General features: G+C 71.8%; 96 protein-coding genes and 17 pseudogenes (2 of these 113 only partly in view). 62 read left to right on the top strand and 51 right to left on the bottom strand.

Features of this window, described 5'->3' with window-relative positions; all coding sequences use genetic code 11:
- Window positions 1-292 (top strand): annotated as a pseudogene (locus ABZV31_RS04480) (response regulator transcription factor); its annotated part reaches 113 nt to the left of the window's first position; the annotation flags it as partial.
- Here the strand turns inward: ABZV31_RS04480 and ABZV31_RS04475 are convergent.
- The gene (locus ABZV31_RS04475; protein ID WP_355887981.1) at window positions 293-1,357 is read right to left on the bottom strand and encodes a biotin/lipoate A/B protein ligase family protein; all 1,065 of its coding nucleotides are present in this window, start codon (window positions 1,355-1,357) and stop codon (window positions 293-295) included. It abuts the pseudogene before it with no gap.
- A 116-nt stretch (window positions 1,358-1,473) separates the two neighbouring features.
- On the opposite strand from ABZV31_RS04475, the gene ABZV31_RS04470 reads away from it, so the two are divergent.
- From ABZV31_RS04470 to ABZV31_RS04455, 4 genes are read left to right on the top strand one after another with little or no spacing between them, the layout of a single operon-like run.
- A complete protein-coding gene (locus tag ABZV31_RS04470) occupies window positions 1,474-2,388 on the top strand; it encodes a hypothetical protein (protein ID WP_355887978.1) in 915 nt (304 codons plus the stop codon).
- On the top strand, window positions 2,385-4,604 hold the full coding sequence (locus tag ABZV31_RS04465; protein ID WP_355887975.1) for a CHAT domain-containing protein: 2,220 nt from the start codon (window positions 2,385-2,387) through the stop codon (window positions 4,602-4,604). Before ABZV31_RS04470 ends, ABZV31_RS04465 begins: the two co-directional genes overlap by 4 nt.
- Before the next feature lie 25 nt (window positions 4,605-4,629).
- Window positions 4,630-4,872: a hypothetical protein gene (locus ABZV31_RS04460; protein ID WP_355887973.1), complete on the top strand. Its 243-nt coding sequence runs from the start codon at window positions 4,630-4,632 to the stop codon at window positions 4,870-4,872.
- Window positions 4,869-5,834, top strand: coding sequence for a hypothetical protein (locus tag ABZV31_RS04455; RefSeq protein ID WP_355887971.1), 966 nt, complete (start codon window positions 4,869-4,871; stop codon window positions 5,832-5,834). The genes ABZV31_RS04460 and ABZV31_RS04455 overlap by 4 nt, the downstream gene beginning before the upstream one ends.
- Before the next feature lie 305 nt (window positions 5,835-6,139).
- Here the strand turns inward: ABZV31_RS04455 and ABZV31_RS04450 are convergent, their stop codons facing one another.
- Window positions 6,140-6,775, bottom strand: a complete 636-nt coding sequence (locus ABZV31_RS04450) for a VOC family protein (protein WP_355887968.1) — start codon at window positions 6,773-6,775, stop codon at window positions 6,140-6,142.
- A 566-nt stretch (window positions 6,776-7,341) separates the two neighbouring features.
- On the opposite strand from ABZV31_RS04450, the gene ABZV31_RS04445 reads away from it, so the two are divergent.
- Window positions 7,342-7,674, top strand: a complete 333-nt coding sequence (locus ABZV31_RS04445; RefSeq protein ID WP_355887965.1) for a hypothetical protein — start codon at window positions 7,342-7,344, stop codon at window positions 7,672-7,674.
- 10 nt (window positions 7,675-7,684) lie between these two features.
- On the opposite strand, the gene ABZV31_RS04440 is transcribed toward ABZV31_RS04445, so the two are convergent.
- The 3 genes from ABZV31_RS04440 to ABZV31_RS04430 form a co-directional block, all read right to left on the bottom strand.
- The gene (locus ABZV31_RS04440) at window positions 7,685-8,446 is read right to left on the bottom strand and encodes an SDR family oxidoreductase (RefSeq protein ID WP_355887963.1); all 762 of its coding nucleotides are present in this window, start codon (window positions 8,444-8,446) and stop codon (window positions 7,685-7,687) included.
- 358 nt (window positions 8,447-8,804) lie between these two features.
- Entirely contained in the window at window positions 8,805-9,209 is a 405-nt protein-coding gene (locus tag ABZV31_RS04435; RefSeq protein ID WP_355889004.1) for a hypothetical protein, read from the bottom strand.
- A 263-nt stretch (window positions 9,210-9,472) separates the two neighbouring features.
- On the bottom strand, window positions 9,473-11,050 hold the full coding sequence (locus tag ABZV31_RS04430) for an FAD-dependent oxidoreductase (protein ID WP_355887960.1): 1,578 nt from the start codon (window positions 11,048-11,050) through the stop codon (window positions 9,473-9,475).
- 797 nt (window positions 11,051-11,847) lie between these two features.
- Here ABZV31_RS04430 and ABZV31_RS04425 point away from each other — a divergent pair.
- The 4 genes from ABZV31_RS04425 to ABZV31_RS04410 all read left to right on the top strand — a co-directional run bounded on the left by ABZV31_RS04425 (window position 11,848) and on the right by ABZV31_RS04410 (window position 16,794).
- Window positions 11,848-13,635 (top strand): gamma-glutamyltransferase, encoded by a 1,788-nt coding sequence (locus ABZV31_RS04425; RefSeq protein ID WP_355889002.1) that lies wholly within the window; start codon window positions 11,848-11,850, stop codon window positions 13,633-13,635.
- Between the two features lie 151 nt (window positions 13,636-13,786).
- Entirely contained in the window at window positions 13,787-14,626 is an 840-nt protein-coding gene (locus ABZV31_RS04420; protein ID WP_355887957.1) for an inositol monophosphatase family protein, read from the top strand.
- A 252-nt stretch (window positions 14,627-14,878) separates the two neighbouring features.
- Entirely contained in the window at window positions 14,879-16,288 is a 1,410-nt protein-coding gene (locus ABZV31_RS04415; RefSeq protein WP_355887954.1) for an NAD(P)/FAD-dependent oxidoreductase, read from the top strand.
- Window positions 16,285-16,794 (top strand): O-acetyl-ADP-ribose deacetylase, encoded by a 510-nt coding sequence (locus ABZV31_RS04410; protein ID WP_355887951.1) that lies wholly within the window; start codon window positions 16,285-16,287, stop codon window positions 16,792-16,794. Before ABZV31_RS04415 ends, ABZV31_RS04410 begins: the two co-directional genes overlap by 4 nt.
- Window positions 16,795-16,813: 19 nt before the next feature.
- Here the strand turns inward: ABZV31_RS04410 and ABZV31_RS04405 are convergent, their stop codons facing one another.
- The gene (locus tag ABZV31_RS04405; RefSeq protein ID WP_355888999.1) at window positions 16,814-17,383 is read right to left on the bottom strand and encodes a hypothetical protein; all 570 of its coding nucleotides are present in this window, start codon (window positions 17,381-17,383) and stop codon (window positions 16,814-16,816) included.
- 57 nt (window positions 17,384-17,440) lie between these two features.
- Between ABZV31_RS04405 and ABZV31_RS04400 the strand changes: the two genes are divergently transcribed.
- The 3 genes from ABZV31_RS04400 (at window position 17,441) to ABZV31_RS04390 (ending at window position 19,988) form a co-directional block, all read left to right on the top strand.
- Window positions 17,441-17,821, top strand: coding sequence for a hypothetical protein (locus tag ABZV31_RS04400; protein WP_355887948.1), 381 nt, complete (start codon window positions 17,441-17,443; stop codon window positions 17,819-17,821).
- Window positions 17,822-17,993: 172 nt separating this feature from the next.
- A complete protein-coding gene (locus tag ABZV31_RS04395; RefSeq protein ID WP_355887945.1) occupies window positions 17,994-19,496 on the top strand; it encodes an AlkA N-terminal domain-containing protein in 1,503 nt (500 codons plus the stop codon).
- A 9-nt stretch (window positions 19,497-19,505) separates the two neighbouring features.
- On the top strand, window positions 19,506-19,988 hold the full coding sequence (locus ABZV31_RS04390; RefSeq protein WP_355887943.1) for a methylated-DNA--[protein]-cysteine S-methyltransferase: 483 nt from the start codon (window positions 19,506-19,508) through the stop codon (window positions 19,986-19,988).
- Between the two features lie 32 nt (window positions 19,989-20,020).
- Here ABZV31_RS04390 and ABZV31_RS04385 read toward each other — a convergent pair.
- The 7 genes and pseudogenes from ABZV31_RS04385 to ABZV31_RS04355 form a co-directional block, all read right to left on the bottom strand.
- A pseudogene (locus ABZV31_RS04385) lies at window positions 20,021-20,280 on the bottom strand (Sir2 family NAD-dependent protein deacetylase); the annotation flags it as partial.
- A gap of 104 nt (window positions 20,281-20,384) precedes the next feature.
- A complete protein-coding gene (locus ABZV31_RS04380) occupies window positions 20,385-20,696 on the bottom strand; it encodes a hypothetical protein (protein ID WP_355887940.1) in 312 nt (103 codons plus the stop codon).
- Window positions 20,696-20,827: a hypothetical protein gene (locus ABZV31_RS04375; RefSeq protein ID WP_355887938.1), complete on the bottom strand. Its 132-nt coding sequence runs from the start codon at window positions 20,825-20,827 to the stop codon at window positions 20,696-20,698. The genes ABZV31_RS04380 and ABZV31_RS04375 overlap by 1 nt, the downstream gene beginning before the upstream one ends.
- Window positions 20,828-20,976: 149 nt before the next feature.
- The gene (locus tag ABZV31_RS04370; RefSeq protein WP_355887935.1) at window positions 20,977-21,711 is read right to left on the bottom strand and encodes a Sir2 family NAD-dependent protein deacetylase; all 735 of its coding nucleotides are present in this window, start codon (window positions 21,709-21,711) and stop codon (window positions 20,977-20,979) included.
- Between the two features lie 220 nt (window positions 21,712-21,931).
- Window positions 21,932-22,987 (bottom strand): vanadium-dependent haloperoxidase, encoded by a 1,056-nt coding sequence (locus ABZV31_RS04365; protein ID WP_355887932.1) that lies wholly within the window; start codon window positions 22,985-22,987, stop codon window positions 21,932-21,934.
- 1,108 nt (window positions 22,988-24,095) lie between these two features.
- Window positions 24,096-24,587: an NUDIX hydrolase gene (locus ABZV31_RS04360; RefSeq protein WP_355887930.1), complete on the bottom strand. Its 492-nt coding sequence runs from the start codon at window positions 24,585-24,587 to the stop codon at window positions 24,096-24,098.
- 18 nt (window positions 24,588-24,605) lie between these two features.
- The gene (locus tag ABZV31_RS04355) at window positions 24,606-25,727 is read right to left on the bottom strand and encodes an ADP-ribosylglycohydrolase family protein (protein ID WP_355887928.1); all 1,122 of its coding nucleotides are present in this window, start codon (window positions 25,725-25,727) and stop codon (window positions 24,606-24,608) included.
- Between the two features lie 301 nt (window positions 25,728-26,028).
- On the opposite strand from ABZV31_RS04355, the gene ABZV31_RS04350 reads away from it, so the two are divergent.
- Window positions 26,029-27,189: a glycerate kinase gene (locus ABZV31_RS04350; RefSeq protein WP_355887926.1), complete on the top strand. Its 1,161-nt coding sequence runs from the start codon at window positions 26,029-26,031 to the stop codon at window positions 27,187-27,189.
- 450 nt (window positions 27,190-27,639) lie between these two features.
- Here ABZV31_RS04350 and pssA read toward each other — a convergent pair whose 3' ends face one another.
- The 9 genes from pssA to ABZV31_RS04305 form a co-directional block, all read right to left on the bottom strand.
- Entirely contained in the window at window positions 27,640-28,458 is an 819-nt protein-coding gene (gene pssA, locus ABZV31_RS04345) for a CDP-diacylglycerol--serine O-phosphatidyltransferase (RefSeq protein WP_355888996.1), read from the bottom strand.
- 22 nt (window positions 28,459-28,480) lie between these two features.
- A complete protein-coding gene (locus ABZV31_RS04340) occupies window positions 28,481-29,128 on the bottom strand; it encodes a phosphatidylserine decarboxylase (RefSeq protein WP_355887924.1) in 648 nt (215 codons plus the stop codon).
- 171 nt (window positions 29,129-29,299) lie between these two features.
- Window positions 29,300-30,505 carry an acyl-CoA dehydrogenase family protein gene (locus tag ABZV31_RS04335; RefSeq protein WP_355887922.1) on the bottom strand — a complete coding sequence of 402 codons (1,206 nt, stop codon included), beginning with the start codon at window positions 30,503-30,505 and terminating at the stop codon, window positions 29,300-29,302.
- A 2-nt stretch (window positions 30,506-30,507) separates the two neighbouring features.
- A complete protein-coding gene (locus ABZV31_RS04330; protein ID WP_355887919.1) occupies window positions 30,508-31,077 on the bottom strand; it encodes a MaoC family dehydratase in 570 nt (189 codons plus the stop codon).
- A 5-nt stretch (window positions 31,078-31,082) separates the two neighbouring features.
- Window positions 31,083-32,057, bottom strand: coding sequence for a CoA ester lyase (locus ABZV31_RS04325; RefSeq protein WP_355887916.1), 975 nt, complete (start codon window positions 32,055-32,057; stop codon window positions 31,083-31,085).
- Window positions 32,054-34,102 (bottom strand): protein meaA, encoded by a 2,049-nt coding sequence (locus ABZV31_RS04320; protein WP_355887914.1) that lies wholly within the window; start codon window positions 34,100-34,102, stop codon window positions 32,054-32,056. The genes ABZV31_RS04325 and ABZV31_RS04320 overlap by 4 nt, the downstream gene beginning before the upstream one ends.
- A gap of 18 nt (window positions 34,103-34,120) precedes the next feature.
- Window positions 34,121-35,464, bottom strand: coding sequence for a crotonyl-CoA carboxylase/reductase (gene ccrA, locus ABZV31_RS04315; protein ID WP_355887911.1), 1,344 nt, complete (start codon window positions 35,462-35,464; stop codon window positions 34,121-34,123).
- Window positions 35,465-35,886: 422 nt separating this feature from the next.
- On the bottom strand, window positions 35,887-36,696 hold the full coding sequence (locus ABZV31_RS04310; protein ID WP_355887908.1) for a TetR family transcriptional regulator: 810 nt from the start codon (window positions 36,694-36,696) through the stop codon (window positions 35,887-35,889).
- 136 nt (window positions 36,697-36,832) lie between these two features.
- On the bottom strand, window positions 36,833-38,638 hold the full coding sequence (locus tag ABZV31_RS04305) for a 3-hydroxybutyryl-CoA dehydrogenase (RefSeq protein WP_355887905.1): 1,806 nt from the start codon (window positions 38,636-38,638) through the stop codon (window positions 36,833-36,835).
- A 368-nt stretch (window positions 38,639-39,006) separates the two neighbouring features.
- Here ABZV31_RS04305 and ABZV31_RS04300 point away from each other — a divergent pair, with 368 nt between their 5' ends.
- Complete coding sequence (locus ABZV31_RS04300; RefSeq protein ID WP_355887902.1) at window positions 39,007-39,582, top strand: adenylosuccinate lyase; 576 nt, start codon at window positions 39,007-39,009, stop codon at window positions 39,580-39,582.
- 61 nt (window positions 39,583-39,643) lie between these two features.
- Here ABZV31_RS04300 and ABZV31_RS04295 read toward each other — a convergent pair whose 3' ends face one another.
- The 3 genes and pseudogenes from ABZV31_RS04295 to ABZV31_RS04285 form a co-directional block, all read right to left on the bottom strand.
- Window positions 39,644-40,042 carry a RidA family protein gene (locus ABZV31_RS04295; RefSeq protein WP_355887900.1) on the bottom strand — a complete coding sequence of 133 codons (399 nt, stop codon included), beginning with the start codon at window positions 40,040-40,042 and terminating at the stop codon, window positions 39,644-39,646.
- 90 nt (window positions 40,043-40,132) lie between these two features.
- Window positions 40,133-41,747 (bottom strand): annotated as a pseudogene (locus ABZV31_RS04290) (alpha/beta hydrolase).
- Window positions 41,748-41,885: 138 nt separating this feature from the next.
- On the bottom strand, window positions 41,886-42,923 hold the full coding sequence (locus ABZV31_RS04285) for an Rv2578c family radical SAM protein (protein ID WP_355887897.1): 1,038 nt from the start codon (window positions 42,921-42,923) through the stop codon (window positions 41,886-41,888).
- A 178-nt stretch (window positions 42,924-43,101) separates the two neighbouring features.
- On the opposite strand from ABZV31_RS04285, the gene ABZV31_RS04280 reads away from it, so the two are divergent.
- The 10 genes from ABZV31_RS04280 to ABZV31_RS04235 all read left to right on the top strand — a co-directional run bounded on the left by ABZV31_RS04280 (window position 43,102) and on the right by ABZV31_RS04235 (window position 59,251).
- The gene (locus tag ABZV31_RS04280; RefSeq protein WP_355887894.1) at window positions 43,102-43,545 is read left to right on the top strand and encodes an SRPBCC family protein; all 444 of its coding nucleotides are present in this window, start codon (window positions 43,102-43,104) and stop codon (window positions 43,543-43,545) included.
- 179 nt (window positions 43,546-43,724) lie between these two features.
- On the top strand, window positions 43,725-46,115 hold the full coding sequence (locus ABZV31_RS04275; protein WP_355887891.1) for an MFS transporter: 2,391 nt from the start codon (window positions 43,725-43,727) through the stop codon (window positions 46,113-46,115).
- A gap of 150 nt (window positions 46,116-46,265) precedes the next feature.
- The gene (locus ABZV31_RS04270) at window positions 46,266-48,779 is read left to right on the top strand and encodes a SpoIIE family protein phosphatase (RefSeq protein ID WP_355887889.1); all 2,514 of its coding nucleotides are present in this window, start codon (window positions 46,266-46,268) and stop codon (window positions 48,777-48,779) included.
- Between the two features lie 404 nt (window positions 48,780-49,183).
- Window positions 49,184-49,909: a class I SAM-dependent methyltransferase gene (locus ABZV31_RS04265; RefSeq protein WP_355887887.1), complete on the top strand. Its 726-nt coding sequence runs from the start codon at window positions 49,184-49,186 to the stop codon at window positions 49,907-49,909.
- A gap of 153 nt (window positions 49,910-50,062) precedes the next feature.
- On the top strand, window positions 50,063-52,939 hold the full coding sequence (locus ABZV31_RS04260) for a bifunctional glycosyltransferase family 2 protein/CDP-glycerol:glycerophosphate glycerophosphotransferase (protein WP_355887885.1): 2,877 nt from the start codon (window positions 50,063-50,065) through the stop codon (window positions 52,937-52,939).
- Window positions 52,936-54,069, top strand: a complete 1,134-nt coding sequence (locus ABZV31_RS04255) for a glycosyltransferase family 4 protein (RefSeq protein ID WP_355887882.1) — start codon at window positions 52,936-52,938, stop codon at window positions 54,067-54,069. The genes ABZV31_RS04260 and ABZV31_RS04255 overlap by 4 nt, the downstream gene beginning before the upstream one ends.
- Before the next feature lie 106 nt (window positions 54,070-54,175).
- Window positions 54,176-55,009: a M55 family metallopeptidase gene (locus tag ABZV31_RS04250; protein WP_355887879.1), complete on the top strand. Its 834-nt coding sequence runs from the start codon at window positions 54,176-54,178 to the stop codon at window positions 55,007-55,009.
- On the top strand, window positions 55,002-56,306 hold the full coding sequence (locus ABZV31_RS04245; protein ID WP_355887876.1) for a M20/M25/M40 family metallo-hydrolase: 1,305 nt from the start codon (window positions 55,002-55,004) through the stop codon (window positions 56,304-56,306). The genes ABZV31_RS04250 and ABZV31_RS04245 overlap by 8 nt, the downstream gene beginning before the upstream one ends.
- A gap of 16 nt (window positions 56,307-56,322) precedes the next feature.
- Complete coding sequence (locus ABZV31_RS04240) at window positions 56,323-58,308, top strand: prolyl oligopeptidase family serine peptidase (RefSeq protein ID WP_355887873.1); 1,986 nt, start codon at window positions 56,323-56,325, stop codon at window positions 58,306-58,308.
- A 19-nt stretch (window positions 58,309-58,327) separates the two neighbouring features.
- Entirely contained in the window at window positions 58,328-59,251 is a 924-nt protein-coding gene (locus tag ABZV31_RS04235) for an LD-carboxypeptidase (RefSeq protein ID WP_355887870.1), read from the top strand.
- 149 nt (window positions 59,252-59,400) lie between these two features.
- Here ABZV31_RS04235 and ABZV31_RS04230 read toward each other — a convergent pair whose 3' ends face one another.
- Entirely contained in the window at window positions 59,401-59,556 is a 156-nt protein-coding gene (locus ABZV31_RS04230) for a hypothetical protein (RefSeq protein ID WP_355887867.1), read from the bottom strand.
- A gap of 74 nt (window positions 59,557-59,630) precedes the next feature.
- Here ABZV31_RS04230 and ABZV31_RS04225 point away from each other — a divergent pair, with 74 nt between their 5' ends.
- The gene (locus tag ABZV31_RS04225; protein WP_355887865.1) at window positions 59,631-60,182 is read left to right on the top strand and encodes a GNAT family protein; all 552 of its coding nucleotides are present in this window, start codon (window positions 59,631-59,633) and stop codon (window positions 60,180-60,182) included.
- On the opposite strand, the pseudogene ABZV31_RS04220 reads toward ABZV31_RS04225, so the two are convergent.
- Window positions 60,154-60,323 (bottom strand): annotated as a pseudogene (locus tag ABZV31_RS04220) (DUF6204 family protein); the annotation flags it as partial. The gene ABZV31_RS04225 and the pseudogene ABZV31_RS04220 overlap by 29 nt on opposite strands.
- A gap of 79 nt (window positions 60,324-60,402) precedes the next feature.
- Between ABZV31_RS04220 and ABZV31_RS04215 the strand changes: the two are divergent.
- Complete coding sequence (locus ABZV31_RS04215) at window positions 60,403-62,433, top strand: DUF5107 domain-containing protein (protein ID WP_355887863.1); 2,031 nt, start codon at window positions 60,403-60,405, stop codon at window positions 62,431-62,433.
- A 15-nt stretch (window positions 62,434-62,448) separates the two neighbouring features.
- Here ABZV31_RS04215 and ABZV31_RS04210 read toward each other — a convergent pair whose 3' ends face one another.
- Both ABZV31_RS04210 and ABZV31_RS04205 read right to left on the bottom strand, forming a co-directional pair.
- A complete protein-coding gene (locus ABZV31_RS04210; RefSeq protein ID WP_355887861.1) occupies window positions 62,449-62,796 on the bottom strand; it encodes a VOC family protein in 348 nt (115 codons plus the stop codon).
- Between the two features lie 81 nt (window positions 62,797-62,877).
- Entirely contained in the window at window positions 62,878-63,198 is a 321-nt protein-coding gene (locus ABZV31_RS04205; RefSeq protein ID WP_355887859.1) for a hypothetical protein, read from the bottom strand.
- 242 nt (window positions 63,199-63,440) lie between these two features.
- On the opposite strand from ABZV31_RS04205, the gene ABZV31_RS04200 reads away from it, so the two are divergent.
- Together ABZV31_RS04200 and ABZV31_RS04195 are read left to right on the top strand one after the other, a co-directional pair.
- Entirely contained in the window at window positions 63,441-63,923 is a 483-nt protein-coding gene (locus ABZV31_RS04200) for a phage holin family protein (protein WP_355887857.1), read from the top strand.
- A gap of 6 nt (window positions 63,924-63,929) precedes the next feature.
- Window positions 63,930-65,003: an SDR family oxidoreductase gene (locus ABZV31_RS04195; protein WP_355887854.1), complete on the top strand. Its 1,074-nt coding sequence runs from the start codon at window positions 63,930-63,932 to the stop codon at window positions 65,001-65,003.
- Between the two features lie 87 nt (window positions 65,004-65,090).
- Here the strand turns inward: ABZV31_RS04195 and ABZV31_RS04190 are convergent.
- Window positions 65,091-66,052 (bottom strand): annotated as a pseudogene (locus ABZV31_RS04190) (LLM class F420-dependent oxidoreductase).
- A gap of 240 nt (window positions 66,053-66,292) precedes the next feature.
- Here ABZV31_RS04190 and ABZV31_RS04185 point away from each other — a divergent pair.
- The 12 genes and pseudogenes from ABZV31_RS04185 to ABZV31_RS04130 all read left to right on the top strand — a co-directional run bounded on the left by ABZV31_RS04185 (window position 66,293) and on the right by ABZV31_RS04130 (window position 74,026).
- Window positions 66,293-67,774, top strand: a complete 1,482-nt coding sequence (locus ABZV31_RS04185) for an NAD(P)/FAD-dependent oxidoreductase (protein ID WP_355887851.1) — start codon at window positions 66,293-66,295, stop codon at window positions 67,772-67,774.
- Window positions 67,771-69,618 carry a transketolase gene (locus ABZV31_RS04180; RefSeq protein WP_355887849.1) on the top strand — a complete coding sequence of 616 codons (1,848 nt, stop codon included), beginning with the start codon at window positions 67,771-67,773 and terminating at the stop codon, window positions 69,616-69,618. Before ABZV31_RS04185 ends, ABZV31_RS04180 begins: the two co-directional genes overlap by 4 nt.
- Window positions 69,615-70,538, top strand: a complete 924-nt coding sequence (gene ligD / locus ABZV31_RS04175; RefSeq protein WP_355887847.1) for a non-homologous end-joining DNA ligase — start codon at window positions 69,615-69,617, stop codon at window positions 70,536-70,538. The genes ABZV31_RS04180 and ligD overlap by 4 nt, the downstream gene beginning before the upstream one ends.
- A 117-nt stretch (window positions 70,539-70,655) precedes the next feature.
- Window positions 70,656-70,829: pseudogene (locus tag ABZV31_RS04170) on the top strand (gas vesicle synthesis-like protein); the annotation flags it as partial.
- On the top strand, window positions 70,826-71,596 hold the full coding sequence (locus ABZV31_RS04165; RefSeq protein WP_355887844.1) for a GvpL/GvpF family gas vesicle protein: 771 nt from the start codon (window positions 70,826-70,828) through the stop codon (window positions 71,594-71,596). The pseudogene ABZV31_RS04170 and the gene ABZV31_RS04165, both read left to right, overlap by 4 nt.
- Before the next feature lie 3 nt (window positions 71,597-71,599).
- Entirely contained in the window at window positions 71,600-71,863 is a 264-nt protein-coding gene (locus tag ABZV31_RS04160) for a gas vesicle protein GvpG (RefSeq protein WP_355887841.1), read from the top strand.
- Window positions 71,860-71,976: pseudogene (locus tag ABZV31_RS04155) on the top strand (DNA primase); the annotation flags it as partial. The gene ABZV31_RS04160 and the pseudogene ABZV31_RS04155, both read left to right, overlap by 4 nt.
- Window positions 71,977-72,119: 143 nt before the next feature.
- Window positions 72,120-72,308: pseudogene (locus ABZV31_RS04150) on the top strand (cyclase); the annotation flags it as partial.
- A 149-nt stretch (window positions 72,309-72,457) separates the two neighbouring features.
- Window positions 72,458-72,733: a gas vesicle protein gene (locus ABZV31_RS04145; protein WP_355888993.1), complete on the top strand. Its 276-nt coding sequence runs from the start codon at window positions 72,458-72,460 to the stop codon at window positions 72,731-72,733.
- A complete protein-coding gene (locus tag ABZV31_RS04140) occupies window positions 72,730-73,566 on the top strand; it encodes a GvpL/GvpF family gas vesicle protein (protein WP_355887838.1) in 837 nt (278 codons plus the stop codon). Before ABZV31_RS04145 ends, ABZV31_RS04140 begins: the two co-directional genes overlap by 4 nt.
- Window positions 73,563-73,748, top strand: a complete 186-nt coding sequence (locus tag ABZV31_RS04135) for a gas vesicle protein (protein ID WP_355888991.1) — start codon at window positions 73,563-73,565, stop codon at window positions 73,746-73,748. Before ABZV31_RS04140 ends, ABZV31_RS04135 begins: the two co-directional genes overlap by 4 nt.
- The gene (locus ABZV31_RS04130) at window positions 73,745-74,026 is read left to right on the top strand and encodes a gas vesicle protein K (protein ID WP_355887835.1); all 282 of its coding nucleotides are present in this window, start codon (window positions 73,745-73,747) and stop codon (window positions 74,024-74,026) included. Before ABZV31_RS04135 ends, ABZV31_RS04130 begins: the two co-directional genes overlap by 4 nt.
- Window positions 74,027-74,124: 98 nt before the next feature.
- Here ABZV31_RS04130 and ABZV31_RS04125 read toward each other — a convergent pair whose 3' ends face one another.
- Together ABZV31_RS04125 and ABZV31_RS04120 are read right to left on the bottom strand one after the other, a co-directional pair.
- Window positions 74,125-74,946, bottom strand: coding sequence for a class I SAM-dependent methyltransferase (locus tag ABZV31_RS04125; protein WP_355887832.1), 822 nt, complete (start codon window positions 74,944-74,946; stop codon window positions 74,125-74,127).
- 131 nt (window positions 74,947-75,077) lie between these two features.
- Window positions 75,078-76,568, bottom strand: coding sequence for a phosphatase PAP2 family protein (locus ABZV31_RS04120; RefSeq protein WP_355887830.1), 1,491 nt, complete (start codon window positions 76,566-76,568; stop codon window positions 75,078-75,080).
- A gap of 71 nt (window positions 76,569-76,639) precedes the next feature.
- On the opposite strand from ABZV31_RS04120, the gene ABZV31_RS04115 reads away from it, so the two are divergent.
- Together ABZV31_RS04115 and ABZV31_RS04110 are read left to right on the top strand one after the other, a co-directional pair.
- A complete protein-coding gene (locus ABZV31_RS04115; protein WP_355887829.1) occupies window positions 76,640-77,293 on the top strand; it encodes a histidine phosphatase family protein in 654 nt (217 codons plus the stop codon).
- 138 nt (window positions 77,294-77,431) lie between these two features.
- A pseudogene (locus ABZV31_RS04110) lies at window positions 77,432-77,916 on the top strand (ATP-binding cassette domain-containing protein); the annotation flags it as partial.
- Between the two features lie 288 nt (window positions 77,917-78,204).
- Here ABZV31_RS04110 and ABZV31_RS04105 read toward each other — a convergent pair.
- Complete coding sequence (locus ABZV31_RS04105; protein ID WP_355887827.1) at window positions 78,205-79,323, bottom strand: Vms1/Ankzf1 family peptidyl-tRNA hydrolase; 1,119 nt, start codon at window positions 79,321-79,323, stop codon at window positions 78,205-78,207.
- A gap of 56 nt (window positions 79,324-79,379) precedes the next feature.
- Here ABZV31_RS04105 and ABZV31_RS04100 point away from each other — a divergent pair, with 56 nt between their 5' ends.
- On the top strand, window positions 79,380-79,658 hold the full coding sequence (locus ABZV31_RS04100; protein WP_355887824.1) for a DUF6158 family protein: 279 nt from the start codon (window positions 79,380-79,382) through the stop codon (window positions 79,656-79,658).
- Window positions 79,659-79,787: 129 nt separating this feature from the next.
- Here ABZV31_RS04100 and ABZV31_RS04095 read toward each other — a convergent pair whose 3' ends face one another.
- The 6 genes from ABZV31_RS04095 to ABZV31_RS04070 form a co-directional block, all read right to left on the bottom strand.
- Window positions 79,788-80,330: a type 1 glutamine amidotransferase domain-containing protein gene (locus tag ABZV31_RS04095; protein ID WP_355887822.1), complete on the bottom strand. Its 543-nt coding sequence runs from the start codon at window positions 80,328-80,330 to the stop codon at window positions 79,788-79,790.
- A 6-nt stretch (window positions 80,331-80,336) separates the two neighbouring features.
- Window positions 80,337-80,585, bottom strand: a complete 249-nt coding sequence (locus tag ABZV31_RS04090; protein ID WP_355887819.1) for a hypothetical protein — start codon at window positions 80,583-80,585, stop codon at window positions 80,337-80,339.
- A complete protein-coding gene (locus tag ABZV31_RS04085) occupies window positions 80,585-80,983 on the bottom strand; it encodes a hypothetical protein (RefSeq protein WP_355887816.1) in 399 nt (132 codons plus the stop codon). The genes ABZV31_RS04090 and ABZV31_RS04085 overlap by 1 nt, the downstream gene beginning before the upstream one ends.
- The gene (locus ABZV31_RS04080) at window positions 80,980-81,411 is read right to left on the bottom strand and encodes a CBS domain-containing protein (RefSeq protein ID WP_355887812.1); all 432 of its coding nucleotides are present in this window, start codon (window positions 81,409-81,411) and stop codon (window positions 80,980-80,982) included. Before ABZV31_RS04080 ends, ABZV31_RS04085 begins: the two co-directional genes overlap by 4 nt.
- Window positions 81,412-81,506: 95 nt before the next feature.
- Entirely contained in the window at window positions 81,507-81,908 is a 402-nt protein-coding gene (locus ABZV31_RS04075; RefSeq protein WP_355887809.1) for a DUF2795 domain-containing protein, read from the bottom strand.
- 117 nt (window positions 81,909-82,025) lie between these two features.
- The gene (locus ABZV31_RS04070; RefSeq protein WP_355887806.1) at window positions 82,026-83,819 is read right to left on the bottom strand and encodes a thiamine pyrophosphate-requiring protein; all 1,794 of its coding nucleotides are present in this window, start codon (window positions 83,817-83,819) and stop codon (window positions 82,026-82,028) included.
- A 246-nt stretch (window positions 83,820-84,065) separates the two neighbouring features.
- Here ABZV31_RS04070 and ABZV31_RS04065 point away from each other — a divergent pair, with 246 nt between their 5' ends.
- From ABZV31_RS04065 to ABZV31_RS04050, 4 genes are all read left to right on the top strand, one after another.
- A complete protein-coding gene (locus ABZV31_RS04065; RefSeq protein WP_355887804.1) occupies window positions 84,066-84,860 on the top strand; it encodes an RNA polymerase sigma factor SigF in 795 nt (264 codons plus the stop codon).
- Window positions 84,861-85,018: 158 nt separating this feature from the next.
- Window positions 85,019-85,765 (top strand): hypothetical protein, encoded by a 747-nt coding sequence (locus ABZV31_RS04060; RefSeq protein ID WP_355887801.1) that lies wholly within the window; start codon window positions 85,019-85,021, stop codon window positions 85,763-85,765.
- Window positions 85,766-85,975: 210 nt separating this feature from the next.
- Window positions 85,976-87,205: an aminotransferase class I/II-fold pyridoxal phosphate-dependent enzyme gene (locus ABZV31_RS04055; RefSeq protein WP_355887798.1), complete on the top strand. Its 1,230-nt coding sequence runs from the start codon at window positions 85,976-85,978 to the stop codon at window positions 87,203-87,205.
- 14 nt (window positions 87,206-87,219) lie between these two features.
- The gene (locus ABZV31_RS04050; protein ID WP_355887796.1) at window positions 87,220-88,275 is read left to right on the top strand and encodes an MBL fold metallo-hydrolase; all 1,056 of its coding nucleotides are present in this window, start codon (window positions 87,220-87,222) and stop codon (window positions 88,273-88,275) included.
- Window positions 88,276-88,332: 57 nt separating this feature from the next.
- On the opposite strand, the gene ABZV31_RS04045 is transcribed toward ABZV31_RS04050, so the two are convergent.
- Together ABZV31_RS04045 and ABZV31_RS04040 are read right to left on the bottom strand one after the other, a co-directional pair.
- Window positions 88,333-88,974 (bottom strand): VTT domain-containing protein, encoded by a 642-nt coding sequence (locus ABZV31_RS04045; protein WP_355887793.1) that lies wholly within the window; start codon window positions 88,972-88,974, stop codon window positions 88,333-88,335.
- A complete protein-coding gene (locus ABZV31_RS04040) occupies window positions 88,971-89,744 on the bottom strand; it encodes an MBL fold metallo-hydrolase (protein WP_355887790.1) in 774 nt (257 codons plus the stop codon). Before ABZV31_RS04040 ends, ABZV31_RS04045 begins: the two co-directional genes overlap by 4 nt.
- 86 nt (window positions 89,745-89,830) lie before the next feature.
- Here ABZV31_RS04040 and ABZV31_RS04035 point away from each other — a divergent pair, with 86 nt between their 5' ends.
- From ABZV31_RS04035 to dnaK, 5 genes and pseudogenes are all read left to right on the top strand, one after another.
- A complete protein-coding gene (locus ABZV31_RS04035; protein WP_355887788.1) occupies window positions 89,831-90,268 on the top strand; it encodes a hypothetical protein in 438 nt (145 codons plus the stop codon).
- Window positions 90,269-90,331: 63 nt separating this feature from the next.
- On the top strand, window positions 90,332-92,410 hold the full coding sequence (locus tag ABZV31_RS04030) for a phage holin family protein (RefSeq protein WP_355888988.1): 2,079 nt from the start codon (window positions 90,332-90,334) through the stop codon (window positions 92,408-92,410).
- A gap of 12 nt (window positions 92,411-92,422) precedes the next feature.
- Window positions 92,423-92,723, top strand: a pseudogene (locus ABZV31_RS04025) (hypothetical protein); the annotation flags it as partial.
- Window positions 92,724-92,806: 83 nt separating this feature from the next.
- Window positions 92,807-93,232 (top strand): OsmC family protein, encoded by a 426-nt coding sequence (locus tag ABZV31_RS04020; RefSeq protein ID WP_355887786.1) that lies wholly within the window; start codon window positions 92,807-92,809, stop codon window positions 93,230-93,232.
- 148 nt (window positions 93,233-93,380) lie between these two features.
- Window positions 93,381-95,243: a molecular chaperone DnaK gene (gene dnaK / locus ABZV31_RS04015; RefSeq protein WP_355887783.1), complete on the top strand. Its 1,863-nt coding sequence runs from the start codon at window positions 93,381-93,383 to the stop codon at window positions 95,241-95,243.
- Between the two features lie 17 nt (window positions 95,244-95,260).
- Here the strand turns inward: dnaK and ABZV31_RS04010 are convergent, their stop codons facing one another.
- Together ABZV31_RS04010 and ABZV31_RS04005 are read right to left on the bottom strand one after the other, a co-directional pair.
- Window positions 95,261-96,163, bottom strand: coding sequence for a Scr1 family TA system antitoxin-like transcriptional regulator (locus ABZV31_RS04010; RefSeq protein WP_355887781.1), 903 nt, complete (start codon window positions 96,161-96,163; stop codon window positions 95,261-95,263).
- 96 nt (window positions 96,164-96,259) lie between these two features.
- Window positions 96,260-97,089, bottom strand: a pseudogene (locus tag ABZV31_RS04005) (helix-turn-helix transcriptional regulator).
- Window positions 97,090-97,118: 29 nt separating this feature from the next.
- On the opposite strand from ABZV31_RS04005, the gene ABZV31_RS04000 reads away from it, so the two are divergent.
- The 4 genes and pseudogenes from ABZV31_RS04000 to ABZV31_RS03985 all read left to right on the top strand — a co-directional run.
- Window positions 97,119-98,222 (top strand): ADP-ribosylglycohydrolase family protein, encoded by a 1,104-nt coding sequence (locus tag ABZV31_RS04000; protein WP_355887778.1) that lies wholly within the window; start codon window positions 97,119-97,121, stop codon window positions 98,220-98,222.
- Window positions 98,223-98,309: 87 nt separating this feature from the next.
- The gene (locus ABZV31_RS03995; protein WP_355887776.1) at window positions 98,310-98,615 is read left to right on the top strand and encodes a 4a-hydroxytetrahydrobiopterin dehydratase; all 306 of its coding nucleotides are present in this window, start codon (window positions 98,310-98,312) and stop codon (window positions 98,613-98,615) included.
- A 23-nt stretch (window positions 98,616-98,638) separates the two neighbouring features.
- Complete coding sequence (locus ABZV31_RS03990) at window positions 98,639-99,388, top strand: class I SAM-dependent methyltransferase (RefSeq protein WP_355887774.1); 750 nt, start codon at window positions 98,639-98,641, stop codon at window positions 99,386-99,388.
- A 458-nt stretch (window positions 99,389-99,846) separates the two neighbouring features.
- A pseudogene (locus tag ABZV31_RS03985) lies at window positions 99,847-100,047 on the top strand (cellulose 1,4-beta-cellobiosidase); the annotation flags it as partial.
- A gap of 30 nt (window positions 100,048-100,077) precedes the next feature.
- On the opposite strand, the gene ABZV31_RS03980 reads toward ABZV31_RS03985, so the two are convergent.
- A complete protein-coding gene (locus ABZV31_RS03980) occupies window positions 100,078-100,848 on the bottom strand; it encodes a phytanoyl-CoA dioxygenase family protein (RefSeq protein ID WP_355887771.1) in 771 nt (256 codons plus the stop codon).
- 126 nt (window positions 100,849-100,974) lie between these two features.
- On the opposite strand from ABZV31_RS03980, the gene ABZV31_RS03975 reads away from it, so the two are divergent.
- Both ABZV31_RS03975 and ABZV31_RS03970 read left to right on the top strand, forming a co-directional pair.
- Window positions 100,975-101,844: a class I SAM-dependent methyltransferase gene (locus ABZV31_RS03975; protein WP_355887768.1), complete on the top strand. Its 870-nt coding sequence runs from the start codon at window positions 100,975-100,977 to the stop codon at window positions 101,842-101,844.
- A gap of 82 nt (window positions 101,845-101,926) precedes the next feature.
- A pseudogene (locus ABZV31_RS03970) lies at window positions 101,927-102,627 on the top strand (SDR family oxidoreductase).
- A gap of 68 nt (window positions 102,628-102,695) precedes the next feature.
- On the opposite strand, the gene ABZV31_RS03965 reads toward ABZV31_RS03970, so the two are convergent.
- Window positions 102,696-103,391 carry a glycoside hydrolase family 75 protein gene (locus tag ABZV31_RS03965; protein ID WP_355887766.1) on the bottom strand — a complete coding sequence of 232 codons (696 nt, stop codon included), beginning with the start codon at window positions 103,389-103,391 and terminating at the stop codon, window positions 102,696-102,698.
- Between the two features lie 414 nt (window positions 103,392-103,805).
- Entirely contained in the window at window positions 103,806-104,642 is an 837-nt protein-coding gene (locus ABZV31_RS03960) for an aldo/keto reductase (RefSeq protein ID WP_355887764.1), read from the bottom strand.
- A gap of 297 nt (window positions 104,643-104,939) precedes the next feature.
- Between ABZV31_RS03960 and ABZV31_RS03955 the strand changes: the two are divergent.
- Window positions 104,940-105,079, top strand: a pseudogene (locus ABZV31_RS03955) (pyrroloquinoline quinone precursor peptide PqqA).
- Window positions 105,080-105,116: 37 nt separating this feature from the next.
- Here ABZV31_RS03955 and ABZV31_RS03950 read toward each other — a convergent pair.
- Window positions 105,117-106,943, bottom strand: a complete 1,827-nt coding sequence (locus ABZV31_RS03950; protein WP_355887762.1) for an AMP-dependent synthetase/ligase — start codon at window positions 106,941-106,943, stop codon at window positions 105,117-105,119.
- A gap of 353 nt (window positions 106,944-107,296) precedes the next feature.
- On the opposite strand from ABZV31_RS03950, the pseudogene ABZV31_RS03945 reads away from it, so the two are divergent.
- Window positions 107,297-107,578 (top strand): annotated as a pseudogene (locus tag ABZV31_RS03945) (Lrp/AsnC ligand binding domain-containing protein); the annotation flags it as partial.
- On the opposite strand, the gene ABZV31_RS03940 reads toward ABZV31_RS03945, so the two are convergent.
- Window positions 107,579-108,442, bottom strand: coding sequence for a LysR substrate-binding domain-containing protein (locus ABZV31_RS03940; RefSeq protein ID WP_355887760.1), 864 nt, complete (start codon window positions 108,440-108,442; stop codon window positions 107,579-107,581).
- A 132-nt stretch (window positions 108,443-108,574) separates the two neighbouring features.
- Between ABZV31_RS03940 and ABZV31_RS03935 the strand changes: the two genes are divergently transcribed.
- On the top strand, window positions 108,575-109,615 hold the full coding sequence (locus tag ABZV31_RS03935; protein ID WP_355887758.1) for a bile acid:sodium symporter family protein: 1,041 nt from the start codon (window positions 108,575-108,577) through the stop codon (window positions 109,613-109,615).
- Here the strand turns inward: ABZV31_RS03935 and ABZV31_RS03930 are convergent.
- The 3 genes and pseudogenes from ABZV31_RS03930 to ABZV31_RS03920 all read right to left on the bottom strand — a co-directional run.
- Window positions 109,551-110,784, bottom strand: a pseudogene (locus tag ABZV31_RS03930) (DUF4185 domain-containing protein). The gene ABZV31_RS03935 and the pseudogene ABZV31_RS03930 sit on opposite strands and share 65 nt — an antisense overlap.
- An 11-nt stretch (window positions 110,785-110,795) precedes the next feature.
- A complete protein-coding gene (locus ABZV31_RS03925) occupies window positions 110,796-112,670 on the bottom strand; it encodes a sialidase family protein (protein ID WP_355887755.1) in 1,875 nt (624 codons plus the stop codon).
- A 135-nt stretch (window positions 112,671-112,805) separates the two neighbouring features.
- Window positions 112,806-113,437: pseudogene (locus tag ABZV31_RS03920) on the bottom strand (zinc-binding dehydrogenase) (it continues 288 nt past the right edge of the window).

Raw genomic sequence — 113,437 nt, 5'->3', positions numbered from 1 at the left:
GCTGTCCCCCTCGGTCACCCGCACCCTGATCGGCGAGTTCGTCTCCCGGCCCCCGGACCGGGCCACGCCCCGGGCCTGGAGTGCCTCATCCGCCGGGAACGCGAGGTGACGGCGCCGGCGGCCCGCGGCCTGACCAACGAGGAGATCGCCGCTCACATGGTCATCAGCCCCTTCACGGCCAAGACCCACATCAGCGGGGCCATGACGAAGCGCCCGGGACCGGGCCCAACTCGTCGTGTTCGCCTACGAGTCGGGGCTGGTGACGGCCCGCGGACACACCGTCACCCGGTGATCAGGGCACCCGGGCGGTCCACTCGGGCGAGGTGAACTTCGTCCGCGCCAGCTCCTCGGCGCGCGCCAGTTCCTCGTCCGTCACCTTGCCCTCGCTCAGCCCGTACCGGCCGCGGAACGACTCGATCATCCGCTCGATGACGGCCTCGCGCGGCAGCCCGGTCTGCCGCCGCAGCGGATCCACCCGCTTCTTTGCGCTCCTGGTGCCCTTGTCGGACAGCTTCTCCCGCCCGATGCGCAGCACCTGAAGCATCTTGTCGGCGTCGATGTCGTACGACATGGTCACGTGGTGCAGCACGGCGCCGGGCCCGCCGGACGGGCCCACCATCCGCTTCTGCGCGGCGCCCGCGATCTTCCCCTGGTCGGTGGCGATGTCGTTCAGCGGCTGGTACCAGGCCCTGATGCCCATGTCGCCGAGCGCGCCGAGCACCCAGTCGTCGAGGTAGGCGTAGCTGTCCTGGAAGGACAGCCCCTGGACGAGTGCCTCGGGCACCGACAGCGAGTAGGTGATCGTGTTGCCGGGCTCCACGAACATCGCGCCGCCGCCGGAGATCCGGCGCACCACCTCGATGCCGTGCCGCGCCGCGCCCTCGGGGTCGACCTCGTTGCGCAGCGACTGGAAGCTGCCGATGATCACTGCTGGGGTGCCCCACTCCCACACGCGCAGCGTGGGCGGCCGCCGCCCCGCGGCGACCTCCGCCGTGAGGACCTCGTCCAGCGCCATGTGCAGCGCGGGGGACTGCGGGCCGTCGTGGATCAGCTGCCAGTCGTAGTCGGTCCAGTCGGTGGCGTGCGCCAGGGCGCGGCGCACCGCGATCCCGACGCCCTCCGAGGTCAGTCCGTACATCACGGTGCCCTCGGGCAGCGCCGCGTCGATCCGGGCGGCCAGTCCCGCCGCATCGGTGTCCGCCGGGGCGCACTCCAGCGCACGGTTCACGGCGTCCAGCGCCTCGTCCGGCTCGAGGAAGAAGTCGCCCGCCACACGCACGTGCCGCAGCACGCCGTCCTCGACCTCCACGTCCACGACGACGAGCTTGCCGCCGGGGACCTTGTACTCACCGTGCACCGATCCGTCTCCGTCCCAGTCCTCGCCCCACCCCGGCCAACGTCCACCCGGCCCGGATGATTCCGATCTCTCCCATATCCGGGGCGGGACGCGTTCCGAGCCGCTAGCCTGCCGACATGCCGACGGGGAGGCACGGGTTCACGGCCCGGGACGATGCGTACGTACGCGAGTCCCTGATCATCGAAGCGGGACTGAACCAGGCACTGGACGACGAGCCCGACGAGCGGGCGGAAGCGCAGTTCCAGCTGAACGCGGCCGTGCTGCACGCGCGGGCCGAGCGGGTCGCCGCCGCGGAAGGGCCCAAGGCGGCACGCCGGCTGCTGCTGCGGGAGGTGCGGCGCGGCGTGCGCTGGCTGCGGGCCGTCGAACTCGGCCTCGCCGGCGACGACGCGAGGGACCGGGACGCCCGGGTGACGGAGCTGCGCGCCATCCTGGCCCAGCTCATGCTCATGGGTGCCCTGCATGGCATGCAGGGGGACACAGCCACCGAACGGCTCGCGATCGAGGCCGTGACCGCGTCCGCCCTGGACCCGGGGACGGAAAGCCGGGCACTTGCCGCCCAGATCCTCTCCCTCTGCTACCGCCAACAGCGGCGGCCCGAACTCGGGCTCTCCGTGCTCCTGCGCGCGCCCACGGGAGAGTGGGCGGGCCGTCACCTGCTGTTCGTGCTCGACTCCGCCCGGCGAGCCTGTGCGAAGGGGCGGCTGCGGCGCGTGGCCGAGCTCATGGCCCTGACGGACTGGCCGTGCGACCCCACCGGACTGGTCAGAGAGCTGTTACGGCGGCTCACCGGGGAACAGGAGCCCACGCCACGTGAGTTGGCCGCGCGGGTGCACGCTCGCCGTGCGGCCTTCGCGGCGGGCGACTGGGCCGCCCTGCGGGAGCTGGCACTGTCCGACGTGATGTGGCTGGAGGACGACGTGACGCTGTGGCAGGCGCTGTCCGGCATCCTGCGCGCGTACGGCGCGGTCGAGCAGGCCCGCCTGGCCGGGGACGCGGCCGCGGAGCTCGCCCGTTCGAGGCGAGTGTGACCGGCCGCCCGCGCGAGCCGGAGTCGGTCTACCGGACCTACCTCGCCGCGCATCCGGATCTGGAGCTCGTGCTGGTGGACCTGGGACCCACCGCGCTGACCCACGTCCACTTCGTGGAGGAGGAGTTCCTCATCCCCGCTGCCTTCGTCCAGGAGTTGCAGGTCGGGTCGACCGCCTCCCAGGAGATGTTGATGGTGGCTGCCTGGGAGATGCTGGAGCCCATGTCCCGGCACGGCATCGGCCCCGCCCTCGGCGCCCAGGTCCTCGTTGCCGTGGGCGGCAACCCGCACCGCGCGGCAGCCGATCCCCGGCGCCACGTCCGGCTCGTCCTGGCGGCCCTCGACGGGTTCCGGGGCCGGGGCCTGCCCCGCCACGAGGGCCGCGGCCTCCTGGAACTGGGGCGGGCGCTCACCGAGCAGGGCTCGATCCCGGACGCCGTCACGGCGTACGAACGCGGCCGCGCACTGCTGGAGGAAGCGGGCGACGACCACGGTCTGCGCGCCGCGCACGCCCGGCTGGCCGCCCTCATGTCCCACCTCGGCCTGTACGAGCAGGCCCTGCTGCACGCCGAGGACGGTCAGCGGATCGGCCGGCGCCTCGCCGCCGGCCCGCGCTTCGGACAGGAACACTTCACGCGGTTCCTGCACCACCAGCGCGCCCGCGCCCTGACCAGGATCGGCTTCGTCGACGAGGCGGAGGCCGAACTCCAGGAGTGGCGCGGACGCGGCGGCGCAGCGGACGACCACGACCTTCTGGCGGCCACCGCCGAGCTGCGGATCCGGCAGGAACGCACGGCGGAGGCCGTGGAGTTGTACATGCGCGCCATCGACGCCCGCTTCGCGGACCTGAAGGTCGCCGCGTCGCCCGGGCGCACCTTCTACCTGGAGAACAGCGTCCGCGTCTTCGGCGGGGCAGTGGGCGCCGCGTTGAGCGTCGGCCGCCCGGACCAGGCGCTCGGCATCCTCGCCGCCATGGCGAGCCGTGGCCCCGCCCGCCCCGCCGACGCGCCCTCGTCCGGCACGGACGCGCTGCGCAGCCTGGAGAAGGAGGTCGAGGGGCTCGCACGCACCGCCACGGGGGCCGCGGTCGCCCAAGACCGCGCAGGGCTCTTCGCGCTGGGCGACCGGGCGCGCATGCTCCTGGAGACCAGGGCGGCAGTTCTCCACAAGGAGTTCCCGGAACGCGCTCGCGTCACCGTGGCGCAACTGGCCCGCGCCGTCCCGCGGGCCGTGGGCCCCGGCGAGCTCCTTCTGGTCTACGGGCGGTCGAGCGAGGACGAAGTGATCGTTTTCGCCGTGTGCCACGGCACGGTCCACGACCTGCGCGTGCAGCTCGGGGCAGCGGAGGTCGAGCGCCTGGCCTCCCGCGCGCACCAGGAATGCGTACGCCGCACCGGGACGGACGCCCTGCGACGGCTCGGCGAGGCGGTCCTGCCCCCCGCGGCACACCTGCTCGCCACAGCCTCCCGGATCTACGTCGTCGCCCAGGGCGTCCTGGAGGACTTCCCGTTCCACGCCGCGCCCTTCCGGGGCCGGCCGCTGGTGGCGAGCGCCGAGGTCCGGCTGCTGCCCTCGTTGGCGCCGCTGCGGCCGGACGGCGCCCGCCGCGCAGCGGTGCGGACACAGGGTTCGGCACGGGCCGTCGTGGCCGCCGTCCGTCGGCCGCGCTACGAACTGCTCCCCGAACTACCGGCGTTGCGGGCGGAGGCCGAGGCCGTGCGCGCCGCGTTCCCCGCCACCGCCGGACTCTACGACGACGAGGCCACGGCGGACGCCGTGCGCGCAGCCCTCGGCGCCGCGGACGTGCTGCACCTCGCGGGCCACGCCGCCTTCGAGCCCTCGCACCCGAACATGGCCCGGCTCCTGCTCGCCGACCGACCGCTGTTCGCCTTCGAGATCGCCTGCGCGGACCGTGTCCCCACCCTGGTCAACCTCAGCGGTTGCCGGGCGGGCGCGGAGCGCAGGGGCCTCGGCGGCGAGGGCGAGGGACTCGCCGCCGCCTTCCTGGCCGCCGGGGCGGAAACCGTCGTCGCACCGCAGTGGCCCGTGCGCGACGACGCGGCCCTGCGCTTCAACGAGGTCCTCTACGGCGAACTGTCGTGCCCCGGCACAGAATTGACCCGGGCCGTGCGGAGCGCCCAGCTCGCGCTGATGGCAGACTCGCGGTTCGAGCACCCGGGACTGTGGGGGGCCTTCACCATGCTGGGCAGACTCTGACCAACCAATCCGGGGAGGGGAGCCGATGGGGGCATCCGGACAGCACGACGACAGGGCCGCGACGGACGAGGAGGACGTCCGGCCGGACAACTGGCACGTCCCCGCCGACCGCAACGTCTACACGGACGAAGGGCTCCCCGGCCAACCGCTGACCGTCCTGCTCTTCGTCTGCACCGAGCACGGCGAGGAGAAGACCGTCGACTACTACGACCCCGCCGACCCGCCGCGCTGCAACCAGGGCGACCTCATGGTCCGGATGCCGCGGTGAGCACCCTGCTCGAAGCAGGCCTCGACAGTGCCGAACGCCTCCTCGGCTCCCGCTTCCTGATCGCCGTCCTGCTCCCGGTCCTCCTCGCCGCCGGAGCCTCGGGAGCCGTCGGGCTCGCCGCCGCGGACCGCACCCCCGGCGACGCGCTGCGGGCCTGGCAGGGCTACAGCGCCTCCGGACAGCTGATGGCGGTGGTGTGGGTCCTGCTGGGCCTGGTGGGCGCGGCGTACCTGTTCGCACTCTTCCACCTGCCCGTCGTGCGGCTCCTGGAGGGCTACTGGCCGGACCGGCCGGTGTCGGCCGGGGTACGGCGCCGCCGCACCGAGCGGCAGCGGCGCCGGGCCCGCGACGGCTGGGCACGCGTGACGCAGCTCCGCGCGGCGGGCGAGCACACCTGGGCCGCGGCACTCGCCGGAAAGCTGCTTACCGGTTACCCGCCGCCGCCCCGCCTTGCCGAGGGCTGCCTGCCGACCGCCCTCGGCAACCGGCTGCGCGCCGCCGAGTACTACCCTCTGGAGCGCTATGGCATCGACGCGGTCGTCGTCTGGCCCCGGCTGTACCCCCTGCTGCCGCCGGAGGCGACCGGCCGGGTCGCCGCCGCCCGTACGGCCCTGGACGGCAGCGTCAGCCTGCTCGCTCTGTCCGCCGCCTTCGGCACGGTCTGGCCACCGGCCCTGCTGATCCGGGGCGGCCACGTCCCGCTCGCCGGTCTCACCCTGCTGGCCTGGCCCGTCGCCTGGGCCGCCCACCGCGCGGCTCTCCAGGCGGCGGCCGCCTACGGCCAGGAGGTCAAGGTCGTCTTCGACCTGCACCGCCACACCCTGCTGCGCCATCTGGGCCTCGGCGTACCGGCCGACCTCGCCGGGGAGCGGCGGCTGTGGGACGACCTCGCGCAGTTCTACCTGCGCAACGTGCCGCTCGCGGCGACCGGCGGAGCGCCTGCGCCACCGGGCCTGCCATAGTCGGGTCCACGGTCCATCGTTCGGAACGGCAGGTGACACGCAGCATGTTCACCTCCCGGCCCACGCTCCGGGGCACCTTCGGCATGGAGGCCCCGAGGCCGGGCCGCTGACCTGGGCTTTCGGAGCCCCGTCGAGGAGCGATCCGTAGGAGCCACAAGTGACCATGGGCACGCGGCAGGGGGACGATGCTGAACGAGGGGGGCGCACCCGTGTGGGTTTGCAGCACACAGCACTGAGGGGGCGGGGCCCGGGGACACCGGGCCCCGCCCTCCCGTCCTGCAGATACGTGGTGGGCTCAGCCCTGCTCACGAGGGCAGTTCCGCGCCGGCCTGCTCGTGCACCATGTAGTCGGCGTACCAGTCGGGCCAGTTCGCGTCTGCTTCGCCGATGCGTTTCTCGTGTTCGCCGTGGGCGGCCGCCGCACGGCGAAGCGAGCTCGCCAGGTCGTTCGCCGACGTGAACGTCGTCGTCGCTGAGTCGATACGACCGGGCAGGCGCGTGGTGACTTCCTGAAGCAGCCAACCGTTGCCGTCCGGATCGCTGAACGAGGCGAGCGAGAAGTAGCTGCGATGCTCGGGATCTGGACCGCTGACCAGACCGTCCTTGCCGGGGTGGGAGACTTCGCTCACCTCGATGCCGGCTGCTATCAGCCCGTTCCGGGCGGCCTCGATGTCGGAGACGATCAGGTACAGGCGCTGGGCCGATCCGGGCGCGGCCGAGGTGCGGTTCGCGCCGAACTGGACCGAGCACCCGGAGCCGGGCGGCGTGAACTGGACCACGCCGGGCGGTGTGTCGTCCAGCCTCCATCCGAGTCTTCCGTAGAACTCCTTCGCGCGGTCGACGTCCGAGACGGGGATGGTGACCACCTCGAGCTTCGTGTCGACTGTCCCGACGCCGGCTGTCCCACTTGCTCCGCTGCTGGGATCCTCGGTGGAACTCATCCCGGCCTCCCTGCGTTGCGTCGAGAATGACGCTACCGCTCTCACCGGTGCGTCGCACCCGGGGGACCTCCTGGTGGCTCCGCCGTACTGCGCCTTCCGTCGGCCCGCGAAGCCGTGCACGGCGAACGACGCAGCCGCCACCGCGCAGGTCGAAGTCGAGGCCGGACGATCGGGCCGAGGCGCACGGGACGCCGGTCTTCGCCCTACGAGGCATCGCCGTGAGGTGCTCCCCATGAAGATCCAGGGGTCTGTCGCTTTCGTTGCCGGAGCAAACCGTGGGCTCGGTGGACAGTTCGTGCGTGCGCTCTTCGATGCCGGAGCGGGCAAGGTCTACGGGGGGTCAGGAATCCGTGCACGCGGCAGCCGACCAAGCCCAGGACGTGACACTCCTTTTCAACAACGCCGGTTTGACGACCCGGGCCGACGTACTCGCGGCTGACTTTGGCTGACTTGGACTCGTTCCGATGCGAGTTCGAGACGCATGTTCTCGGCACCCTCGCCATGAGCAGCTCCTTCGCCCCGTCCTCGGGCGCAACGCCGGCGGCGCGATGGTCAATGCTTTCTCCGTGCTGTCCTGGATGTCGATCACGGCCAGCGCCGGATATGCCGCGGCCAAGGCCACCGAATGGTCGGTGACCAACGCCTTGCGGTTGGCCCTTGCTGAGCAGGGCACGCAGGGCACGGCCCTGCACGTCAGCTACCTCGCGACGGACATGGCCGCGAATGTGACCGCTCCGAAGTCGGATCGCGCGGCGGTGGCCCGCGCCACCCTTGACGGTGTCGAGGCCGGACTGCATGAGGTGCCCGCCGACGACGTCAGGAAGGAGGTCCAGGCAGCGCCGGCCGTGGGCACGGAGGCGCTGTATCCGCAACCAGCCGGCCGCCCGGCACTGATCTGATCACGGTAGGTCAGTGGGAGATGAGCTGTTGGCCGCCGTCGATGTCGTACGTTCCACCCGTGAGCGCGTCGTTGCACATGATGTGTACGGCCAGAGCGGCGACGTCTGCCGGGCCGACGACCCGTCGGATGGGAAGCGTGGCGCGCAACTCCTCGCGCCGGGCCTCGAGTTGATCACCCAGGAGTGAGGCCGACAGGGGCGTGTCGACGAATCCGGCAGCGATGAGGTTCACCCGGATCGGCGCCAGTTCGAGCGCCAGGTTGGCGGTGAGGGCGGGCAGAGCCGCGGTGAGGGCAGACACGACGCTCAGACCGACACCGGGGCGCCGACCGCCGGTGCCGCCGATGAACAGCAGGGTGCCGCCGGCTCGGACCTTGTCACGGCTGTAGAGGGCGACCGCGAGTGTCATGGCGAGGCGTTCGCCGAAGTGGCGGCGGGCGGCAGTGAGATCCATGTCCGCCAAGGGCATGTAGGCGGGGCTGCCGGCTGTGACCATCACATGGTCGACCGGGCGGGGCAGATCCTGGAAGAACTGCTGGAGGCGGTCGGTGTCGGTGGCGTCGAACGCTGCTGTGCTTACAGGATCGAGCTCCAGGGCAGCTTGCTGCAGGCGTTCGGGGTTGCGGCCGACCAGAACCAGCCGGCCGCCGCCTTCGCGTACCTGGCGGGCAGTTTCGAGTCCGATGCCCGCGCTGGCACCGATCACCACGACAGTCTGATCGGCGAGTCCCGGCTGACTCTGCGTGCCGGGAACGCTGGGTTTGGCAGTCATGGCGAATCGCCTCCGCCGACGGCCTTCACACCATGGTCGTACTTCCGTCTGCTGCCCGTCATCCCTACCTCCGGGTACACCTTCTGTTCCTATTGTCGCGCTTCGGGCCGCTGATCGCCTGCCCGCCTGCCGACCCAGCTGCCTGTTGCTCGTTGGAAAGGGGCGCTCCTTCGTGAAGTCTCCTTCCCCTGCCTCGCCACTACCGCATTGGCGTATTCGAGCAGTCCGCGCTTTTGTCGAGTGCTGCTGTCCTGTCTGCGACCGTCTCGCAGGCGCCGGCGTGACTCGACCGGGCCGCTCGCCTCTGCCGGTGCTGCGCCCAAGGGCTGAAATGCTGACGACGTGGACCGGGCAGGTTTCACCCACCGAGTGCCGTATGACGCTGCGAGCGCAGCTCTTCCAGCAGGCGGAGCCAGATTTCGCTGGCCGTGGGATAGCTGGGGACGACGTGCCACAGCGTGGACAGGGGAATACGCCCCACGATGGCTGCGGTCGCCGAGTGCACGAGTTCGGCGATGCCCGCGCCGACGAACGTGGCCCCGACCACCACGTCGTCGGCGCGGACGACGACGAGTTTGGCCCGGCCGCGGTAGTCCGGGCGCATGACCCAGGTTCCGGCGAGCGCTCCCAGGTCGTACTCGACGACCTCGACGTCAATGTCGGCGTCCCGGGCCTGTTGCTCAGTCATACCGGCGCTGCCGACTTCCGGGGAGGTGAAGACGACTTGGGGGAGCCCGACGTGTCCGGCCGCGCTGGAGGGCAGGTCGGTGCGGCCGCCGGCCCGCGCCGCGATGACGTGGGTGTGGAAGCCGCCGCACCTGTCATCCAGCCCGGAGCCGGCCAGGTCAACCCGTCGTGCTTGGCACCAGGACGACCGGCCCCAGCCAGTACAGCAAGGGCCGGGGCCACATGGCGGCCATCACGAACCAGGCAGGACTTCCGCGCCCTCACCATGCGCAGGCTGTTTGGCGTTTATCGGCCGGGGCAGGGCCGGGGTGTTTCCGTGCACGACCGCCGTGACCCGGGTCATACGTTTGTGACCGCCGGGGACGTGGGGGAGCCGACTCCGCGGATCAGGTCCGCGGCCTTCTCCGCGATCATGATCGTCGGTGCGTTGGTGTTGCCCCGGACGACGGTTGGCATGACGGAGGCGTCGACCACCCGGAGCCCGGTCACCCCGTGCACCCGCAACTCGGGGTCAACCACTGGCCCGATGGCGCATGTTCCCGCGGGGTGGTAGAGCGTCTGCAGGTCGTGCTGTGCGAAGTCCAGGAGGTCGGCGTCGCTGTCGGAGCGCGGCACGCGGTAGTCGGCTCGGCGGTGCGCCCGCAGACTGGGCCGGGCGGCGATGTCGAGCAGGAGACGCAGAGCCCGCACCACCGTCGCCCGGTCCTCCTCAGTGGCGAGGTAATGATGCAGAATGCGTGGTTTCGCGCTGGGGATCGCCGACCGCAAGGAGACTTTTCCACGGCTGGTGGGTGCGAGCAGCACCGCGCCGAGATGGAACGCGTGGTCGGTGGCCGCTCCCAGCCCCTCCTGGTGGAACATCACCGGCACCGCGTGGATCTGCACGTCCGGGGCATCCAGGCCTTCGGCGGTACGGAAGAACCCGCCCGCCTCACCGACGTTGGACGTAAGGGGACCGTGGCCCCGGGACTCCAGCAGAGCCAGGTTCTTGGGTGTCTCTGCCGTCAGCAGCGATTCGGTATCGGTCAGCTGAAGAAGGGCGACATGTGGATGATCTTGCAGGTTCTCGCCCACCGGGAGGTCCACACGGGGCCGGATACCGTGGGCCTCGAGGCCGGAGGCGACACCGATCCCGGACAGCATCAGCAGATGCGGCGAGTTGTAGGCACCGGCCGACAGAATGACCTCCCGCTCGGCGTGGAACTGCTCGAGGACGCTGCCGCGGTCCACTTCGACACCGGTGGCCCGGTCGCCGTCGAACAGCAGGCCCGTGCACTGGACACCGGTGAGCACCTGGAGATTCGGCCGTTCCATGGCGGGGCGCAGATAGGCGACGGCGGTGCTGCAGCGCAATCCGTTCCGCTGGGTGAGGTCGTAGTATCCGACCCCGTCCTGCTCGGGACCGTTGAAGTCCTGGTTGAACGGATGGCCCGCCTCCTGAGCCGCCGCCACATACGCCGCCATCAGGGGGCTGCGGGAACGACCTTCGCTGACGGTGAGCGGTCCGCCTGTGGCGTGCCAGGCCGATGCCCCGCCGTGATAGTCCTCCGAGCGCAGGAAGTAAGGCAGGACGTCATCCCAGCTCCATCCCTTGGCCCCGGCCGCGGCCCAGGAATCGTAGTCCAGGCGGTTGCCGCGAATGTAGATCATCGCGTTCATGGACGACGAGCCGCCGAGCATCCGGCCGCGCGGAAGGTAGCGCCGACGGCCGTCGAGCCCCGGCTCGGGCTCGCTCAGGTAGTCCCAGTCGTACTTGGTGCGGAAGAGTTTGCCGAACGCCGCCGGTACACGGATCTCCTGGGCATCGTCGGAGGGTCCGGCCTCCAACAGCAGGACCCGTACGCCGGGGTCCTCGGTGAGCCGGGCGGCCAGCACGCAGCCGGCCGAGCCGGCCCCCACGATGACGTAGTCGTACATGCGATTCCCTCCACGATGGGTCGACGTACCTGGCCGCGTCGGTACGGGAGGCCATGGCCTCCGGAGATCTCCGGCGTACAGGCCAATCGGCGGCCCGCGCCCGGGTGCTCCGTCGCCCATGGCGGCGTGAGGACCACGTCGTCGCGTCGTCCACGGGGCATTGCTCGCGGAAGTCTGCCGCGCTCCGGTTGCCGGGTCGATGCAGCGGTGAGCCAAAGATTGACCAGCTTTCGGACGACTGGACAAGAGCGGCTGTATACGACCCGGTAGGGCTTGGTTTGGCGGCCGGGTGCCCCAAACGCTCGCCGGGCCCACCCGAGGCGTCGGCGAAGGGACGACAGGCGCATTTCCCGTAGCGGGTCGGTACAGCGGTGGCGTCCCCATGCAGAGCACCAGCCGTATGAACGGTGGCGTGTGTGGCTGGGGACCTACCGCGATGCGCTGCGCCGGGCCGGCATCGGTTCTCCCGACATCCACAACCTGAGACGCTCCTTCATCGAGCGGCACCGCATCAACGGGGCTCCTCACCCAACTGCGAGGGGCAGCCCAGCTGGAGATGGACGACTGCGTGGTCGACGCGCTCGACCACTACGCCCACTTCATGCCTCAGGCAGGGGGGAAGGGACGCAGGGCGATCGATAGCCTGCTGGCTGATCAGGTGAACCGGAGTCGGTCCCGAACTCCCCAGATTCTCCCCAAGGCAGATCCTGGGCGCTGATCGGACCGACTGACGGGCGTAAACAGCGAGGTGAAAGTTGCAGTTCACCACCCGGCCCACCCTCCAGGGCACCTTCGGCATGGTGTCCTCCACCCACTGGCTGGCCTCGCAGTCGGCCATGGCCGTGCTGGAGGACGGCGGCAACGCCTTCGACGCGGCCGTGGCGGGCGCCTTCGTGCTGCACGTCGTGGAGCCGCACCTCAACGGGCCCGCCGGCGAGGTGCCGATCCTGCTCGCTCCGGCGGGCGGCGAGGTGCGGGTGCTGTGCGGGCAGGGCGTCGCGCCGGCCGGGGCGACGGTCGCGCACTACAGGGGACTCGGTCTGGATCTCGTCCCCGGCACCGGGCCGCTCGCCGCGGCCGTCCCGGGCGCGTTCGACGCGTGGATGCTCCTGCTGCGCGACCACGGCACGAAGTCCCTCGCCGACGTCCTGACGTACGCCATCGGGTACGCCGAGGGCGGGCACGCGCCCGTGGAACGTCTCGGCGAGACCGTCGAGACCGTGCGGGAGCTGTTCGAGACGGAGTGGACCTCCTCGGCCGAGGTCTACCTGCCCGGCGGACGGGCACCCCGGCCCGGGGAGCTGTTCCGCAACCCCGCGCTGGCCGCCACCTGGAAGCGGCTGCTCGCCGAGGTCGCCGGGGTGGGGGACCGCGAGGCGCAGATCGAGGCCGCGCGGGAAGTCTGGCGGTCCGGGTTCATCGCCGAGGCGCTGGTACGGCAGGCACGGCGGCCCACGCTCGACACCAGCGGCGAGCGCCACTCCGGGACCCTGACGGCCGCCGACCTCGCCGCCTGGTCCGCGACCTACGAGGCCCCGGCCACGTACGACTGGAACGGCTGGACCCTGTGCAAGGCCGGCCCCTGGAGCCAGGGCCCGGTGCTCCTCCAGCAGCTCGCCCTGCTCCCGCCCGAGCTGCCCCCTTACGGGTCCGCCGACTACGTCCACCTGCTGATCGAGGGCTGCAAGCTCGCCATGGCCGACCGGGAGGCCTGGTACGGGGACGCCGCCGAGGTGCCGCTGGCCGAGCTGCTGTCGGCGGAGTACAACGCCGGGCGGCGGCAGCTCATCGGTGACGAGGCCTCGTACGAACTGCGACCCGGCAGCCCCGGCGGGCGCACCCCGCGGCTGAGCGCGCACGCGCTCACGGTCGCCGCCGACGAGGTGGAGTTCGACGCCCTGGGCGTCGGCGAGCCGACGGTCGCGAAGCGCCCGACGTCCCCGGTGCCGGGCGAACCCGGCGTGGCGGCCGACGGAGGCACCCGCGGCGACACCTGCCACCTCGACGTCGTCGACCGCTGGGGCAACATGGTCGCCGCCACGCCCAGCGGCGGCTGGCTCCAGTCCAACCCCGTCGTGCCCGAACTGGGCTTCCCGCTCGGCACGCGGCTGCAGATGACCTGGCTGGAGGAGGGCCTGCCCAACTCCCTCACCCCGGGCCGCCGCCCGCGCACGACCCTCACCCCGTCGATCGCGCTGCGCGACGGGGTGCCGGTCATGGCGTTCGGCACGCCCGGCGGGGACCAGCAGGACCAGTGGCAGCTGCACTTCTTCCTGGCGGTCGCTTTGCGCGCCGCGGTGCGCGGCGGCCCCGACCTCCAGGGCGCGATCGACGCGCCGAACTGGCACAACGACGGCTTCCCGGGCTCCTTCTACCCGCGCGGGATGCGGCCCGGCAGCGTCACCGTGGAGTCCCGGATGGCCCCGCAGGTCGTCGAGGAACTGCGGCGCCGCGGCCACGACGTGGTGCTCGGCCATCCCTGGTCGGAGGGCCGGCTCTGCGCGGTCGCCCGGGACCCGGAGACCGGCATCCTGTCCGCGGCCGCGAACCCGCGGGGCATGCAGGGGTACGCGGTCGGGCGCTGACGTGCGGTGAGCGTTGCCGCCGACGCCGGCCGGCAGGGTGCGGCGGTGGCCCGCCGTGCCCCGGGCGTCCGACGACGGGTGTTCATGCCGATTCCACCCGGAGTGCACCGGCCGGGCGGGGATTGTCAGTGGCGCGTGCTCTCATGGAGGCATGATCGAAGAGACGGAAACCATCGACGAGTTTCTCGCGCGTCACTCGGCCGACGTGGAAGAGGCGGTCCGCAAGGCGGCCGCGGCCGAGATCATGCCCCGCTTCCGCCGGCTCGCGGAGGACGAGGTCGACCAGAAGACCGGCCCGCACGACCTGGTGACGGACGCCGACCGCCTGGCCGAGCGGTACCTCACCGACACGCTCGGCGCCCTGCTGCCCGGATCCGTCGTGGTCGGCGAGGAGGCGGTGCACGCCAACCCCGCGACGTACGAGGCGATACGGGGCGACGCTCCCGTCTGGATCATCGATCCCGTCGACGGGACACGGCAGTTCGTGCACGGCGACCCCGGATTCTGCACCCTGGTCGCCCTCGCCCGGCACGGAGTCGTGCACGCCTCCTGGACGTACGCACCGGCGCGCGACCAACTCGCCACGGCCGTACGGGGCGGAGGCGCCTTCCTCGACGGCGAGCCGCTGCGCCCCGGCGCGCCGGAGCCGGGCCGCGCCCTGGAAGTGGCCACGTCCCACCCGGACTTCACGACGGACGAGCAGAAGCGCGCCCTGCTCGGTCTGTGGACGGACGGCATCGCGCCCCGCGCCTGCGGCTCGGCCGGCCTGGAGTATCTCGCCGTCGCCCGCGGCGAGTTGGACGCCACGGCGTTCTCGTGGGAGGCGGCGTGGGACCACGCGGCGGGCCTGCTGCTGGTTGAGGAGGCCGGCGGCGCCCATCTGACCCTGACCGGCGAGCCCTTCCGCATCACGGGCGGGAACGCCCTGCCGTTCACCGCCGCCCGGGATGCCGCGACGGCCCGCCGGGTGGTCGACCTGCTCACGGCGTAGCCCCGGGTTCCCGGCTCCCGTGACGGCCGGAGGCCCGGCGCCGGGGCGTGCGCGGCCGGTGCCCAGGCCGGCACGCGCCGGGACGTGCGCGGCCGCTTCCCAGGCCGGCACCGCCCACCACCTCGCTCCGCACCCCGCCCCGCCTGCGAGCCGTCGGCCGGCTCCCGCCCCGAGACCCGAGTGTGTCAGTCCTCCGGCATATCCTGGCCCCGAGTGGCCATCGGCTGACGAAGGGGTCCGAAGGTGCCGTCGATGCTCGATGCGGTCGTGGTGGGTGCGGGGCCGAACGGACTGACCGCTGCCGTGGAGCTCGCCCGCCGCGGATTCTCCGTGGCCGTGTTCGAGGCGCGCGACACCGTCGGCGGCGGCGCCCGCACCGAGGAGCTCACGCTCCCCGGCTTCCGGCACGACCCGTGCTCCGCCGCGCACCCCCTCGGCATCAACTCACCCGCCTTCCGCGCCCTGCCCCTGGAGCGCTACGGCCTTCAGTGGCTGCACGCCGAGCTGCCCATGGCCCACCCCTTCACGGACGGCACCGCCGCGGTGCTGTCGCGGTCGGTCGCGGAGACGGCCGCCTCCTTCGGGCCGCGCGACGCGGGCGCGTACCGCAGGCTGGTCGAGCCGTTCCTGCACCGGTGGGACACCCTGGCCCATGACTTCATGTCGCTGCCCCTCAGCGCGCTCCCGCGGGACCCGGTCACCCTCGCCCGCTTCGGCCTGGTCGGCCTGCCCCCGTCGACGTGGCTGATGCGCCGCTTCCGGGACGAGCCGGCGAAGACCCTCTTCGCCGGCCTCGTCGCCCACGTCATGGCCCCCCTCGACGGCTTCGCCACCGGCGCGATCGGCCTGGTCTTCGCCCTGGCCGCGCACGCCCGTGGCTGGCCGGTGGCCCGCGGCGGCTCCCAGGCCATCTCCGACGCCCTCGCCGCCTACCTGAAGGACCTCGGCGGCACCCTCCACACCGACTACGAGGTCAAGCGCCTCGACGACCTGCCACCCGCGCGGGCGTACGTCTTCGACACCTCGCCCACCGCCCTGGCCCGCATCGCCGGCCTCGGCCGGTACTACGAGGGGTACCGGTACGGCCCCGGCGTCTTCAAGATCGACTACGCCCTGGACGGCCCGGTGCCGTGGACCGCGAAGGAACCCCGCGTCGCCGGCACCGTGCAGATCGGAGCGGACAGCGCCGAGATCGGCGCCGCGCTGCGCGCCGCGTCCCGCGAAGGCCGCGCGCCCGACGCGCCCTTCCTCATCACGGTCCAGCCCGGCGTCGTGGACCCCACCCGCGCCCCGGACGGCAAGCAGGTCTTCTGGGCGTACGGCCATGTGCCGAACGGCTGGACCGGGGACCTCACCGGTGCCGTCGAACGCCAACTGGAGCGCTTCGCCCCGGGCTTCCGCGACCGCGTCCTCGCCCGCGCCACCGCCGGACCGCCCGAACTCGCCGCCCGCAACCCCAACTACGTCGGCGGCGACATCGCCTCCGGCGCGGTCTCCGGCCTCCAGCTCCTGCTGCGCCCCAAACTGTCCCTGTTCCCGTACAGCACCCCGCACCCGGCCGTCTTCATCTGCTCGTCGGCCACCCCGCCGGGCCCCGGCGTACACGGCATGTCGGGGCACAACGCGGCGAAGGCCGTCTGGAGGAGGCTGAGGCAGACATGACCACCATCACGCTCGTCCAGGGCGACATCACCCGGCAGAGCGTCGACGCGATCGTCAACGCGGCCAACTCCTCCCTGCTCGGCGGCGGAGGCGTCGACGGTGCGATCCACCGCCGCGGCGGCCCCGCGATCCTGGAGGAGTGCCGCAAGCTCCGCGCCTCGCAGTACGGCAAGGGCCTGCCCACCGGCCGGGCGGTCGCCACCACCGCCGGCGAGCTGAACGCCCGCTGGGTGATCCACACGGTCGGCCCGGTCCACAGCCGGACCGAGGACCGCTCGGAGCTGCTGGCCTCCTGCTACCGCGAATCGCTGCGCGTCGCCGACGAACTCGGCGCCCGCACGGTCGCGTTCCCGGCGATCTCCACGGGCATCTACGGGTGGCCCATGGACGACGGCGCGCGGATCGCGGTGGAGACGGTCCGGGACGCCGAGACGGCGGTCGAGGAGGTCAGGTTCGTCCTCTTCGACGAGCGGGCGTACGAGGCGTTCGCCGCGCAGGTCCGCTGAGCCGGACCGGGGGCGACGCTCAGTACCGCTGCGCCTTGGCGATCTCGCCGGTGAGCTGCGACTCCGGAGGCTTCCGGCTGATGGCGAGCGGCTGGGCCTTTTCACCCGGCTTGAGGTGCTCGGCTCCGACGAAGCGGGTTTCGACGACCTTTCCGTCGGGATCGCGGAAGTCCACCTGGACTGCGTAGGAGGCGGTCTTGTCCGTGCGGTTGGTGATGTTCACGACGAGGGCGAGCAGGCCACCCGTCTGCGACCTCGGCAGTCCGGTGAGCGAGACGTCGGACGTGGCATTGCCCCGGTCCTTGACGTTGGCGAGCTCCTTCTGGGCGGCCGCGTTGGCGCGCTCCGCCTCGGCCGAGACCGACGCTTCGAAAGACGAGGCGGCGGCCGAGGCGGAGGATGCCGCGGCCGAGGCCGATGCCCGGACGGACTCCTTGACGGATGCGCCGAGCGAGGAGAGCGCGGAAGGAGATGTGCCGGAGAACGACACGGTGGCGGGGCCCGTGGGGGTCGGACTGAATGACGGGGTGCCGTTGCCGCCGCTGTCCGTGCTGCACGAGACGAGCGCCGCGGTGCCGAGGGCCGTCAGAGTGAGCCCGGCGAGTGCGACCGTGGCCCGGGGCCGCCGCGCGCGTCTCCTGGCTCCGTGACCGATCACGACGAGTTCCGGCAAAACATCCTCCTCAATACGGAAACAGCCATATATGCCGTTATTAATCTTTTGATCGTGTACATCCTGTATGCCGAGGGGTCGCCGAGCCACTCCGGCGCTCTCGCCGCCGCAGGGCCGGCGCCCGCCGGAGTGAGCGGCTGTTCGGCGCAGAGGAGGTTTCCTGCCTGGCTGCCTCGAGTGCCCCAGCGCCTGGCGAACCCGGCGAACCCGGCGAACCCGGCGAACCCGGCGGACGCGGCGGACGCGGTCGTGGTGCGGGACGGCGCGTCATCGGCGGTCGGCTGCACCGCGGCCGGACCGGCGGCGCCTGGCGGTGCGGGGCTGATCGGGGTGGCGCCGGCGGTGCGGGGCTGATCGGGGTGGCGCCGGCAGTGCGGGGCTGATCGGGGTGGCGCCGGCGATGTGGGGCTGGACGGGCTGCGGCTGCTGCGGGCGTCCCCCCGGCGATCCGGGCGGGCCCAGGGCAGGCGAGGTTGATGTCGGATTCTCGCCAGCCCCGGCCCGGCCGGTGCCCGATGCTGGACGCATGCAGAACGGGATGTACACCGACCGGGAGCGCTGTGTGCGCGCCGTCCAGTCCAAGGACGCACGGTTCGACGGATGGTTCTTCACGGCCGTCCTGACGACCCGCATCTACTGCCGGCCCAGCTGCCCGGTGGTGCCGCCCAAGCCGGAGAACATGATCTTCTACCCGAGCGCGGCCGCCTGCCAGCAGGCCGGGTTCCGGGCCTGCAAGCGCTGCCGCCCCGACACCAGCCCCGGCTCACCGGAGTGGAACCAGCGCGCCGACCTCGTGGCCCGCGCCATGCGGCTGATCGCGGACGGCGTCGTGGACCGCGAGGGCGTGCCCGGCCTCGCCGCCCGCCTCGGCTACAGCACCCGCCAGGTCGAACGTCAGCTGCTCGCCGAGCTGGGCGCCGGCCCGCTCGCCCTCGCCCGGGCCCAGCGCGCCCAGACCGCCCGGCTGCTGATCGAGACGACCGCCCTGCCGATGACGGAGATCGCCTTCGCCGCCGGTTTCTCCTCGATCCGCACCTTCAACGACACCGTGCGCGAGGTCTTCGCCCTGTCACCCAGCGAGCTGCGCACCCGCGTCCCGAAGAAGAAGGCCGGGAAGGCCACCGGTGCGCTGCCGGCCACCCCCGGCGCACTCTCCCTCCGCCTCCCCTTCCGCGCCCCGCTCAACCCCGACAATCTCTTCGGCCACCTCGCGGCGACCGCCGTACCGGGCGTGGAGGAGTGGCGGAACGGGGCCTACCGGCGGACCCTGCGCCTGCCGTACGGGCACGGGATCGTGGCGCTGACCCCGGCGGCGGACCACATTGCCTGCCGTCTCACCCTCAGCGACCTGCGCGACCTGCCCGTCGCCATCAGCCGCTGCCGGCGCATGCTCGACCTGGACGCCGACCCGGTCGCGATCGACGACCACTTGCGCACGGATCCCGTCCTCGCGCCCCTGGTCGACAAGGCCCCGGGCCGACGCGTGCCGCGCACCGTCGACGAGGCCGAGTTCGCCCTGCGGGCCGTGCTCGGCCAGCAGGTCTCCACGGCCGCCGCCCGCACCCACGCGGCCCGCCTGGTCACCGCGCACGGCGAGCCGGTCGACGATCCCGAGGGCGGCCTCACCCACCTCTTCCCTGCCCCCGAGGCGCTGGCCGCCCTCGACCCCGAGTCGCTGGCGATGCCGAGCACCCGGCGAACGACGTTCACCACGCTGGTACGCCAACTCGCCGAGGGAGAGCTCCACTTGGGCGGGGAGAGCGACTGGCAGGAGGCCCGTGCCCGACTGCTCACGCTTCCGGGCTTCGGGCCCTGGACGGTCGACGTCATCGCGATGCGCGCCCTCGGCGACCCCGACGCCTTCCTCCCCACCGACCTCGGCATCCGGCGCGCCGCGCAGGAGCTGGGCCTGCCGTCGACCCCGGCCGCGCTCACCGCACGGGCGGCGGCCTGGCGGCCCTGGCGGGCCTACGCCGTGCAGTATCTGTGGGCGACGGACAGCCACCCGATCAACTTCCTTCCCGTCTGAGGACGTCCAGTGAGACAGCACACCGTCATCGACGGCCCCTACGGCCCCCTCACGCTCGTCGCCGACGACGGCGTCCTGTGCGGCCTGTACATGGCCGCCCAGCGTCACCGCCCGCCGGAGGAGACCTTCGGCGAGCGCGACGACAGCCCCTTCGGTGAGGCGGCGGACCAGTTGGAGGCCTACTTCGCGGGCGAGTTGAAGGAGTTCACCCTCGAACTGCGGCTGCACGGCACGCCGTTCCAGCGCAGCGTGTGGGAACAGCTCCGCCGCATCCCCTACGGCGAGACCCGTTCGTACGGCGAACTGGCCGACGCGCTCGGCAACCCGGGCGCCTCGCGAGCCGTCGGCCTCGCCAACGGCAAGAACCCCGTCGGCATCATCGTCCCCTGCCACCGCGTGATCGGAGCGAACGGCAGCCTGACCGGTTACGGCGGCGGCCTGGACCGCAAGCGCCGCCTGCTGGACTTCGAACGGCAGGCGGCCCTGTTCTAGCCGTCCCGCGGACTCCCGACCGCGATGAACAGGTACAGCCCGTCCACGTTCTGCGTGATCACCCGCACGGGCACGCCGGAACGCCGGAGCGCTCCAGCTCGACCACCGCCCGGTGCGCGGCGTTGGGCTCGGCCTTCAACGTGCGGTTCTTGCGCCGCACCTGCCAGGACCGCCGCCGGATCTCCGGATCGCCCATGTAGTACTCGTAGGTCACGAGCTTCTCGGCCTCCGGATCCCGCCGCCACAGCCCGTTCGGCCCGCGGTAGTCCGGGATGCCGGAGTCGCAAGGCATTGGCAGACGTAACGCCTTATCGCCGGCTTGGGCACGGGTGCGCTGGCGGGAGGTGCTACAGGATCACATAGGCGTCCGTGCTGCACCGAGCGGTGGCAGTTTTGTTAGCCGCCCAACCCCCATCGCACTCCCGCCACAACTCCCAACACCAAGGCAGGCATCACCCATCCCCACCCCATGACCCGCCGCACCGACGGAAGCAGCCGCAACCCCGTCACAGCAGCGGCAGCCCCGATGGTGAGGACACATGACAGGACGATTCCGGCATACGCGTCGTCGTCCCAGGGGCCGGACGGTCGGATGGTCAGGGCCGTCCAGCAGAAGTACGCGGCGACGAGGGTGAGCAGGGTCAGTGGTACAGCGAGGACCAGGCGGAGGCAGTCGCGGTCGTCGTCCGGGTGGGAATGATGGGTCATCAGCGCAGCGCGTTCCTTGCCTGGTCCAAGTTGTTCATGAAGCCGCGCCCGTAGGCCTGGGCGTCGTCGGTCTGCCAGTACGGGCCGCCGTTGCAGCGGGAGGCGAGCTCCTGGTACTGGGCCGGGGTCATCTCCTCCACCGGCACGTCGGCGAATTGCTTTCCGCCCTGAGCCGGGCCAGGTACTACGAAGCGATCACCCAGGCACGAGCAGGGGCTGGAGTGGCACCTGCACCACCTTCGGCATCTCCATACCAGAGCCGGAACCCAGCGGGGCGCTGTCAGTCGCTCTCGGTGCTCAGCCGGCCCAGCAGTTCGGGCAGGGCGGTGCCGATGGGTTCCCGTATCACCTCGTCGGCCAGTTCGTCGTACGGCGTGGGCTCGGCGTTGACGATGATCAGCCGTGCCCCGTGGTCGGCGGCGACGCCGGCGAGCCCGGCGGCGGGCTGGACCTGGAGGCTGGTGCCGACGGCGATGAACACCTGGCAGGCTTTGGTGATTGCGACCGCTTCGCCGAGCACCACCGGATCGAGGCGCTCGCCGAACATCACGGTCGCCGACTTCAGGATCCCGCCGCACTCCAGGCACGGCGGATCGTCCTCGCCGGCCTCGACCCGGGCGAGGGCGTCCTCCATGGGCCCGCGCGCATGGCACTTCGTACACACGACACTGCGCGCGGTTCCGTGCAGTTCGAGCACCTTGCGGGCGGGCATTCCGGCGAGCTGGTGCAGCCCGTCCACGTTCTGCGTGATCACCCGCACCGGCACCCCGGCCTGCTCCAGCTCGGCCACCGCCCGGTGCGCGGCGTTGGGCTCGGCCTTCAGCGTGCGGTTCTTGCGCCGCATCTGCCAGGACCGCCGCCGGATCTCCGGATCGCCCATGTAGTACTCGTACGTCACGAGCTTCTCCGCCTCCGGATCCCGCCGCCACAGCCCCTTGGGACCGCGATAATCAGGGATTCCGGAATCGGTGGAGATACCTGCGCCACTGAGGATGGCGACGAGGGGCTTGGTCATGGGCCGAGAGTAGGACGCCTGTCTGCTTGGGGCGAACCGATATCAGGGCTGCGGAGTTCCCTGCTCGCGAGCCGTGTCACGAACCTGCCGCTGAGCTGGGCATGAACGGTGCGCCTCTGCCAGCTCCCGGTAGGGCCGGGCGCCGTCCCTCTGGTGCAGGTCGACCAAGGCCGCGCGCAGTTCGGCGAAGCTCCTCACGTACCGGGGATGCGGTGCCGGTTCACCACCGCGGCGGACGGCCCGGTCGCGTCGGCAGCATCGTGTTGGCGAACAGGTAGTCGGCGACGTTGTCACCGAGTGCCAGCCCGTCGGTGAGGTCCCAGCGGTAGTGCACGCCCAGCCAGAGTCGGCTCAGCGCGTCCTCCTGGGCGACCTGGCTGAAGCTGGTGAACGAGCGATACGCCATGAGTGTGTGCGGGTCCTCGGAATGCGCGGTGAACGAGACGTAGTCACAGCCGAAGAAATGCTTCATCGCGCCTGCCCACGCACCCGCGAGGCCAGCGTGCCCGGAGGCCCAGGCGGGGAAGCACGGGGTGAACGGTGCCCCTGAGCGGTCCGCGCTGAGAGGCTGCCAGGTCGCGTTCGCGCCGCCCGTGGCCTGGATCGCGGTCACCGGGCGCCAGAGCTTGATCGGGGTGTCGTACTTGGTGTCCCAAACCGCGATCGCGGCATCCGCCATCGTCAGCGACACCAGCGCGTACAAGCGGGCAGTCTGGTACTTGTCGAGCCCGAGCTTCTTGGCGACGATCCCGGTCAGCTCGAGCAGTTGCCCCGGGGGCTTGTAGGTGCCGTCCAGGTCATTGGCCCAGAACCAGGCGGCGGCGGTTTGATCGAGGGTGCGCTCGGTGGAATTGACGGCACCGAACTGTCGCACCTCCTCGACCTGGCCCGCGTACGCCGGGCTGGCCAGCAGATCGGCGTAGGAAGCGAAGGCGCCCAGGGTGGCAGGCCGGAACTGCGAGCCCGAGCTGAGTACGAACGGCTTCACCATGCCCCAGTTCGGGGTCACCGCGTCGCTCGCCTGTCGGCAGCTGCCGCCGGTCGGCCGCCAGGCGCCAGGCGTAGTGGTGTCGCCGCTATAGACCTGCGGGTTGTCCGAACCGTCGCCCGATCGGGCTTCGTTGATCTGCCTCACCACCGGGTCGACCACCAGGTGGTCGATGATGTCGAAGGAGTTGGGGGCGGAGCCGGTCCGGGCGGTGAACTGGGCGTCGATGTAGGCCTGATCGCCTGGGAACAACTGCGAGATGATCCGGTACGCCGTGCGATCGATCACCCGCTCCTCCTCGTCCGGACGCCGCCGCGGCGGCGTCGACGGCATACTTCAGCGGACGATTGAGGTACGGCTGGTACTTCATGGTTCCGTACGTGTACTGATACGCGCTCTCGGCGTTGTAGATCGCCGCGTAAACCATCGCGGCGGCCCTGGTGAGTTTGCCGGGCGCGGCGTCCATACCCCGCGCATCACGGAACGTCTGGAGCAGGACCTTGTTCCAGTACTGCGTCGGATCATCACTGGAGTGCGGTGCCGCGGCAGCGGCCGGCTGCGCACCGATGGCCACCGGACTCAGCCCGGCGAGCAGGGCACCAGCCGCGACGGCGGCCCTTAGCCGTCCCAGGCGGCTGCCGGCACGGGACTTCAAGCGTGCGAGCTCGGACTTCGCGGCCGACCGCTGGCCACGCTTGGGCTCGAGGGCCACGATATTCCTCTCCACGTCGTTGATCAACAGCGGCAGCATAATGTCGGCTATACAGACATAAACGCCAGCCGCGCCGATATCCCACGCGTCTTATGTGATTTCAGGATTGATGCTGTGATCGCCTAGGCGTGACGGCACTTCACTCGTGTGAGTGATTCTGGATCCACCGATCGGTGGCTGTCTGACGTTAGCTCCGTGAAGAAGGCATGCTCTGTGACCTGGGAGGATGTGAGTCCAGGCTCTCGCAAGCGTGCGCCGTAACGGGCCCGGTGCGGGCGCGATGGCGCCTGTCAGTCCTCTTCCCGATAGATGGGCGCGAGTCGATTCCACACCGGTCCACCGGGCCTGACCGCAGAAGTGACCAGTACGGTCAATAGCGTCTTTTCCACGTATGCGCCTTGTTCCACGAAGTCGAGTCCATCCCACACTTGCCTCAAGTCGACCGGTGCCCCCTGGGTGCGCAGTGAACGACGGCGCCACTCGTTCCGCTCATTGATGAGTCGGCGTTCCGTCGCCTTAGCCTTTGCGAGGAACGCTCAAAACCGCTCTTTGCTGACCAGACGCTGTTCCCGGCGCTCTGTCCAGTCCTGGATGTCCTCCCGGATGCGGGCAAGCTGGCTGGCGCCGCTGAGGATTGCGGCCGGCGCATCGGCGAGCCGATATCGGCGTACCGCTGGGGGCGGGTCAGCCGACGCGGTGGCCGTTTTCCAGTTCCGCCGTGCCCGAGCCCTCGGCGAGGACGTCGAGGGCGGCCAGGACGCGGCGGCCCAGGGCGCCGGGCAGGTGGTCGGTGAGTTCGTCGCGCGGGACGAGGCGCCAGGACAGCAACTCCTCCTCCTGGAGGCGGATCGCCTTGAAGTCGTCCTCGGTGAGGACGCCGCCGTCGTAGAGGTACGCCACCAGGGGCGGGCGTCCCGTCCCGTGCACCCAGTCCACCGCGAGCAGTCGGCCGAGTTCGACGTCGAGACCGATCTCCTCCAGCGTCTCCCGGCGCGCGCCCTGGCGCGGGGTCTCGCCGTCGTCGGACTCGACGGTGCCGCCTGGAAGCGCCCAGCCGTCACGGTAGTTGGGCTCGACCAGCAGCACCCGGCCCTCCGCGTCGCGGAAGAGGGCGGCGGCACCGGCGAGGACGCGCGGCAGGCCCGCGATGTACGTGGCGAAGTCTGGAGTGGTCATCCAGGAAGGGTAACCAGCTCAGGAGGTCGTGTCTCCGGCCGGCGGTCCCGGGACGACGCGCGCGACGGGCCCTACCGCCTCCGCCAGCCGCAGGGTTCGGTCTGCCAGCTCGCTGATGCGTACGCCGTCGAAGCCGAAGACCGCGCTGCGGACCGTGTCCTCCAGGGGGTCCTTCCACTGGGCCGGGATCGCGTCCGCGCCCGTCAGGACGCCCGCCACCGAGCCGGCCGTGGCACCGTTGGAGTCGGTGTCCAGGCCGCCGCGGACGGTCAGCGTGATGGTGCGGGTGAAGTCGCCGTCGCCGTACAGCAGGCCGGCCGTGAGGACGGCGGCGTTCGGGATCGTGTGGATCCAGCCGAGGCCGGCGGTCTCCTCCGCGACCGTCGTGAGCGTGTTCTCCCACGGCATCCGGGTCTCGTGCAGGGAGACCACCCGGCGTACGGTGCGGGCCAGGCGGCTGCTCGCCGGGATCACCGTGAGCGCGGTGTCGATCGCGCTGCGGACGGTCGGGGCCGTGAACGCCGCCGCGATCAGCGCCGCCGCCCACATCGCGCCGTACACACCGTTGCCGGAGTGGGACAGCACCGCGTCCCGGCGGGCGAGGGAGGCGGCGCGGTGCGGGGCGCCCGGGCTGGTCCAGCCGTAGATGTCGGCGCGGATCAGGGCGCCGATCCACTCCTGGTACGGGTTGTCGTACGTGGCCGTGACCGGCGGCTTGAGGCCGTTGGCGAGGTTGCGGTACGCGGCCCGCTCGGCGGTGAACGTCTGCAGATACGGCAGCCGCAGCAGCCAGAGGTCGCCGACCTGCTCGGTGCTGAAGCCGAAGCCGTGCGTCTCGAGCAGGTCGAGGCCGAGGATCGCGTAGTCGACGTCGTCGTCGCGGCAGCTGCCGTGGATACGGCCGCGGACGCAACTGCGCCACTCCGGGCGCAGCTTGAGTCCGTCGGTGTCGTCGGCCGGCTCGGGAAGGTAGTCGGTCAGTGGCAGGGCGGCGGCCTGCCGCAGGTAGCGTTCGATGCGGTCGCGCGTCCACAGGTCGCCCTGCTCGACCGGTTTGCCGAGCATGTTGCCCGAGATCCGGCCCAGCCAGCCCCCGAGGATGCGGTCGGCGAGCTCTGGCTCAGTGCCCACAGGGGTCATAGCTGAAGGTTTACCCAAATTCCGGGTGGCTGCGCGGGTTCGGGCTGCGGGGCAAAGGGGTGGGCGCAGGGTGCTCTCAGGGTGCTCTCACACGACCCTCCCAGGGGGCGTTCCCATCGGGCCCTCCCAGGGCGCCCTCCCACGGCGTTCCTACGGCCCTCCCACGGCGTTCCTACGGCCCTCCCAGGGCCTTTCTCACGGTCCGGTCGGGGCATGACGGCGGGGGTGGTCTCCGGTTAGGGTCGCAGCGGCGCGACTGGCCCTGACGTGCGCGGGGCCCGGAGAGCAAGGGGATTGCAACGTGGCGGACGCTGCAGGGCGCGGACCATCAACGGCACACCGGGTGCTCGTTGCCGCGGACAAGTTCAAGGGGTCGCTGACGGCCGTGCAGGTCGCGCAGCGCGTGACGGCCGGACTGCGCCGGGTCGTGCCGGATCTCGAGGTGGAGGCGCTGCCCGTCGCCGACGGCGGCGACGGGACCGTGGACGCGGCGGTCGCGGCCGGTTTCGAGCGCCGGGAGGTACGGGTCGCCGGGCCCCTCGGGCACGAGGTGACGGCCGCCTTCGCGCTGCGCGGCGACACGGCGGTCGTGGAGATGGCGGAGGCGAGCGGGCTGCAGCGGCTGCCGGCGGGCGTCTTCGCCCCGCTCACGGCGTCCACGTACGGCTCCGGGGAGCTGCTGCGGGCCGCGCTGGACGCGGGGGCGCGGACGATCGTGTTCGGCGTCGGCGGGAGCGCGACGACCGACGGGGGCGCCGGGATGCTGTCCGCGCTGGGGGCGCGGTTCCTGGACGCCGACGGGGAGCCGATCACGCCTGGCGGCGGGGGGCTGGCGGAGCTCGCACACGCGGACCTGTCCGGGCTGGACCCGCGGCTTGCCTCCGTCGACCTGGTGCTCGCCAGCGACGTCGACAATCCGCTGACCGGGCCGAAGGGGGCGTCGGCGGTGTACGGGCCGCAGAAGGGCGCCTCGCCCGACGACGTCGAGACGTTGGACGCGTCGCTCGCGCACTACGTGAAGGTGCTGGAGGAGGCGATCGGGTCCGGGGCCGCGGAGTACGCGGCGTCGCCGGGGGCGGGGGCCGCGGGTGGCATCGGGTACGGGGCGCTGATCCTCGGGGCGCGGTTCCGAGCCGGGATCGAGGTCATGCTCGAGGTGCTGGGGTTCGCGCCGGCGCTGGAGCGGGCGACGCTGGTGATCACCGGTGAGGGGTCGCTGGACGAGCAGACGCTGCACGGGAAGGCGCCGGCCGGGGTTGCTGCGGCGGCGCGGGCGGCGGGGAAGGAGGTCGTCGCGGTGTGCGGGCGGCTGGCGCTGGCGCCGGAGGCGCTCGGGCGCGCCGGGATTCGGCGGGCGTACGCCTTGACCGAGGTCGAGCCGGACGTGGCGAAGTGCATCGCGGACGCGGGGCCGATCCTGGAGCGGGTGGCGGAGCGGATCGGGCGGGACGTTCTGCTCTGACGGGGGGCTTGTCCACCCGCTCACCCTTCTCGGCCGGGTGGGGGTGCCCCTCGTCAGGGGCTCCGCCCCGGGCCACGTCAGGGGCTCCGCCGCCCCGGGCCCCGGCGGGGGCTGCGGCCCTCCGGGTGCTGCGCCTCTCCGGGGACTGCGCCCCTTGCGGGGTTGGGCCGCCCAGCCCGCCCCCATACGGCCCGGCCCCCAGCCCAGGCCCGTAAGGGCACGCACTCCCCCGTCACCCCGCTCAGCCGCGCCCGATCCCCTCCAGTTCCTCGATCGCGTCCGTCGGCAGTGTCAGGTCCGCCGCGGCGATGTAGGAGCGCACTCCGGAGCAGCGGGAACAGCGGGAGGGGTGAGCCTCCCGCCCGACATGCCGCCCGACATGCCGAAGGGCCCCGAACCTCACGGTTCGGGGCCCTTCCCGTCGTACGACCGTCGCGACGGCCACCCGCGCTACGGCAGCTGCGCCGCCCGCGCCTCGCGCCGGTTGTCGCGGAAGTTGTTCACCCGGCGGGCCGTGGCGAACAGCGGGATCACCGCGCCCATGACCAGCTGCAGCGCGCAGCCGGTCTGCAGGAGCAGCTGCCCGCTCGGGGCGTCGAAGGCCCAGGCTGCCAGCAGGCCCATCGACAGCACGATCCAGGACAGCATCGCCACCGCCAGGCGGCCCCGCGGCTTCGGGTACTCCACCCGGCTCACCATCAGCCACGCGGTGCCCAGGATCGCCAGGAGGGTCGCCACGAAGGGCAGCTCCAGCAGGACGATCGACACCACCGTCAGGGCGCCGAAGGGTGAGGGCATGCCCTGGAACATGCCGTCCTTCATCGTCACGCACGAGAAGCGCGCGAGTCTGAGCACCACGGCCAGCAGCACCACGATCGCGCCCAGCGCCGCCACTCTCTGGTGCGCGTCGTCGGCGACCATGCCGTAGACGAGGACGAAGTACGCGGGGGCCAGGCCGAAGCTGATCAGGTCGGAGAGGTTGTCCAGCTCCGCGCCCATGGGGGAGGAGCGCAGCTTGCGGGCGACCAGGCCGTCGAACAGGTCGAAGACCGCCGCACACAGCATCAGGATGACCGCCGTGGCGGCGCTGTGCCGGGCCATGCCCGATTCCTGGCTGCCCGTGAGGTGCGGGATCAGGATGCCGGTGGTGGTGAAGTACACGGCCATGAAGCCGCACGTGGCGTTGCCGAGGGTGAGGGTGTCCGCTATCGACAGGCGGAGGGAGAGGGGCATCTCCTCCTCGTCGTCCACCCCGTCGGCCTCGGGCACCCAGCCCGCCTGGGTCTCGGGATCAATCACGGTCAATGCGAGTCACCCCAGCCACGGTCTTCTGGCCGACCTCCACCGCGACCTCGATGCCCTCGGGCAGGTAGATGTCGACGCGCGAGCCGAAGCGGATCAGTCCGATCCGGTCGCCCTGCTCGACCTTGGTGCCCTGCGGGATGTAGGGGACGATGCGGCGGGCCACCGCGCCGGCGATCTGGATCATCTCGATGTCGCCGAGTTCGGTGTCGAAGTGCCAGACGACCCGCTCGTTGTTCTCGCTCTCCTTGTTGAACGCCGGAACGAACCCGCCGGGGATGTGCTCGACCGACGTCACCGTGCCGGCGAGCGGGGCGCGGTTGACGTGGACATTCAGCGGGCTCATGAAGATCGCGACGCGGGTGCGTCCGTCCTTCCACGGCATGATGCTCTGCACCACACCGTCGGCGGGCGAGATGACCCGGCCCTGGGCGATCTCGCGCTCGGGGTCGCGGAAGAACCACAGCATCCCCGCCGCGAGCGCGGTGGCGGGGACGGCCACGGCCTTGGCGGCGCCGGAGCGGCGGGCGCGGGCAAGGCTGAGGGCTGCGGTGGCGACGGTCGGAAGAAGCCACGGCGATGCTCCGCGCGCGAGGCGGACCCGGCCGCGTGGTGCAGAGGTTTGGCTGTGGGGCATGGATGACCTTCGTAGCGGATGATGCCGCGCTTTCGACGGGGGACGGCGGCTTTCCGGCGATCGTAGCGGCTAAGGGCCACAACTGGGTAAGTCATGAATCCGAGTCGGCGGCCGAAGACCGCTGACGGGGTGTGATCTTCTTCTCGAAGAAAACACCCCGTGTCCGGACATTCAGCCCTGGAACCGATACTCTTCGAGCAGTCTGCGGCCGATGATCATTTTCTGGATCTCGGCAGTGCCTTCACCGATCAGCAGCATCGGGGCCTCACGGTAGAGGCGCTCGATCTCGTACTCCTTGGAGTAGCCGTAGCCGCCGTGGATTCGGAAGGCGTCCTCCACCACCTCCTTGCAGTACTCGGAGGCGAGGTACTTCGCCATCCCGGCCTCGAGGTCGTTTCGTTGCCCGGAGTCCTTTTTGCGTGCTGCGTTCACCATCATCGCATGCGCGGCCTCGACCTTGGTGGCCATCTCCGCGAGCTTGAACTGGATCGCCTGGTGCTGGGCGATCGGCTTGCCGAACGTGTGACGCTGCTGGGCGTACTGCACGCCGAGCTCGAACGCACGCTGGGCGACGCCGCAGCCACGCGCCGCCACGTTGACCCGGCCGACCTCCACGCCGTCCATCATTTGGTAAAAACCTCGGCCGGTGACGCCGCCGAGCACCCGATCGGCCGGAATGCGCAGGCCGTCCATGATCAGCTCGGTGGTGTCGACGCCCTTGTAGCCCATCTTCTCGATCTTGCCGGGGATGGTCAGGCCGGGGCGGACCTCGCCGAAGCCGGGCTCCTTCTCGACCAGGAAGGTGGTCATCGACTTGTGGGGCGGGGTGCCCTCGGGGTGGCCTTCGTCACTGCGGACGAGAACGGCGACGAGGGAGGACGTACCGCCGTTCGTCAGCCACATCTTCTGACCGGTCAGGACGTACTCGTCGCCGTCCTTGACCGCCTTCGACGTGATCGCCGACACATCGGAGCCCAGGCCCGGCTCCGACATCGAGAAGGCGCCGCGGATGTCGCCGGCGGCCATCCTCGGCAGGAAGTGGTCCTTCTGCTCCTGCGTGCCGTGCTGCTTGAGCATGTACGCCACGATGAAGTGCGTGTTGATGATGCCGGACACCGACATCCAGCCGCGGGCGATCTCCTCCACACACAGGGCGTACGTCAGGAGCGACTCGCCCAGACCCCCGTACTCCTCGGGGATCATCAGACCGAACAGGCCCAGTTCCTTCAGGCCGTCGACGATCTGCTGCGGGTACTCGTCGCGGTGCTCCAGCTCCGTCGCGACCGGGAGGATCTCCTTGTCCACGAAGTCCCGGACCGTGGAGATGATCTCCTGCTGGACGTCCGTCAGACCGGCGGTCTGGGCGAGTCGTGCCATGGCTACTTCTCCTGCTGCTTCGGCTCGGAACCAGGGGTGCCGCCCCGCAGGGGCGTCGTTTGAGGGTGGTGGGGGGAGACGGGCGGGCGGCCGGGCTGCTCGCCGCCGCGCTCCTTGATGTAGGTCTCGGTGGGCACCATCACCTTGCGGCGGAACACGCACACGAGCGTGCCGTCCTGCTTGTAGCCCTTGGTCTCGACGTAGACGATGCCCCGGTCGTTCTTCGACTTGGACAACCACTTGTCGAGCACCGTCGTCTCGCCGTAGATCGTGTCGCCGTGGAAGGTGGGCGCCACGTGCTTGAGCGACTCGATCTCCAGGTTGGCGATCGCCTTGCCGGAGATGTCCGGGACGGACATGCCGAGCAGCAGCGAGTAGATGTAGTTCCCGACGACGACGTTCTTGCCGAAGTCCGTCGTCTTCTCCGCATAGTTGACATCCATGTGGAGCGGGTGGTGGTTCATGGTGAGGAGACAGAACAGGTGGTCGTCGTACTCCGTGACCGTCTTGCCCGGCCAGTGCTTGTACGTCGCCCCGACCTCGAACTCCTCGTAGGTGCGTCCGAACTGCATGGGCGTCACGCCTCCGGGATCTCGAACTTGCTGGTGCGCTGCATGCCGGCGGCGCGTCCCTTGCCCGCGATGACCAGCGCCATCTTGCGGCTGGCCTCGTCGATCATCTCGTCGCCGAGCATCGCGGAGCCCTTCTTGCCGCCCGCCTCGGACGTGTAGTAGTCGTACACGTCCAGGATCAGTTCGGCGTGGTCGTAGTCCTCCTGTGAGGGGGAGAAGACCTCGTTGGCGGCGTCGACCTGGCCGGGGTGCAGCACCCACTTGCCGTCGAAGCCGAGGGCGGCGGCGCGGCCGGCGACCTCGCGGAAGCCGTCGACGTTGCGGATCTGCAGGTAGGGGCCGTCGATCGCCTGGAGGTTGTTGGCGCGGGCGGCCATGAGGATCTTCATCAGGATGTAGTGGTAGGCGTCCGCCGGGTAGCCGGGCGGCTGCTCGCCCACGACCAGCGACTTCATGTTGATCGACGCCATGAAGTCGGCCGGGCCGAAGATGATCGTCTCGATGCGCGGGGAGGCCTGCGCGATCTCGTTGACGTTGTTGAGGCCCTGGGCGTTTTCGATCTGCGCCTCGATGCCGATGCGGCCGACCTCGAAGCCCATGGTCTTCTCGATCTGGGTCAGCAGGAGGTCCAGGGCGACGATCTGCTGGGCGTCCTGCACCTTCGGCAGCATGATGCAGTCCAGGTTCGGGCCCGCGCCCTCGACCACCGTCACGACGTCGCGGTACGTCCACTCGGTCGTCCAGTCGTTGACGCGCACGACCCTCGTCTTGCCGGTCCAGTCACCCTCGTTGAGGAACTTGACGATCGTGTGCCGCGCCTCGGGCTTGGCCAGCGGCGCGCACGCGTCCTCCAGGTCCAGGAAGACCTGGTCGGCGGGGAGGCCCTGCGCCTTCTCCAGGAAGCGCGGGTTGCTTCCCGGCACCGCGAGGCACGAGCGCCGCGGCCGAAGGCGGTTGACCTGGGGAGCAGGGCTGGTCATGCGGGGACCTCCAGGGGGTCGAGCTTGTTCGCTTTGCGGATCTCGTCGACGATACGGCCGATGATCCCAGTGATGTCGAAGTCCTTCGGGGTGAAGACCGCGGCCACTCCCGCGGCCCTGAGCTGCTCGGCGTCGCCGCTGGGGATGATCCCGCCGGCGATCACCGGGATGTCGGCCGCGCCGGCCTCGCGCAGCCGCTCCAGCACGTCCGGCACCAGCTGGGCGTGCGAGCCGGACAGGATGGACAGGCCGACCGCGTGCACGTCCTCGGCGAGGGCCGCGTCCACGATCTGCTCCGGCGTGAGCCGGATGCCCTGGTAGACCACCTCGAACCCGGCGTCGCGGGCCCGCACGGCGATCTGCTCGGCGCCGTTGGAGTGCCCGTCCAGGCCGGGCTTGCCGACCAGGAAGCGCAGCTTGCCGACGCCGAGGTCGCGGGCTGTCGCGTCCACCTTGCGGCGGACCTGGGCCAGCGCCGTGCCCTCCTCGGCGGCCACGGCGACCGGCGCGGACGAGACACCGGTCGGCGCCCGGAACTCGCCGAACACCTCGCGCAGGGCCCCGGCCCATTCGCCGGTCGTGACCCCGGCGCGGGCGCACTCCAGGGTCGCCTCCATGAGGTTCTCGGTGCCCTTCGCCGCCTCCTTCAGCCGCTCCAGCGCCTTGCAGGGGCGCGGGTGGTTGAACGGCGGCTGGTAGCGGGTGTCGCGCCAGTGCTGGAGCGAGGCGATGACGCGCGCCTCGACCGCCGGGTCGACCGTCTGGATCGCGGTGTCCAGGTCGGCCGTGAGCGGGTTCGGCTCGGTCTGCTCGAATATGTTGACGCCGACGATCTTCTCTTGACCGGACTCAATACGAGCCCGGCGCTCGGCGTGTGAGGCGACCAGCTGCGACTTCAGGTAGCCGGACTCGACGGCGGCCATCGCGCCGCCCAGCTCCTGGATGTGGTCGATCTCGGCGAGCGCCGCCTCGACCAGCTCGTCCACCTTCGCCTCGATCACCTTCGAGCCCTCGAAGATGTCGTCGTACTCCAGCAGGTCGCTCTCGTAGGCGAGCACCTGCTGGATGCGCAGCGACCACTGCTGGTCCCAGGGTCGGGGCAGGCCCAGCGCCTCGTTCCAGGCGGGCAGCTGCACGGCACGCGCGCGTGCGTCCTTGGACAGGGTCACCGCCAGCATCTCCAGCACGATCCGCTGGACGTTGTTCTCCGGCTGCGCCTCGGTCAGGCCGAGGGAGTTGACCTGGACGCCGTAGCGGAAGCGGCGGTGCTTGGGGTTCTCGATGCCGTACCGCTCGCGCGTGATCCTGTCCCAGATCCGGCCGAACGCCCGCATCTTGCACATTTCCTCGACGAAGCGGACTCCCGCGTTCACGAAGAAGGAGATGCGGCCGACGACGTCGCCCATGCGCTCCTGCGGCACCTGGCCGCTGTCGCGCACCGCGTCGAGCACGGCGATCGCGGTGGACATCGCGTACGCGATCTCCTGGACCGGCGTGGCGCCCGCCTCCTGCAGGTGGTAGCTGCAGATGTTGATCGGGTTCCACTTCGGGATGTGGGAGACCGTGTACGCGATCATGTCCGTCGTCAGGCGCAGGCTCGGTCCCGGCGGGAAGACGTGCGTGCCGCGGGACAGGTACTCCTTGACGATGTCGTTCTGGGTCGTGCCCTGGAGCTTGGTGATGTCCGCGCCCTGCTCCTCCGCGACGACCTGGTAGAGCGCCAGCAGCCACATGGCCGTGGCGTTGATCGTCATCGAGGTGTTCATCTGCTCCAGGGGGATGTCCTGGAACAGCCGGCGCATGTCACCCAGGTGCGCGACCGGCACCCCGACCCGGCCGACCTCGCCGCGGGCGAGGACGTGGTCGGGGTCGTAGCCGGTCTGCGTCGGCAGGTCGAACGCCACCGACAGACCCGTCTGCCCCTTGGCGAGGTTGCGCCGGTACAGCTCGTTGGACGCCTCGGCCGTGGAGTGACCGGCGTACGTGCGCATGAGCCACGGCCGGTCCCTTTCCTTTTGCGCTTGCGGCGACTGACGCTCAGTCATCTGTGACCTCCGCCGTCCTCAGATGTTCCGGAAGCGGTTGATGGCGTCGATGTGCTTGGCGCGCATCTCCTCGTCGCGCACGCCCAGGCCCTCCTCGGGGGCGAGGCACAGCACGCCGACCTTGCCGTGGTGGAGGTTGCGGTGCACATCGTAGGCGGCCTGACCGGTGTCCTCGAGGGAGTACACCTTCGACAGCGTCGGGTGGATCTTGCCCTTCGCGATCAGCCGGTTGGCCTCCCAGGCCTCGCGGTAGTTGGCGAAGTGCGAGCCGATGATGCGCTTCAGGGACATCCACAGGTAGCGGTTGTCGTACTCGTGGTTGTAGCCCGAGGTGGAGGCGCAGGTGACGATGGTGCCGCCCTTGCGGGTGACGTAGACCGAGGCGCCGAAGGTCTCACGGCCGGGGTGCTCGAAGACGATGTCGACGTCCTCGCCGCCGGTGAGTTCGCGGATGCGCTTGCCGAAGCGCTTCCACTCCTTGGGGTCCTGGGTGTGCTCGTCCTTCCAGAACTTGTAGCCCTCGGCGTTGCGGTCGATGATCGCCTCGGCGCCCATGGAGCGGCAGATGTCCGCCTTCTGCTCGCTGGAGACGACGCAGATGGGGTTGGCGCCGCCCGCGAGGGCGAACTGCGTGGCGTACGAGCCCAGGCCGCCGCTGGCGCCCCAGATGAGCACGTTGTCGCCCTGCTTCATGTCGGCGCCGTTGCGGGAGACCAGCTGGCGGTAGGCGGTGGAGTTGACCAGGCCGGGGGCGGCGGCCTCCTCCCAGCTCAGGTGGCCGGGCTTCGGCATCAGCTGGTTGGACTTCACCAGCGCGATCTCGGCGAGGCCGCCGAAGTTGGTCTCGAAGCCCCAGATGCGCTGCTCGGGGTCGAGCATGGTGTCGTTGTGGCCGTCGGAGGACTCCAGCTCGACGGACAGGCAGTGGGCGACGACCTCGTCGCCGGGCCTCCAGGCGTTGACGCCGGGGCCGGTGCGCAGGACGACGCCCGCGAGGTCGGAGCCGATGATGTGGTACGGCAGGTCGTGGCGCTTGGTGAGCTCCGAGAGCTTGCCGTAGCGCTCCAGGAAGCCGAAGGTCGGCAGCGGCTCGAAGATCGAGGTCCACACCGAGTTGTAGTTGACCGAGGAGGCCATGACGGCCACCAGGGCCTCGCCCGGGCCGAGTTCGGGCAGCGGCACCTCGTCCAGGTGCAGCGACTTGCGCGGGTCCTTGTCGCGGGTGGGTATGCCCGCGAACATCTCCGTCTCGTCCTTGTGCACGGTGATGGCGCGGTACGACTCGGGGAGCGGCAGAGCGGCGAAGTCGGCGGGCGTGGTGTCCGGCGACTGGATCGCGTCCAGGATGTCCTTCACGGTCACGGTGTTGCCTCCGGCGATAAGCGCCCTGAGGGAGGGGCGCTGAGGGTTACGTCGGTGCTGCTGAGGGTGGGTGAGGGTTGCCGTCGGTTCGGCGGGTGGTGCTTCGGCAGCGCTTTGTGGCGCGGGAGGTTGCCTGTGACGCAGGCGTCCGGGCGCGCAGGCCGGCGGCTTGCGGGGACAGCCGGCGTGCGTACGGTCTCTGTACGCCGGCCGCCCGGACACCTTCAACGTATGACACCGCGTGTCACCTGGCAAGGCACTGAGTGCCAGAACTTTCTCTCAGGTGAAATCTTTACGTAACAAATGAGCGATGATCGATCGAATTGGCTCCCAAAGCCGTTCGAAAAGGGGCCCTGACATGCCAAAACGGCCACCCCGTGGGGTGGCCGTCATCACAGCGACGAAGCGCGTTCAGCAGGCGCTCAGCGGTCCTTCAGCGCCTCCTCGATGGTCCGCATGACCTCCTCGAGGGGAGCATCGGTGCGGGCGACCGTCACCAGGACCTCGCCCTGCTGGGAGACCGCCGCGGAGGCGGGCTTGGGCGCCTGAGTCCGGCCGGCCCCGATCCCGGTGCCGAACGTCTTGCGTACGATCGCGAAGGCGTGGTCGAGCTGCGCCTCGACGTCCCCCTGGCCGCCAGCCCGCAGCCAGCGGCGCAGCACGTGGTTGTGCGCGGTGACCACGGCCGACGCGGCGACTTCGGCGAGCAGCGGGTCGTCGTTGGCGTCGTCGGCGTGCGCGTGCTCGTCGAAGTGGCCCAGCAGGTAGCGCGTGAAGAGGCGCTCGTAGCGGGCCACGGAGGCGATCTCCGCCTCGCGCAGCGTGGGGACCTCGCGCGTCAGCTTGTAGCGGGCGACCGAGATCTCCGGCCGGGCCGCGTACATCTTCATGACTTCCTTGATGCCGCGGCACACCGTGTCGAGGGGGTGCTCGTGCGCGGGCGCGGCGTTGAGCACCGCCTCGGCGCGGATCAGGGTGTCGTCGTGGTCGGGAAAGATCGCCTCTTCCTTGGAGCGGAAGTGACGGAAGAAGGTGCGGCGGGCGACCCCGGCCGCCGCGGCGATCTCGTCGACGGTGGTTGCCTCGTACCCCTTGGTCGCGAACAGCTCCATCGCGGCGGCCGCCAGCTCCCGGCGCATCTTGAGCCGTTGGGCGGCGGCGCGAGAGCCTGCGGCATTTTCCGGCGCGTCGGGCGTAGCTGGTGTACGTGAGGACTTGGCGGGCTGGGACATGACCCGAACGTACTGCATGTGCGCAGCTTGATGCGCATGTCCCCGATTTCCCCCGCCCTCGGCGGGCGGGGGAGAGGCCGCCGGATCGAGCAGGCCTCCCCACTCCCGCCCCCCTCGGAACCAGTCGCCGGGACGCTCAGCGGCGGGCATATTCGCGGAAGCCGCGGCCCGTCTTGCGGCCGAGGCAGCCCGCGGCCACCAGGTGCTCCAGGAGCGGCGCCGGGGCCAGGCCCGGGTCGCGGAACTCGCGGTGGAGGACCTTCTCGATGGCCAGCGAGACGTCGAGGCCGACGACGTCCAGCAGTTCGAAGGGGCCCATCGGGTAGCCGCCGCCGAGCTTCATCGCCGCGTCGATGTCGTCAAGAGACGCATAGTGCTCCTGCACCATCTTGATCGCGTTGTTGAGGTAGGGGAACAGCAGGGCGTTGACGATGAATCCGGCCCGGTCACCGCAGTCGACGGCGTGCTTCTTGATCTTGACGCAGACCTCGCGGACCGTCGCGTGGACATCGTCCGCCGTCAGCACCGTACGGACGACCTCGACCAGCTTCATGGCCGGCGCCGGGTTGAAGAAGTGCATGCCGATCACGTCCTGCGGGCGCGAGGTGGCGCGGGCGCAGGCGACGACGGGCAGCGAGGAGGTGGTGGTGGCCAGGACCGCGCCCGGCTTGCAGACCTTGTCCAGCGTCGCGAACAGCTGCTGCTTGACTTCCAGGTTCTCGGCGACGGCCTCGACGGCCAGGTCCACTTCGGCGAAGTCGTCGTAGCTGCCCGTCGCCGTGATCCGGTCCAGGGTCTGCGCGGCGGCCTCGGCGGTCAGCCGGCCCTTGTCGACAGAGCGTGAAAGCGACTTGCCGATACGGGCCTTGGCGGCCTGTGCCTTCTCCTCGCTGCGGGCGGCGAGCACCACGTCGTACCCGGCCTTGGCGAAGACCTCGGCGATGCCCGAGGCCATGGTGCCCGAGCCCGCGACGCCGACGGAGCGGACGGGACGGCCCGGGACCAGCGTGTCGCCGTCCAGCGGGGTCAGGGCGTCCCGCACGACGGTCCCGCTGCCCGGAGCCTCGTAGGTGTAGAAGCCGCGGCCCGCCTTGCGGCCCGTCAGACCGGCCTCGCTGAGCTGCTTGAGGATCGGAGCGGGGGCGTGCAGCCGGTCGCGCGACTCGGCGTACATGGCCTCCAGGACCGTGCGGGCGGTGTCGATGCCGATGAGGTCGAGCAGCGCGAGCGGGCCCATGGGCAGGCCGCAGCCGAGCCGCATCGCGGCGTCGATGTCCTCGCGGGAGGCGTACTTCGCCTCGTACATGGCGGCGGCCTGGTTGAGGTAGCCGAACAGCAGCCCGTCGGCGACGAATCCGGGCCGGTCGCCGGCCGCGACGGGCTCCTTGCCGAGCTCGAGGGCGAGGTCGGTGACCGCGGCGACGGCCTGCGGCGCGGTCAGGACGCAGGAGACGACCTCCACCAGCTTCATCGCCTGGGCCGGGTTGAAGAAGTGCAGGCCGAGCACGCGCTCGGGGTGGGCCGAGTCGGCGGCCAGGCGCGTGACGGACAGCGCGTTGGTTCCGGTCGCCAGGATCGTCTCGGGCCGCACGATGCCGTCCAGCCCCCGGAAGATCTGCTGCTTGATCTCGTACGACTCCGGGGCCACCTCGATGACCAGGTCGGCGTCGGCCGCGGCCGTGAGGTCGGTGGAGGTGCGCACGCGGGCGAGGACGTCCGCGCGCTCCTGCTCGGTCAGGCGCCCGCGCTGCACGGCACGGGAGGTCGAGGACTCCAGGGCGGCGACGGACTTGGCGGCCGCGGCTTCGCTGATGTCGATGCCGATGACCTCGCGGCCGGCGCGGGCGAGGACTTCGGTGATGCCGGTGCCCATGGTGCCGAGGCCGACGACGGCAATGGTCTTCAGCGGGGACAGAGGGGTGTTGGAGAGGGGAGTGGCCATCGCGGGACTCCTGGAATGAGGGTGACGACTGGGAACGCCCCCGGTGCGCCGAACGGCGCACCGGGTGCGGAAAAGGGTTGCGGGTGTTGCCGGGCTGCGAGCGCACACGCCCGGTGCCGTCGCCGCGGGCGCGCACACGCCCGGGGAGCGGCTGAGACCGACCGGCTCTGTCCCGGAGCCGAGTCGTACTGAGGTACCTGGTGTACCGAACCGACAACACTCGCAGTGGCTGCGTCACCAGGCCACTGCAAGTCTGCGCGAGTGGGTAACTCGCTCGTCTGAGCTTAACCCGCGGGTAACGAGCGCGCCAGCCCCCGAGTTTGTGATGTAGGTCCCGCGCCTGGGGCGACGCCCCTAGGCTGGGCTTCGTGGACGAAGAGTTGCGATCACTCACGGAGCGCTTACGGCAGGAGTCGGGCGGTTCGGCGGCGTACGAGCATCTGGTGGCCACCGAGGACCCGGACGTACTGGCCGGTGTCCTCACGGCGCCCGGGCAGCCGCTGTGGGCCAGGGAGCTGGCCGCGTTCCGGTTGGGGCTGGCGGGCGACCGGCGTGCCTTCGAGTCCCTCGTGCTGCTCCTCAACCACCGCGACCCGCAGCGCTGTGCCTCCGCCGCCTATGCCCTGGCCCGGCTCGGCGACCCCCGCACGGCGCGCGCGGCCGCCGCCCTCGCCACCAATGAACTGCGCGTCGCCTACGCCCTCCATCCCGTACGGCTCCTGGTCGAGATGCGTGCCCCCGAGTCCGTGCCTGCGCTGATCACCACGCTGGAACGCCGGCTCCGCCCGCACGACCCGTACCGCCGCGTGGCGCTCGCCTGCGTGGAGGGGCTCGGCACACTGGGCGACGCCCGCGCCCGGCCCGTCCTGAACGAGGCCCTCGCGCATCCGTCGCTCGCTCAGGCGGCGGTGCACGCGCTGGCGCGCGTTCCGCAGCCGAGGTGACCTGGTCGGCCCCGCAAGCCCTTGACGTACCGCACCTCGGGCACCTCGGCCCCGTCCACGGTCATGCGTCCACGACCGCGAACGCCTCGATCTCCATCAGGAACTCCGGGCGGACGAGGGAGGCGACCTGTACGGCCGAGGCCGTCGGCAGGCGGTCGTCCGGTATGTGCTCGGCGCGGGCCGCGCGGATGGCCGGCATGTGGGCCATGTCCGTGACGAAGTAGGTGAGTTTGACGACGTCGTCGAAGGTCGCGCCGGCGGCGGCCAGACAGCGGCGGAGGTTTGTGAAGACCTGGCGGGCCTGGGCGGCGGCGTCGCCCTCCCCGACGAGCGTGCCGTCCTCGTCCAGGGCGAGCTGGCCGGAGATCGCGACGAAGCGGCCGGCGCCCATGACGACGTGGGTGTACTGCGCGGCGGGGGCGACCCCGTCGGGGGCGGGAATCCTGGTCAGTTCGCTCATGTGTCCATGGTGGACGATGGGTCTGACAACACCCGTCCCCGACGGGCCGTCGGGCTGCTTGGCGGCAGCCCCGGGAGTCGGCCCGGCCGCTCAGCCGCGGAAGCCGACCAGCTCGTGCAGCGTCGCACCGCGCGAGGATGCGGCCCCCGAGGCGGACCCCGAGGTGGATGCCGAGACGGACGCTGCCTTGCTGCTCAGCGGTTTCGGGTCCGGCAGCTTCTGGCACACCGCGTCGGCCACGCCGTAGTGGCCGCGCGGCACCTTGCCGTCGGTCAGGTACGTCGTCAGGTACTTGTCCAGGCAGCTGTTACCGCTCAGCGTGATGCCGTGGTTCCCGCCGCCCTGCTCGACGACGAGCCTCGAGCGCGCCAGCAGGTGGTGCACCGTGACACCGCCCTCGTACGGGGTGGCCGCGTCGTTGGTCGCCTGGAACAGCAGCACCGGCGGCAGCTTGCCGTTGGCGACGTTCACCGGCCGCGGCGAGGACGTCGGCCAGAACGCGCACGGCGCGTTGTACCAGGCGTTGTTCCATGCCATGAACGGCGCCTTGTCGTACACCGCCCAGTTGTCCTTGCGCCACTGGTTCCAGTCGCGTGGCCAGGCGACGTCACGGCACTGCACGGAGGTGTAGATGCTGTAAGCGTTGTCACCGGAGGCGTCGACGGCGGCGAAGTCGTCGTAGGCCTCGACCAGCGGGGCGGAGTCCTTGTTGTTCACTAGGCCGCGAACGCCTGGGCGAGATCGGGCCAGTAGCCGTTGTAGTAGCCGCCCGGGATGAAGGTGTCCTCCAGTTCGGAGGCGCCGACCTTCCCGCCCGCGGGCTTCTTGGCGAGCGCCGCCCGCATCGCGTACCACTTGGCCTCGACCTTGACCGGGTCGGTGCCCAGTTTGTAGGTCGAGTTGTACTTGGCGACCCATGCCATGAAGGCGAGGTGGCGGTCGTTGAAGGCGTAGTCCTGCTGGATGTTGTCGTCGTACCAGACGCCGGTCGGATCGACGATCGAGTCCAGGACCAGACGGCGGACCCGCTCCGGGAAGAGCTTGGCGTACACCGCGCCGAGGTAGGTGCCGTACGAGTAACCGAAGTAATTGATGTTCTTCGCGCCGAGGGCCTGCCGGATCGAGTCCATGTCCGTGGCGGCGCTGATGGTGTTGATGTACGGCAGCAGGCTCGCGTACTTCTTGCCGCAGGCGGCGGCGAAGGACCGGGCGCGCATGAGGTTGGCCTTCTCGATCGCGGGCGTGCTCGGCACCGAGTCCGGGCGCACCGGTTTGAAGTAGCCCGGCTTGCAGTCCGGCGCCGGCTTGCTCGCGCCCGCCCCGCGCGGGTCGAAGCCGATGACGTCGTACTGGGCCGCGACCGCCTTGGGCAGCGAGGAGCGACGAATCCGGCGAGCGTCAGACCGCTGCCGCCGGGACCGCCGGGGTTGACCAGCAGGGGTCCCTGGTACGTCTTCGCGGTGTGCGGGACGCGGGACAGCGCCAGCGTGATCTTCTGCCCGGACGGATGTTTGTAGTCGAGCGGCACCTTCACGGACGCACACTGGAGCGTCGGATAGTCGGTGGTGCCGCACTTCTTCCAAGTGAGCTTGGCGGCTTGAGCGGTGACCGCGGTGTGCGGCGTGCTCGCGTCGGCGGGGACGGCCGTGAACGAACCGGCCACGACGACGGCGGCACCGCACAGCACGGCAGCGCGTTTTCTCATCCGTGTCCTCCCGGGACGGAGAGGCTGCGGACCGCGAGGCTCACGGTCCTCGCCGCATCGTCCCGGAAAGCACCTTCGGAAGAACGCGTTCTGACAATACTTGACCCAATTGGGTCGCGGGATGCCTTTGAAACTATCTCAGATGAGCGTGAGTTGGGTCGGTTCGGACATCGTGGGCGGAACCGGCTCGGGCGGCCGGATGCGTCGCGGCATCCCCGCGCGCGTGGGCCCGATGCCGTACTCCTGGGCCAGGTCGTGGACCTGACGGGTGATCCGGCGCTGGTACCACTTCGGGGCGTAGGCACCCTCGGCGTACAGCCGCTCGTAACGGCGCACCAGGTGCGGGTGGTGCTGCCCGAGCCAGGCCATGAACCACTCGCGGGCGCCGGGCCGCAGATGCAGCACCAGCGGCGTGACGGACGTGGCCCCGGCCTCCGCGATCGCCCGCACGGTGGCGCGCAGTTGGGCCGGGTGGTCGCTCAGGAAGGGGATCACCGGCGCCATCAGCACCCCGCAGCCGATGCCGTGCTCGCCGAGCGTCCGTACGACGTCCAGGCGGCGCTCCGGCGCGGGCGTGCCCGGCTCGACGGTGCGCCACAGCTCGGGGTGGGTGAACCCGACGGAGACGGAGATGCCGACGTCGGTGACCTCCGACGCCTGCTTCAGCAGCTCCAGGTCACGCAGGATCAGCGTGCCCTTGGTCAGGATCGAGAAGGGGTTCGCGTGGTCGCGCAGGGCGGCCAGGATGCCCGGCATCAGGCGGTAGCGGCCCTCGGCACGCTGGTAGCAGTCCACGTTGGTGCCCATCGCGATGTGCTCACCCTGCCACCGAGGCGAGGCCAGCTGGCGGCGCAGCAGGTCCGGAGCGTTCACCTTGACCACGATCTGGGTGTCGAAGCCGATGCCCGTGTCGAGGTCCAGGTAGCTGTGCGTCTTGCGGGCGAAGCAGTACACGCACGCGTGCGTGCAGCCCCGGTAGGGGTTGACAGTCCACTCGAAGGGCATGCGCGAGGCGCCCGGCACCCGGTTGATGATCGAGCGGGCCCGGATCTCGTGGAAGGTGATCCCGCGGAATTCGGGCGTGTCGAAGGTGCGGGTGGTCACCGCGTCCGCGCCGAACAGCGCGGCGTCGGCCCGGCTGTGGCCGGAGTCCACGGTGAGGTTCTCCCAGCGCATGACGCCTCCTCGGTAGCACTGCCCATAGAATAGAACACATGTTCCCATGATCGTGCGCGTGCCATTTCCGATCGCCCGGTGCACCCCGATCGGTCACTTGTCGACCCCGATTTGGCGGCCGGGGAGCGGGGTGGTTGGCTTGCCCCAAGCCCGAGAACGGATGTCCTGGAGGAACCCCATGGCGCAGGTCGAGGCCACTACGGAGCGGGTCGTCGCGGCGGACGCGGAGAAGGTGTTCGACGCCCTCGCCGACTACAGCGGCACCCGCGAGAAGCTGTTGCCCGAGCACTTCAGCGAGTACGAGGTGCGCGAGGGCGGGGATGGCGAGGGCACCCTCGTCCACTGGAAGCTCCAGGCCACCAGTAAGCGGGTCCGTGACTGCCTGATGGAGGTCAGCGAGCCCACCGACGGCGAGCTCGTCGAGAAGGACCGCAACTCCTCCATGGTCACCACCTGGCGCGTCACCCCGGCCGGCGAGGGGAGGTCCCGGGTCGTCGTCACCACCACCTGGAAGGGGGCCGGCGGCATCGGCGGCTTCTTCGAGAAGGCCTTCGCGCCCAAGGGCCTCGCCCGGATCTACGACGCGATGCTCGCCAAGCTCGCCGCCGAGGTCGAGAAGTAGCCCCTTCGCCGGATTCGCCAGGGGTTTACCCAACAGGTAACTCGCCAGGGCTCGTTGGCGCCTCACCGGTTCGAGTGGATCTCCTTGCGACTCGGCGGTGTGCCGTAACTCGTCGCGCTTGTTCGTAGTTGTCGCTTTACGCGGGAATTGTGCAGTAGGCGCGACGAGGGGAGCGGTACGTGGGCGGGATCACTCTGGTGCAGGACCAACCGGCCGTGGCGCCCCCCGAGATCCCCGCCCCGCCGCCGGTCCGAAGCGCTGAACCGAGCCCGCACCGGGTGCGGTTGGTCTTCGTCGGGCTGATGCTCGCGCTGCTGCTGGCCGCTCTGGACCAGATGATCGTCGCCACCGCGCTCCCGAAGATCGTCGGTGAGCTGCACGGCCTGGACAAGATGTCCTGGGCGATCACCGCCTACCTGCTCACGGCCACGGTCGGACTGCCCGTCTACGGCAAGCTCGGCGATCTGTGCGGCCGCAAGGGCGTCTTCCAGTTCGCCATCGCGGTGTTCGTCGTCGGTTCCGCGCTCGCGGGCCGGGCGCAGACGATGGACCAGCTGATCGCCTTCCGCGCCGTCCAGGGCGTCGGCGCGGGCGGACTCATGATCGGCGTACAGGCCATCATCGCGGACATCGTGCCGCCGAGGCAGCGTGGCCGCTTCATGGGGCTCATCGGCGCCGCCTTCGGCCTGGCCTCCGTCGCCGGGCCGCTGCTCGGTGGCTACTTCACCGACCACCTCTCCTGGCGGTGGTGCTTCTACGTCAACGTGCCCTTCGGCCTGGTCACCCTGGCCGTCGTCACCCTCGTCCTGAAGTTGCCGAGACCCGGGACCAGGGGCCGCTTCGACGTCCTCGGCGCCCTGCTGCTCGCGGCGGCCTCGACCTGCCTGGTGCTGCTGACCAGTTGGGGCGGCACCGAGTACGCCTGGGACTCGCGCGTCATCCTCGGCCTCGGCGCGGGCGCAGCGGTGGCCGCCGTCCTGTTCCTCGTCGTGGAGCGCTTCGCCGTCGAACCCCTCATCCCGCTGCGGCTGTTCAAGGACTCCGTCTTCAATGTCAGCGGCCTGGTCGGCCTCGTCATCGGCGTCGCGCTGTTCGGCGCGGCCAGCTACCTGCCCACCTTCCTGCAGATGGTCGACGGGGCCTCGGCCACCGAGTCCGGCCTGCTGATGCTGCCCATGATGGGCGGCATCGTGGGGGCGTCGATCGTCTCCGGGCAGCTCATCAGTCACACCGGCCGCTACAAGATCTACCCGATCCTCGGCGGCGCCCTCTCCGCCGTCGGCATGTGGCTGCTCTCCCGCCTCCAGGTCGACACGCCCCGGCTGCACTACAGCATCTGGATGGCCGTCCTCGGCGCCGGCATCGGCATGGTGATGCCGGTCCTGGTCCTCGCCGTGCAGAACTCCGTGCGCCCCGCCGACCTCGGCACCGCCACCAGCGCCAACAACTACTTCCGGCAGATCGGCGGCAGCGTCGGCGCCGCGATCTTCGGCACCCTGTTCGCCGACCGGCTCACCGACGCCCTGGAACAACGCATCCCCCCGCGCGCGGGTGCCACGCTCCCCGACCCCGAGTCGATCACCCCGCAACTGGTGCGCACGCTGCCCCCGGCCCTGCGCGACGCCTACGTGCGGGCGTACGCCGACGCCATGCCGAGGATCTTCCTCTACCTCGTGCCGGTGCTCGTCCTCGGCCTGCTCATCGCCTTCTTCCTCAAGGAGAAACCACTGGTGTCCCACAACGCCCCCACCCCCGGGACGGAGCCCGCGCAGGCGAACCCGACCGTTCCGCAGGCCCGTTCGCCGTATCCCGCCGGCGTCCCCGTCTGCGGCACCGTGCAGCACCCCGACGGGACCGTCGTGCCCCGCGCGGCGCTCACCCTGATCGACATCTCCGGACAGCAGATCGGCCGGGGCGCGAGCGGCGAGGACGGGCGGTACGCGCTGTCCACGCCGGGCTCGGGCTCGTACGTCCTGATCGCCGCGGCCGGCGGTCACCAGCCCCAGGCGGTCTCCGTGACCGTCGGCGAGCGGCCCGTCGAACTCGACGTCGTCCTCGGCGGCGCCGGACGCCTCGCGGGCAGCGTACGCACCGCGGACGGCACTCCCGTACGGGACGCCACGGTCACGCTGACCAACGTGCACGGGGAGGTCGTCGCCAGCACCCGCAGCGGGCGCGAGGGCGGCTACGTCATCACCGAGCTGGTCGCCGGGGAGTACACCCTCGCCGCCAGCGCGCCCGCCTTCCGCCCGGCCGCGCTCCCCGTCAGCGTGCAGGCCTCCCGGGAGACCCGTCAGGACGTCGAGCTCGCGGGCGGCGCCGTGCTGCGCGGGACCGTCCGGGCCAGTGGCGGTCGGCCCGTCGAGGACGCGCGCGTGACCCTCCTCGACGCCGCCGGCAACGTCGTCGACACGCTCACCACCGGACCCGACGGAACGTTCCGGTTCGTCGACCTGTCTTCCGGCGAGTACACCGTGATCGCGGCCGGCTACCCGCCGGTGGCCACAGTGCTGCAGGTGGCGGGCGGGGGACGCACGGAACGGGATCTTCAGCTCGGGCACGAGGACTGACCGGGCCGCGAGGGGGCGCGCGTCTGCGCGCCGGTGCGCCCCGCTGAAACCAATTCCAGATTTGCCACACATCGCAACCGGCCGCCGCCGTACGGTGGTGGGCGGGGGAGCAGATCTTGCGGAGCCGTGGGGAGAGAGAGGGCCTTGGCCATGCACCGTGGCACCGAGAGGGACACACCTCCCAGCCGCGGAGCTGGGGACGGCGCGGTGACGGGAGGCATCGCGGCCGGCCGTGTCCCACTGGCCGTGGTCGTCGTCGACCGCGACGGCCTGGTGTCCCACTGGAGCAGGGGCGCGCGGCGGCTGTTCGGCACCCCCAAGGAGGAGGCGATCGGCCGGCCGGCTGTCGACCTGCTCCCCGTCTCCGGCGCGCTGTCCGAGGAGGCCCAGGACACCCCGTACCGGGTGCACGCCGCCTACGACGGACTCGGACCCGACCTGGAGTCCTCCCTGGACGGGCGGCTGTCCTATCCGGCCGCGGGCCATGCCCGTCTCACCGTGCCCGAGCGCGAGCGGAGCGAGAGGGGGGTCCCCCCGCCCGAAGGGTGGGGGAGGGCCGACGTCCTGTGGTGGGCGTACCCGCTGGTGGGCCCCGGCCGGGAGCGGCTGCTGGTACTCGCCGCCGACGCGGACGGACTGCGCCACCACGACCACGACGAGGCCGACGAAGCCGGGCCGTTCGAGCGCATCGCGCCCGCGTTCGCCCTGCACACCGACTTTCCCGGCGCCGAGGACCTCGCCCGCCGGCTGCCCGAGATCCTGCCCAGCATGAGTGTCGACGAGAGCGCCCGCATCGTCGCGCAGGTCCTCGAACTGGGCTACCCGGTCCTGGAGTTCAGCCAGAACGACCGGGTGCCCGTCACCCCCGACTGGGGCGTGCCCCGGCGGGCCGAGCGCAAGGCGCGCCGCGAGCGGGCCGCACGGGCCGTGGCACAGGGCCTGCCCGTGCCGGAGGAGGCGGCCGACGACGAGGGAGAGGACCTCGAGTACGCCGCCGTGCGCGAGCGCCTGGAGTTCCTCAACGAGGTCAGCGGCCGCATCGGCACCTCGCTCGACCTGGCAAAGACCATCATCGAGGTCAGCAGGGCCGTCGTCCCGCGCTTCACCGATGTCGCCGGCACCTATCTGCGCGAACAGGTCGTGGCCGGCGAGGGGTTCCCGGAAGGCGTGCCGGACACCACCACCATGTGGCACCGGGTCGCCGTCGAGCACACCGACGAACCCGGCCGCTGGGACGACGTCGTCCCGGTCGGCGAGGCCATGCCGTTCCCGGCGCACACGCCGTTCTTCCAGTGCATGACCACCGGCGAGCCCGTGCTCGTACCGCGCATCAGCGAGGAGATGGGCCACGCCATCGCCTCGCAGTTCGAAAAGCGCGACATCCGGCCCCTGATCACGGGCCGCTCCATGCTCGTCGTGCCCCTGAAGGCGCGCAACGTCGTCCTCGGCTTCATGATCCTGCTGCGCCACCCCGAGCGCGCCGAGTTCAACGACATGGACAAGGTCACCGGCGCCGAACTCGCCGCCCGCGCGGGCCTCGTGCTCGACAACGCCCGCATGTACACCTACCAGGAGAGCGTCGCCGAGACCCTCCAGGACAGCATGCTGCCGCACATCCCGGCGCGCCGGGCGGGCTGCGACATCGCCACCCGGTACCTGCCCGGCACGCTGCTGGGCCGGGTCGGCGGCGACTGGTTCGACTCCGTGAAACTGCCCGGCGCCCGCACCGCCCTCGTCGTCGGCGACGTCATGGGCCATGGCCTCAACTCGGCCGCCATGATGGGCCAGTTGCGTACGGCCGTACAGACCATGGCCGCCCTCGACCTGCCGCCCGCCCAGCTGCTGCGCAACCTCGACGACCTCGCCCAGCGGCTCGGCGACACCTATCTCGCGACCTGCCTGTACGCCGTCTACGACCCGATCACGAGCGAGCTGCACCTCGCCAACGCGGGCCACATCCCACCGGTCCTGGTGCGCGCCGAGGACGGCCGTAGCGAGCTGCTCGACCTGCCCACGGGGGCGCCCATCGGTGTCGGCGGGGTGCCCTTCGAGGCGGTACGCGTGCGCGTGGAGCCCGGCGACCGGCTGGTGATGTGCACCGACGGGCTGGTCGAGGTGCGCGGCGAGGACATCGGTGTCGGGCTCGCCACGCTGTGCGAGTCCGCGGCCCACCCGGCCGCATCCATGGACGACGCCTGCGACACGATCATCCGCGCCCTCAACACGCGAGGCGGGCGCAAGGACGACGTGGCCCTGCTGATGGCCCGCCTCAACGGCATCGAGCCGGACGACGTCGCCGAGTGGCGGTTCGCCCTCGACCCCGCGGAGGTGGGCCGCGCCCGTGCCGTGGTCCGGGAGCAACTCCACGAGTGGGGCCTGGCCAGGCTCGCCGACTCCGCCGAGCTGATGGTCAGCGAGCTCGTCACCAACGCCGTAGGGCACTCCCACAGCCGTCCCGTCGAGCTGCGGCTCATCCGCGGCGACACGCTGCTGTGCGAGGTGGACGACGACGACCACGACCTGCCCACGCTGCTGAGCGCAGGTCCCGGCGACGAGTCCGGGCGCGGACTGCGCGTGGTCAGCACCCTCGCCCGCGAGTGGGGCGCCAGCCGGGCGAGCACCGGCAAGACCGTCCGGTTCGAACTGACGCTGCCGAGGCGCTGACGCCCGTGAGGGACCCGGGTGCGCGGACACGACGCCGGGCCACGGGCACGGGACCGGCCGCGAGCACGGGACGGGCCGCCGAGTTCGCCTGAGGCTTGCATCCGCAGGCGAGCCGCCGGCCGGCGGCGCCCCGGCGTGGGCTGCTCCTGTGGGTCCGCCGCGAGCACGGGGCAGAGCGGTTCGCGCCGAGGGTGACATCCGCGGGCGTGAGCGGCGGACAGCCCGCCCTTTCACGGCGAGGCCCACCCACGCCCCCGCGGGGCGCACCGGGCGTGCGACCGCGGGCGCAGGTCGCACGCGCCGTGAAGGAATACGCCGGGCGCTTGTGACCGTGACCCCGTCGCGATACACCGTACTGGCCCGTCACTTATGGCGGATCGGCTTCGCACCCTGGGGAGTTGGGCATGAGCGTGACGAGTCGGTACCGGGAGGCCTGGGAGGGCTTCTGGCGCGAGGCGCCCGACGAACCGGGGGCGGTGTTCTGGGACGCGGAGCCCGCGCTGACCGCCGGCCTCCATCTGCCCCTGTTCGAACCGCACCTGACCGACCCCGGTCTGCCGCTGGTCGACCTCGGCTGCGGCAACGGAACCCAGACCCGCTTCCTCGCCGACCGCTTCCCGCACGTCGTCGGCGCCGACCTGGCCGAGGCGGCCCTCGACCACGCCCGGCACGCCGACCCGGTCGGCCAGGCCACGTACCGGGGCCTGAACGCCGCCGAGAAGGGCGAGGCCGAGACCCTGCACGCCGAGCTCGGCGACGCCAACGTCTACATGCGGGGCGTGCTGCACCAGTGCGAGCCGGACGACCGGCAGCCGATGATCGACGGGATCGCCGCCCTCGTCGGCGAGCGCGGCCGGGCCTTCATCGTCGAGCTCTCCGAGGCCGCCCGCGCGATCCTGGGCGGCCTGGCCCACAGCCCCGCCGGCCCGCCGCCCAAGCTCGCGCCGATCTTCCGGCACGGCATCGCCCCCGGCGAAGTGGCCGACGACGCCGTGCCGGAGTACCTCCGCGCGGCCGGTCTCACCGTCCTCGCGAGCGGCGATCTCCCACTGACGACCACCGAGTTCGCGCCCGACGGCACCCCGATCGAGCTGCCGTCGAAGTGGCTCGTGGCGGGGCGCACCTGGTGACGGCCCCGGACCGGAAGCCCTCTGCGTGTCAGTGGGGCGGCGTATTGTCGCATTGACGTAGTTTGGAGGGGGCGGGGACTTCCGTGATCCCTACAACATGTAGGGTTGCGTTCACCTGCCGCACACGGAACGGAACAGAGACGAGAGGTGGCCGTGTCGACCGTCGCGCCCGAGCCGGACGTCAGTGTTGTGGTCATCGTCTACAACGATGAAGAGCGACTTCCGACGGCCGTCGGTTCCGTCCTCGACCAAACATTGCGGAATGTCGAAGTGATCATTGCCGACGACTGCTCGACGGACGGCTCCCATGAGGTCGCGCAGGCGCTCGCCGCGGCCCACCCCGACCGGGTCCGGGCGATCCGGCTCGCCGAGAACAGCGGCGGCTGCGGAGAGCCCCGCAACCAGGGCGTCAAGGTGGCCCGCGGGCGGTACGTCATGTTCCTGGACAGTGACGACACCCTGGAACGCAACGCGTGCCGCAACATGATCGAGGCCGCCGACCGCACCGGCGCCGACCTGGTGTCGGGCCTGTGCATCCGGGTGCACACCGACAGCCGGCACGACAAGCGGGTCCCCTGGTACCCCTGGCTGTACCGGGGCACCCGCACCCTCGACTCCGCCGCCGAGCTGCCCGACCTGTTCGTCTTCGACACCCTGTCGACCAACAAGTGCTACCGGCGCGAGTTCCTCCTCGACAACGACCTCACCTTCCCCCGGGGCATCCACTACGAGGACCTGCTCTTCTCGGCGCAGGCCTACCTGGCCGCGCGCCGGATCACCCTCATCCCCAACACGGTCTACTTCTGGAACGTCGTCGAGAAGACCGCCGTCAAGTCGATCAGCAACCGGCGCCGCGAGATCAGCAACTTCGCCGACCGCGTCGAGATCCACCGCCGTATCGACGCCATCCTGGAGCGCCGGCGCCTCGACGAGCTGAAGCTGCGCAAGGACATCAAGTTCCTCAAGCACGACCTCGTGCTGTACCTGCGGGAGCTGCCGTTCCTCGACGACGACTACCGGCACCGCTTCGCCGAGCTGGCCCGGGGCTACGTCCAGGACTTCCCGGAGGCGGCCTACGACGAGCTCGACCGGGTGCACGCCATCTGCGCCCAGCTGCTGCTGCGCGAGGACTGGACCGACCTGATGCCGGCCATCGACACGCTGATCAACCGGCACAAGATCTCCGCGCCGCTGGTCGAGCGGGACGGCCGGATCTACTGGACCGACCGCTACCTGGACGACCCGAAGATGCGCGCCGTCCTGGACGTCACCACCCTCGGCTACCACGCCAGGCCGCTGAACCAGATGGCCCTGCGCAACCGGCTCACCGACTACGCGGCCAGCGGCGGCGACGTGGTGCTCGCCGGCGAGATCGTCAACCCGCTGCACACGATCGCCCAGGACGCGCAGCTCACGGCCGAGCTGGAGTTCCGCGCCCGGCGCCGCAGCCTGCAGACCTTCCACTTCCCGGTGCCCGTGGTGCGCCACGAGGGCGACGTGATCGCCTGGCGGGCCGAGGTCCCGCTGGCCCGGCGGCTGAGGCCGCTGGGCATCGTCGACGACGTGTGGGACGTCCGGCTGCACCTCACGGCGGACGGCAAGCGGACCACGAGCCGGCTCACCGTCGGCACCGTCGACCTGGAGCACGCCGAGGCCGTGCCCGTCCGCCCCCGGCTCACCCGGCTCATGGCGGACCGGCTCGAGGCGCAGGTGTCCGCCAAGGGACACCTCGCCTTCCGGCTCACCCAGCACGGCCAGGTCGCGCGCACCGGGCGGGCCGCCGTGGACCGCAACCTGCACAGCCGCCCCGCGCGGGCCGCCAAGAGCGCCTACCGCAAGCTCCGGGCCGTGCGCCGGGACCTCAACTCCGGAACCCGCAAGCTCCAGGTCTACGACCGCATGCTGCGCAAGCTGCCGGTCCGCAAGGGCACGGTGGTCTTCGAGAGCCACCTCGGCAAGCAGTACAGCGACAGCCCGCGGGCCATCTACGAGGAGCTGCGGCGCCGCGGCGTCCCCATCACACCCATCTGGTCGTACGCCGGTGACCGCCCCCAGGGCTTCCCGGAGGGTGTCGAGCTGGTCCGCCGGTGGTCCTGGCGCTACCTCAGGGCGCTCGCCCAGGCCGAGTTCTGGATCGACAACCAGGGCTACCCGCTGCGGCTCGCCAAGCGCCCGGAGACCACCTACATCCAGACCTGGCACGGCTCGGCACTGAAGCGGATGGGCTTCGACGAGCCCACCCACCGGATGATGTCCGAGCAGGAACAGCGCGCCTACCAGAAGGCCCTGGACCGTTTCGACCACTTCGTGGTGCGCAGCGAGCACGACGTGCGCACCCTGGCCCGCGCCTACCGCATCCCCGAGGAGAAGTTGCTGCGCACCGGCTATCCGCGCAACGACGCCCTGGTACGGGCCCGGGAGGTAGCCGCGCCCGACCCTCAGGCGCAGCGGCTCGCCGAACGCCTCGGCATCGACCCGGGCCGTCGGGTGCTGCTGTACGCGCCCACCTTCCGCGCCGGTCCCGATGGCCGGGTACGGGGCTTCGAGTTCCCGTTCGACGTCGAGCGCTTCGCCGCACGCTTCGGCGAGAAGTACACGCTGCTCGTGCGGGCGCACTACCTCAACCGGCTCACGCTGCCGCCGTCGGTGGCGGGACGCGTGATCGACGTGAGCGCCGAACCGGACATCACCCCGCTGATGCTGCTCGCCGACGGTCTGATCACCGACTACTCCTCGGTGATGTTCGACTATGCGCTGCTGCAACGCCCCCTTGTGTTCTACGCCCACGACTGGGAGGAGTACGCCCAGGACACCCGCGGCACGTACTTCGACCTCCTTGCCGAGGCGCCGGGACCCGTCCCGCGCACCGAGGACGAACTCTTCGCCGTGATCGACGACCTGACCGCCGTCCAGACGAAGTACGAGGCGCGGCTGAAGGAGTTCGTGGACAAGTACGGCGAGTACGACCGCGGTGATGCCGCGGCACAGATCGTGGACCGTTTCTTCGGACCTGCGGGAGAGGCCCGATGACCCAGCGTGACATCTTCTTCGTGGCCAACGAGGTCAACGAACTCGGCGGCGTGGGCCGCTGGCAGGCCCAGATGGCCAAGCTGCTGGCCGGACGCGGCCACCGGGTTCGGCTCGTCGGCATCGCCCCGGCCAACCACCCGATGGACCTGGGTGAGGACCCGCCGTTCGAGACGGTGACGCTGTACGCCCGGCGGCCGCCCGGCCGCCCCAAGCCGCGCCGCCTGCTCGGCCCCGTCGACCCGGCCGTCCGCCGTCACGAGGCGCACATGCGGGCCGCCGCCGACCGGCTCTCGGCGCTGTTCCGCGCCGCCCGGCCCGGCGCCATGATCGTCGTCACCCAGGTGTGGGCGATGGAGTGGGTGGCGCTCGCGGACACCGCCGGACACCGCGTCATCGGCATGACCCACGAGTCCTTCGACACGGCGCGCAAGTCCTCCCGCTTCCAGCGCGTGAAGAGGCACTACAAGAACGTCGACCGCATGCTGGCCCTCACCCAGGAGGACGCCGACCGCTGGGTGGGCGAGGGCATGAACAACGTCGGCTTCATGCCCAACCCGCTGCCGATCGTGCCCGTCACGCCGTCGCCCCGCACCGAGAAGGTGGTGGCGAGCATCGGCCGGCTCTCTCACGAGAAGGGTGTCGACCTGCTCCTGGACGCATGGGCCGAGGCGGCGCCGAAGGAGCCCGGCTGGACCCTGCGCATCTACGGCAGGGGAGAGGCCGAGGAGGTCCTCAAGCGGCAGTGCACGGAGCTCGGACTCGACGACTCGGTGGACTTCGCCGGGCAGACCGACGACGTGCCCGGGGCGCTGCGTGCCTCCTCCGTCTTCGTCCAGTCCTCCCGCGGCGAGGGCTTCCCGCTCGTGCTGCTGGAGGCGATGGCCTGCGGCGTGCCCTGCGTGGCGTTCGACTGCGCGCCCGGCGTCCGCGAGATCGTCACCCACTACGAGGACGGTCTGCTGGCCCGCCCCGGCAACACCTCCGAACTCGCCCGCCACCTCGTGCGGTTGATGTCCGACGAACAACTGCGCGACTCCATGGGCGATCAGGCCCTGCGGAACGTGCAGCGCTTCGACCCGGACGTCATCACCAGCCGCTGGGAAGAGCTCTTCGACTTCCTGGAACGCTGAGGAGACGCCCCGGCACCGCGGTGGCCGGGGCGTCATTGGTCTGGGCCGGTGAGAGTTTTCCACAGGCCTGGCCGGGGTTCCGCACAAACGCGTAGCGTGAGGCGGCATGAAGATCCTCATCAGCGCCGACATGGAGGGCGCTACCGGTGTGACCTGGCCGGCCGATGTGCTGCCGGGGACATCCCAGTGGGAGCGGTGCCGCTCGATGTTCACCTCGGACGTCAACGCCGCCGTGCGGGGCTTCTTCGACGGCGGCGCCGACGAGGTGCTGATCAACGAGGCCCACTGGACCATGCGCAATCTGCTCCTGGAGCGGCTGGACGAGCGGGCGCAGATGCTCACCGGGCGACACAAGTCGCTGTCCATGGTGGAGGGCGTGCAGCACGGCGACGTGGACGGCATCGCCTTCGTCGGCTACCACGCGGGCGCCGGCATGGAGGGCGTCCTCGCCCACACCTACCTCGCCAACTCCATCACCGGGGTGTGGCTGAACGACGTACGGGCGAGCGAGGGGCTCCTGAACGCGCACGTGGTCGCCGAGTACGGCGTGCCCGTCGTCCTGGTCACCGGCGACGACGTGGCCTGCGAGGACGCGCTCGGATACGCGCCCGAGGCGCTGAAGGTCGCGGTCAAGGACCATGTGTCGCGGTACGCGGCCGTGTGCCGCACGCCGACCCGCACCGCCGCCGACATCCGCGCGGCGGCCAAGGAGGCGGCCGCACTGGCGGTCCGTCACCAACCGGTCCAGGGCGGCCCGTTCACCATCGCGCTCGAGTTCGACGCCGAGCACCTGGCGATGGCCGCCACCGTGGTGCCCGGCGTGGACCGCATCGGGGAGCGCAAGGTGGCCTACACCAGCGCCACCATGTACGAGGGAATCCGCACCTTCAAGGCCGTCACCACGATCGTCTCGGCCGCGGTGGAGGAGCAGTATGGCTGACGCGCAGGCGCTGGACGAGGTCGTCCGCTTCACGTCCGACCTCATCCGGATCGACACCACCAACCGGGGCGACGGTGACTGCCGGGAGCGCCCGGCCGCCGAGTACGCCGCCGAGCAACTGGCCGGGGCGGGCCTGGACCCCACGCTCCTGGAGCGCGTCCCGGGCCGGACCAACGTCGTTGCCCGCATCGAGGGCACCGACCCGTCGGCGGACGCGCTGCTCGTCCACGGCCACCTGGACGTGGTGCCGGCACAGGCAGAGGACTGGAGCGTGCATCCGTTCTCCGGCGAGGTCCGCGACGGGGTCGTGTGGGGCCGGGGCGCGGTCGACATGAAGAACATGGACGCGATGATCGTGGCCGTGGTCCGCTCCTGGGCCCGGCAGGGCCTGCGGCCGCGACGCGACGTGGTGATCGCCTTCACCGCCGACGAGGAGGCCAGCGCCGAGGACGGCTCCGCCTTCCTCGCCGACCGGCACGCCGCGCTGTTCGAGGGCTGCACCGAGGGCATCAGCGAGTCCGGCGCGTTCACCTTCCACGACGGCGCCGGCCGGCAGATCTACCCGATCGCGGCCGGTGAGCGCGGCACCGCCTGGCTGAAGCTCACCGCGCGCGGACGGGCCGGACACGGCTCCCGGGTCAACCGGGAGAACGCGGTGACGCGGCTCGCCGCCGCGATCGCCCGGATCGGCGCGTACGAGTGGCCGCTGCGGCTCACCCCGACCGTCCGCGCCGCCCTCACCGAACTCGCCGCCCTGTACGGCATCGACACGGACCTGCGGGACGTCGACGCGCTCCTGGAGAAGCTCGGCCCGGCCGCCAGGCTCGTCGAGGCGACGATCCGCAACAGCGCCAACCCCACGATGTTCGAGGCCGGTTACAAGATCAACGTGATCCCGGGGGAGGCCGTCGCACACGTCGACGGGCGGTACCTGCCCGGCGGCGAGGACGAGTTCCGCGCCACCCTCGACCGGCTGACCGGCCCGGACGTGGAGTGGGAATTCCACCACCGTGAGGTGGCGCTCGAGGCGCCGGTGGACTCGGCCACCTTCGCGTCGATGCGGGCCGCGGTCGAGGCGTTCGCACCCGAGGGGCACGTGGTGCCGTTCTGCATGCCGGGCGGCACGGACGCCAAGCAGTTCTCCCGCCTCGGCATCACCGGGTACGGCTTCTCGCCGCTGAAGCTGCCGGAGAGCTTCGACTACCACGCCCTGTTCCACGGAGTCGACGAGCGCGTCCCCGTCGAGGCGCTCCACTTCGGCGTCCGTGTCCTCGACCGCTTCCTGCGGACGGCCTAGACGAGTGGGGGAGAACGTGCAGATCCTGCCGTACGGTTCGTGGCCCTCGCCCATCGACGCGGCCCTCGCCGCCGCGCACGACGGCAAGCCGGAGTTCGTGGGCTTCGTGGGCGACGAGGCGTGGTGGACCGAGCCGCGGCCGACCGAGGGCGGGCGGCGGACGCTGGTGCGGCGGCGCGCCGACCGCACCGAGGAGTCGGTCCTGCCCGAGCCGTGGAACGTGCGCAGCAGGGTCATCGAGTACGGCGGCCGGCCCTGGGCCGGGGCCGAACAGGACGGCGTGCCGCTGGTGGTGTTCGTGAACTTCGCCGACCAGCGGCTCTACCGGTACGAGCCCGGCAGCGAGCCGCGCCCGCTCACGCCCGTGTCCCCGGTGGGCGGAGGCCTGCGCTGGGCGGACCCGCAGCTGCGGCCGGAACACGACGAAGTCTGGTGCGTGCTGGAGGAGTTCACCGGCGAGGGACCCACGGACGTGCGGCGCGTCCTCGCCGCCGTCCCGCTGGACGGCTCGGCGGCCGAGGACCGGGCCGCGGTGCGCGAGCTCACCGACGACCGCCACCGGTTCGTCACCGGCCCCCGCCTCTCGCCCGACGGGCGGCACGCGGCCTGGCTGGCCTGGGACCATCCCCGGATGCCGTGGGACGGTACGGAGGTCGTCCTGGCCGAGGTGGGCGACGACGGCTCCTTCGGCGAACCGCGGACCGTCGCCGGCGGCGCCGACGAGTCGATCGCCCAGGTGGACTGGGCCGCCGACGGCTCGCTGCTGTACGCGAGCGACCGCAGCGGCTGGTGGAACCTGTACCGGGACGGCGAGCCCGTGGGCAGGCGCGAAGAGCGGGGCGGCCGGCCGCTGTGCCCGCGCGAGGAGGAGTTCGGCGGAGCGCTCTGGAAACTCGGCCAGCGCTGGTTCGCTCCGCTGGACAACGGCCTGGTCGCCGTCGTGCACGGCCGCGGGGCCACCGCCCTCGGCGTACTCGACCCGGCGACGGGCGAGGTCGTCGACGCGGCGGGCCCCTGGACCGAGTTCGACGCCACCCTCGCGGCGCACGGCGAGCGGGTCGTCGCCGTCGGCGCCGGCCCCCGCAGCGCGTACGAGGTGGTCGAACTGGACACCAGAACCGGCCGGGCCCGGGTGATCGGCGCCGCCCACGACGACCCGGTCGACCCCGCGTACTACCCTGAGCCGCAGATCCGCACCTTCACCGGACCGGACGGACGCGAGATCCACGCCCACATCTATCCGCCCCACCATCCCGGGTGCGTGGCGCCCGGCGGCGAGCTGCCGCCGTACGTCGTGTGGGCGCACGGCGGACCCACCAGCAGGGCTCCGCTGGTGCTCGACCTGGAGATCGCCTACTTCACCTCGCGGGGCATCGGGGTCGCCGAGGTCAACTACGGCGGCTCGACCGGGCACGGCCGGGAGTACCGCAACCGGCTGCGCGAGCAGTGGGGCGTCGTCGACGTCGAGGACTGCGCGGCTGTCGCGCTCGCCCTCGCCGACGAGGGCACCGCCGACCGCGCCCGGCTCGCCATCCGGGGCGGCAGCGCGGGCGGCTGGACCGCGGCCGTGTCCCTGGCCAGCACCGACGTCTACGCCTGCGGCACGATCATCTACCCGATCCTCGACCTGACCGCCTGGGCCTCGGGGGAGACCCACGACTTCGAGTCGCAGTACCTTCACACCCTGGTCGGACCGCTCGCCGAGGTGCCCGGCCGGTACGCGGAGCGCTCGCCCGCCGAGCAGGCCGACCGCATCATCGTGCCCTTCCTGCTGCTTCAGGGGCTGGAGGACGTGATCTGCCCGCCGGCGCAGTGCGAGCGGTTCCTGGCCCGTCTGGAGGGCCGCAGGGTGCCGCACGCGTACATCGCCTTCGAGGGGGAGGGGCACGGTTTCCGGCGGGCCGACACCATGGTGCGCGCACTGGAGTCGGAACTCTCCCTGTACGCCCAGGTGTTCGGGCTGAGCCCGTCCGGGGTGCCTACGCTGGAGCTGACCAAGTGAGAGAACGAGTGAGAGACACGTGAGAGAGCTCCTGCGCCCGACCCGACTCGCCCCCGGCGCCCGCGTGGCCGTCGTCGCACCCAGCGGGCCCGTGCCCGAGGAGCGGCTGCAGGCCGGGCTCGACGTGCTGCGCGGCTGGGACCTCGACCCGGTGGTGGCGCCCCATGTGCTCGACCGGCACGGCACCTTCGACTACCTGGCGGGCACGGACGCGGACCGCGCCGCCGACCTGCAGGCCGCCTGGTGCGACCCGTCCGTGGACGCCGTGCTGTGCGCCCGCGGCGGCTACGGTGCGCAGCGCCTGGCCGACCTGCTCGACTGGGAGGCGATGCGGGCCGCCGGACCGAAGGTGTTCGTCGGCTTCAGCGACATCACCGCGCTGCACGAGGCGTTCGCCACCCGCCTCGGCCTCGTCACGCTGCACGGGCCGATGGCGGCCGGCATCGACTTCATCAAGAACGCGCGGGCCCAGGACCACCTCAAGGCGACGCTCTTCGCGCCGGAGACGGTCCGCACGATCGCCTCCGGCGGCACCGCCTTCGTCCCCGGGCGGGCGCGCGGCGTCACGCTCGGCGGGTGCGTGAGCCTGCTCGCGGCCGAGCTCGGCACGCCCCACGCCCGGAGCGGTGCCCATGGCGGACTGCTCATGATGGAGGACGTGGGCGAGGAGGCGTACCGCATCGACCGGATCCTGACCCAACTCCTGCGCGCCGGCTGGCTGGACGGCGTCGCGGGGATCGCGCTCGGGTCGTGGCACGGGTGCGGTCCCTACGAGAAGCTGCGCGCGGTGTTCGCCGACCGGCTCGGTGGCCTCGGCGTTCCCGTCGTCGAAGAGTTCGGATTCGGGCACTGCGACGGGGCGTTGACGATTCCGTTCGGGGTCTCAGCCGAACTCGACGCCGACCTCGGCACGTTGACGCTGGACGAGCCCGCCCTGCGCTGACCGGGCCGCACGCAAGGCGACGGACTCCTGCAACCGCTATCTGCGCAAGCACAAGAACGTCGCAAGCACAAGAACGTCGCAAGCACAAGAACGTCGCAAGCACAAGAACGTCGCAAGCACAAGAACGTCGACACGGGCCCGGACTTCGCCTACCACCGGGACTGGACCACCGATCCGAACCACACCTGGGCGACCGCCGACCGCATCCCCGCGCTCAGCCAGAAGCGGCGAGCGGCGAGCGGCGACGCGTACTTCGGCAGCCGGGGGATCAAGCCGGTGACGGTGGTCAGCGCGCCCAGGGACACCGGGCTGCTGGAGCTGCCGGTGGTGCGGGACTGAGCCCTTCGGAGGAATCGGCGGGTCCGCGTAGGGTGGCGGGATGCCGCACATCGCTTCCCGCTATCTCGCCGAGGGCCCCCGCGTGGGCATACGCCACTTCACCTACGAGGACGGCACCGAGTTCACCGCCCGCGTCCGGGAGAGCAAGGACCTGCACCACCCGTGGCTGTTCCCGCCGGCGACCGCCGAGGCCTACGCCGCGTACGCGGGACGACTGATCGAGGACCCGACGAAGGCCGGTTTCCTCGTCTGCGAGAAGGACGGCGGCGCCCTCGCCGGGTTCATCAACATCAACAACATCGTCGAGGGCGCCTTCCGGTCCGGAGCGCTGGGCTACGGCGCCTTCGCGCACGCCGCCGGGCGCGGGCTGATGCGCGAAGGGCTGGACCTTGTCGTCGGGTACGCCTTCGGACCGATGCGGCTGCACCGGCTGGAGATCAACGTGCAGCCCCGCAACACCGCGTCGATCGCTCTCGCCCGCAGCTGCGGCTTCCGTCTGGAGGGGTTCTCGCCGAACATGCTCTACGTCGACGGGGCCTGGCGGGACCACGAGCGATGGGCGATCACCGCCGAGATGCGGACTTCCGGTTGATCTTCATGTGTCCAGGTCCGTGACGGTCGACCTCAGGTCGCGGAAGCCGTAGCCGAGGCCGCGCAGGCTGGTCTCGGCGCGGTCCTTTGCTGTCGCCGCGATCGCCGCCGTCATCTCCTCACCGTCCTCCACGTCGGACACCGCCGGAATATCCTCGTGCCCGCCTTTGCGGAATCCTGACCGGCGGCTCCCCTGGTCAGCTCACGGGTGACCGGGTTCCATGGTCATCGTGACCACGATCCGACGTGAGGTACTGACGCTGTTCGCCGCGGAGTTGGGGCCGGACAACCCGCTGCCCCCGCTGCGGCCGCTCGACGAGGTCCACCACATTGAGGACCGGGACAAGCAGGAGCTGCCGCGTGACATGGCCCGGCAGGTCGGTCACGCGCCGCTGCACAGTCTGCTGCCGGTGCGCGTCCGCGACGGCTACGGCAGAACGCGCGAACCCCGCGGCATCGACGCCCTCGTGCTCGAGAACGACCGGCTGCGCGCCACCGTGCTCCCCGGCCTCGGCGGCCGCGTCGCCTCCCTTGTCCACAAGCGGACCGGACGCGAACTCCTCTACCGCAACCCGGTGTTCCAGCCCGCCAACTTCGCCCTCAACGGCGCCTGGTTCTCCGGCGGCATCGAATGGAACATCGGCGCCACCGGCCACACCACCCTCTCCTGCTCGCCCCTGCACGCCGCCCGCGTCCCCGCCCCCGACGGCGGCCGGATGCTGCGCCTGTGGGAGTGGGAGCGGCTGCGCGACCTGCCCTTCCAGGTCGACCTGTGGCTGCCGGAGGGCTCGGACTTCCTCTACGTCGGCGTCCGCATCCGCAATCCGCACGAGAAGCCGGTGCCGACCTACTGGTGGTCCAACACCGCCGTGCCCGAGGAGCGCCGGGTGCTCGCACCAGCTGACGTAGCCTGGCTCCCCCACTGCCCTGACGGCGTGGGCGGTACTCCCATCGGCTACGAGCGCCGGCTGCGCGGCGTGCCGGTGCCGACGTACGACGGAATCGACCGGACGTATCCGCTGAACAGCACCTTCGCCGCGGACTACTTCTACGAGGTGCCCGACGGGCAACGCCGCTGGATCGCCGCGCTCGACGAGGACGGCTACGGCCTGGTGCAGACGTCGACCGACGTGCTGCGCGGCCGCAAGCTGTTCGTCTGGGGCTCCGGGCCCGGCGGGCGGCGTTGGCAGGAGTGGCTCACCGAGCCCGGCACCGGCGGATACTGCGAGATCCAGGCCGGACTCGCCCGCACGCAGCTGGAGCACGTCCCGCTGGAGGCGGAGAGCGAGGTGGCGTGGCTGGAGGCCTACGGGCCGCTGAGCGCGCCGCCGCCGGAGGGGGAGTGGGGCGACGTCCTGCGGCGGACCGAGGCACGGCTCGACTCCGCTCTGCCGCGCGCCGACGTCGACGCCGCGTACGAGGCCTGGAAGCCGCTCGCCGACGCCGAACCCGATGAGATCCTCGCCGTCGGTTCCGGCTGGGGCGCCCTCGAAGTGCTGCGCGCCGGCTGGAAGCTGCCGGGCACTCCCTTCCCCGAGTCCACGATTGGCGAGGCCCAGGCACCCTGGCGGGAGCTGCTGCGCTCCGGGTCCTTCCCGGAGTCGCGCCGGGGCGGGCCGCCCGGCCAGACGCTCGTCGCCCCGCACTGGCGGGACATGCTGGAGGCGGCGCCCGCCACTCCGCTCACCGAGTACCACCTCGGCGTCGCCCAGTGGCACGCCGGGGACCGGGCGCAGGCGGTGCGCAGCTGGGAGCGGGCGCTCAAACTCGCCCGCTACGTCTGGCCGTTGCTGCGCTGTCTCGCCGTCGCCGACCAGGAGGCCGGGAACCACGAGCGGGCCGCCGACCGGTATGCCGAGGCCTTCGACGACCTGTGTCACGAGCGGCTCTCCCCCTGCCTCGACGGCGGGGGAGGTACCCCCATCGACGGCGAACAGTGGACGGCGGTCACCGCCGCGCTCGGCCGCGAGGCGATCCAGGCGTTGCTGAGGGTCCGGCGCCCGGCGGACGCGCGCGCCGTGTGGGAGCGGGTGGACCCCGCGACCCGGGCGCGCGGCCGGTTCCGGCTGCTCGGGGCCGAGCTGCTGCTCGCCGAGGGCCGGCGCGCGGCGGCGCGGGCCGTCTTCGACGAGGGCTTCGAGGTTGCCGACCTGCGGGAGGGCGACGAGACCATCGGCCGGCTGTGGTCGCGGATCAGCGACGAGGAGCTGCCGGAGCGCTACGACTTCCGTATGCGACCGCCCTCCCCCTGAGAGGGCGCCCGGGGCTCAGCCCCGGCGGTCCACGTACTCGTACACCGCCCCGTCGGGATGCATCGCGATCAGATTTCGGCCCGCCGGGGTCGAGACCGGGCCGGCGATGATGCGCGCGCCGAGCTCGGTCAGGACCCGGTGGGCCTCGTCGACGTCCTTGACGGCGATCGTCGCCGCCACCTTGCGCAGCACCTCGAGCTCGGACTCGGGGCCGCTCATCAGCAGGAAGCAGCCGACCGCGGCCACCTGGACGCCGCCGCGTTCAAAACGGAGAGCTCTGCCGCCCGCGAGACGTTCGTAGAAGGGGACCGCGGTCTCCAGATCGTCGACGCAGATGCGCAGCGAGGCTCCCAGAATCTCCATGCGCACGAGCCTAGTTGGGGGCGGCCGGGGAGGAGATCGTTTCACTCGATCGCCCTGCCCCGGCCGCCGGAGTGCGGGGTGTCAGCCCATCGCCTTGCGGACGGCGTCCCGGGTGCGGTCGATGACGGCCGCGACCGGGCCCACCGCCACGTTCTTCAGCGCTGTGTCGGTCCCCGGGTGCGAGCGAAGCGAGATGGGGGTCCCCCCGCCCGAAGGGTGGGGGCGGGTCGGCGCTAGGGCCTCGGCCGCCTGCACCGCGCGGGCCAGGCTCTCCAGCTTCCTGCGGTCGGCGACCCGGTTGAAGTGCGCGAACTCGTACTGCTCCTCGTTCTCGGCGTGCGCCAGCACGTCCTGGCGCAGCGCCGCGAACCGGTCGAGGAACTCCGGCGAGTCGGGGTCCATGTCGTCCAGGCGGGAGAGGGCCTGCTTGGCCTTCTCCTCCTCCTCGATGCGGTCCTTGACGACCAGCTCGCCGCCGTCGATGTGGGGCGGGTACCCGGGGCCCGCGGGGTTACGCGCCGGTAGCGACGACTCCGACGCGGGTACGACGGCCCTGTACGCGCCGGTACGGCGGGGGCGTACGCCCTCCTACGACCGGGCGGTGGACGGCGTTATGCGCACCCTTGTGCGGGTACCCGCGGGTCATGGACCGCTTGGATCACCTGGAGCACCTGGACAAACATCTGGTCGACGAACTGGCGGAGGTGGCGCGCGAGACGGTGCGCGACGAACTGCGCCAGCAGACTCGCAAGCAGCGCCGCACGGCCATGGTGTACGCCGCGTCCGGCGCCGTCGCCCTGTACGCGGGCGCGGCCCTCGCCCTCGCCCTGGGCCTGGCCCTCGCAATCGGCCTGCCGGACTGGGCGGCCGCGCTGATCACCGCGGCGATCCTGGGCGCCGTGGCGTACGCGCTGCGCGGCGCCGCGCGGCCCTCCGCGTCCCGGCCCACGCCGCAGGGCGCCGCGGAACCGGCCGCCGAGCGGGACCGCGCGCACGGCGGCGCCTCCCGCGCCGGTCCTCCCGGCGGGCTGAGCGACGCGCCCTACCCGCCGGTGCCGCCCGTCGAGCCCGGGGCCCGGCCGCCGCGCCCGGAGGACATCGACCCCGAGACGCACCACCGGGCGTGAGGTCCGGTGGCCAGGCTTTGGAGCGGGGCACGACCCGACCGCGGCAGGGCCGTGGTGGTGACCGGGGCCAGCGGCGGCGTCGGCCGGGCCGCGGCCCTGGCCTTCGCCGCCCGCGGCGACCGGGTCGCCCTGCTGGCCCGGGGACACGAGGGGCTCGCGGCGGCCGCGGACGAGGTGCAGCGCGCCGGCGGTGAGGCGCTCGTCGTCCCCGTCGACATGGCCGACGCGAAGGCAGTCGAGGACGCCGCCCAGAAGGTCGCCGACGCGTTCGGACGCATCGACGTCTGGGTCAACAACGCCTTCGCCGGGGTCTTCGCCCCGTTCACCGAGATCACCCCGGACGAGTACCGCCGGGTGACCGAAGTGTCGTACCTGGGCTACGTGTTCGGCACCCGGGCCGCGCTGCGCCACATGCTGCCGCGCGACCGCGGGACGATCGTGCAGGTCGGCTCCGCGCTCGCCTACCGGGGGATTCCGCTGCAGACCGCGTACTGCGGGGCCAAGCACGCCGTCCAGGGCTTCAACGAGTCGCTGCGCTGCGAGCTGCTGCACGACGGCAGCCGGGTGCGGACGACGATGGTGCAGCTGCCCGCGGTCAACACCCCGCAGTTCGACTGGGTGTTGAACCGGCTGCCGGGGCGGTCCCGCCCCGTGGCGCCCGTGTACCAGCCGGAGGTGGCCGCGCGGGCGATCGTGCACGCCGCCTCGCACGGGCGGCGGCGGGAGTACTGGGTCGGGGGCTCGACGGTGGCGACGCTGATCGCCAACGCGGTGGCTCCCGGGGTGCTCGACCGGTACCTCGCGCGCACCGGGTACGAGGCACAGCAGGACGCGGGGGAGCACGGAGGGACCGGCAACCTGTGGAGCCCGGCCGACGGGCCGCACGGACACGATCACGGCGCCCACGGGCGCTTCGACGCCGAGGCGACGCCGGCGAGCAAGCAGGAATGGGTCTCGCTGAACCGGGGGCGGGTCGGTGCGGGCCTGCTGGCCTGCGGGATGGGCGCCGCGGTCGCCGCCGGGCTGCGCCGTCGTGGCCGGTCGCCGTCGCGTGGCCGGGCGCCGTCGCGGCGGGCGTGAGGGACGGAACCGCGCAGAGTCGGGGGCAAAAGGAACCGCGGCACCCAGGAGCAGGTGCCGCGGCACTTCTGTGCCCGAGGGCGGTGGTCACTGCGGAAGCTGCGGCAACACCTTCGTGCGGAAGAAGTCGAAGAAGCCGTGCTGGTCGGGGCCGATCTGGTTGACGTAGATCCGGCCGAAGTTTGCGTCGGCGAACTCGGTGAGCGTGGCGACGTGCTGGTCCACGTCGTCGCCGCACACCACGTTGTCGCGGACCATGTCCTCGGTGACCAGCGGCCGGAGCTGCTCGAAGTGACGCGGCGAGGGCAGCACCTGGCCCATCTCGCCGGGCAGCAGCTCGTTGTACCAGAGCTTGCGCACGGTGCGGACGCACTCCTCGCGGTCGGCGCCGAAGCACACCTTGGTGCCGCCGCTGACCAATTTGGCGCCTCCGCCGCCCTTGCGGAACTGGGTGACCATCTCCTCCCGCGGCATCATCGTGACGTAGCCGTCGCCGACGCGCGCGGCGAGCGAGGTGGCCTTCGGGCCGAAGCCGGAGATGTCGATCGGGACGGGCTCGTCGGGGACGGTGTAGAGGCGGGCGTTCTCGACGGTGTAGTGCGTGCCGTGGTGGTTGACCTCCTCGCCGGTGAACAGCCGGCGCATCACCTGAATGGCCTCCTCCAGCATCTCCAGCCGTACGTGCAGCGGCGGCCACCTGTCGCCGAAGATGTGCTCGTTCAGCGCCTCGCCGGTGCCGACGCCGAGCCGGAACGGAACCCGCCCCCGGTCATCACCGCGCTGGTCGCGGCGGCCTGCGCCACCACCGCCGGGTGGATCCGCACGGTCGGGCAGGTCACGGCCGTCTCGATGGGCAGGGAGACCGCCTCGGACAGCGCCCCGATCACCGACCACACGAACGGGCTCTGCCCCTGCGCGGCGTTCCACGGGTGGTAGTGGTCCGAGATCCACAGTGCTTGGAATCCGGCCTGTTCGGCCATCCTCGCCTGCTCGACGAGGTCCGCCGGACCGAACTCCTCGCACGACAGGAAGTAGCCGTACTCGGGCATGGGGGGATACCTCCGCGACGTGGGCGGGTGGGTCGCCGTTCCGAGTACCCGGCGGCCGTGGCGGAAACCGGCGGGCGCCCCCGCCCGGCGGGCGCTCCGCGCGGGCGTCCCCGCCCGGCGGACGTCCGGGTGCTCCGGCCCGGCGCATGGGTGCCCGGCCCCGGCGCACGTTTGGGTACCCCGGCCAGGGGGACGCGGAAAGCTCCGTACCGGGTACAGCGACAGCGCCGGAGGCGAACCGTGAGTCGACCCCGCATCGTGATCGTCGGTGCCGGCTTCGCCGGCTACCGGACGGCCCGCGCCCTGTCCCGGCTGGCCCGGGGCAGGGCCGACATCATCATGCTCAACCCCACCGACTACTTCCTGTACCTGCCCCTGCTGCCCCAGGTCGCCGCCGGCATCCTGGAACCCCGCCGGGTCACCGTCTCCCTCGCCGGCACCCTGCGCCACGTACGCCTGGTCCTCGGCGAGGCCGACGACATCGACCTCGACGCGCACACCGTGCACTACACCAACCCCGAGGGCAACGTCGGGACACTGACGTACGACCGGCTGGTGCTCGCGGCCGGCAGCGTGAACAAGCTGCTGCCCATCCCCGGCGTCGCCGAGCACGCGCACGGATTCCGCGGCCTGCCCGAGGCCCTCTACCTGCGCGATCACATCACCCGCCAGGTGGAGCTCGCCGCTTCGGAGGACGATCCCAAGAGCCGCACCGCCCGGTGCACCTTCGTGGTGGTCGGGGCCGGGTACACCGGGACCGAGGTCGCCGCACAGGGCGAGATGTTCACCTACGAACTGGTGCGCAAGCACCCCTTGCGGACGGGCATGCAGCCTCGCTGGCTGCTGCTGGACATCGCCCAACGCGTCCTGCCGGAACTGGACGAACGACTCTCGAGCACCGCCGACCGCGTACTGCGTCAGCGGGGCGTCGACGTACGGATGGGCACGTCCGTGAAGGAGGCCACCTTCCACGGGGTGCTGCTGACCGACGGCGAGTTCGTCGACACCCGCACCCTGGTGTGGTGCGTGGGCGTGCGGCCCGACCCGCTCGTCGAGTCCCTCGGACTGCCCATGGAACGCGGCCGCCTGCTCGTCGAGCCGACGCTGCAGGTCCCGGGCCGGCCCGAACTGTTCGCGTGCGGCGATGCGGCCGCCGTGCCGGACCTGGAGAAGCCCGGCCAGTACACGCCGATGACGGCCCAGCACGCCTGGCGGCAGGGAAAGACCGCCGCCCACAACATCGCCGCTTCGCTCGGTGCCGGCGAACCGCGTCCCTACCGCCACCGCGACGTGGGCTTCGTCGTGGACCTCGGCGGCGCGCAGGCCGCCGCCAACCCGTTCGGCATCCCGCTGTCGGGTCCGCTCGCCGGTGCGGTCACCCGCGGCTACCACCTCGCGGCGATGCCGGGCAACCGCGTCCGCGTCGCCGCGGACTGGCTGCTGGACGCCGTCCTGCCGCGCCAGGCCGTCCAGCTCGGGCTCGTACGGTCCTGGTCGGTGCCGCTGGACACCGCGTCGCCAGAGCTGGCGCGTCTGCCGGGCCCGCCGGAGCGGCCGGCGGGCGCGGGCACGGGCGCGAGCACGGCTTCGGGACCCCAGGCGGCCAAGAACCAGCCCGGCCCCGAGCCCGCCGGCAACCAGCCCGCCTCCGAGGCCTCCGAAACGCACCCCGCCCCCGGCCCGGTCAAGCGTGACGACAACCCCGCGGAAGGAGACTCATGAACACCGCCGAACTCGTCGAACTCGGGCAGCAGTTGCGCGTCGACAGCGTGCGGGCCGCCGCCGCGGCGGGCTCCGGGCACCCGACGTCCTCCATGTCCGCCGCGGATCTGATGGCCGTCCTGCTGGCCCACCACCTCCGCTACGACTTCGACCGCCCCGAGTACCCGGGCAACGACCGCTTCGTGCTCTCCAAGGGGCACGCCTCGCCGCTGCTGTACTCGGCCTACAAGGCGGCCGGCGCCATCGACGACGAGGAGTTGCTCACCTTCCGCAAGCTGGGCAGCCGCCTGGAGGGACATCCCACGCCGCAGCGGCTGCCGTGGGTGGAGACGGCCACCGGCTCCCTCGGGCAGGGCCTGCCGATCGGCGTCGGGATCGCGCTGGCCGGCAAGCGGCTGGACCGCGCCGACTACCGCGTGTGGGTGCTGTGCGGCGACAGCGAGATGGCCGAGGGCTCGATCTGGGAGGCCGCGGAGCACGCCGGTTACGAGCACCTGGACAACCTTGTCGTGATCGTCGACGTCAACCGGCTCGGCCAGCGCGGCCCCACCCGGCACGGCCACGACCTCGACGCCTACGCCCGCCGCTTCCGGGCCTTCGACTGGCACACGATCGAGATCGACGGCCACGACGTGGACGCCATCGACCGCGCCTACGGCGAGGCGATCTCCACGACCAGGCAGCCCACCGCGATCGTGGCCCGCACCCTCAAGGGCAAGGGCGTCAAGGACACCGAGGACCGCGAGGGACTGCACGGCAAGCCGCTGAAGAACGCCGACGAGGCGATCGAGGAGCTCGGCGGCGTCCGTGACCTCCGCGTCCACGTGCACGAGCCGCCGACCGTTCGGTCGCTGCACGCCGTGGGGGACGGAAGCCTCGAACTGCCCCGCTGGGAGACGGGGGAGGAGGTCGCCACCCGCGACGCCTACGGCCGGGCGCTCGCCGCGCTCGGCACCGCACGCGGCGACGTCGTGGCCCTGGACGGCGAGGTCGGCGACTCCACCCGCTCGGAGTTCTTCGCCAAGGAACACCCCGACCGCTACTTCGAGTGCTACATCGCCGAACAGCAGATGGTCGCGGCGGCGGTGGGGCTCGCCCGGCGCGGCTGGGTGCCGTACGCCTCGACGTTCGCGGCCTTCCTGACGCGTGCCCACGACTTCGTGCGCATGGCCTCCGTCAGCGGCTCCGGCATCAACCTGAACGGTTCGCACGCGGGCGTGGCGATCGGGCAGGACGGGCCCTCGCAGATGGGCCTGGAGGACCTGGCGATGATGCGGGCGATCCACGGTTCGACCGTGCTGTACCCGTGCGACGCCAACCAGACCGCGAAGCTCGTCGCCGCGATGGCGGGCCTGGACGGCATCCGCTATCTGCGCACCTCGCGCGGGGAGAGCCGGGTGATCTACGGGCCGGACGAGGACTTCCCGGTCGGCGGCAGCAAGGTGCTGCGCTCCTCCGACCGGGACCGGATGACGATCGTCGCCGCGGGCGTGACCGTGGCCGAGGCGCTGGCCGCCGCCGACGCCCTCGAGCAGGAGGGCATCGCGGTCCGGGTGATCGACCTGTACTCGGTCAAGCCCGTCGACCGGGCCACGCTGCGGCATGCCGCCGAGGACACCGGCTGTCTGCTGACCGTCGAGGACCACCGCGAGGAGGGCGGCCTCGGGGACGCGATCCTCGACGCCTTCCTCGACGGGCGCCCGGTGCCGCGCCTGGTGCGGCTCGCGGTCCGTACGATGCCGGGCTCGGCGAGTCCGGCCGAGCAGCTGCACGCGGCGGGCATCGACGCCGAGTCGATCGCGGCGTCCGTGCGACTGCTGGTGGAAGAGGCGGTGGTGCGGTGAGCGACGATGTGCGGACGGTGCGGGCGGGTCGGCGCACGGTTCAAGTGCACCGTCCGGACAAGGTGCTCTTCCCCGGTGACGGCGACGCCAAGGAGTACACCAAGTCCGACCTCGTCGACTACTACCGGTCCGTCGCGCCGTTCATGCTGCCCCACCTGCGCGGCCGCCCGCTGATGCTGGAGCGGCGCCCGGACGGCCTGGACGGCCCGGTGTTCATGCAGAAGAACACCCCGGAGAACTACCCGGACTGGATCACCCGGGCGGAGGTCGCCAAAGAGGGCGGCACGGTGACGCACACCGTCTGCGACGACACGGCCACCCTGGTGTACCTCGCCGACCAGGCGTGCGTCACCCTGCACCGCTGGCTGTCCCGGGTGGGCCGTATCGAACGGCCGGACCGGATGGTCTTCGACCTCGACCCGGGCGGGGACGACTTCGCGCCCGTGCGCGAGGCGGCGCGGCTGCTGGGCGAGCTGCTCTACGAGCTCAAGCTCCCCTCGGCGCTCATGACCACCGGCTCGCGCGGACTGCATGTGATCGTGCCCCTGGACGGGCACGCGGACTTCGACGAGGTGCGCGAATTCGCCCGGGACGTCGCCGAGTTGCTCGCCGCCGGCCACCCCGACCGGCTCACCACGGCCGCCCGCAAAAAGGACCGTGGCGACCGCCTCTACCTCGACGTGCAGCGCAACGCCTACGCGCAGACCGCGGTCGCTCCCTTCACCGTCCGCGCCCGGCCTGGCGCGCCCGTCGCCGTCCCCGTCTCCTGGGACCAGCTCGACGACCCGGGCCTCGGCCCCCGCCGCTGGACCGTCACCGACGCCGTCGATCAGGCCCGGGCCAACCCCTGGGCCGGAGTGATGAGCCGCGGCCGCGCCCTGGGGCCGGCGCGGCGCCGCCTCGACGCGCTGCGTGGCTGACGTGCGTACCGCCACTGACCAGGTGCGTTGCGGACGTGTGACCGAAGCACGGCCGCTGAATGTTTGGCCAAGGACCTGGCGGCCACCCGAGACGCAGAGGTGGCCATGTCGAACACAAAGAACTCCGAGTCTGGCGCGCGCGGCAAGTCCAAGGGGGCCCTGTCGGGCGCCGCCCAGACGATCTCCGACGCCTTCAAGCAGGCGCGTGAAGAAGGCTCGTCGAACGAGACCGAGTCCCGGCCGCGGCCCCGCAAGACCACCGCGGCGCGCCGGAAGGAGGAGCAGGAGTGAGTACGTACGTCTACGGTATTGCTGCCGCCTCGCATCCTTCGCTGCCCGAGGGCATGGGCGGCGTCGGCGACCCGCCGCGCCCCGTGCGCATCCTGGAGGAGGGCGAGTTGGCGGCGATCGTCAGCGACGCGCCCGAGGGGCTGCGCCCCAAGCGCAAGGACCTGCTCGCCCACCAGAACGTACTCGGCGAGGCTGGTGCGGCCGGGTGCGTGCTGCCCATGCGGTTCGGCAGCGTCGCCCCGGACGACGACGCCGTCACCGGCGTGCTCGCCGAGCGCGCTGAGCACTACAGGGAGCGCCTGCAGGCGCTGGACGGCAAGGTCGAGTACAACGTCAAGGGCAGCCACGTCGAAGAGGCGGTCCTGCACCGCTTGATGGCCGGGAACCCGGAGGTCCGGGCTCAGGCCGAGGCCAACCGACAGGCCGGCGGCGGCAGCTACGACCAGAAGATCAGGCTCGGCGAGATGGTCGCGGCCTCGGTCAAGGGCCAGGAGGCCGAGGACGCCGCCGAGGTGATCCGTGCCGTGGAACCGGTGGCCGCCGCCGTCAACGAGGGCCCGGAGTCCACGGGCTGGCTGGTCAACGTCTCCTTCCTGGTGGACCGGAACGCGGCGGAGCAGTTCCTGGCCGCCGTCGAACAGGCCCGCAAGGCCCTTCCGCACGTCGAACTGCGCGTCAACGGACCGCTGCCGCCCTACAGCTTCGTCGAGCCCGGCCCCGCCGAGCCTGCGGGCACCACGGCGGGCGCGGACGCGGAAGCGGAGTAGGACATGGGACTGATCTCGGAGGTGCTGCTTCTGCCCTTCGCTCCGGCGCGTGGTAGCGCCTGGGCGATCAGACAGGTGCTCCGCGAGGCGGAGCGCATCTACTACGACCCGGCCACGGTCCGGGCGGAACTCGCCCAGTTGGAGCAGCAGTTGGAGGCAGGCGAGATCGACGAGGAGGAGTTCGACCGGCGGGAGGACGAGCTCCTCGACCGGCTGGAGATCGGCCTGCGCGGGGGCGCGGGGACGGGTGAGGGGACGGCACGATGAATCGAGTGGGACTCGGCCTCGCGCTGGGGGCCGGATACCTCCTGGGACGTACGAAGAAACTGAAACTCGCCTTCGCCGTCGGCAGCCTGGTGGCCGGCAAGGTCCTTCAGCTGCTGGTTCACCAGGTCCGCGAGCCCCTTCGGGCCGAGGTTCATCGAGCCCGAGGAGGACCCCGAGGCGGAAGAGGGTGCCTACGAGGACGAGGAGGGCGAGGAGGAGGACGGCGAGTACGGCTGCCGAAGGGGGGCGGTGACCGATGACCGAGGCCCTCGGATCCGCGACGTCCGCCGCCGGCAAGGCGGCGGGCGGGGCGACCAAGGACACCCCCCTGACCGACCTGGCCCGCAGCGAGGCCGCCGACCGGCTCAAGGCGGAGGTGCAGGAATACCTCGCCGCCCAGGCCCAGCGGCTGCTGGTCGGCGTCGGCCGCAAGCTCGGCGAGACCAAGAAGACGGCGGCGGCCGGCAACGCGACCCGCGCTGCCCGGTCCCGCGGCGCGGTTGGCGCTCTTGACGCCCTTGGCGAAGGTGCTGAAGTCCTGGAACTGCGTCCACTGGTCCGTACGGCCCGAGCAGTGGCGCCAACCTTGCCGACATCCTCGAGCGCGTGCTCGACAAGGGCATCGTCATTGCCGACGACATCCGCATCAACCTGCTCGACATCGAACTGCTCACCGTCAAGCTCCGGCTCATCGTCGCCTCCGTCGACAAGGCGAAGGAGATGGGCATCGACTGGTGGGAGAGCGACCCGGCGCTCTCCTCGCGTGCACGCCGCGACGAACTCGCCCGGGAGAACGCCGAGTTGCGCGAACGACTGGCTCGACTTGAGGAACTGGAGCAGGGCCACTCCGGGAAGAAGGAGGCACCATGACCGGACTGCGGTACGTCTACGCTGTCTGCCGCCCCCTCGGCGCGCCCCTCCAGGCCCAGTTGACCGGGGTGTCCGGCGCCCCGGCCAAGCTGCTCACCCACCACGGCCTGGTCGCCGTCCTCAGCGAGGTGCCGGAGCGGGACTTCGCCGAGGAGCCGCTGCGCGCCCACCTGGAGGACCTGGACTGGCTCGCCGCGACCGCCCGCGCCCACCAGGGCGTGATCGACTCGCTCACCGTCGTCACCACGCCGCTGCCGATGCGGCTCGCCACCGTCTTCCGGGACGACAGCGGCGTGCGCACCATGATCGAGGCCCGCGAGGACCATTTCCGGAGCACTCTGGACCGGCTGGAGGGCCGCGTCGAGTGGGGCATCAAGGTGTACGTCGAGACCGAGCCCCGGGAAACGGCGCAGCCCGCACCGAAGGCCGCGTCCGGCCGGGACTATCTGCGGCAGCGACGGCAGCAGGCGAGGGCACACGAGGATCTGTGGCAGGACGCCGAGCGGTTCGCGACGCGGCTGCACGAGACGCTTTCCTCCTTCGCCGAGGACTCCCGGCTGCACGCGCCGCAGAACACCGCCCTTTCCCGTGCCGCCGGGCGGAATGTGCTCAACGCCGCCTATCTGGTGCCGCGCGCCCATTCCGAGGAGTTCGTGGAACTCGTGGACCGTACCAAGGACGCCCCAGGACTGCGCGTGGAACTCACCGGCCCCTGGGCGGCCTACTCCTTCGCCCAGGACGTCGCGGAAAACGTCGCGGAGGACGTCGCGGAGGACGTCGCGGAGGACGTCGCGGAGGACGTCGCGGAGGACGTCGCGGAGGAGGGGGAGTGACCGTCGTAGAACGCCGTGAGATCGCCCTGGTGGACCTGCTCGACCGGCTGCTGGCCGGCGGCGTGGTGATCACCGGGGACATCACGCTGCGCATCGCGGACGACCTCGTCCGCATCGATCTGAACGCCCTGATCAGCTCGGTGAACGCACAGGTGCCGTCACCCTTCGAGGAGTCGCCGTGACACCGCGCAACCGTCTGGACCTCGAGCCGGACACCGTCGAACGCGACCTGGTCAAGCTCGTGATGACCGTGGTGGAACTGCTGCGCCAGCTCATGGAGCGCCAGGCGCTGCGCCGCTTAGACGTGGGCGACCTGACCGAGGAGCAGGAGGAGCGGGTCGGGCTCACGCTCATGCTCCTGGAGGACCACATGGCCGAGCTGCGCGGGCGCTACGGACTGCGGCCCGAGGACCTGAACCTGGACCTCGGGCCGCTGGGACCTCTGCTTCCCCGGGAATGAGGCCCCTACTTCCCCAGGAATGAGGCCCCTACTTCCCCGGGAATGAATTGCCGGGCTTTTCCCGAAAGCCGGGAATCAGACTTCCATGAAACCGGGAATCAGACTTCCTTGCGGCACAGAATTTCTCCGTGCAGAACGGCGAACCAGCCGTTCTCCCGCTTCCCCCACTCCCGCCAGGCCTCCGACACGGCACGCAGCTGCTCCTCGGTCGCGTGGCCGCCCTCGGTGGCGCGCTCGGCGTACGCCGACGCCAGGGTGCGGTCGGTCCACAGGCCGCTCCACCACTCCCGCTCGGCCGGGGTGGCGAAGGTCCAGGTGCTGGAGGTCGCCGTGACGTCCGTCAGGCCCGCCTCGAGCGCCCAGGACTTCAGCCGGCGCCCCGCGTCCGGCTCGCCGCCGTTGGCGCGGGCCACCCGACGGTAGAGGTCCAGCCAGTCGTCCATACCGGGCACCTCGGGGTACCAGGTCATCGCCGCGTAGTCCGAGTCACGGACGGCGATGAACCCGCCCGGTTTCGTCACCCGCTTCATCTCGCGCAGCGCCTGCACGGGGTCGCCCACGTGCTGCAGCACCTGGTGGGCGTGGACGACGCAGAAGGTGTCGTCCGGGTAGTCCAGGGCGTGTACGTCCGCGACGGCGAAGTCGACGTTGGTCAGCCCCCGCTCGGCCGCCGCGGCCCGGGCCCGGTCCAGGATCCCCGGCGCGTGGTCGACTCCCGTGACGTGCCCGTCGGGCACCAGTTCCGCCAGGTCGGCGGTGATGGTGCCCGGGCCGCAGCCGATGTCCAGGATCTTCATGTGGGGCTTCAGCGAGCCGAGGAGGTACGCCGCGGAGTTGGCGGCGGTGCGCCAGGTGTGCGAACGCAGCACGGACTCGTGGTGCCCGTGCGTGTAGACGGCGGTCTCCCGCGGCTTCGGCATGGCTGTACCCCTTCTCGTCGTCGGGTGTACCGGACCCCGCGGCGTCCGGTACACCCGGGGCGGTGCGTCTCACGGTACGCGGGCATGCCGAATATTGAGACCTGCGTTCTGCAATGTGGACTGACGGAGGGTCAGGTGTCCAGCGGACGATAGACGGTCAGCGCCGCGGGCAGCTTCTCCAGCCGCACCTCGCCCTCCACCTCGGTGACCTCACCGTCGTACGCCAGCAGGGTGCCGGGCGCGACACCGTTCAGGTGCGGCCGGGTCACCTGGACCGCGGCGTGGGCGGGGGAGCGGGTCAGCGGGCCCGCGAGGGCCGCGGAGAGCAGGCGCAGGGCCGGCCGGCGGCCCCCGTGCACCACCCGGACGTCGAGCTTCCCGTCCGCGAGGTCCAGCCGGCGGCCCGGCGCGAGGCCCATGCGGTGGTAGGTGCCGTTCCCGGCGAACAGCAGCCACAGCGGCCGGGGCCGGCCCTGGATCTCGGCCTCCAGCGGATGCCGGTCCGCGCGCAGCGCGCGCAGGGCCGCGAGCACCCCGGCCGGCCAGCCGCCGATCCGGTGCGCCCAGCGCTCCCGCTCGCGCACCAGCTCCGGATACACGCCCAGGCTGAACGTGTTGAGGAAGATCCCCTGCTTGTCGCCGGAGACGAACCGGCCCACGTCCACGCGCACGGCCTCGCCCCGCGCCAGGGCCCGGCTCAGGCCCCGCACGTCCTCCACGCCCAGGTCGTACGCGAAGTGGTTGAGCGTGCCGCCCGGCAGCACCGCCAGCGGCAGGCCGTGGCGCAGCGCGACCTCGGCGGCCGCGTTCACAGTGCCATCGCCGCCGCACACCCCGAGCACCCGGGCGCGGGCGGCCGCCTTCTCCAACTCGCCCGGAACGTCCGCCGGTTCGCACTCGACGACCTCCGCCTGCGGCAGCGCGTCGCGCAGCGTGCGGGCGCGGTCCGCGGTGCCCGAGGCGGTGTTCGCCACGACGACCAGGCCCGCGCCGTCGGGCAGCGTCGGCACGTCGGCGCGGGGCCGGGCCGGCGGGACAATCTGGGCGCGCGTCGGCACCAGGCCCCGTACGGCGAACGCGGCGCCCGCGCCCAGGGCCGCGCCCGCCAGCACGTCGCTCGGGAAGTGGACGCCGGTGTAGACGCGGGAGACGGCGACCGAGAAGGCGACCGGGGCCACCGCCGCGCCCCAGGCCGGGGACTCCAGGGCGACGCCGGTCGCGAAGGCGGCCGCGGATGCCGAGTGACCGGACGGGAACGACGTGGTGATCGGCTGCCGCTTCAGCCGGCGCACCAGCGGCACCGGGTCCAGCTCGGGCCGGGGCCGGCGCACCGAGCGCTTGCCGAGGGTGTTGATGGTCAGGGAGGCCAGGCTCAGGGAGGCCAGGCCCCGGGCGGCGGCGCGGCGGGCCCGCGGCGTGCGGCTCGCCGCCATGGCGGCCGCCGTCGCGAACCACAGCACCCCGTGGTTCGCGCTCCGGCTCAGCCGTGGCAGGACGGGCTCTGCAGCCGGCCAGTGGCGCTCGGCCGCGAACTCGAACACACGGCAGTCCAGGGCCAGCAGGCGCTTGAGGACGGCGTGGCCACCGGTCTTCGGGGCGGTGAGGTCGACGTCTGGACTCATACCGGGGCGGGTACCCTGAAGTGGCCGTTTCTTGTGCGTGGAGGGCGGCACCGACTGCGGAGGACCCCTGGATGCGCCTGCTCCTCGTACGCCACGGCCAGACCCCGTCCAACGTGGACTTCCTGCTGGACACGACCGTCCTGGGACCGGGCCTGACCGAGCTCGGCGAGCGGCAGGCGGCCGCGTTGCCCGGGGTACTCGCCGACGAGGACATCGAAGCGGTCTACGCCTCCACCCTCGTGCGCACCCAGCTCACCGCCGCCCCGTTGGCCGCCGCCCGGGGACTGGACGTGATCGTCCGCGACGGCATCCGCGAGCTGTCCGCCGGCGATCTGGAGATGCTGCCCGGCGACTCCGAACGCGGGCGGACGTACATGCAGACGGTGCTCGCCTGGGCCGCCGGTGACACACAGCTGCGGGTGCCCGGCGGCGAGAGCGGCGCGGAGGCGCTCGCGCGGTACGACGCCGTCGTCGCCGAGGCCGCCCGAAGCGGGGCCGGAACCGTCGCCATGGTCAGCCACGGCGCGGCCATCCGCCTGTGGACCGCGGCCCGCGCGCACAACCTCGACGCGGACTTCGCCGCCGCCCACCCGCTCGACAACACCGGCGTCGTGGTCCTGGAGGGCTCGCCCGCCGACAACTGGAAGGCCCTGTCGTGGGTCGGCGCGGTCGTGGCGCCCGCGGCGGAGGCCGGCCCGACGGGGCGGCCGGTCGAGGCCCGATAAGCGTTTGCCCCGCCCGGGGCGCCGCCCACAGAATGCCTCCTCATGGGACATCTGGAAGCCGCGCACCCCAAGTACTGCCTCCCCGACGGGAGGGCGCTGCTCGGCGACGTGTCCTTCCGGGTGGGCGAAGAAGCCGTCGTGGCCCTCGACGGTCCCAACGGCGCCGGCAAGACGACCCTGCTCCGGCTGATTTCCGGCGAGCTGAAACCGCACACGCGCACCCCGAGCTGGAGGGCCGCACCCTCCTCGACATCCTGTGGAAGGAGCACTCCCAGGACCGCGGCGCCGCCATGTCCCGGCTGCGCCGCTACGAGCTGACCGCCCAGGCCGAACGGACCTTCGACCGGCTCTCCGGTGGCCAGCAGGCACGGTTCCAGATCCTGCTGCTGGAGCTGGCGGGCGCCACGGCCCTGCTCCTGGACGAGCCGACCGACAACCTGGACCTGGAGTCCGCCGAGGCCCTCCAGGAGGGCCTGGAGGCCTTCCACGGCACGGTCCTCGCGGTCACCCACGACCGCTGGTTCGCCCGCTCCTTCGACCGCTACCTGGGCTTCGGCAGCGACGGCCGCGTCCGCGAGACACCGGAGCCGGTGTGGGACGAGCGACGCGTGGAGCGGTCGCGCCAACCCTCCGGACGCCGACGCGGCCCGCCGCCCGGCGGGTGGAGCGGATGCGCCGGCCCTCCGGGGCGCCCCGCCCGGTCCGCCGGCTCTCCGGGGCGCCGGCCGGTCGCGCGGGTTCTTCGGGGCGCCGACCGGTCCGCGGGTTCTTCGGGGCGCCGGCCGGTCCGCGGGTTCTTCGGGGCGCCGGCCGGTCGCGCGGGTTCTTCGGGGCGCCGGCCGGTCCGCGGGTTCTTCGGGGCGCCGGCCGGTCCGCGGGTTCTTCGGGGCGCCGGCCGGTCCGCGAGCCGGTCACTTCCAGCGGAGGATGGCGCCCAGGCCGCCCACCGGCACGTCTTCCTCCGCCGCCGCGGCCACCGGGGCCAGCGACAGCGCCGAGGCATCCGTGGCGACGGCGGAGCGGATCAGGGCGTCGTCGGCGCGGGCCGGCCAGGAGTGCTGCTCGCCGAGGATCTCGAGGTCCGTACGGCGCACCGCCAGCTGGTCGGGGTCCTCGCCGATCCACACCTCGCGGTGCACATCAGAGCCGTCCGGGCGAATCAGCAGCTCCTCCAGACGGCGCTCGCGGGCCGCCTCGACCAGCGCGGGCACGCCCTCGACCGCCCCGGCCCGCCCCTCGGCGTCCGGGGTGCGGGCCGCCCGGAACCGGTCCAGCTCGGCCTCGAGGCGCCGGCGCACGTGATCGGCGCGGATCCGCTCCACGTCCTCGTCCAGCAGCCTGCTGCCGGTGCCGTGCGGGGCCTCCACCACCCGACCGCGCAGCCGCTTGGGCAACCGCTCGTGCACCTCGCGCCGCTCCCGCTCGTCACCGACGAGGACCAGCAGGTCGGCCCGCGTCTCCTCCTGGCAGACGCTGAGCGCGTCGGCGATCTCCGCCGCGTTGTGCTCCCAGGTGTTCTCCACCTTCAGCTGGAAGTGGCGCTCCGACCAGTCGACGCTGCTCGTGCGGTGGATGGGCCACTGCCGTCCCACCACCGCGCCGGCTTCCTGCCGGCCCAGCGCGCTGCGCAGCTCGAAGTCGGCGCCCTTGCGGTCGACGTACGCGACGATCGCGACAGGGTCCTCACCCGCCAGGTCCAGCAGCGGTGCCACGCGCGGCAGGGGTGCCCATTCGGCCCGGCTGCCGCCCTGCGGGGGGCGGGCCAGGTGCGGGTCGAGGACGACCGCGCCGGCCCGCGCGAACAGGGCACGCCCATGGGGATCGGGGGAGTGGCGCAGGTCCTCGACGGCGCTCTCCACCGCCCGGCAGGTGGCGTCGTCCGCCCCCTGCTCGGACAGCTCCCGGGCCATCGCCTGCGCCGTCAGGTGCAGCGCGTGGGGCGTGTCCTCCGCGTGCCGGGAGGTGTCGACGTACACGGAGGCCCAGGGGCCGCAATGTTCGTACAGTGGATGCAGAAGGGCGAGATCCATGGCTCCCTCCCGGATGCCGCTCGGGGTAGTGCTTGCCGAGCGGGTACCCGGACCGCATGAACGAACACGACGAGCGGGGCAACACCATGACCGGAGTCGACCCGGGACGGCTGGACGACCAGCAGCTCATGAAGGAGCTGGAGACCATCCACCGCACGCGTCACGACGCGCTGCTGTACGGCTCGAACGACGCGCTGCGGGCCCACAACGATCGCATGGCGCAGCTCGAGGGCGAGTACCTGCGCCGCAACCCGCGGCGGCCCGTCGCCGCGGGCCGCACACGCGAAGGGGCCCGGGAACGCGGGTGCGGGGCGTCGGCGACTCCCCGTACCTGAAATGTCTGCCGGCCGCGCTTGGAATGTCTGTCGGCCGCGCCTGGAGGACTGCCGGTCGTGTGAAACATCTGCCGGTCGTGCCCGCCGGTGCGCTTCCTGGGGCGCGCCGGCGGGCATCGCATGCCTTGATCAGCCGGCGTTTTCGGCGAACACGTCCAGGAAGGCCTCGCAGAACGCCTTCAGATCGTCCGGCTTGCGGCTGGTGACCAGCTTGTTGGGACCCTGTTCGCAGATCTTCACCTGCTCGTCGACCCAGGTGCCGCCCGCGTTGCGGATGTCCGTCCTGAGGCTCGGCCATGAGGTCAGCACCCGGCCGCGCACGACGTCCGCCTCGACCAGCGTCCACGGCGCGTGGCAGATCGCGGCGACCGGGCGGCCCTGCTCGAAGAAGTCGCGCACGAACGCCACGGCCTTCTCGTTCATGCGCAGGAAGTCCGGGTTGGCCACGCCGCCCGGCAGGACGAGGGCGCCGAAGGAGTCGGCGGAGGTGTCCCCGACGACCTCGTCGACGCGGAAGGTGTCCGCCTTGTCCAGGTGGTTGAAGGCCTGGACTTCGCCGGACTTCGTGGACACGAGCACGGTCTCGTGGCCGGCGTCGGAGGCCGCCTTCCAGGGCTCGGTGAGCTCAACCTGCTCGACGCCTTCGGGTGCGGTCAGAAATGCGATGCGCATGATGGTTCAACGTCCTTTCGTCGCTCGCCAACGGGCCTGGTCGCCCTTGGCGCGCTTCTTCTTCGCCCTGGCCGCCCGTCGGCAGCGCAGCAGCTCCTCGCCGTACGGCAGGAGCACGCACGCGCTGATCGCGGCGGCGATGCCCGCGAGGTAGCCGGGCGACAGCGGCTGCCGGCGCGGCACAAGCCGCCAGGCGTCCGGATCGTCGCGGCCGCCCCGCAGCAGCGACTTCACGTGGTCGGAGTGCAGGCACATCAGGGAGGCCAGCGCCGCGAACGGCAGCGACTCCAGGAAGCTGTGGATGTGCGCTCGACCTCGCGGTCGCTCTCGACGGCCGTGCGCACGTCCCACAGCGCGGTCGCCTCGTGCACTGCTGCCCCGCCCAGCTGCACGGCTAGCAGCAGGGGGTTGATCTCGTAGCGCAGGGTGAGCGCGATGGGGAGGCCGACCTCGGCCATCATCAGCGAGTGGATGAGGGACTCCTTCGTCCCCGCCGTGTCCTCGATCCGGGTGCGCCGGTGCATCGCCCAGTCGGCGAGACCGGGGACGAACCAGCCCGGCAGGAGTCCGTAGAGGAGGTAGCGGGTGGTGGCGTCACCCACGTCGACGGTGGCGCTGCCGGAGGCGATCTCGGCGGCCTGGTCCCGGCTCATGCGGTGGCCCCGGCGTCCGGCTCGGCGCGGCTGATGTCGGCGAGCGCCGAGTCCGGGTCCTGCGCCTCGGCCAGGTCTCCCAGGGTCACCATGCCGACCGGCAGACCGTCCTCGACGACGGGGAGCCGGCGTACGGCGTGCTCGCGCATCAGCGCGACGGCTGCCGACACGGGGTCGTACGGGCCGACGACGAACGGGTCCGGCGTGCACACGGCCCGCGCGCCCACGGTCTGCGGATCGAGGCCCTCGGCCACGGCCCGCACCGCGATGTCACGGTCGGTGAGCACGCCGACGACCTCCTGCCCGTCGGCGACCACGACGTCCCCGATGCCCTGGTCGCGCATCAGCTGGGCCGCCTCGACGAGCGAGGCGTCCGGGCGGACGGCGACGATGCCCGGTGTCATGACGTCCCTCACGAAATCAGCCATATTTCAGGCCCTTCCTGCCTTTCTTCCTGCCTCTGCGGTGGGGGTGCTGCGGTCGTGGCGTACGGCGTCGCCCGCAGTACCCCCGGGCCGGGGGCCTATGCGCGGTCCTCCCGCGCGGGCCGCTCGGCGTGCGTCAGTGCCTGGGCCAGCTCCTGGACGTTGGCGTAGCGCGCCTTGCGGGGCAGCCGCTCCATCGCCTCGACCAGGTCGTCGGGCGCGTTCTTGCGGCGCAGGGTGCGCGTCAGCTCTCCGGGGCTCGCGGGAAAGGCGCTGCGCCCCAGGATCCGGGCCAGCTCCAGACGAACGCTCTCCAGGGACGCCCGGGACGAGCCCGGCGCCACCTGTCCGCGCCAGACCTCCGGGTCGTCGTCGGCGGTCGGCTCCGGGTCGTACCACTCCTCGCTCCGCGTGGGGTGCCCGGACCTGAGCAGACCCTGCAGTTCGTGCTTCATCTCGTCGTCACGGTGGACGCTCAGCCGGTCACTGCCTCGCTGCATGTCTCCCTCCAGCTCTTCGGGTGGCCACCGCGTACCCGTGCACGGGGAGCCGACACGGCTTTCGCGGGACGGATAAGCGGTCGAACGGTGGCCGGGGTGAGGCGGCCGGCCCGCCGGCTACTTCTTCCCGCGGCGCGGCAGGAACTCCTGCACCTTCGCCTTGAGCCCCTGCTTGACCACGGACGCCCGGTCCGCGTCGCCCCTGAGGATCGCGGCGGCCGTCGCCTCCATCTGCTCCCACGTGGCGTGCGGCGGGACCGGCGGCACCGCCGGGTCGGTGAGGAACTCGATCACGGCAGGGCCGTCCGCCTCGAGACCCGCACGCCAGCCCGCCTCGACGTCCTCCGGCTTCTCCACCCGCACCCCGGTCAGCCCCAGGGAACGGGCGAAGGCCGCGTACTGCACGTCCGGGATCTCCTGCGAGGGCAGGAAGGAGGGGGCGCCGCCCATGGCGCGCAGCTCCCAGGTGACCTGGTTGAGATCGTGGTTGTTCCAGACGGCCACGACCAGCCGCGGATCGTCCCAGCGGTGCTTGTACTTCGCCGCCGTGATCAGCTCGGCCATGCCGTTCATCTGCATCGCACCGTCCCCGACCAGCGCGATCGCGGGCCGGTTGGGATGGGCGAACTTCGCCCCGATGGCGTACGGCACCCCGCAGCCCATCGTCGCCAGCGTGCCGGACAGCGACGACCGCATGCGGCTGCGCATTGTCAGATGTCGCGCGTACCAGTTCGCCACCGAGCCGGAGTCGGAGGTGACGATCGCGTCGTCCGGCAGCAGCGGGTCCAGGGCGCGGGCCACGTACTCCGGGTTGATCGGGTCGGCCGACAGGTTTGCCCGGCGCTCCATGACCTCCCGCCAGCGCCGCACGTTCGCGCACACCGTGTCGAACCACTCGCGGCCGCGGTCGGGGTTCAGCAGCGGGGTCAGCCGCTCCAGCGTCGCCCTGGCGTCGCCGACCAGGTTCACCTCGTACGGGTAACGCATCCCGATCATGTGCGGGTCGATGTCGATCTGCACGCCCCGCGCCTCGCCGAACTCCGGCAGGAACTGCGTGTACGGGAACGAGGAGCCGATCGTCAGCAGCGTGTCGCAGTCGCGCATCAACTCGTACGACGGACGGGTGCCCAGCAGGCCGATCGAGCCGGTGACGTAGGGGAGTTCGTCGCTGAGGACGTCCTTGCCGAGCAGCGCCTTTGCGACGCCCGCGCCGAGCAGTTCGGCGATCCGCTCCACCTCCGCCCGGGCCCCGGCCGCGCCCTGCCCGATCAGGATGGCCACCTTGTCGCCCGCGTTGAGGATGTCGGCGGCCCGTTGCAGCGAGTCCTCGCTGGGGATCGCCGTCCAGGCGCTGCGGTCCAGGCTGGAGGGCACCATCTTGAACTCGTGCGTCGGCGGCGAGTAGTCGAGCTCCTGCACATCGCCGGGGATGATGACCGCGGTGGGGCAGCGGCGGGCGTACGCGGTGCGGATGGCCCGGTCCAGCACGTTCGGCAGCTGCTCGGGGACCGTCACCGTCTCCACGAAGTCGGAGGCGACGTCCTTGAACAGCGTGTGCAGGTCCACCTCCTGCTGGTAGGAGCCGCCCATCGCCGTGCGGTGCGTCTGGCCGACGATCGCCAGCACCGGCACATGGTCGAGCTTCGCGTCGTACAGGCCGTTGAGCAGGTGGATCGCGCCGGGTCCGGACGTCGCCGCGCACACGCCGAGGCGCCCGCTGAACTTGGCGTAGCCCACCGCCTGGAGCGCGGCCATCTCCTCGTGCCGGGCCTGGATGAAGCGCGGCTGGTCCTCAGCCCGCCCCCAGGCGGCCAGGAGGCCGTTGATGCCGTCGCCCGGATAGCCGAAGACGTCCTTCACACCCCATTCGCGCAGCCGCTGCAGGATGTGGTCGGCGACCTTGGTGTTCATGGTACGGACCTCCGGACTGAGACGAAGACACAGGCAGCACCGTCACGAGTCACCCTCCGGGCTGCCGGAAAACCTGCCGGGGTGTTTTGCGTCCGGGGGTCGGGGGCAGGCGCAGTCACAGTGCTTCGGACCGGAGGCACGTCCGTGGGAGCGGCTCAAGAAGTCGCCACGGGTGCGTCCGGATCCCGGCCGCGCTCCCACGGTGACCGTCCATCCCAGAGCACTCCAAGGGAGTTGCGACGCACCATGCGAACTCAAGCGAGCGCGAAGCACCACCCGCACGACGACGCCCCCGACACCGCAGAGGCATTCCGCAGGCTCGCCTCGCTCCCCCCGGGACAGCAGCGCGACGCTCTCCGCGAGGAGATCGTCGAGGCGTGGCTGCCCATGGCCGAACGGCTCGCGGGCCGCTTCCGCAGCCGCGGCGAAAGCTTCGAGGACCTCCGCCAGGTCGCGGCCCTCGGCCTGATCAAGGCGGTCGACCGCTACGACCCCGAGCGGGGCAACGCCTTCGAGAGCTACGCCGTCCCCACCATCACCGGCGAGATCAAGCGGCACTTCCGCGACCACATGTGGACCCTGCACGTGCCGCGCCGGGTGCAGGACCTGCGCAGCCGCGTCCGGTTCGCCTGCCAGGACCTGTCGCAGACGATCTCGGGCCGGCAGCCCACCGTCGCCGAGATCGCCGAGCACGCCCACCTGAGCGAGGAGGACGTCCAGGTCGGCCTGGAGGCGCTGGAGAGCTTCACCGCGCTCTCGCTCGACGCGGTTCTGCCCGGCAGCGAGGACGGGTACTCCCTGAGCGACTCCCTCGGCTCGACCGATCCCGCGCTGGACACCGTCGTGGACCGCGAGGCCGTCAAGCTGCGGCTGGCGGCGCTGCCCGAGCGGGAGCAGGCCATCCTGTACATGCGGTTCTTCGGCGACATGACGCAAAGTTGCATCGCCGAGCAGCTGGGGATCTCGCAGATGCACGTGTCGCGGCTGATCAGCCGGTGCTGCAGTCGGCTGCGGGACCAGGTGATGCGGGACGTGGCGTAGGTCTCGTGCGTGGCGTGGGCCCGGCGGTGTCACCCGGTAGGCCGCCCGCGTCCCGCTAATGGGGCTCGGCCGCTCGCGGTTGGTGGCTCGAGCGGCTGTGATGGCTGTACAGGCATGACCGTCGTGCCGGAGTCGCTGTCGGCAAAGGAGCCCCGCCCATGCGTCGTACCCCCCGTGTCCTGTCTGTCGCCGTCCTGGGCGGCCTCATAGCGGGCACCGCCGCCGCGGCCGGGTCCGCGGCGGCGGTGCCGAAAACCCGTCAGCCCGGCGGCGTCGCCGTCTTCGCCGCCTGTGAGCCGACCGGCACCACCCTCGGTGCCCCCGCGGACGCCGTCGACGCGGGCGCGACCGCGGACGGCCGGAACGTGTCGTGGAGCGTGGACGGCTCCTGCAAGGCGGCGACCGGTGGCGAGGGCGGGGGGCGCAGCGCGGGATTCGCGCTCCCGCCCGACGGCTCCGAGAACGAGACCTCCCAGGACGCCTCCGGCGACGAGGTCCCCCAGACTCCCTCCCCCGAGGACGTCCCCCAGGACCCGGTGTTGACCCACGATCCCTCCCCCGACGAGGCCTCTCAGGACGCCTCCCACGGCCAGGCTGCGCAGGACCCGTCCCGGCAGGAGGGCGCGCGTGACCCCTCCCGCGACCAGGGCTCCGGCAACCCGTCCCGCCAGGAGGGCGCGCGTGACCCCTCCCGTGACGCCGTCTCCCGCGACCCCGGCCGGTCCTGCACCCGGCGCTCCGACGGCTCTTGCGAGGACGCCGTGATCCAGCCCGGCGTGCAGGCCGGTGCGGACGGCACCTTCAGCGCGTCCGCGCCGGCGTTCGTCGCCGGCGGTGTACTGATCGCGGCGGGGTTCGGGGCCTCGGCGCGCCGCGCGTGGCGCCGCAGGAGAGCGGCCGGCTGACCCGGGCCGCACGACGCCGTACGTCCCTGTGACCTCCGCAACCCGGCCGGGCGGCCATGGCACGGCGCCGACGGGGTACTCACAGCCCGAGGGCACGGCCCCGGCGTACGAACGGATCTGCCCCCTCGCGAACCGGCCCACGGCGGACACACGGACCCGCACGGCCTCACGGCGACAGGACACGGCATCAGGGACTGCGCGGAGGTACCCATGCGGCGGACGTACCCGGAAGGTCACGGCCCCGTCCGCTACGGGCCGGCCCTCCCCGACGACGGCCTGCCGGTACTGCCGGAGTTGTCCGCCGCCCTCGCCGCGGCCGCGGGCCGCGCCGAGGAACGGCCGGTCGGCGGCGGCCCGGCGCTTCTGGACGCGGCCTGCGGCTACTGGATGCGGCGCGGGCTGCCCACGCCACCCGAGCGGGTGGCGGCCGCGCCCGGCGCGCCCTTCCTCCTGCTCGCGCTGACCGCCGCGCTCGGCGGAGACGTCCTGGTGCCGCGGCCCTGCGCCGCCTGGTGGGCGCCGTACGCACGCCTGTTGGGAAGACCCGCCTTCCACGTGGCGACACCGGCCGAGTGCGGTGGTGTCCCCGATCCGTACGCCCTCCTGGAGACCGTCCGCCGGGTCCGCGCCGAGGGCGGTGATCCGCGGCTGCTGGTGCTGTCCGTCGCCGACGACCCGACCGCCACCGTCGCGCCGCCCGAGGTGATGCACGAGACCGTCGAGGCCGCCGCGGGCGAGGGGCTGCACCTGGTCAGCGACGAGACGTGGCGTGACACTGTGCACGCACCGCACGAGACGGTGCTGCTCAGCCCCGCCGAGATGCTGCCCGAACGGGTCACCGTCGTCACCGACCTCGCCGGCGCGCTCCTGCCGACGGGCTGGCCCGCCGCGATCGTCCGCTTCCCCGCCGGCACCACCGGCGACGCTCTGCACGCGCGCGTGCTCGACGTGCTCACGGCGCTGGACGCCCGCATCGCCGAACCGGTCACCGCCGCGGCCGCCTACGCACTCGACGAACCCGAGCCCGTCACCGCGCGCCTGACCGCCTCCGTACGCCTGCACGCGCGCGTGGCTCGCGCCGCGCACGCCGCCGTGGTCGCCGCAGCCGCCTTCGCCCGGCCGCCGCAGGCCGGCCGTCACCTGTACGTCGACCTCGGCCCGCTGCGCCCCGCGCTCGCCGCCCACGGCGTCGGTGACGCGCAGGAGTTGGAGGACTTCCTCACCGCCCGCCTCGCCATGCCCGCGCCCGGCGGCCACCGCTTCGGCGACGACCTCGGCGCGCTGCGCGTGCGGCTGTCCACCTCGGCGCTGCTGGGCGGCACGGACGAGGAACGCACGGAATGCCTGTTGTCACCCGCGCCGTTGGAACTGCCACACGTGCAACGCGCGTTGATCTCTTTGAGGTCGGTCTTCGACGATCTCCGCGACGACGCTCAGTGACGGGAGCCTCCTCGATGACGCAGCAGTCCGAGTCGGCCACCCCCACCACCACCCAGGAAGCCGACGATCCGGCGGCCTCATCCCCTCTGGCATCCCCGTTCCCGCCGCTCGCCGCGCCCCGGCCGCTGGGAGAGCGGCGGGTGTGGCCGCGGACCTTCCACGACCGGCTCACCGCCCCGCTGCCCGGCCTGAAGGCCATAGCCCGGTTCGCCCGCGAGGGCGCCGTACGGCCGGACAGTGAGGGCCTGGCCGGCATCCCGCTGCTGCCGTACGAACCTGCTCCGCTGCCCCGCGTGCACGCCCGCACCGTCGCCGTGACCTGGGCGGGGCACGCCAGTTGGATCGTGCGGATCGGCGGGCTGACCGTGCTGACCGATCCGGTGTGGTCCCGCCGGATCATCGGCACCCCCGCCCGCATCACTCCCGTCGGCGTCGACTGGGAAGCCTTGCCGCGCGTCGACGCGGTCGTCATCAGCCACAACCACTACGACCACCTGGACGCCCCGACCCTGCGCCGACTCCCGCGCGACACACCGGTGTTCGTGCCGGCCGGGCTCGGCCGCTGGTTCCAACGCCGCCGGTTCCGCTGCGTCACCGAGCTGGACTGGTGGGAGGCGGCCGAACTGTACGGCGTCCGCTTCGACTTCGTGCCCGCCCACCACTGGTCCAAGCGCGCTCTCACCGACACCTGCCACAGCCTGTGGGGTGGCTGGGTGCTCACCGCCCCCGACGGGCAGCGCGTCCACTTCGCGGGCGACACGGGATACGGCCACTGGTTCTCCCGCATCGGCCGCCGCTACCCCGGCATCGACCTCGCCCTGCTCCCCATCGGCGCCTACGACCCCCGGTGGTGGCTCAGCGACGTCCACTGCGACCCGGAGGAAGCGGTGCAGGCCGCCCAGGACCTCGGCGCCCGCCGCATGGCTCCCATGCACTGGGGCACGTTCATCCTCTCCGCCGAGCCGGTCCTGGAGCCGCTCACCCGGGTGCGGGCCGCCTGGGAGAAGGCGGGCCTGGCGCGGGAGGACCTGTGGGATCTGCCGGTGGGAGGTTCGCGGGTGCTCGACTAGTAGACGACGCAGGAGGGGCGGACGGACCGCCCAGGAGCAGCGAGCGGGCGTCGGCGGTCAGCTCGACCGGTGCACCGGCGACGCCCGCCGTATCCGGCGCCACACGCTCGGCGCCGCGCCGAGCATCACGGTCAGCACGACCGCGGCGACCACGCCCTCCCACGGCTCCTTGAACAGGGAGCCGCCGAGGATGCCGATCAGCTGGTACGTCACGGCCCAGGCCAGGCAGGCCGGGAGGTTGCCGCGGAAGAAGCGGCGCAGCGGCCACTTCGCCAGCAGACAGGCCAGCATCACCGGGATGCGGCCGGCCGGCACCAGCCGGGACAGCACCAGTACCGCCATCCCGTGGTCGGCGAGCTTGGCCTGCGCCTGCGCCAGTCGGTCCTCCGGCGCGCGGGCCCGGATCGCCTCCAGCCACCGCGAGCCGTTCTTCGACCGCATCCCGCGCCGCCCCAGCCAGTACAGCGCCGCATCGCCCAGGAACGCGGCCAGCGACGCCGTCACGAACACCAGCGCCAGCGAGAACGGCGCCGTCTGGTGAAAGGCGACCACCGCCGCCGAACTGACCAGCGCGCCGGTCGGCACGACCGGCACCAGCGCCCCGATCAGCACCAGCAGGAACAGCGACGGATACCCGATCGCCTGCTGGGTGGACTCCGACGGCACGACCGTCGTCACGGCGGAGGCAAGCCGTATCACCGGGCGACCTCCAGGCGCACGCTCTCCCCGTGCCCGAGCCGGTGCACCACCACCTGCGGCGCACGTTCGGCCGCGAGGCGCACGAACTCGTCGCCCGGCGCGTGGAACTCGTGCGGGCGCACGGCGTCCATCCCGATCGGCCAGTACGTGCCGTAGTGCACCGGCACCGCGGTGCGCGGCGCCAGCCGGGCCACCGCCTGGGCCGCCCGTCCCGCGTCCAGGTGTCCCTCGCCGAGGTACGGCCCCCAGCCGCCCACCGGCAGCAGGGCCGCGTCGACCGGCCCGACCTCCTCGGCCATCGAGTCGAACAGGCCGGTGTCCCCGGCGAAGTACGTCCGCGCCTCGCCCTCGATGACGTAGCCGAGGGCGGGGGAGCGGTGCGGCCCGAGAGGCAGCCGCCGCCCGTCGTGCCGCGCGGGGACCGCCCGCACGACGACACCGCCGACGTCGACGCGGTCGCCCGGCGCCATCTCGGTGATGCGCAGCCGGTCGAGCCGGCGCAGCCCCGGCACCGCCCGGGGTGCACCCCGGGGCACGAGCAGGCGCGTGCCCGGGGCGAGCCGGGCCAGCGAGGGAATGTGCAGGTGGTCGGCGTGCAGATGCGACACGAGCGCGATGTCCGCGCGCCAGGCGCCCGACGGCGGCAGTGCGCCGCGGCGGCGCCGCAGGTGCGCGAGCCGGCGTGCGAACAGGGGGTCGGTGAGCACGCGGACGTCCGAGTCCTCGACCGTGCAGGTGGCGTGACCCCACCAGGTGACCTCCACCGGCACCTTCTTTGCCTCCTTCGCGCGACTCCCCCTGAGCCTACGTCCAGGAGTAGGGTCGGCGGCGAAAACCCGGAGGTGAGGGGGACGCCATGGGAGAAGTACGGGGTGCCTCCGGCGGGGCCGCCGCGGTGCCGGTCCGTGTCACGGCGATCGCGAGCCTGACGCCCCTGGAGGAGCTGAACGACGACCCCTTCCTGGTGGACTCCCGCAGTCAGCACGCGATGTGCGCGCGGTGGGCCGCGGAGCGCGGATACGTGGTCGCGCGGGAACTCCTCGTACGGGGACTGCGGACCGATCACTGCGCCCTGTGGGACGGAGTGCGGCCGGGGGTGGACCTGTTCGTCGCGCCGAGCCGGCGGGTGCTGGAAAGTGCGCTGTCCTCGGTGGAGGAGTTCACTGCCGAGTGCGCGCGGCGCGGGGTGCGGGTGGAGATGGTGGGGCAGGCGGAGCCGTTGTACGACGCGCAGATGAAGGCGCGGGTGCACCGGCGGCTGTCGATGCCGACGGCCGGTTACGACGGGCGGTAGCCCGGACCGCGTATGTGACAAGCTGAAGCCGGGCCCGTGCGGACGACCGGGTCGGGACGTGAGGTGCTGGGCGTGCGTGGCGGGTGGCGGCGGGTCGCCAGTCAGGTCGGGCGGAGCGTCGCGGTGTGGGCCGTGTCCACGGTCACCATGCTGGTGCTCGCCGGGATCCTGCCGGACTTCCAGCTGCAGTCCCCCGACGGCGACAGCGCCACCCGTATCGCCGTCACCGCGGCGCTCGGCGCCGGTGCCTTCGGTGTGCTGTCGGCGGTCGTCTGGCCGTTGCTCGTCCGGCTGCTGCTGCTGGTGCCCGCGCTCGTGCTCGGGCTGCTGGTGTTCTTCCTCAACGGCTCGCTGCTCCTTCTCGCCCTGCGCATCAACCCCTCCGGCCAGGCCGAGGCGGCCCCCGAGACCGCCGTCATCGTGGCCGCCGTGATGTCCGCGGTCGCCTCGGCCACCGGCGCCGCCCTCGCCGTCCGCGACGACGACGCCTACCGGCGCAGGCTGTACCGGCTCGCCGACCGCCGTCGCAGACGGCTGCCGCCCGGACCCTCCACGCCAGGCACTGTGTTCGTGCAGCTCGACGGCGTCGGCCACGACGTCCTGCTGGACGCGGTCGGCCAGGGCCTGATGCCGACCGTCGCCCGGTGGCTGGGCACCGGCCCGGAGGAGCGGCCCACCCACCGGCTCACTCCCTGGCGCACCGACTGGTCCAGTCAGACCGGCGCCAGCCAGCTCGGCATCCTGCACGGCTCCAACCACGACGTCCCGGCCTTCCGGTGGTACGAGAAGGACACCCGGGAGGTGATGGTGTGCAACCGCCCGACCAGCGCCGCCGAACTCCAGCGCCGCGCCGTCGAGCGCACCGGCTACGGCGGGCTGCTCACCGTCGACGGGGCCAGCCGCGGCAACCTGTTCAGCGGCGGCGCCGACGAACTGGCCCTGGTGCTGTCGGTGTCGGCGCGGCGTGGCCGCGAGAACCGCTCCCGCGCGGGCTATTTCGCCTACTTCTCCGATCCGGCCAACGCCGTCCGCACGGCCCTGTCCTTCGTCGCCGAGGTCGCCCGCGAGATCGGCCAGTCCGTCCGCGCCCGGATCCGGAAGCAGCGCCCGCGCGTCGGCCGCGGCGGGCTCTATCCCTTCGTGCGGGCCTTCGCGACCGTCGTCGAACGGGACGTGGTCGTCGCCGCGGTCACGGGCGACCTGCTCGCCGGGCGCACCGCCGTCTACGCCGACCTGGTGGCCTACGACGAGGTCGCGCACTACTCCGGGCCGCACAGCCGGGACGCCCAGAAGGTGCTGCAGCGCCTGGACCGGTCGCTGGCGCTGATCGAGAACGTCGCCGAGCACGCCCCGCGCCCGTACCGGATGGTGGTGCTGTCCGACCACGGCCAGAGCCCCGGTGAGACCTTCCGCGCCCGCTACGGCCTCACCCTGGGCGACCTGGTGCGGGCCGGCTGCGGGCTGCACGTGCCGCGCAAGGCGGAGCGCACCCACAGCGGGGCCGAGGCCAGGGCCGCCGTACGGGCAGCGCTGCGCCGGCCGGTCGAGGAACACGGCGAGCGGCACCGGCCCTCCCGCCGCTCGGAGCCCATCGTGCTGGCCTCCGGCAACCTCGGCCTGGTGTCCTTCCCGGACGTGCCGCACCGCATGAGCAAGGAGGAGATCGACGCCCGTCACCCGGCGCTGCTGACGACGCTCGCCAACCACCCCGGCATCGGTTTCCTGCTCGTGCGCAGCGAGGAGCACGGCGGCCTCGTGCTCGGTGCGCGCGGCGCGGAGATACCGCTGGACCGGCTCGACGAGGATCCGGGCCCGCTCGCCGTGTTCGGCCCCGGCGCCGCCGACGCCGTCCGCCGCACGCACTCCTTCCCGCACACCGCCGACATCATGGTCAACTCCTTCTACGACCCGGCCGACGGCGAAGTCCTCGCCTTCGAGGAGCAGATCGGCTCCCACGGCGGCCTCGGCGGCGCCCAGGCCCGCCCGTTCCTGCTGTCGCCGCTCGCCTGCTCCGCGCCGGTCGACGAGGGCGGGGATCTTGTCGGCGCCGAGCACGTCCACCGCGTCCTGCGCCGCTGGCTGCGCGAGTCGCACGGCCCCCAGGTGCCGCTCGACGGGCGGGAGGACCAGCGGGCCGTGTGAACATCCGCCGCCTCCCGTGACGTACCGGCCGCCCGCGTCGTCTTCTGCGACGCCGCCCCGCACGACGCGGGCTATCTGCCGGGTTACCGAGATCGCCGGGCGGGTGCGGGTGCATGGCCGCGGCGGCACCGTACTGCAACCGGGCATCGACCTGCTGCACCGCGCGGACGACTTCCCGCCCACCGCGCCGGTCCTCGTCATCACCGATGGCTGGTGCGACGTGCTCCGTGTCCGCCGCGAGCACGCCTTTCTGATCCCGCAGGGCGCGCGCCTGCCGTTCACCGCCCGTGGGCCGGTCTTCCGGGTGGGATGACCCGGAATGTGATCGGATGGTCCCGATGACCCGGAAACGGGACCACACCGTTGAAAAACAGCCAGAATTCGAAAGGGTTCACCGTGGCAACCACGCGCACCGCTCACACCGTCTGGGAAGGCAACCTGCTCGAGGGCAACGGCGTCGTCACCTTCGACTCCTCCGGCATCGGCCAGCAGCCGGTGTCGTGGGCGTCGCGCGCCGAGCAGGCCAACGGCAAGACCAGCCCCGAGGAGCTGATCGCCGCCGCCCACTCCAGTTGCTTCTCCATGGCGCTGTCGCACGGCCTGGCCGGCGCCGGCACCCCGCCCACCAAGCTCGTCACCTCGGCCGACGTCACCTTCCAGCCGGGTGAGGGCATCACGGGCATCCACCTCACCGTCGAGGGCACGGTCCCCGGCATCGACAACGACGCGTTCGTCGCCGCCGCCGAGGAGGCCAAGAAGAACTGCCCGGTGAGCCAGGCCCTCACCGGCACGACGATCACGTTGTCGGCGAAGCTCGCCTGACACGACGCGTACGTCCCATGGTCCCGCGCCCCGTTCTCCGGGGCGCGGCACCGTTGTTTCCGTACCGTCCGGGTACACGGCATTGACAACAGCCCACTCAAGTTTTGTGCTGGTTGAGCGGGAAGCGCCCTGGCGGAAGGGGACGGAGATGGCACGAGCGGTCGGGATCGATCTCGGGACGACGAACTCGGTGGTGGCCGTCCTGGAAGGCGGCGAGCCCACCGTCGTCGCCAACGCCGAGGGCGCGCGGACCACGCCGTCGGTCGTGGCGTTCGCCAAGAACGGCGAGGTGCTCGTCGGCGAGGTGGCCAAGCGGCAGGCCGTGACGAACGTGGAGCGCACCGCGCGCTCCGTCAAGCGGCACATGGGCGACGCACACTGGCGGTTCCCCGAGCAGGGCTCGATCGACGGCACCCGCTACCGGGCGCAGGAGCTGTCGGCGCGGGTGCTGCAGAAGCTGAAGCGGGACGCGGAGGCCTACCTCGGCGAGGACGTCACGGACGCGGTGATCACCGTTCCGGCCTACTTCGACGACGCCCAGCGGCAGGCGACCAAGGAAGCCGGTGAGATCGCCGGCCTGAAAGTCCTCAGGATCATCAACGAGCCGACGGCCGCGGCCCTCGCCTACGGCCTCGACCGGGGCGAGGAGCAGACCGTCCTCGTCTTCGACCTGGGCGGTGGCACCTTCGACGTCTCCCTGCTGGAGATCGGTGACGGCGTCATCGAGGTGAAGGCCACCAACGGCGACACGCACCTCGGCGGTGACGACTGGGACCAGCGGATCGTCGAGCATCTGGTCAAACGGTTCAAGGGGCAGTACGGCATCGACCTCGGCCAGGACAAGATGGCCCTGCAGCGGCTGCGGGAGGGCGCCGAGAAGGCCAAGATCGAGCTGTCGTCGTCCTCCGAGACCACCATCAACCTCCCCTACATCACCGCCTCCGCCGAGGGCCCGCTCCACCTCGAGGAGAAACTTACGCGCGCGCAGTTCCAGGAGCTCACCGCCGACCTGCTCGACCGGTGCAGGACGCCCTTCCACCAGGCGGTCAAGGACGCCGGTGTGAAGCTGTCCGCGATCGACCACGTGATCCTCGTCGGCGGCTCCACCCGTATGCCCGCGGTCACCGACCTGGTCCGTGACCTCGCCGGCAAGGACCCGCACAAGGGCGTCAACCCCGACGAGGTGGTGGCCGTGGGCGCCGCCCTCCAGGCGGGCGTCATCCGCGGCGACGTCAAGGACGTCCTCCTCCTCGACGTCACCCCGCTGTCCCTGGGCATCGAGACCAAGGGCGGCATCATGACCAAGCTCATCGAACGCAACACCACGATCCCGACCCGCCGTTCGGAGATCTTCACCACGGCCACCGACAACCAGCCCTCGGTCGGCATCCAGGTCTACCAGGGTGAACGCGAGATCGCCGCCTACAACAAGAAGCTCGGCGTCTTCGACCTCACCGGCCTGCCGCCCGCCCCGCGCGGGGTGCCGCAGATCGAGGTGGCCTTCGACATCGACGCCAACGGCATCATGCACGTCTCCGCCAAGGACCTCGCCACCGGCAAGGAACAGAAGATGACCGTGACCGGCGGCTCGGCGCTGCCGAAGGAGGACATCGACCGCATGATGCGGGAGGCCGAGCAGTATGCCGAGGAGGACCGCAAGCGGCGCGAGGCGGCCGAGACCCGCAACCAGGCCGAGCAACTCGTCTACCAGACCGAGAAGTTCATCCAGGAGAACGGCGACAAGATCCCCGCGGAAACCAAGAGCGAGGTCGAGGCGGCGGCCGCGGAGGTGAAGAACCTGCTGGAGCAGAACGCCGACACCGGCGCCCTGCGCACGGGCGTCGAGAACCTCGCCTCCGTCAGCCAGAAGATGGGCCAGGCGATGTACGCCCAGACCCAGCAGACACCGACGGACGGCGGCGAGCACCACACCGCACCGCAGGACGACGAGGGCGTGGTGGACGCGGAGATCGTCGACGACGACAAGGACACGAAGGGCGGGGCCGCCTAGCCGCCCCGCCCCGCCGGTCAGGGCTTGCGGGCGACCCCCGCGTACACCTGCACGACGCCTTGCGCGCCGGCCGCGGTGTCCTCCGGTTCCGGCCGCCACTGAAGCACTGGGACCACACCCGGCTCCAGCAGCTCCAGACCGTCGAAGAACCGCGAGAAGCCGGCGTGCGTGCGCGGGTGGAAGGGGGTGCCGCTCTGCCGGAACAGCTCCGCGGCCTTGGCGACGCCGTCGGGGCTGATGTCCTGCGTGACCTGGGAGAGGATCAGATGACTGCCGGGCGCGAGCGCCGCGACCTGAACCGTCACGCGGTTCCGCTCGGCGTACTCCAGCAGCTTGTCGAGCTGGTCGCGCATCACCTCGCCGTGGATGCTCACCGGCCGCCGCAGCACCGTCTCGTCCATGATCACCCACAGGTGCGGCGGGTCCTCCTGCTCGAGGAGCCGCTGCCGGGCCATGCGCAGGGACACGTGCCGCTCGATCGTCTTCGGGCCGGTCTGCCCGACCGTCCCCGCCTCCAGGACGGCACGCGCGTACTCCTCGGTCTGCAGCAGCCCGGGCACGAAGTGCGGCTCGTAGGAGCGGATCAGGCGGGCGGCGCCCTCCAGGCTCACGTACAGGCTGAACCAGTCCGGCAGCACGTCGTGGAACCGCTGCCACCAGCCCGGCTGGTTGGCCTCCTCGGCCAGCGCCAGGAACGCGTCGGCCTCCTCGTCGGACACCCCGTACGCCGTCAGCAGCACCTGCACGTACGGGATCTTCAGCGTGACCTCGGCCATCTCCATGCGCCGCACCGTCGCCGGGACCACCCGCAGCACCCGCGCGGCCTCCTCGCGCTTGAGGCCGGCCGCCTCCCGCAGCTCCTGCAGTCTCCTTCCGAGCACCACCTGACCCACGGTGGGCGCGGCCCGCCGCTCACTCACGCCACGCCTCCCCATACGCGCCGAAGTCTGCGAGCAGTGTGTCATGTGCCGCCGGACCCCACACGTGGTAGAGGCCCGTGCGAGGGCCACACGATGTCAGGCCACCAGCGAGTGAAAGTACTTCACGGTCGCCGGGTCGGCCGGCAGGAACGTCTCGATCGCCAGTTCCGCCACCGTCACGTCCATGGGCGTGTTGAAGGTGGAGATCGAGGAGACGAACGACAGCACCCGGCCCTCGTGCTCGATCCGCATCGGCAGCGCGAAGTACGGCACGTCCTCGGCAGGTTCGCCGTCGGCCGCCGTCTCCGGCACCGGGTACGCCGCCACCTCCTCGTACAGCGCGCGCAGCGCGTCCGAACGGTGCAGGGCGATCTGCCGCTCCATCTGCGCCGGCAGATGCCCGCGCCACTCGCGCAGATTGCGGATCCGCGGCGCCAGCCCCTCGGGGTGCAGGGTCAGCCGCATCGCGTTCAGCGGCGGCGCAATGAGGGACTCCGGGACGCCCTCCAGCAGCATGGTGATGCCCCGGTTGGCGGTGACACGTCGTACGTCGCGTCGACCACCAGCGCCGGATACGGCTCGTAGCCCTGGATCAGCCGCTGAAGGCCCTCGCGCAGGGCGCCCAGCGCCGGGCCGTCCAGCGGGGTCTCCGGGTAGCGCGGGGCGTAACCGGCCGCCAGCAGCAGCGCGTTGCGCTCCCGCACCGGGACGTCCAGGTGCTCGGCCAGCCGCAGCACCATCTCCTCGCTCGGCCGGGAACGGCCCGTCTCGATGAAGCTGATGTGCCGGGCCGAGGAGTCGGCACGCAGCGCCAGCTCCAGCTGACTGACCCGCCGCCGCTCCCGCCAGGCCCGCAGCAGCGGACCCACGCCCTTGACGGCGGGGGTGGTGGGAGAGGCGGCGTTACCGGACGCGACAATGGCCATACGGACGACCGTAGTCGAGGAGGGGACGCATGAACGAGCCGTGGAAGTTGTCCTGGGAGGCGACGGCGGTGTACCGCGCCAGAGTGCGCGGCTGCCTCCTGGGCGGCGCCGTCGGCGACGCCCTCGGCTACCCGATCGAGTTCAGCTCCCTGGACCGGATCCGTGCCACGCACGGCCCGCGCGGCGTGACCGGGCCGGTGCCCGACGGCGACGGCGTGGTGGGCCGCATCAGCGACGACACCCAGATGACCCTGTTCACCGTCGAGGGCATCCGCCAGGCCCACGAGCGGGAGCGGCTCAAGGGAATCGGCGGCGGCTGGTCCCGCCTGCTGCGCTGGGCCTACGAGCGCTGGCTGGAGACCCAGCGCAAGCCCGGCCCCGAGGCGAGCGAGATGACCAAGCCCTCCGGGGGCTCCTACGAGGGCCCGCGGGGCGGCCTGGTCACCGAGGCCTGGCTCTACGCCCGCCGCGCCCCCGGAAACGCCTGCCTGTCCGGGCTCGCCCAGGACCACGTGCCCCCGCCGTGGGCCGAGCTCGGCCCGCCCGGCCCCGTCAACCCCGACTCCAAGGGCTGCGGCGCCGTGATGCGCTCGGCCCCCTTCGGCCTCACCCGCACCGACCCCGACAACGCCTTCGGGCTGGCCGCCCGCTGCGCCCAGATGACCCACGGCCACCCCACCGGCTACTACGCGGCCGGCGCGCTCGCCGCGATCGTGTCCCACATCGTGGCCGGGGACTCCGTCGAGGGCGCCGTCCTGCGCACCCTGCGCCTGCTGGCCCGGCACCCCGGCCACGAGGAGACGGCGGCCGCCCTGGAGCAGGCCCTCGACCTGGCCGCCGAGGGCAGCCCGACCCCGGAGAAGCTGCAGAAGCTCGGCGCCGGCTGGGTCGCCGAGGAAGCCCTGGCCATCGGCGTCTACAGCGCGCTCGCCACGGACCGCGTCGAGGACGCTCTGCTGCTGTCCGTCAACCACTCCGGCGACAGCGACTCCGCCGGCTCCATCTGCGGCAACATCCTCGGCGCCCGGTACGGCGACCACGGCCTGCCGCACGCTTGGGTGGAGCGCGTCGAGGGGCGGGCCCGCATCGCCGCCCTGGCGGACGACCTGGCGGCCGAATGTGTACCCGGCTGAGCCCCGGGCGGGCTTCTGACCAGGGACGCAGCGGCCCTGCTGTGGCAGTCTGAACAGGTACGCGCCGCCCAGGAAGGGAGCGAGCTCATGCCCGTCGAACCGCTGTCGCACAAGGAGATCGAGGACCGGCTGGCCGAACTGCCGGGCTGGTCCTTCGACGGGGACCACCTCACCCGGTCCTACCGGCTCGGCTCGCACTTCGCGGCGACGGCGATGGTCGTGCACATCGCCCAGGTCCAGGAGGAGCTCGACCACCACTCCGACCTCACCCTCGGCTACAACACGGTCTCCCTCAGCGTGAACACGCACAGCGCGGGCGGCGCGGTGACGGAGAAGGACTTCGAGCTCGCCCGCAGGGTGCAGGAGCTCGCGCCGGGGCACGGGGCGAGCTGAGCGGCGCAGGGACGGGGAGCCGCGTGCTGGACTACGACAAGGAAGCCGAGCACTACGACGCCTCGCGTGGCGGCGAGCCCAGGGCGGGCGCCGCCGCCGACGCCGTGCTCGGTCTCGTACCGCCCCGGGCGCGCAGCCTGCTGGACGCCGGGTGCGGCACCGGCATCGTGACCAGGCGGCTCGCGGCCGCCCGCGCCGGCCTGCGGGTGACCGGGATCGACCGGGCGCCCGCGATGGCCCGGCAGGCCGCCGCGCGCCTGCCCGGCGCCGTCGTCCTCGCCGACAGCCGCCGCCTGCCCTTCCCGGACGACCGGTTCGACGTCGTCACCAGCGTGTGGCTGCTGCACCTCGCGCCGAGCCCCGAGGACGCACAGGCCACCGTCGCCGAGTGCGCCCGGGTCCTCAGGCCGGGCGGTGTGTACGTCACCACCGTCGACAAGGCCGCCGCCCACAACGTGGGCAGCGACATCGACGCCGTGCTCGCCTCCCGGCCGCGCAGCCCGGCCCTGGACGCCGCGGACCTCGTCGCCCGGTACGCCGCCGGGCACGGCCTGGTGCCGGCCGGACAGGCCATCTTCCCGGGCCGCGGGCAGGGCCGCAGCCCCCGCCGCACGATCGCGGATCTGCGGCGCGGCTGGTTCGTCACACTGCCGCCCGGCGAACCGCTCAGCGAGGACTTCGCCGCCCGGCTGGCGGCACTGCCCGACCAGGACCGGCCCCGCCCGGACCCCGTGTTCACCCTGCGGGCGTTCCTCAAGCCCGCGGACGCGTGAACTCCATGACCAGTCGGTCACCCTGGTCCGTCCGCCGTCCACCGAGAACGCCTGCTCCCGGTGTGCGGCGACGGCCGGGACCCGTGACCACACGAACCGCACCCGCACCCCGCTCCTTCCGGTGCTTCGGTCCGCCGGGCCGCGCGAGAAGATCGCCCGGACGGCGGGCGAGCCGGCCGAAAGGGACGCAACTCCCGTGCGGGCGGCGGCAACTGAGAGGTGAACCCATCCACCCGGCGCGCACCCACCGCGTCAGCTCTCCTCGCCGTGGCTGTCCGGCTCGTACACGGACTGCGACCGGTCGAGGCCGAGCGTGCCGTGCCTGCCGGCCGGTGCAGCGTCTGCTCGGTACGGCCGTACGCCGTGACTGCACAGCCGCCCTCTTCGGGATCGACGCGGACGACGACGTCGAGGCCACCCAAGTGCTCGGACCGGGCGCCGAGTTCACGCCACGGCGCGACGGCTCCAGCACCGCCATCGCCAACGACGAGGGCAAGGGCTTCGACCGGATGTGCGACCCGACGTACACGGGCAACGCCCGCAACAGCAACAACATGTCGGGCGCCCTGCCGAACGCTCCGCTGTCCGGGCACTGGTTCTCCGCCCAGTTCCAGCAGCTGATGCAGAACGCCTACCCGCCCCTGTTCGTGACGCGGTGACACACCGGTGATCCGCCAGGGCCGGTCCGGTCAGTCCTCCCGGGCCAGACCCCGGCGGATCGCGAACTCCACCGCCGAGTGGTTCCCGTCCGGCCGGTCCAGCTCGTAGGGCACCGCCGGGTACAGCGGCGGCTGGGCCATGAAGCGGGGCCGGGTGCCGTGGTGCGGCTGGGCGGCATGCACCAGGAACGGATGACAGAGGTAGACGTCGCCGGGGCGGCCGGTGGCGTACGCGAGCGGGCGGTGCGCCGAGGCCTCGACCAGTTGCGGGGCGATCTCCAGGCCCGACACGCCCGCCTCGCCGTACGGCTGAAGCAGCCGGGGCACGTCCAGGTGCGAGCCCACGCGGATACGAGTCGGGGCGTCGTCCCCGGTCACCTCGGTGAACAGCAACAGCATCAGCAGCGCGCGGTCCTTCGAGCGCAGGTTGGCGTGGTACCAGGTCTCGCCCTCGGGCAGATAGCTGCCCTCGATGTGCCAGCCCGCGTCGTCCGGCTCCTCCTCGTGCGGGAACCGCAGCGGGAAACTGCCGAGCGAGTAGCGCGGCTCCCAGCGGCCCTCGCCCACCAGCAGATCGAACGCCTCGTGCAACGCGGGAGTGTTGGCGGCGGCCGCGAACGGGCCCTGCGCCATGCCGGATACCCAGTACACCGGATCCTTCCAGGTGCCGGGATCCTGTGGATCGTATCCCGTCTCCTGCCACAGCAGCCGTGCGCAGTCCTCGGCGACGCGCGGCGGGAAGGCGCCCTCGATCTTCACGAAGCCGTCCTCGAGGAAACGCTCCACCAACTCGTCGTCCATGCGGTCATGCTCGGGGACCGGTCCGGCGCCGCGCATCCCATTTTTTTTGCCGCCCCGGCAACAACAGTGGCCCGCGCGCGGTGCGTCGGCGCACGCTGACCGCACCCGGACGAGAGGCTGACCACCATGGCGCACGACCACCACCACGAGGACACCGACCTGGACTGGGCCGAGCTGGCCCCGCTGCTGGAGGCGCAGGCGGAGCTGTACACCCCCCTGTACGAGCGGGCCATGGCCTGGCTGGCGAAGGACGTGACCGAGCCGGGCCTGATCGTCGACGCGGGCAGCGGGCCCGGGGTCGTGTCGTGCCTGTTCGCTGAGACCTTCCCGGGCGCCCGGGTCGTGGCGGCGGACGGCTCCGAGCCGCTCCTGGAGCGGGCCCGCGCCCGGGCCGCCCGCCAGGGCGTCGCCGACCGCTTCAGCACCCTCGCCGGTGAACTCCCCGGCGTACTCGATGAGTTGGATTATCCGGCCGACGTGCTGTGGGCGAGCCGCAGCCTGCACCACCTCGGCGACCAGCGGGCCGCGCTCGCCGCGTTCGCCACCAAGCTGGCGCCCGGCGGCACCCTGGCCCTGATGGAGGGCGGTCTGCCCCCCCGGTTCCTGCCCCGCGACATCGGGATCGGCCGCCCGGGCCTGCAGGCGCGGATCGACGCGGTCGAGGAGGAGTGGTTCGCGCGGATGCGGGCCGAGCTGCCCGGAGCCGTCGCGGAGACCGAGGACTGGCCGGCGCTGCTGGCCGCCGCGGGCCTGAAGCCCGCCGGGACACGCAGCTTCCTGCTGGACCTGCCCGCCCCGGCCTCCGACCGGGCCCGCGCCTACGTGGCCGCCTCCCTGACGCGGACCCGCGAGGCCCTCGGCGACGCGCTGGACCCCGACGACCGCGCCACGCTCGACCGCCTGCTCGACCCGAACGATCCGGCAGGCGTGCACCGTCGGCCGGACGTGTTCGTTCTGGTGGCGCACACGGTGCACACGGCCGTTCGTGCCGCCTGAACCGCATGCCCCGGACGCTTGACTTGGAGAGCGCTCCAAGTGATGGACTTGCCGGCGTTCGTTCGACACCCAGAAGGTAACCATGACCGATTCTCCGGTCGCACTCATCACCGGCGGCGGCAGCGGCATCGGCGCCGCCGTCGCACGACGGCTGCTGGACTCCGGGCACAGGGTGGCCGTCACCGGCCGGGCGAGAAGCGGCTGCGCGGCCTCGCCGAGGAACTCGGCACTCCGGACCGCCTGTTGACGATCGTCGGGAAGGCGTCCGAATACGAGCAGGTGCGGTCGGCTGTCGACACTACGCTCAAGGCATTCGGCCGACTGGACACAGTCGTCGCCAACGCCGGAGTCGCCACCCACGACACGGTCGCCGAGGGCGACCCCGCCGGGTGGACCGAGATGGTGCTGACCAACGTGCTCGGCCCGGCGCTGCTCATCCGCGCCTCCATCGACGCCCTGAAGGAAACCCGCGGGCGGATCGTGCTGGTGGGCAGCGTCGCCGGGTTCGTGCCCACGCCGGGCAACATCTACGGAGCGACCAAGTGGGCGGTCACCGGGCTCGCCGAGAACACGCGCCGCCAGGTCACCGAGTGGGGCGTGGAAGTGACCCTGATCGCCCCCGGCCGCGTGGAGACCCCGTTCTGGCACGGCTACGGCAGCCTGCCGCCCGGTCATCTCCTCACCGCCGACCAGATCGCCGACTCAGTCGTGTGGGCGATCCGGCAGCCCGCGGGCGTCGACGTCAACACGGTCGTCGTACGGCCCCTCGGGCAGCCCAACTGACGACGGATCCGGGGTGAGGCCCGGTGCCGCGCCCAGGTCGCGGTACCGGGCCTGCCTCCCCTTCCGGCTCAGTTGTTCACGATGAACTGCTGCGCCAGCTTGTCGCCCAGCGTGACCGCCGCGCCGTGGCTCTCGATGGGCGACACCTGCGAGTTCTTGAACAGGATGTACGTCACCCCGGAGTCCGCCCCGCCGGTCGCCGGGTCGGGGTCGATGCCGAGCGCCTTGGCGGTGGCGTACGAGGCCTCGCCGATGATCTTCGTGGGGCCGGTGTCGCCGACGACCGCGTACTCGACCTTGTTGTTGTAGATGACGGCGACCACGCCGCCGCCCTTGATGCCGGCGCTGGAGTAGTTCCAGATGCTGCTGGAGCTCGGGACCACGACGTAGGGCAGCGAGTCGGCCTTGAGCGGCTTGCCGTTGGACTGGTGGAACGCCGTGTTGTCCAGGTACCAGGGGTCGGTGTTCTCGTTGCAGTTGGAGGTGCGCTGGCCGTCGCAGTCGATGTCCATGTCGGCCTTCCAGAACACCGCGCCGTTCTTGCCGCACACGGGGACCGTGGCCGAGGTCTCGTCGTCGGTCTTGTACTTGCCGTTCGAGATCTGCTGACAGGACGTCACCTTGGCGAGCAGGTCGGCCGCGCTGACCCTGCCCTCCTGTGCCGACGCCGGCGAGGCGGCGCCGGAGGCGTTCGCGGGGAGCACTCCGGCGGCGAGCAGGGCGGCACCGGAGGCCGCGGCGAGGGTCAGTGTACGCATGCGCACTGTGGGCCCTTCTGTTAGGAAACTTTCCTTACCGGGTGCCGTACAAGGTGGACCCGTCAGCATGGCCGCGTCAAGCCCCCTTATGGCCGGACGCACGGGCCCAGTTGGCTACCGAAGGTGAAACGCGCAGCTCACAGCGTAGTGAAAGCCGGCGCAGGAGTGATCGGTCGACGGGCACTCGGCGTGTGCGCCGCGCCCGTGGTGAGAAGTCCGTCGCGTGGCCGTACGGGGGCGGCTGCGTGTGGCCCGTACGGGGGCTTGGCTGCGCGTGGCCCGCATGGGGGGTCGGCTGCGCGTGGCCCGCATGGGGGGTCGGCCGCGCGCTGATCCTGGTCAGCGCCTACGTCACCACGACGGGCGGCGCGCCCCGGAACCGCAGGGGAAGCGGTCCGGAGCGCGCCGCGGAGTCGTCTGTCAGGCCATGTCGAACGTGGCCGGGTCCGGGCCGAGCCGCCGGTTCTCGTTGAGCGCGCTGATCGCCGCGAGGTCCTCGTCGTCCAGGTGGAAGTCGAAGACCTGGATGTTCTCCTGGATCCGGGACGGGGTCACCGACTTCGGGATCACGATGTTGCCGAGCTGGAGGTGCCAGCGCAGCACGATCTGGGCCGGGGTGCGGTTGTGCTTCTGGGCGATGGCCACGATCGCCGGAACCTCCAGCAGGCCCTTGCCCTGGCCCAGCGGCGACCAGGCCTCGGTGGCGATGCCCTGTTTCGCGTGGTACTCGCGGGCCGCGTGCTGCTGCAGGTGCGGGTGCAGCTCGATCTGGTTGACCGCCGGGATCACCGAGGTCTCGGCGATCAGGCGCTCCAGGTGCTCCGGAAGGAAGTTGGAGACGCCGATCGCCCGGGTGCGGCCGTCGGCGAGGAGCTTCTCGAAGGCCTTGTACGTCTCGACGAACTTCCCCTTGGACGGCATCGGCCAGTGGATCAGGTACAGGTCCACGTACTCCAGGCCCAGCCTGTCCAGCGACGCGTCGAAGGCGCGCAGCGTGGAGTCGTACCCCTGGTCGCTGTTCCAGAGCTTGGTGGTGACGAAGATGTCCTCGCGGGGGATGCCGGAGGCGGCGATGGCCTTGCCGGTGCCCTCTTCGTTGCCGTAGATCGCCGCTGTGTCGATGCTGCGGTACCCGGCCTGCAACGCGGTGGCGACGGCCCGCTCGGCCTCGTCGTCCGGCACCTGCCAGACGCCGAAGCCCAGCTGGGGCATCTCGACGCCGTTGTTGAGGATGATCGGGGGGACCTTGCTGCTCACGAGCTCTTGATCCTTCGGTTGTCGTCAGGTGGTACGCCCATCGTCAACGATCACGAGCCGTGATGCATTCCTGACCGGCCAATCCGTCCCGAACTGATCGGCGAGTCAGTCCGCCGGGACGAGATTGGCCGGAAATGCATCCGACCTCATCGGTCCGGACCATTGACCGCGGCCTGCCATCCCGCAACTCTGTATCGCGCCACCGAACGCTCTCCTGAACTCGGTGCATACATGTGAACTCCTTGCCCTGTCTGGGCTGTACGACCCCCCACCCCACGGGAAAGCAGGTGCGTACACATGAACGAGACCTTGGTTGAGACCTTCCAGGCGGAGGATCCGTTCAGGAAACATCGGATGAAAAGGTCTGGCAAAGCCCCGGTTTCCATGTCGTGGAGACGGCCCTCGAAGTGACCGCCTACGCCCTCGGCGACCGCTAGGAGCAGCTCCGCGACCACCAGGAGAGCCGGGCCGGGCTCACGCCCCGTACAGCGCCTCCACCTCGTTCGCGTACGCGTTCTCGATGGCCTTGCGCTTCAGCTTCAGTGAGGGGGTCAGCAGGCCGTGCTCCTCGGTGAAGGGCTGGGCGAGGATGCGGAAGGTGCGGATCGACTCGGCCTGGGACACGAGGGTGTTGGCGGCGACCACGGCGCGCCGGACCTCGGTCTCCAGGTCGGGGTCGCGCACCAGCTGGGCGGGGGACATCTGCGGTTTGCCACGCATCTGCAGCCAGTGTTCGACGGCCTCCTGGTCGAGGGTGACGAGGGCGGCGATGTAGGGGCGGTCGTTGCCGACGACGATGCACTGGCTGACCAGGGGATGGTCCCGGACGCGCTCCTCCAGCACGCCCGGCGACACGCTCTTGCCGCCGGAGGTCACCAGGATCTCCTTCTTGCGGCCGGTGATGGTCAGGTAGCCGTCCTCGTCGAGGGAGCCCAGGTCGCCGGTGGCCAGCCAGCCGTCGTGCAGGGTCTCGTCGGTGGCCTTCTGGTTGTTGAGGTAGCCCTGGAAGATGTTGCCGCCGTGCAGCCAGATCTCGCCGTCGTCGGCGATGTGCACGGTCACGCCCGGGATGGGCTGTCCGACGGTGCCGTAGCGGGTGCGCTCGGGAGGGTTGGCGGTGGCGGCGGCCGTGGACTCGGTCAGACCGTAGCCCTCGTAGATCTGCACGCCGGCGCCGGCGAAGAACAGGCCGAGCCGCCGGTCCATCGCCGAGCCGCCGGACATCGCATTCCGTATACGGCCGCCCATCGCCGCGCGCACTTTGGAGTACACGAGCTTGTCGAAGAGCTGGTGCTGCACGCGTAGACCGGCCGACGGACCGGGGCCGATCCCCCATGCCTTGGCCTCCATGGCGTCCGCGTACTTCACGGCGACCTCGACGGCCTTCTCGAAGGGACCGGCCTTGCCCTCCTTCTCCGCCTTGCGGCGGGAGGCATTGAACACCTTCTCGAAGATGTACGGCACCGCGAGGATGAAGGTCGGCCTGAAGGCCTGCAGATCGGGCAGCAGGGCGGCGGCGTTCAGCTGCGGCTGGTGGCCGAGGCGGACCTTGCCGCGGATCGTGGCGACCTCGACCATCCGGCCGAAGACGTGCGCGAGGGGCAGGAACAGCAGCGTCGACGCCTCGTCGTTCTTCTTGGAGTGGAACACCGGCTCCCAGCGCTCGACGACCGTGTCCGCCTCGAACATGAAGTTCCCGTGCGAGATGACACAGCCCTTGGGGCGGCCGGTGGTGCCCGACGTGTAGATGATCGTCGCGATCGAGTCGGGGGTGACCGCCTCCCGGTGCCGGTGCACCACCTCGTCGTCGATGTGGGCGCCCGCGTCGTACAGCTCCTGCACACAGCCCGCGTCCAGCTGCCACAGCTGGCGCAGCTGCGGGAGCCGGTCGATGACGGTGGCGATCGTCATCGCGTGGTCCTCGTGCTCGACGATCGCCGCCGACACCTCCGCGTCGTACAGCATCCAGAAGCACTGCTCGGCCGAGGAGGTGGGATAGATCGGCACCACCTGGGCGCCGATGGTCCACAGCGCGAAGTCGAACAGCGTCCACTCGTAGCGGGTGCGGGACATGATCGCGACCCGGTCGCCGAAGCGGACGCCCCGGGCGAGCAGGCCCTTGGCGAGGGCCAGGACCTCGTCGCGGAACTCGGCGGCGGTCACGTCCCGCCACTGCCCGGTCTCGTCCTTGCGGCCGAGCGCGATGTGCAGCGGGTCGTCCTGGGCATGCCGGAAGACGACGTCGGCCAGTCCGCCCACCGGCGGTGCCAACGTCAACGGAGGGCTGGTGAACTCGCGCAAACCCCGCTCCCGCTCCTTGTGACGCTCCGCACAGCGCCGTGAAAGCTACCCCACCGGGCGGCAGGGCGGGAGGGGGGCCGAAGGCGAGCAGTGCTCACATATGCACTGGTCAGCGCCGGAAAATGCGCTCACATGGGGAAGGGTCGGACAGAAATCCTTACGGTTCAGTAAGTTTCGGTGCCGTAATCTCCACCGAATCTGTACGACCCAATTACGGCCGTCCCGCCACGTCGGCGGCGTCACCCCTGGCGCGCTGCCGTCTTCTCTGACAGCGCCCCCGCGCCGGATTTCGTCACTCCCATCCGCTCCGCGCGCGGCGGCCGGACGAGCACCAGCACCAGCGCGCCCGCCGGGAGATCTTCGGCCACCCCGTCGCCGCCGTCCTGTGGATCACCGCCGCCCCCGCGGCCCTGCGCTCCGTGGGCGAGGCCCTCGCCACCCACCACGAGATAGCCCATGCCTCCGCGGCGGCCGGCCCCTCGAACATCGTCGCGAGCGCGCTGGCCAGAAGCACGGCCGACCTGTACGCCTACCTGAGCGGGCCCCTCGGCCACCTGGACGGCATCCAGCACGTGGAGACGACCCCGTTCCTGCGCCGGGTCAAACAGCTCACCTACCAGCGCCCGCCGCGCTGACTACCGCCGGTGCAGCCGGTCGCCGCCCGCCAGGATCGCCGCCGCCAGCGCGTCGGCGGCGTGCTGGGCGGAGGGGCGCCGTCGGCCGTGCACCAGGACGAAGTCGACCTGGCCCAGCTCCGGCAGCCCGAACCGGTCGGGCACGCGCACGAGACCCGGAGGGATCAGGCCGCGCGAGTGCGCCATCACCCCCAGCCCCGCCCGGGCTGCCGCGACCAGCCCGTTGAGGCTCCCGCTGGTGCACGCGATGCGCCACGGTCGGCCCTGCCGCTCCAGGGCCTCGAACGCGAGCGCCCGGGAGATCCCCGGCGGCGGGTAGACGATCAGCGGCACCGGGCGGTCCGGCTCCAGGCGGAACCGCTCCGCGCCGATCCACACCAGCCGGTCGTGCCAGACGGGTTCGCCGCGCGGGTCCTCGGGGCGCCGTTTGGCCAGCACCAGGTCGAGCTTCCCGGCGGCGAGCTGCTCGTGCAGCGTGCCCGACAGCTCAACGGTCAGCTCCAGGTCGACCTCGGGGTGCTCGTAGCGGAAGCCCTCCAGGATCTCCGGCAGCCGGGTCAGCACGAAGTCCTCCGACGCGCCGAACCGCAGCCTGCCGCGCACCCGTGTGCCCGTGAAGAACGCGGCCGCCTGCTCGTGCACCTCCAGGATCCGGCGCGCGAAGCCCAGCATCGCCTCGCCGTCCTCGGTCAGCTCCACGCTGTGGGTGTCCCGGGAGAACAGCAGCCGACCGGTGGCGTCCTCCAGGCGGCGCACGTGCTGGCTGACGGTCGACTGGCGCAACCCGAGCCGCCGCGCGGCCTGTGTGAAGCTCAGGGTCTGCGCCACCGCCAGGAAGGTACGCAGATGGGCGGGGTCGTACATGGCGCCAGGTTATCGCGGAACGTGATGACAGTCAGAGCGGTATGACGGATTCCCGATCGCTCACGTGAGGAGGACGATGGAGAGGGGATCCGTCGGTCCCGTACCGCCGAGAGCACGAGCAAGTGGAGCACCGTGAAACGCCTGCAGTGGCCGAGTTGGATACCGATCGACCCGTACATCCTGCTGCTGCTCGGGACGGTCGGCGTCGCGGCGCTCCTCCCCGCCCGCGGCACGGCCTCCGACGTGGCCTCCGGCGCCTCCACCGCCGCCATCGCCTTCCTGTTCTTCCTCTACGGCGCCCGGCTGTCCACCCGTGAGGCGCTGGACGGGCTGCGGCACTGGCGGCTGCACGTCACGGTCCTGGCCTGCACCTTCGTGATCTTTCCGCTGCTCGGCATCGCCGCCCGCTTCCTCGTCCCGGTCCTGTTGACCCAGCCGCTCTACCAGGGCCTGCTGTTCCTCACCCTCGTCCCGTCGACCATCCAGTCGTCGATCGCGTTCACCTCGATCGCCCGCGGCAACGTGCCCGCGGCGATCTGCGCCGGGTCCTTCTCCTCGCTGGTCGGCATCGTCCTCACCCCGCTGCTGGCGGCCGCCCTGCTCGGCGGCAGCGGAGGCGGCTTCTCCACACACTCGCTGGTCACGATCGTGCTGCAACTGCTTGTGCCGTTCCTCGCCGGACAGGTGCTGCGCCGCTGGATCGGCACCTTCGTCGCCCGGCACAGGAAGGTCCTCGGGCTCGTCGACCGCGGCTCGATCCTGCTGGTCGTCTACACCGCGTTCAGCGAGGGCATGGTGCGGGGCATATGGCACCAGGTCAGTCCCGTGCGGCTGGCCGGGCTGCTCGCCGTGGAAGCCGTGCTGCTCGGTGTCATGCTCGTCCTGACCTGGTACGGCGCCAAGGCGCTGCGCTTCGGCCGGGAGGACCGGATCGCCATCCAGTTCGCCGGCTCCAAGAAGTCCCTCGCCTCCGGACTGCCCATGGCGAGCGTCCTGTTCGGTGCGCACGCCTCCCTCGCCGTGCTGCCGCTGATGCTGTTCCACCAGATGCAGCTCATGGTGTGCGCGGTGATTGCCAAGCGCCGGGCGCGCGAGGTGCGGGAGGAGGTCACCCCGGCGGCGCCAGCCGCAGCGTCACGAACCGTGGTCGGTACAGGGACACGTTCCCGTTGATGCCGGCCGACGCGGTCGTCGTGTCCAGCCAGTTCACGTCATAGCTGAGCACCAGCCGCCCGCCGCTGCTCAGCGCGGGATGCGCCTGCGGGTTGTACGCGGCGACCTGCCCCTGCGGCAGGGGCGGACCGAAGTCCTTCGTCGGCCCGTGCCACGGCCCGGTGGGGGAGCAGGCCCAGTACGACGTCACGGTGGTCAGCCCCCTGCTGCCCGCGGCCATCGTGAACAGCACGTGCGTCCCACCGTCCCGCACCACCGAGAAGGCGCTCCCCACCCCCGTGCGCCGCCCGTCCCCCAGCACCGGCCGCGGACCGGCGCCGGCCGTCCACGCCAAGCCCGTCCAGTACCGCCAGGCCCCAGGATCGGCGAGCCTGCCCTCCGGCACCCGGGCCACGTAGGCCGACGACGTGGGCCGGGACGCGGCCTGGCCGTCGGTTGCCGCCGAAGACGTACGTCCAGCCGCCTTCCACCACCAGCGTCGTCCCGAACAGGATCCGCTGCGACGCATCCTGGACGAGCTGCTGGTCGAAGACCCTCACGACCGACTCGGCCCGCAGGCCGGGCAGCGACAGCGTGGCCACCTCGGTGGCGGTGGGCACGCCGTAGATCCACGGCGACCGGCCGGCTGTGCGCACCCACAGCAGCACCCTGACGACCTGCTCCCGCGAGCCGGGGGAGCGGGGCTCGACACGGGCCGCCACCGGCCAGCGCCACTGGTCCGGCGCCGGGTCGGGAAAGAGGGGCGCGGCAAGCGTGCGCTCCAGATGCCCCTGGGCGTCCATCACCGCCACCGAGTTGCGCACCAGCGGGGCGGTGGTGTCGCGCCAGGCGGAGGGCTCGCCGGCCGGGTTGGGCGGGCCGTGCACCTGGCCCAGGTAGGTGTCGGAGAACAGCCACAGCACCCGGCCGTCCGGCAGCCGCACCGAGTGGGTGCCGTCGCCGCCGGTCCAGTCGTCGCTGCGGGTGGGGTCGTCGCCGTAACGGGTGAAGGAGTCGGTGAGCTGCCGGTCGGCCGACCAGGAGCCGACGGTGCAGGCCGGGCACGTGCCGCCGCCCTGCCGGTCGTGGTCCTTCGGGAGGGCGGTCAGCAGCACGGCCGCGAGAACCAGGGCCAGCAGCAGGCCGACCCCGGTTCCCGTCCGCTGTCGTGCTCGTGCGTCCTCGGGCACGCTGACGGACGTTAGTGGCTGCCGCTCACACGGTCCATGGGCAGCCACAGCACGCTGTCACGCGCGATGCGCGCGTTCACGGTGCGTACGGCGGTCAGCTCGTCGTCGGTCAACGCCCGGTCCCAGACGTGCACTTCGTCGATTGCGCCGGTGAAGAAGGCCCGGCTGTCCAGGCGCTGGCCGATGTGTACCCCGAAGGGCGAGTTACGGCTGACAGACCCCGGTACATCGGCTGCGGCGGACTGGACACCGTCGACGAAGAGCGTCAGCTGTCCACCGCCGCGGCGCAACGCCAGGTGGTGCCACTGGCCGTCGTTGTATGCCGTGGTCGTGCGCACGTATGCCGACCGCGGCGCCGCCGCGCCGTCCCGTATGGTGATCAGGCCCTGGACACGGTTGTTCGCCGGCTCGCCACGCAGCCACACCTGGGGCTGGCTGGTGCCGATGCCGCCCATCCACAGCAGCGGCTGCTCACCCCCCGTGGCCGTGTAGCGGAACCACAACGACGCCGTGAAGTCCTTCGTCCCGAGCGGGAGTTCGGTGCGGTACGGCAGGCGTACGGCGTCGTCGGCGCCGTCGAAGGAGAGGGCACCGCCGAAGACGCCGTCCGTCTCCCGCGCGCCCCCGAGGACGGCCGCCGGGCGGGCGTGCCGGGCGAGGTCGGCGGTGACCGGGTCCGGGCCGCGGCGCGGCTGCAGCCAGTCCTCGGTGAAGCGGGCGAAGCGGATCTCGTCGCGGGCGTCGACGGCGCCGCCCTCGTACATCAGCCCCGCGGTGTCACGGTCGATCCGCACCATGTCGGAGTAGCCGGACCAGTCCGTGGTGACGACCGTGCCGCGATCCACGCTGTCCCAGGTGCGCCCGCCGTCGTAGGAGGAGCGGATCATCATCGTCCGGCGGCGGTCGGGGTCGCCGGGGCAGGACAGCAGGATGCGGTCGCCGAGGCGCAGCGTGGAGCCCTGGACCTGGGGCGCGTAGAGGTCCGGGAGGTCCCGGAAGGGGGCGGCGAAGCTGTCGCCGCCGTCGCGGCTCACCGTCTGGGTGCGGTGGCCGAGGTCGGTGCCGTCCTGTTCGCGGCCGCTGACCAGGACGGATCCGTCGCTGCGCTCGGTGAGCGTCAGCTCGGACGGCTTCTGCTGGAAGGTGCCGTCGGCGGCGATCGGCCAGGAGTCGGTGGCGCCGGTCCGCCAGTGGTCGCCGCCGTCGTCGCTGACGATCAGCGCCGCGTTGTTCGCGGTGACCCGACTGCCGTCCCAGGTCTCGGTGTTGACGCCGAACACCAGCCTCCCGGCGTGCCGACCGCGGGTGAGCTGGATGCCGTGCACGGGACCGGTCGCGTACCAGGAGTTCCAGGCGGCGGACAGGATCTCGTCGCTCAGGTCGCGCGGCGTCGACCAGGTCAGACCGTCGTCGTCGCTGTACTGCAGATGCGGGGTGCGGTCGCAGGGCACGGAGCAACCGGCGCTGTCGGTGCGGCCGGTGTTGTAGGTCTCCGCCAGCAGGATGCGGCCGGTTTCGCGGTCCACGATCGGGGCCGGGTTGCCGTGGGTGTCGCCGCCGCCCTCGTTGACCACCTGCAGCGGGCCCCAGGTGCGGCCGCCGTCCGTGGAGCGCTTCAGGACGATGTCGATGTCGGCCGCGTCACCGCAGTTGAGGACCCGGCCCTCGGCGAACGCGAGCAGCGTGCCGTCGGTCGTCCGCACGACCGCCGGTATGCGGAAGCAGGCATAACCGGGATCCTGGGAAGCCTTGAAGAGGATTTGCTGCTCGAAGTCCTGTGCGGTTGCGGCCGGTTGTGCGTGCGCCGGGTTCGGCAGCAGCAGCCCGGCCGCCGCGAGCAATGCGGCCAGGGCGGATCTCGGACGTGCGCGAAGACTTGACGACATGGTGCGAACCTGCCCTTCACCCGTCCGGACATCTGGACATCCCACGTCCAACGTGCGTATCTCAGACGGTAGTTGGGTTCTCCGCGGCCTCACAAGAAGCGTGCAGCCACTCGAAGGGTCTCCGGCGGCGACGGGTCACGGGCGCAGCACCACTTTCCCCAGGTTGCTGCGCGACTCGATCACTTCGTGCGCCTCGGCCGCCTCCTCCAGCGTGAACGCACCGTGGACGGCCGGCTTCACCGAACCCTCCGCGAAAAGCCGCCACGGCTCCTGCCGCCACCGCTCGTACAGCTCCGGCTTGTTGCGGGCGATCCGTGCCATCTGGAAGCCGGTCACCGACTTGGCGCCCACGAGCAGGTCGTGGGCCTGGACGGTCCCGCCTCCCGAGCTGTAGGCCACCAGCCGCCCGCCCGGGGCGAGCGCGGCGACCGCCGGGGTGAGCAGCTCGCCGCCGACCGCGTCGAGGACGTAGTCGACGGGCTCGCCCCAGCCGTCGTCGCCGTAGCCGACGACGGCATCTGCGCCGAGGGAGCGGACGAAGTCCGCCTTGGCCGGATCGGAGACGGCGCCCACGACGCGGGCCGCGCCCCGCACCCGCGCCAGCTGCACGGCGAGATCGCCGACGCTGCTCGCCGCCGCCGTGACGAGCGCCGCATCGCCCGGCTCGGGCCGTGCGGCCGCCAGCGCGCCGAGGGCGACGAGGCCGCTGCGCACGAGGGCGACCGCGTCGACGGCGGAGGCACCGTCGGGTATGGGGGAGGCCATGG

The sequence above is a fragment of the Streptomyces sp. NPDC005202 genome, assembly GCF_040608235.1.
In the GTDB taxonomy this organism is placed as follows: domain Bacteria; phylum Actinomycetota; class Actinomycetes; order Streptomycetales; family Streptomycetaceae; genus Streptomyces.
This window is presented reverse-complemented; position numbering and strand designations above follow the sequence as displayed.

Excerpts from the sequence above, each read along its gene's own strand:
- ABZV31_RS04470 (WP_355887978.1), top strand. The coding sequence starts at position 1,474 with ATGCCGACGGGGAGGCACGGGTTCACGGCCCGGGACGATGCGTACGTA.
- ABZV31_RS04460 (WP_355887973.1), top strand. The coding sequence starts at position 4,630 with ATGGGGGCATCCGGACAGCACGACGACAGGGCCGCGACGGACGAGGAG.
- ABZV31_RS04450 (WP_355887968.1), bottom strand. The coding sequence starts at position 6,775 with ATGAGTTCCACCGAGGATCCCAGCAGCGGAGCAAGTGGGACAGCCGGC.
- ABZV31_RS04440 (WP_355887963.1), bottom strand. The coding sequence starts at position 8,446 with ATGACTGCCAAACCCAGCGTTCCCGGCACGCAGAGTCAGCCGGGACTC.
- ABZV31_RS04430 (WP_355887960.1), bottom strand. The coding sequence starts at position 11,050 with ATGTACGACTACGTCATCGTGGGGGCCGGCTCGGCCGGCTGCGTGCTG.
- ABZV31_RS04425 (WP_355889002.1), top strand. The coding sequence starts at position 11,848 with ATGGTGTCCTCCACCCACTGGCTGGCCTCGCAGTCGGCCATGGCCGTG.
- ABZV31_RS04420 (WP_355887957.1), top strand. The coding sequence starts at position 13,787 with ATGATCGAAGAGACGGAAACCATCGACGAGTTTCTCGCGCGTCACTCG.
- ABZV31_RS04415 (WP_355887954.1), top strand. The coding sequence starts at position 14,879 with ATGCTCGATGCGGTCGTGGTGGGTGCGGGGCCGAACGGACTGACCGCT.
- ABZV31_RS04410 (WP_355887951.1), top strand. The coding sequence starts at position 16,285 with ATGACCACCATCACGCTCGTCCAGGGCGACATCACCCGGCAGAGCGTC.
- ABZV31_RS04395 (WP_355887945.1), top strand. The coding sequence starts at position 17,994 with ATGCAGAACGGGATGTACACCGACCGGGAGCGCTGTGTGCGCGCCGTC.
- ABZV31_RS04380 (WP_355887940.1), bottom strand. The coding sequence starts at position 20,696 with ATGACCCATCATTCCCACCCGGACGACGACCGCGACTGCCTCCGCCTG.
- ABZV31_RS04375 (WP_355887938.1), bottom strand. The coding sequence starts at position 20,827 with ATGACCCCGGCCCAGTACCAGGAGCTCGCCTCCCGCTGCAACGGCGGC.
- ABZV31_RS04370 (WP_355887935.1), bottom strand. The coding sequence starts at position 21,711 with ATGACCAAGCCCCTCGTCGCCATCCTCAGTGGCGCAGGTATCTCCACC.
- ABZV31_RS04360 (WP_355887930.1), bottom strand. The coding sequence starts at position 24,587 with ATGACCACTCCAGACTTCGCCACGTACATCGCGGGCCTGCCGCGCGTC.
- ABZV31_RS04355 (WP_355887928.1), bottom strand. The coding sequence starts at position 25,727 with ATGACCCCTGTGGGCACTGAGCCAGAGCTCGCCGACCGCATCCTCGGG.
- ABZV31_RS04340 (WP_355887924.1), bottom strand. The coding sequence starts at position 29,128 with ATGCCCCACAGCCAAACCTCTGCACCACGCGGCCGGGTCCGCCTCGCG.
- ABZV31_RS04335 (WP_355887922.1), bottom strand. The coding sequence starts at position 30,505 with ATGGCACGACTCGCCCAGACCGCCGGTCTGACGGACGTCCAGCAGGAG.
- ABZV31_RS04330 (WP_355887919.1), bottom strand. The coding sequence starts at position 31,077 with ATGCAGTTCGGACGCACCTACGAGGAGTTCGAGGTCGGGGCGACGTAC.
- ABZV31_RS04325 (WP_355887916.1), bottom strand. The coding sequence starts at position 32,057 with ATGACCAGCCCTGCTCCCCAGGTCAACCGCCTTCGGCCGCGGCGCTCG.
- ABZV31_RS04320 (WP_355887914.1), bottom strand. The coding sequence starts at position 34,102 with ATGACTGAGCGTCAGTCGCCGCAAGCGCAAAAGGAAAGGGACCGGCCG.
- ABZV31_RS04310 (WP_355887908.1), bottom strand. The coding sequence starts at position 36,696 with ATGTCCCAGCCCGCCAAGTCCTCACGTACACCAGCTACGCCCGACGCG.
- ABZV31_RS04305 (WP_355887905.1), bottom strand. The coding sequence starts at position 38,638 with ATGGCCACTCCCCTCTCCAACACCCCTCTGTCCCCGCTGAAGACCATT.
- ABZV31_RS04295 (WP_355887900.1), bottom strand. The coding sequence starts at position 40,042 with ATGAGCGAACTGACCAGGATTCCCGCCCCCGACGGGGTCGCCCCCGCC.
- ABZV31_RS04285 (WP_355887897.1), bottom strand. The coding sequence starts at position 42,923 with ATGCGCTGGGAGAACCTCACCGTGGACTCCGGCCACAGCCGGGCCGAC.
- ABZV31_RS04280 (WP_355887894.1), top strand. The coding sequence starts at position 43,102 with ATGGCGCAGGTCGAGGCCACTACGGAGCGGGTCGTCGCGGCGGACGCG.
- ABZV31_RS04270 (WP_355887889.1), top strand. The coding sequence starts at position 46,266 with ATGCACCGTGGCACCGAGAGGGACACACCTCCCAGCCGCGGAGCTGGG.
- ABZV31_RS04265 (WP_355887887.1), top strand. The coding sequence starts at position 49,184 with ATGAGCGTGACGAGTCGGTACCGGGAGGCCTGGGAGGGCTTCTGGCGC.
- ABZV31_RS04255 (WP_355887882.1), top strand. The coding sequence starts at position 52,936 with ATGACCCAGCGTGACATCTTCTTCGTGGCCAACGAGGTCAACGAACTC.
- ABZV31_RS04250 (WP_355887879.1), top strand. The coding sequence starts at position 54,176 with ATGAAGATCCTCATCAGCGCCGACATGGAGGGCGCTACCGGTGTGACC.
- ABZV31_RS04245 (WP_355887876.1), top strand. The coding sequence starts at position 55,002 with ATGGCTGACGCGCAGGCGCTGGACGAGGTCGTCCGCTTCACGTCCGAC.
- ABZV31_RS04225 (WP_355887865.1), top strand. The coding sequence starts at position 59,631 with ATGCCGCACATCGCTTCCCGCTATCTCGCCGAGGGCCCCCGCGTGGGC.
- ABZV31_RS04215 (WP_355887863.1), top strand. The coding sequence starts at position 60,403 with ATGGTCATCGTGACCACGATCCGACGTGAGGTACTGACGCTGTTCGCC.
- ABZV31_RS04210 (WP_355887861.1), bottom strand. The coding sequence starts at position 62,796 with ATGGAGATTCTGGGAGCCTCGCTGCGCATCTGCGTCGACGATCTGGAG.
- ABZV31_RS04205 (WP_355887859.1), bottom strand. The coding sequence starts at position 63,198 with ATGGACCCCGACTCGCCGGAGTTCCTCGACCGGTTCGCGGCGCTGCGC.
- ABZV31_RS04200 (WP_355887857.1), top strand. The coding sequence starts at position 63,441 with ATGGACCGCTTGGATCACCTGGAGCACCTGGACAAACATCTGGTCGAC.
- ABZV31_RS04180 (WP_355887849.1), top strand. The coding sequence starts at position 67,771 with ATGAACACCGCCGAACTCGTCGAACTCGGGCAGCAGTTGCGCGTCGAC.
- ABZV31_RS04160 (WP_355887841.1), top strand. The coding sequence starts at position 71,600 with ATGGGACTGATCTCGGAGGTGCTGCTTCTGCCCTTCGCTCCGGCGCGT.
- ABZV31_RS04140 (WP_355887838.1), top strand. The coding sequence starts at position 72,730 with ATGACCGGACTGCGGTACGTCTACGCTGTCTGCCGCCCCCTCGGCGCG.
- ABZV31_RS04125 (WP_355887832.1), bottom strand. The coding sequence starts at position 74,946 with ATGCCGAAGCCGCGGGAGACCGCCGTCTACACGCACGGGCACCACGAG.
- ABZV31_RS04120 (WP_355887830.1), bottom strand. The coding sequence starts at position 76,568 with ATGAGTCCAGACGTCGACCTCACCGCCCCGAAGACCGGTGGCCACGCC.
- ABZV31_RS04115 (WP_355887829.1), top strand. The coding sequence starts at position 76,640 with ATGCGCCTGCTCCTCGTACGCCACGGCCAGACCCCGTCCAACGTGGAC.
- ABZV31_RS04105 (WP_355887827.1), bottom strand. The coding sequence starts at position 79,323 with ATGGATCTCGCCCTTCTGCATCCACTGTACGAACATTGCGGCCCCTGG.
- ABZV31_RS04100 (WP_355887824.1), top strand. The coding sequence starts at position 79,380 with ATGAACGAACACGACGAGCGGGGCAACACCATGACCGGAGTCGACCCG.
- ABZV31_RS04095 (WP_355887822.1), bottom strand. The coding sequence starts at position 80,330 with ATGCGCATCGCATTTCTGACCGCACCCGAAGGCGTCGAGCAGGTTGAG.
- ABZV31_RS04090 (WP_355887819.1), bottom strand. The coding sequence starts at position 80,585 with ATGTGCCTGCACTCCGACCACGTGAAGTCGCTGCTGCGGGGCGGCCGC.
- ABZV31_RS04085 (WP_355887816.1), bottom strand. The coding sequence starts at position 80,983 with ATGAGCCGGGACCAGGCCGCCGAGATCGCCTCCGGCAGCGCCACCGTC.
- ABZV31_RS04080 (WP_355887812.1), bottom strand. The coding sequence starts at position 81,411 with ATGGCTGATTTCGTGAGGGACGTCATGACACCGGGCATCGTCGCCGTC.
- ABZV31_RS04075 (WP_355887809.1), bottom strand. The coding sequence starts at position 81,908 with ATGCAGCGAGGCAGTGACCGGCTGAGCGTCCACCGTGACGACGAGATG.
- ABZV31_RS04070 (WP_355887806.1), bottom strand. The coding sequence starts at position 83,819 with ATGAACACCAAGGTCGCCGACCACATCCTGCAGCGGCTGCGCGAATGG.
- ABZV31_RS04065 (WP_355887804.1), top strand. The coding sequence starts at position 84,066 with ATGCGAACTCAAGCGAGCGCGAAGCACCACCCGCACGACGACGCCCCC.
- ABZV31_RS04060 (WP_355887801.1), top strand. The coding sequence starts at position 85,019 with ATGCGTCGTACCCCCCGTGTCCTGTCTGTCGCCGTCCTGGGCGGCCTC.
- ABZV31_RS04055 (WP_355887798.1), top strand. The coding sequence starts at position 85,976 with ATGCGGCGGACGTACCCGGAAGGTCACGGCCCCGTCCGCTACGGGCCG.
- ABZV31_RS04050 (WP_355887796.1), top strand. The coding sequence starts at position 87,220 with ATGACGCAGCAGTCCGAGTCGGCCACCCCCACCACCACCCAGGAAGCC.
- ABZV31_RS04035 (WP_355887788.1), top strand. The coding sequence starts at position 89,831 with ATGGGAGAAGTACGGGGTGCCTCCGGCGGGGCCGCCGCGGTGCCGGTC.
- dnaK (WP_355887783.1), top strand. The coding sequence starts at position 93,381 with ATGGCACGAGCGGTCGGGATCGATCTCGGGACGACGAACTCGGTGGTG.
- ABZV31_RS04000 (WP_355887778.1), top strand. The coding sequence starts at position 97,119 with ATGAACGAGCCGTGGAAGTTGTCCTGGGAGGCGACGGCGGTGTACCGC.
- ABZV31_RS03995 (WP_355887776.1), top strand. The coding sequence starts at position 98,310 with ATGCCCGTCGAACCGCTGTCGCACAAGGAGATCGAGGACCGGCTGGCC.
- ABZV31_RS03980 (WP_355887771.1), bottom strand. The coding sequence starts at position 100,848 with ATGGACGACGAGTTGGTGGAGCGTTTCCTCGAGGACGGCTTCGTGAAG.
- ABZV31_RS03975 (WP_355887768.1), top strand. The coding sequence starts at position 100,975 with ATGGCGCACGACCACCACCACGAGGACACCGACCTGGACTGGGCCGAG.
- ABZV31_RS03940 (WP_355887760.1), bottom strand. The coding sequence starts at position 108,442 with ATGTACGACCCCGCCCATCTGCGTACCTTCCTGGCGGTGGCGCAGACC.
- ABZV31_RS03925 (WP_355887755.1), bottom strand. The coding sequence starts at position 112,670 with ATGTCGTCAAGTCTTCGCGCACGTCCGAGATCCGCCCTGGCCGCATTG.